The 109967-nt window shown below is 67.7% G+C and carries 110 protein-coding genes, 2 tRNA genes and 1 pseudogene (2 of these 113 cut by a window edge); 47 read left to right on the plus strand and 66 right to left on the minus strand.

All coding sequences use genetic code 11. The features are described from left to right. Nucleotides 1–754: the 5' portion of a M48 family metallopeptidase gene (locus ACH0BU_RS01140; RefSeq protein WP_500263551.1), read on the minus strand. Its footprint begins 209 nt before the window's first position; only the first 754 of its 963 coding nucleotides appear in the window; it begins with the start codon at nucleotides 752–754; its stop codon lies beyond the left edge, outside the window. A 47-nt stretch (nucleotides 755–801) separates the two neighbouring features. Here ACH0BU_RS01140 and ACH0BU_RS01145 point away from each other — a divergent pair, with 47 nt between their 5' ends. After that, complete coding sequence (locus ACH0BU_RS01145) at nucleotides 802–1740, plus strand: D-2-hydroxyacid dehydrogenase (protein ID WP_500263552.1); 939 nt, start codon at nucleotides 802–804, stop codon at nucleotides 1738–1740. 20 nt (nucleotides 1741–1760) lie between these two features. On the opposite strand, the gene ACH0BU_RS01150 is transcribed toward ACH0BU_RS01145, so the two are convergent. From ACH0BU_RS01150 to ACH0BU_RS01165, 4 genes are all read right to left on the minus strand, one after another. Further along, nucleotides 1761–2147, minus strand: coding sequence for a response regulator (locus ACH0BU_RS01150; RefSeq protein ID WP_046409240.1), 387 nt, complete (start codon nucleotides 2145–2147; stop codon nucleotides 1761–1763). Continuing rightward, nucleotides 2144–4603, minus strand: coding sequence for a sensor histidine kinase (locus ACH0BU_RS01155; RefSeq protein ID WP_500263553.1), 2460 nt, complete (start codon nucleotides 4601–4603; stop codon nucleotides 2144–2146). The genes ACH0BU_RS01150 and ACH0BU_RS01155 overlap by 4 nt, the downstream gene beginning before the upstream one ends. Further along, entirely contained in the window at nucleotides 4603–5697 is a 1095-nt protein-coding gene (locus ACH0BU_RS01160; RefSeq protein WP_500263554.1) for an EAL domain-containing protein, read from the minus strand. The genes ACH0BU_RS01155 and ACH0BU_RS01160 overlap by 1 nt, the downstream gene beginning before the upstream one ends. Nucleotides 5698–6431: 734 nt before the next feature. Then, nucleotides 6432–7316 carry a tyrosine-type recombinase/integrase gene (locus ACH0BU_RS01165; RefSeq protein ID WP_500263555.1) on the minus strand — a complete coding sequence of 295 codons (885 nt, stop codon included), beginning with the start codon at nucleotides 7314–7316 and terminating at the stop codon, nucleotides 6432–6434. A gap of 58 nt (nucleotides 7317–7374) precedes the next feature. Here ACH0BU_RS01165 and ACH0BU_RS01170 point away from each other — a divergent pair, with 58 nt between their 5' ends. Continuing rightward, complete coding sequence (locus ACH0BU_RS01170) at nucleotides 7375–9543, plus strand: primosomal protein N' (protein ID WP_500263556.1); 2169 nt, start codon at nucleotides 7375–7377, stop codon at nucleotides 9541–9543. Between the two features lie 9 nt (nucleotides 9544–9552). Here the strand turns inward: ACH0BU_RS01170 and ACH0BU_RS01175 are convergent, their stop codons facing one another. From ACH0BU_RS01175 to ACH0BU_RS01185, 3 genes are read right to left on the minus strand one after another with little or no spacing between them, the layout of a single operon-like run. After that, entirely contained in the window at nucleotides 9553–10050 is a 498-nt protein-coding gene (locus ACH0BU_RS01175; RefSeq protein WP_500263678.1) for a Smr/MutS family protein, read from the minus strand. Nucleotides 10051–10081: 31 nt separating this feature from the next. Continuing rightward, nucleotides 10082–11335 (minus strand): murein transglycosylase A, encoded by a 1254-nt coding sequence (mltA, locus tag ACH0BU_RS01180; protein ID WP_301090767.1) that lies wholly within the window; start codon nucleotides 11333–11335, stop codon nucleotides 10082–10084. Continuing rightward, a complete protein-coding gene (locus ACH0BU_RS01185) occupies nucleotides 11335–11979 on the minus strand; it encodes a Tim44/TimA family putative adaptor protein (protein WP_500263557.1) in 645 nt (214 codons plus the stop codon). Before ACH0BU_RS01185 ends, mltA begins: the two co-directional genes overlap by 1 nt. 150 nt (nucleotides 11980–12129) lie before the next feature. Here ACH0BU_RS01185 and secB point away from each other — a divergent pair, with 150 nt between their 5' ends. The 3 genes from secB to trpS all read left to right on the plus strand — a co-directional run bounded on the left by secB (nucleotide 12130) and on the right by trpS (nucleotide 15410). Next, on the plus strand, nucleotides 12130–12657 hold the full coding sequence (gene secB / locus ACH0BU_RS01190) for a protein-export chaperone SecB (protein ID WP_125944296.1): 528 nt from the start codon (nucleotides 12130–12132) through the stop codon (nucleotides 12655–12657). Between the two features lie 173 nt (nucleotides 12658–12830). Continuing rightward, entirely contained in the window at nucleotides 12831–14390 is a 1560-nt protein-coding gene (murJ, locus tag ACH0BU_RS01195; protein WP_500263558.1) for a murein biosynthesis integral membrane protein MurJ, read from the plus strand. A gap of 12 nt (nucleotides 14391–14402) precedes the next feature. Then, a complete protein-coding gene (gene trpS, locus ACH0BU_RS01200) occupies nucleotides 14403–15410 on the plus strand; it encodes a tryptophan--tRNA ligase (RefSeq protein WP_046409235.1) in 1008 nt (335 codons plus the stop codon). A 244-nt stretch (nucleotides 15411–15654) separates the two neighbouring features. On the opposite strand, the gene ACH0BU_RS01205 is transcribed toward trpS, so the two are convergent. The 9 genes from ACH0BU_RS01205 to ACH0BU_RS01245 form a co-directional block, all read right to left on the minus strand. Beyond that, nucleotides 15655–16587 (minus strand): alpha/beta hydrolase-fold protein, encoded by a 933-nt coding sequence (locus ACH0BU_RS01205; RefSeq protein WP_500263559.1) that lies wholly within the window; start codon nucleotides 16585–16587, stop codon nucleotides 15655–15657. 4 nt (nucleotides 16588–16591) lie between these two features. Beyond that, nucleotides 16592–17515 carry a hypothetical protein gene (locus tag ACH0BU_RS01210; RefSeq protein WP_500263560.1) on the minus strand — a complete coding sequence of 308 codons (924 nt, stop codon included), beginning with the start codon at nucleotides 17513–17515 and terminating at the stop codon, nucleotides 16592–16594. A 251-nt stretch (nucleotides 17516–17766) separates the two neighbouring features. Further along, nucleotides 17767–18042, minus strand: coding sequence for a PadR family transcriptional regulator (locus tag ACH0BU_RS01215; RefSeq protein ID WP_500263561.1), 276 nt, complete (start codon nucleotides 18040–18042; stop codon nucleotides 17767–17769). Between the two features lie 204 nt (nucleotides 18043–18246). Further along, nucleotides 18247–20367 carry a GumC family protein gene (locus ACH0BU_RS01220; protein ID WP_500263562.1) on the minus strand — a complete coding sequence of 707 codons (2121 nt, stop codon included), beginning with the start codon at nucleotides 20365–20367 and terminating at the stop codon, nucleotides 18247–18249. A gap of 16 nt (nucleotides 20368–20383) precedes the next feature. Further along, entirely contained in the window at nucleotides 20384–21652 is a 1269-nt protein-coding gene (locus tag ACH0BU_RS01225; RefSeq protein ID WP_500263563.1) for an outer membrane beta-barrel protein, read from the minus strand. A 79-nt stretch (nucleotides 21653–21731) separates the two neighbouring features. Further along, nucleotides 21732–22334 carry a polysaccharide biosynthesis/export family protein gene (locus ACH0BU_RS01230; RefSeq protein ID WP_500263564.1) on the minus strand — a complete coding sequence of 201 codons (603 nt, stop codon included), beginning with the start codon at nucleotides 22332–22334 and terminating at the stop codon, nucleotides 21732–21734. Nucleotides 22335–22419: 85 nt separating this feature from the next. Beyond that, nucleotides 22420–26532, minus strand: a complete 4113-nt coding sequence (locus tag ACH0BU_RS01235) for a translocation/assembly module TamB domain-containing protein (RefSeq protein ID WP_500263565.1) — start codon at nucleotides 26530–26532, stop codon at nucleotides 22420–22422. Further along, on the minus strand, nucleotides 26532–28487 hold the full coding sequence (locus ACH0BU_RS01240) for an autotransporter assembly complex protein TamA (RefSeq protein WP_500263566.1): 1956 nt from the start codon (nucleotides 28485–28487) through the stop codon (nucleotides 26532–26534). Before ACH0BU_RS01240 ends, ACH0BU_RS01235 begins: the two co-directional genes overlap by 1 nt. Before the next feature lie 49 nt (nucleotides 28488–28536). Next, on the minus strand, nucleotides 28537–28746 hold the full coding sequence (locus ACH0BU_RS01245) for a hypothetical protein (RefSeq protein ID WP_500263567.1): 210 nt from the start codon (nucleotides 28744–28746) through the stop codon (nucleotides 28537–28539). A 123-nt stretch (nucleotides 28747–28869) separates the two neighbouring features. On the opposite strand from ACH0BU_RS01245, the gene ACH0BU_RS01250 reads away from it, so the two are divergent. Further along, nucleotides 28870–29043, plus strand: coding sequence for a hypothetical protein (locus tag ACH0BU_RS01250; protein ID WP_164518823.1), 174 nt, complete (start codon nucleotides 28870–28872; stop codon nucleotides 29041–29043). A gap of 29 nt (nucleotides 29044–29072) precedes the next feature. Here ACH0BU_RS01250 and ACH0BU_RS01255 read toward each other — a convergent pair whose 3' ends face one another. Next, on the minus strand, nucleotides 29073–29693 hold the full coding sequence (locus tag ACH0BU_RS01255) for a S24 family peptidase (protein WP_500263568.1): 621 nt from the start codon (nucleotides 29691–29693) through the stop codon (nucleotides 29073–29075). 159 nt (nucleotides 29694–29852) lie between these two features. Between ACH0BU_RS01255 and ACH0BU_RS01260 the strand changes: the two genes are divergently transcribed. Further along, on the plus strand, nucleotides 29853–29999 hold the full coding sequence (locus ACH0BU_RS01260) for a hypothetical protein (RefSeq protein ID WP_500263569.1): 147 nt from the start codon (nucleotides 29853–29855) through the stop codon (nucleotides 29997–29999). Beyond that, complete coding sequence (locus tag ACH0BU_RS01265; protein ID WP_500263570.1) at nucleotides 29999–30310, plus strand: hypothetical protein; 312 nt, start codon at nucleotides 29999–30001, stop codon at nucleotides 30308–30310. The genes ACH0BU_RS01260 and ACH0BU_RS01265 overlap by 1 nt, the downstream gene beginning before the upstream one ends. A gap of 13 nt (nucleotides 30311–30323) precedes the next feature. Here the strand turns inward: ACH0BU_RS01265 and ACH0BU_RS01270 are convergent, their stop codons facing one another. Beyond that, nucleotides 30324–31382, minus strand: coding sequence for a hypothetical protein (locus tag ACH0BU_RS01270; protein WP_500263571.1), 1059 nt, complete (start codon nucleotides 31380–31382; stop codon nucleotides 30324–30326). Next, entirely contained in the window at nucleotides 31373–32590 is a 1218-nt protein-coding gene (locus ACH0BU_RS01275) for a TIGR04063 family PEP-CTERM/XrtA system glycosyltransferase (protein ID WP_500263572.1), read from the minus strand. Before ACH0BU_RS01275 ends, ACH0BU_RS01270 begins: the two co-directional genes overlap by 10 nt. Before the next feature lie 122 nt (nucleotides 32591–32712). On the opposite strand from ACH0BU_RS01275, the gene ACH0BU_RS01280 reads away from it, so the two are divergent. The 3 genes from ACH0BU_RS01280 (at nucleotide 32713) to acnA (ending at nucleotide 37033) form a co-directional block, all read left to right on the plus strand. Beyond that, nucleotides 32713–32850 carry a hypothetical protein gene (locus ACH0BU_RS01280; protein WP_500263573.1) on the plus strand — a complete coding sequence of 46 codons (138 nt, stop codon included), beginning with the start codon at nucleotides 32713–32715 and terminating at the stop codon, nucleotides 32848–32850. Further along, a complete protein-coding gene (locus ACH0BU_RS01285; RefSeq protein WP_500263574.1) occupies nucleotides 32843–34198 on the plus strand; it encodes a putative O-glycosylation ligase, exosortase A system-associated in 1356 nt (451 codons plus the stop codon). Before ACH0BU_RS01280 ends, ACH0BU_RS01285 begins: the two co-directional genes overlap by 8 nt. A 150-nt stretch (nucleotides 34199–34348) precedes the next feature. Beyond that, entirely contained in the window at nucleotides 34349–37033 is a 2685-nt protein-coding gene (gene acnA, locus ACH0BU_RS01290) for an aconitate hydratase AcnA (protein WP_500263575.1), read from the plus strand. Nucleotides 37034–37168: 135 nt separating this feature from the next. Here acnA and ACH0BU_RS01295 read toward each other — a convergent pair whose 3' ends face one another. From ACH0BU_RS01295 to ACH0BU_RS01320, 6 genes are all read right to left on the minus strand, one after another. Further along, complete coding sequence (locus ACH0BU_RS01295; protein WP_500263576.1) at nucleotides 37169–38212, minus strand: choice-of-anchor A family protein; 1044 nt, start codon at nucleotides 38210–38212, stop codon at nucleotides 37169–37171. A gap of 108 nt (nucleotides 38213–38320) precedes the next feature. After that, a complete protein-coding gene (locus tag ACH0BU_RS01300; RefSeq protein WP_500263577.1) occupies nucleotides 38321–41101 on the minus strand; it encodes a valine--tRNA ligase in 2781 nt (926 codons plus the stop codon). A gap of 86 nt (nucleotides 41102–41187) precedes the next feature. Further along, nucleotides 41188–43224 (minus strand): S9 family peptidase, encoded by a 2037-nt coding sequence (locus ACH0BU_RS01305; RefSeq protein ID WP_500263578.1) that lies wholly within the window; start codon nucleotides 43222–43224, stop codon nucleotides 41188–41190. A 77-nt stretch (nucleotides 43225–43301) separates the two neighbouring features. Further along, complete coding sequence (locus ACH0BU_RS01310) at nucleotides 43302–43817, minus strand: DUF2497 domain-containing protein (protein ID WP_500263579.1); 516 nt, start codon at nucleotides 43815–43817, stop codon at nucleotides 43302–43304. 36 nt (nucleotides 43818–43853) lie between these two features. Beyond that, nucleotides 43854–45374, minus strand: coding sequence for a TolC family outer membrane protein (locus ACH0BU_RS01315; protein ID WP_500263580.1), 1521 nt, complete (start codon nucleotides 45372–45374; stop codon nucleotides 43854–43856). Between the two features lie 12 nt (nucleotides 45375–45386). After that, nucleotides 45387–46055: a protein-L-isoaspartate O-methyltransferase family protein gene (locus ACH0BU_RS01320; protein ID WP_500263581.1), complete on the minus strand. Its 669-nt coding sequence runs from the start codon at nucleotides 46053–46055 to the stop codon at nucleotides 45387–45389. Nucleotides 46056–46198: 143 nt separating this feature from the next. Here ACH0BU_RS01320 and ACH0BU_RS01325 point away from each other — a divergent pair. Further along, nucleotides 46199–46272: transfer RNA gene (locus tag ACH0BU_RS01325), tRNA-Cys, on the plus strand. Between the two features lie 278 nt (nucleotides 46273–46550). Here ACH0BU_RS01325 and ACH0BU_RS01330 read toward each other — a convergent pair. Continuing rightward, nucleotides 46551–46973: a (deoxy)nucleoside triphosphate pyrophosphohydrolase gene (locus tag ACH0BU_RS01330; RefSeq protein WP_500263582.1), complete on the minus strand. Its 423-nt coding sequence runs from the start codon at nucleotides 46971–46973 to the stop codon at nucleotides 46551–46553. On the opposite strand from ACH0BU_RS01330, the gene ACH0BU_RS01335 reads away from it, so the two are divergent. Beyond that, complete coding sequence (locus tag ACH0BU_RS01335) at nucleotides 46965–47240, plus strand: Flp family type IVb pilin (RefSeq protein ID WP_500263583.1); 276 nt, start codon at nucleotides 46965–46967, stop codon at nucleotides 47238–47240. The two genes, ACH0BU_RS01330 and ACH0BU_RS01335, sit on opposite strands and share 9 nt — an antisense overlap. 103 nt (nucleotides 47241–47343) lie before the next feature. Further along, a complete protein-coding gene (locus ACH0BU_RS01340) occupies nucleotides 47344–47529 on the plus strand; it encodes a Flp family type IVb pilin (RefSeq protein WP_500263584.1) in 186 nt (61 codons plus the stop codon). 50 nt (nucleotides 47530–47579) lie between these two features. Here ACH0BU_RS01340 and ACH0BU_RS01345 read toward each other — a convergent pair whose 3' ends face one another. The 4 genes from ACH0BU_RS01345 to ACH0BU_RS01360 are packed head-to-tail and all read right to left on the minus strand — an operon-like array spanning nucleotide 47580 to nucleotide 51325. Further along, nucleotides 47580–48533: an acetyl-CoA carboxylase carboxyltransferase subunit alpha gene (locus tag ACH0BU_RS01345; RefSeq protein WP_500263585.1), complete on the minus strand. Its 954-nt coding sequence runs from the start codon at nucleotides 48531–48533 to the stop codon at nucleotides 47580–47582. 9 nt (nucleotides 48534–48542) lie between these two features. Then, nucleotides 48543–49439 carry a tyrosine-type recombinase/integrase gene (locus ACH0BU_RS01350; RefSeq protein ID WP_500263586.1) on the minus strand — a complete coding sequence of 299 codons (897 nt, stop codon included), beginning with the start codon at nucleotides 49437–49439 and terminating at the stop codon, nucleotides 48543–48545. Between the two features lie 4 nt (nucleotides 49440–49443). Continuing rightward, nucleotides 49444–51207, minus strand: coding sequence for a hypothetical protein (locus tag ACH0BU_RS01355; RefSeq protein WP_500263587.1), 1764 nt, complete (start codon nucleotides 51205–51207; stop codon nucleotides 49444–49446). After that, nucleotides 51188–51325, minus strand: a complete 138-nt coding sequence (locus tag ACH0BU_RS01360) for a hypothetical protein (protein WP_301090796.1) — start codon at nucleotides 51323–51325, stop codon at nucleotides 51188–51190. Before ACH0BU_RS01360 ends, ACH0BU_RS01355 begins: the two co-directional genes overlap by 20 nt. A gap of 103 nt (nucleotides 51326–51428) precedes the next feature. Between ACH0BU_RS01360 and ACH0BU_RS01365 the strand changes: the two genes are divergently transcribed. The 3 genes from ACH0BU_RS01365 to ACH0BU_RS01375 are packed head-to-tail and all read left to right on the plus strand — an operon-like array spanning nucleotide 51429 to nucleotide 53229. Next, nucleotides 51429–51992, plus strand: a complete 564-nt coding sequence (locus ACH0BU_RS01365) for a shikimate kinase (protein WP_046409211.1) — start codon at nucleotides 51429–51431, stop codon at nucleotides 51990–51992. Further along, nucleotides 51989–53089 carry a 3-dehydroquinate synthase gene (gene aroB, locus ACH0BU_RS01370; protein ID WP_500263588.1) on the plus strand — a complete coding sequence of 367 codons (1101 nt, stop codon included), beginning with the start codon at nucleotides 51989–51991 and terminating at the stop codon, nucleotides 53087–53089. The genes ACH0BU_RS01365 and aroB overlap by 4 nt, the downstream gene beginning before the upstream one ends. Continuing rightward, nucleotides 53089–53229, plus strand: coding sequence for a DUF2256 domain-containing protein (locus ACH0BU_RS01375; RefSeq protein ID WP_082102957.1), 141 nt, complete (start codon nucleotides 53089–53091; stop codon nucleotides 53227–53229). The genes aroB and ACH0BU_RS01375 overlap by 1 nt, the downstream gene beginning before the upstream one ends. A 54-nt stretch (nucleotides 53230–53283) precedes the next feature. Here the strand turns inward: ACH0BU_RS01375 and ACH0BU_RS01380 are convergent, their stop codons facing one another. From ACH0BU_RS01380 to radA, 5 genes are all read right to left on the minus strand, one after another. Further along, entirely contained in the window at nucleotides 53284–53616 is a 333-nt protein-coding gene (locus ACH0BU_RS01380; protein ID WP_136450682.1) for a DUF423 domain-containing protein, read from the minus strand. Beyond that, nucleotides 53613–55376 carry a cation:proton antiporter domain-containing protein gene (locus tag ACH0BU_RS01385; protein ID WP_125944272.1) on the minus strand — a complete coding sequence of 588 codons (1764 nt, stop codon included), beginning with the start codon at nucleotides 55374–55376 and terminating at the stop codon, nucleotides 53613–53615. The genes ACH0BU_RS01380 and ACH0BU_RS01385 overlap by 4 nt, the downstream gene beginning before the upstream one ends. After that, a complete protein-coding gene (locus tag ACH0BU_RS01390) occupies nucleotides 55376–55813 on the minus strand; it encodes an iron-sulfur cluster assembly scaffold protein (protein ID WP_500263589.1) in 438 nt (145 codons plus the stop codon). The genes ACH0BU_RS01385 and ACH0BU_RS01390 overlap by 1 nt, the downstream gene beginning before the upstream one ends. Next, nucleotides 55810–56385, minus strand: a complete 576-nt coding sequence (locus ACH0BU_RS01395) for a CvpA family protein (protein ID WP_046409206.1) — start codon at nucleotides 56383–56385, stop codon at nucleotides 55810–55812. The genes ACH0BU_RS01390 and ACH0BU_RS01395 overlap by 4 nt, the downstream gene beginning before the upstream one ends. Before the next feature lie 66 nt (nucleotides 56386–56451). Next, nucleotides 56452–57825, minus strand: coding sequence for a DNA repair protein RadA (radA, locus tag ACH0BU_RS01400; protein ID WP_136450684.1), 1374 nt, complete (start codon nucleotides 57823–57825; stop codon nucleotides 56452–56454). A gap of 93 nt (nucleotides 57826–57918) precedes the next feature. Here radA and ACH0BU_RS01405 point away from each other — a divergent pair, with 93 nt between their 5' ends. The 3 genes from ACH0BU_RS01405 (at nucleotide 57919) to aat (ending at nucleotide 60587) form a co-directional block, all read left to right on the plus strand. Continuing rightward, nucleotides 57919–59247 carry a Y-family DNA polymerase gene (locus tag ACH0BU_RS01405; RefSeq protein WP_500263590.1) on the plus strand — a complete coding sequence of 443 codons (1329 nt, stop codon included), beginning with the start codon at nucleotides 57919–57921 and terminating at the stop codon, nucleotides 59245–59247. Between the two features lie 116 nt (nucleotides 59248–59363). Beyond that, a complete protein-coding gene (locus ACH0BU_RS01410; protein ID WP_500263591.1) occupies nucleotides 59364–59747 on the plus strand; it encodes a hypothetical protein in 384 nt (127 codons plus the stop codon). A 66-nt stretch (nucleotides 59748–59813) separates the two neighbouring features. Further along, entirely contained in the window at nucleotides 59814–60587 is a 774-nt protein-coding gene (gene aat / locus ACH0BU_RS01415) for a leucyl/phenylalanyl-tRNA--protein transferase (protein ID WP_500263592.1), read from the plus strand. Between the two features lie 35 nt (nucleotides 60588–60622). Here the strand turns inward: aat and ACH0BU_RS01420 are convergent. The 6 genes and pseudogenes from ACH0BU_RS01420 to ACH0BU_RS01445 form a co-directional block, all read right to left on the minus strand. Next, nucleotides 60623–60856: pseudogene (locus ACH0BU_RS01420) on the minus strand (DUF2155 domain-containing protein); the annotation flags it as partial. A gap of 203 nt (nucleotides 60857–61059) precedes the next feature. Beyond that, complete coding sequence (locus ACH0BU_RS01425; protein ID WP_046409201.1) at nucleotides 61060–61452, minus strand: NADH:ubiquinone oxidoreductase subunit NDUFA12; 393 nt, start codon at nucleotides 61450–61452, stop codon at nucleotides 61060–61062. A gap of 102 nt (nucleotides 61453–61554) precedes the next feature. Next, entirely contained in the window at nucleotides 61555–61941 is a 387-nt protein-coding gene (locus ACH0BU_RS01430; protein WP_500263593.1) for a putative quinol monooxygenase, read from the minus strand. Nucleotides 61942–61986: 45 nt separating this feature from the next. Next, a complete protein-coding gene (locus ACH0BU_RS01435) occupies nucleotides 61987–62934 on the minus strand; it encodes a GNAT family N-acetyltransferase (RefSeq protein ID WP_500263594.1) in 948 nt (315 codons plus the stop codon). Further along, the gene (locus ACH0BU_RS01440; protein ID WP_500263595.1) at nucleotides 62931–63881 is read right to left on the minus strand and encodes a polysaccharide deacetylase family protein; all 951 of its coding nucleotides are present in this window, start codon (nucleotides 63879–63881) and stop codon (nucleotides 62931–62933) included. The genes ACH0BU_RS01435 and ACH0BU_RS01440 overlap by 4 nt, the downstream gene beginning before the upstream one ends. 145 nt (nucleotides 63882–64026) lie before the next feature. Next, nucleotides 64027–64482, minus strand: coding sequence for an EF-hand domain-containing protein (locus ACH0BU_RS01445; RefSeq protein ID WP_046409314.1), 456 nt, complete (start codon nucleotides 64480–64482; stop codon nucleotides 64027–64029). Between the two features lie 217 nt (nucleotides 64483–64699). Between ACH0BU_RS01445 and purB the strand changes: the two genes are divergently transcribed. Further along, nucleotides 64700–66013, plus strand: coding sequence for an adenylosuccinate lyase (purB, locus tag ACH0BU_RS01450; RefSeq protein ID WP_301090813.1), 1314 nt, complete (start codon nucleotides 64700–64702; stop codon nucleotides 66011–66013). A gap of 49 nt (nucleotides 66014–66062) precedes the next feature. Here the strand turns inward: purB and ACH0BU_RS01455 are convergent, their stop codons facing one another. From ACH0BU_RS01455 to rpsD, 3 genes are all read right to left on the minus strand, one after another. Beyond that, the gene (locus tag ACH0BU_RS01455; protein WP_500263596.1) at nucleotides 66063–67028 is read right to left on the minus strand and encodes an agmatine deiminase family protein; all 966 of its coding nucleotides are present in this window, start codon (nucleotides 67026–67028) and stop codon (nucleotides 66063–66065) included. Continuing rightward, complete coding sequence (locus ACH0BU_RS01460) at nucleotides 67025–68668, minus strand: M28 family metallopeptidase (protein WP_500263597.1); 1644 nt, start codon at nucleotides 68666–68668, stop codon at nucleotides 67025–67027. Before ACH0BU_RS01460 ends, ACH0BU_RS01455 begins: the two co-directional genes overlap by 4 nt. Nucleotides 68669–68993: 325 nt before the next feature. Further along, nucleotides 68994–69608: a 30S ribosomal protein S4 gene (gene rpsD, locus ACH0BU_RS01465; protein WP_125944262.1), complete on the minus strand. Its 615-nt coding sequence runs from the start codon at nucleotides 69606–69608 to the stop codon at nucleotides 68994–68996. A gap of 176 nt (nucleotides 69609–69784) precedes the next feature. Between rpsD and ACH0BU_RS01470 the strand changes: the two genes are divergently transcribed. The 3 genes from ACH0BU_RS01470 to ACH0BU_RS01480 are packed head-to-tail and all read left to right on the plus strand — an operon-like array spanning nucleotide 69785 to nucleotide 73674. Beyond that, on the plus strand, nucleotides 69785–70096 hold the full coding sequence (locus ACH0BU_RS01470) for a chorismate mutase (RefSeq protein WP_046409195.1): 312 nt from the start codon (nucleotides 69785–69787) through the stop codon (nucleotides 70094–70096). Between the two features lie 42 nt (nucleotides 70097–70138). Then, nucleotides 70139–72610, plus strand: coding sequence for a DegT/DnrJ/EryC1/StrS family aminotransferase (locus ACH0BU_RS01475; RefSeq protein WP_500263598.1), 2472 nt, complete (start codon nucleotides 70139–70141; stop codon nucleotides 72608–72610). Further along, entirely contained in the window at nucleotides 72607–73674 is a 1068-nt protein-coding gene (locus ACH0BU_RS01480; RefSeq protein ID WP_500263599.1) for a glycosyltransferase family 2 protein, read from the plus strand. Before ACH0BU_RS01475 ends, ACH0BU_RS01480 begins: the two co-directional genes overlap by 4 nt. On the opposite strand, the gene ACH0BU_RS01485 is transcribed toward ACH0BU_RS01480, so the two are convergent. Further along, nucleotides 73656–74360, minus strand: a complete 705-nt coding sequence (locus tag ACH0BU_RS01485; RefSeq protein WP_125944260.1) for a murein L,D-transpeptidase catalytic domain family protein — start codon at nucleotides 74358–74360, stop codon at nucleotides 73656–73658. The two genes, ACH0BU_RS01480 and ACH0BU_RS01485, sit on opposite strands and share 19 nt — an antisense overlap. Nucleotides 74361–74563: 203 nt before the next feature. On the opposite strand from ACH0BU_RS01485, the gene ACH0BU_RS01490 reads away from it, so the two are divergent. Then, entirely contained in the window at nucleotides 74564–75214 is a 651-nt protein-coding gene (locus tag ACH0BU_RS01490; RefSeq protein WP_052742528.1) for a L,D-transpeptidase family protein, read from the plus strand. A gap of 63 nt (nucleotides 75215–75277) precedes the next feature. On the opposite strand, the gene ACH0BU_RS01495 is transcribed toward ACH0BU_RS01490, so the two are convergent. Together ACH0BU_RS01495 and ACH0BU_RS01500 are read right to left on the minus strand one after the other, a co-directional pair. Next, nucleotides 75278–76234, minus strand: coding sequence for an isopenicillin N synthase family dioxygenase (locus tag ACH0BU_RS01495; RefSeq protein ID WP_500263600.1), 957 nt, complete (start codon nucleotides 76232–76234; stop codon nucleotides 75278–75280). 102 nt (nucleotides 76235–76336) lie between these two features. Beyond that, entirely contained in the window at nucleotides 76337–76822 is a 486-nt protein-coding gene (locus tag ACH0BU_RS01500; protein ID WP_500263601.1) for a hypothetical protein, read from the minus strand. 111 nt (nucleotides 76823–76933) lie between these two features. On the opposite strand from ACH0BU_RS01500, the gene ACH0BU_RS01505 reads away from it, so the two are divergent. The 4 genes from ACH0BU_RS01505 to ACH0BU_RS01520 all read left to right on the plus strand — a co-directional run bounded on the left by ACH0BU_RS01505 (nucleotide 76934) and on the right by ACH0BU_RS01520 (nucleotide 79884). Further along, nucleotides 76934–78166: a multidrug effflux MFS transporter gene (locus ACH0BU_RS01505; RefSeq protein ID WP_500263602.1), complete on the plus strand. Its 1233-nt coding sequence runs from the start codon at nucleotides 76934–76936 to the stop codon at nucleotides 78164–78166. An 82-nt stretch (nucleotides 78167–78248) separates the two neighbouring features. Next, a complete protein-coding gene (locus ACH0BU_RS01510) occupies nucleotides 78249–78593 on the plus strand; it encodes a hypothetical protein (protein ID WP_046409191.1) in 345 nt (114 codons plus the stop codon). A gap of 290 nt (nucleotides 78594–78883) precedes the next feature. Then, nucleotides 78884–79489 carry an MliC family protein gene (locus ACH0BU_RS01515; RefSeq protein WP_500263603.1) on the plus strand — a complete coding sequence of 202 codons (606 nt, stop codon included), beginning with the start codon at nucleotides 78884–78886 and terminating at the stop codon, nucleotides 79487–79489. Between the two features lie 56 nt (nucleotides 79490–79545). Next, nucleotides 79546–79884, plus strand: coding sequence for a DMT family protein (locus ACH0BU_RS01520; RefSeq protein ID WP_500263604.1), 339 nt, complete (start codon nucleotides 79546–79548; stop codon nucleotides 79882–79884). A 4-nt stretch (nucleotides 79885–79888) separates the two neighbouring features. On the opposite strand, the gene ACH0BU_RS01525 is transcribed toward ACH0BU_RS01520, so the two are convergent. Beyond that, nucleotides 79889–80467 (minus strand): nitroreductase family protein, encoded by a 579-nt coding sequence (locus tag ACH0BU_RS01525; protein ID WP_500263605.1) that lies wholly within the window; start codon nucleotides 80465–80467, stop codon nucleotides 79889–79891. A 239-nt stretch (nucleotides 80468–80706) separates the two neighbouring features. On the opposite strand from ACH0BU_RS01525, the gene ACH0BU_RS01530 reads away from it, so the two are divergent. Together ACH0BU_RS01530 and ACH0BU_RS01535 are read left to right on the plus strand one after the other, a co-directional pair. Beyond that, nucleotides 80707–82221, plus strand: coding sequence for a peptide MFS transporter (locus tag ACH0BU_RS01530; RefSeq protein ID WP_500263679.1), 1515 nt, complete (start codon nucleotides 80707–80709; stop codon nucleotides 82219–82221). Between the two features lie 76 nt (nucleotides 82222–82297). Next, entirely contained in the window at nucleotides 82298–82978 is a 681-nt protein-coding gene (locus ACH0BU_RS01535) for an NnrU family protein (RefSeq protein WP_500263606.1), read from the plus strand. A gap of 27 nt (nucleotides 82979–83005) precedes the next feature. Here ACH0BU_RS01535 and mobA read toward each other — a convergent pair whose 3' ends face one another. The 6 genes from mobA to ACH0BU_RS01565 form a co-directional block, all read right to left on the minus strand. Next, nucleotides 83006–83542 carry a molybdenum cofactor guanylyltransferase gene (gene mobA / locus ACH0BU_RS01540; protein ID WP_500263607.1) on the minus strand — a complete coding sequence of 179 codons (537 nt, stop codon included), beginning with the start codon at nucleotides 83540–83542 and terminating at the stop codon, nucleotides 83006–83008. Nucleotides 83543–83638: 96 nt separating this feature from the next. Then, the gene (locus ACH0BU_RS01545) at nucleotides 83639–84205 is read right to left on the minus strand and encodes a glycine zipper 2TM domain-containing protein (RefSeq protein ID WP_046409185.1); all 567 of its coding nucleotides are present in this window, start codon (nucleotides 84203–84205) and stop codon (nucleotides 83639–83641) included. Between the two features lie 92 nt (nucleotides 84206–84297). Continuing rightward, nucleotides 84298–84726 carry an OsmC family protein gene (locus ACH0BU_RS01550; RefSeq protein WP_046409184.1) on the minus strand — a complete coding sequence of 143 codons (429 nt, stop codon included), beginning with the start codon at nucleotides 84724–84726 and terminating at the stop codon, nucleotides 84298–84300. A gap of 78 nt (nucleotides 84727–84804) precedes the next feature. Then, on the minus strand, nucleotides 84805–85101 hold the full coding sequence (locus ACH0BU_RS01555; RefSeq protein ID WP_500263680.1) for a glycine zipper 2TM domain-containing protein: 297 nt from the start codon (nucleotides 85099–85101) through the stop codon (nucleotides 84805–84807). Between the two features lie 200 nt (nucleotides 85102–85301). Further along, nucleotides 85302–86120 (minus strand): 2,3,4,5-tetrahydropyridine-2,6-dicarboxylate N-succinyltransferase, encoded by an 819-nt coding sequence (gene dapD, locus ACH0BU_RS01560; protein WP_301090832.1) that lies wholly within the window; start codon nucleotides 86118–86120, stop codon nucleotides 85302–85304. Continuing rightward, a complete protein-coding gene (locus ACH0BU_RS01565; RefSeq protein ID WP_314470964.1) occupies nucleotides 86117–86782 on the minus strand; it encodes a pyrimidine 5'-nucleotidase in 666 nt (221 codons plus the stop codon). Before ACH0BU_RS01565 ends, dapD begins: the two co-directional genes overlap by 4 nt. 117 nt (nucleotides 86783–86899) lie before the next feature. Here ACH0BU_RS01565 and ACH0BU_RS01570 point away from each other — a divergent pair, with 117 nt between their 5' ends. Then, nucleotides 86900–87895, plus strand: coding sequence for an LLM class flavin-dependent oxidoreductase (locus tag ACH0BU_RS01570; protein WP_136450698.1), 996 nt, complete (start codon nucleotides 86900–86902; stop codon nucleotides 87893–87895). A gap of 40 nt (nucleotides 87896–87935) precedes the next feature. Here ACH0BU_RS01570 and metF read toward each other — a convergent pair whose 3' ends face one another. Both metF and ACH0BU_RS01580 read right to left on the minus strand, forming a co-directional pair. Next, complete coding sequence (metF, locus tag ACH0BU_RS01575; protein WP_046409179.1) at nucleotides 87936–88877, minus strand: methylenetetrahydrofolate reductase [NAD(P)H]; 942 nt, start codon at nucleotides 88875–88877, stop codon at nucleotides 87936–87938. After that, complete coding sequence (locus ACH0BU_RS01580; protein WP_296220039.1) at nucleotides 88874–89857, minus strand: ArsR/SmtB family transcription factor; 984 nt, start codon at nucleotides 89855–89857, stop codon at nucleotides 88874–88876. Before ACH0BU_RS01580 ends, metF begins: the two co-directional genes overlap by 4 nt. Before the next feature lie 161 nt (nucleotides 89858–90018). Between ACH0BU_RS01580 and ACH0BU_RS01585 the strand changes: the two genes are divergently transcribed. The 4 genes from ACH0BU_RS01585 to ACH0BU_RS01600 all read left to right on the plus strand — a co-directional run bounded on the left by ACH0BU_RS01585 (nucleotide 90019) and on the right by ACH0BU_RS01600 (nucleotide 92255). Beyond that, entirely contained in the window at nucleotides 90019–90372 is a 354-nt protein-coding gene (locus ACH0BU_RS01585; RefSeq protein ID WP_046409177.1) for a hypothetical protein, read from the plus strand. 11 nt (nucleotides 90373–90383) lie between these two features. Then, nucleotides 90384–90581: a hypothetical protein gene (locus ACH0BU_RS01590; protein ID WP_125944249.1), complete on the plus strand. Its 198-nt coding sequence runs from the start codon at nucleotides 90384–90386 to the stop codon at nucleotides 90579–90581. After that, the gene (locus ACH0BU_RS01595; protein ID WP_296220044.1) at nucleotides 90578–91522 is read left to right on the plus strand and encodes an aldo/keto reductase; all 945 of its coding nucleotides are present in this window, start codon (nucleotides 90578–90580) and stop codon (nucleotides 91520–91522) included. Before ACH0BU_RS01590 ends, ACH0BU_RS01595 begins: the two co-directional genes overlap by 4 nt. Nucleotides 91523–91604: 82 nt before the next feature. Further along, nucleotides 91605–92255 carry a L,D-transpeptidase family protein gene (locus ACH0BU_RS01600; protein ID WP_046409175.1) on the plus strand — a complete coding sequence of 217 codons (651 nt, stop codon included), beginning with the start codon at nucleotides 91605–91607 and terminating at the stop codon, nucleotides 92253–92255. A 16-nt stretch (nucleotides 92256–92271) separates the two neighbouring features. Here ACH0BU_RS01600 and ACH0BU_RS01605 read toward each other — a convergent pair whose 3' ends face one another. Further along, nucleotides 92272–93657 carry a helix-turn-helix domain-containing protein gene (locus ACH0BU_RS01605; protein WP_145118259.1) on the minus strand — a complete coding sequence of 462 codons (1386 nt, stop codon included), beginning with the start codon at nucleotides 93655–93657 and terminating at the stop codon, nucleotides 92272–92274. Nucleotides 93658–93830: 173 nt separating this feature from the next. Between ACH0BU_RS01605 and ACH0BU_RS01610 the strand changes: the two genes are divergently transcribed. The 3 genes from ACH0BU_RS01610 (at nucleotide 93831) to ACH0BU_RS01620 (ending at nucleotide 96560) form a co-directional block, all read left to right on the plus strand. Next, entirely contained in the window at nucleotides 93831–93986 is a 156-nt protein-coding gene (locus tag ACH0BU_RS01610) for a hypothetical protein (RefSeq protein ID WP_164518819.1), read from the plus strand. A gap of 68 nt (nucleotides 93987–94054) precedes the next feature. Continuing rightward, nucleotides 94055–95650, plus strand: coding sequence for an isocitrate lyase (locus ACH0BU_RS01615; RefSeq protein ID WP_046409305.1), 1596 nt, complete (start codon nucleotides 94055–94057; stop codon nucleotides 95648–95650). A 217-nt stretch (nucleotides 95651–95867) separates the two neighbouring features. After that, nucleotides 95868–96560: a hypothetical protein gene (locus tag ACH0BU_RS01620; protein WP_296220048.1), complete on the plus strand. Its 693-nt coding sequence runs from the start codon at nucleotides 95868–95870 to the stop codon at nucleotides 96558–96560. A 12-nt stretch (nucleotides 96561–96572) separates the two neighbouring features. On the opposite strand, the gene ACH0BU_RS01625 is transcribed toward ACH0BU_RS01620, so the two are convergent. Then, a complete protein-coding gene (locus ACH0BU_RS01625; RefSeq protein WP_500263608.1) occupies nucleotides 96573–97205 on the minus strand; it encodes a DUF4893 domain-containing protein in 633 nt (210 codons plus the stop codon). A 42-nt stretch (nucleotides 97206–97247) separates the two neighbouring features. Continuing rightward, on the minus strand, nucleotides 97248–98033 hold the full coding sequence (locus ACH0BU_RS01630) for a 3-hydroxybutyrate dehydrogenase (RefSeq protein WP_296220052.1): 786 nt from the start codon (nucleotides 98031–98033) through the stop codon (nucleotides 97248–97250). 149 nt (nucleotides 98034–98182) lie between these two features. Between ACH0BU_RS01630 and ypfJ the strand changes: the two genes are divergently transcribed. Next, entirely contained in the window at nucleotides 98183–99103 is a 921-nt protein-coding gene (ypfJ, locus tag ACH0BU_RS01635) for a KPN_02809 family neutral zinc metallopeptidase (protein WP_296220054.1), read from the plus strand. Nucleotides 99104–99201: 98 nt separating this feature from the next. Here ypfJ and ACH0BU_RS01640 read toward each other — a convergent pair whose 3' ends face one another. After that, nucleotides 99202–100188, minus strand: a complete 987-nt coding sequence (locus ACH0BU_RS01640) for an NADP-dependent oxidoreductase (RefSeq protein ID WP_296220056.1) — start codon at nucleotides 100186–100188, stop codon at nucleotides 99202–99204. Nucleotides 100189–100350: 162 nt separating this feature from the next. Continuing rightward, the gene (locus ACH0BU_RS01645) at nucleotides 100351–101550 is read right to left on the minus strand and encodes a DUF2171 domain-containing protein (protein ID WP_211095173.1); all 1200 of its coding nucleotides are present in this window, start codon (nucleotides 101548–101550) and stop codon (nucleotides 100351–100353) included. Nucleotides 101551–101783: 233 nt separating this feature from the next. Here ACH0BU_RS01645 and ACH0BU_RS01650 point away from each other — a divergent pair. The 3 genes from ACH0BU_RS01650 (at nucleotide 101784) to ACH0BU_RS01660 (ending at nucleotide 103516) form a co-directional block, all read left to right on the plus strand. Further along, nucleotides 101784–101859 (plus strand) — tRNA-Ala (locus ACH0BU_RS01650). A gap of 146 nt (nucleotides 101860–102005) precedes the next feature. After that, nucleotides 102006–102764, plus strand: a complete 759-nt coding sequence (locus ACH0BU_RS01655) for an NUDIX hydrolase (RefSeq protein ID WP_046409169.1) — start codon at nucleotides 102006–102008, stop codon at nucleotides 102762–102764. Continuing rightward, entirely contained in the window at nucleotides 102764–103516 is a 753-nt protein-coding gene (locus ACH0BU_RS01660) for an extensin-like domain-containing protein (RefSeq protein WP_296220060.1), read from the plus strand. The genes ACH0BU_RS01655 and ACH0BU_RS01660 overlap by 1 nt, the downstream gene beginning before the upstream one ends. A gap of 27 nt (nucleotides 103517–103543) precedes the next feature. Here ACH0BU_RS01660 and ACH0BU_RS01665 read toward each other — a convergent pair whose 3' ends face one another. From ACH0BU_RS01665 to ACH0BU_RS01680, 4 genes are all read right to left on the minus strand, one after another. Then, nucleotides 103544–104095, minus strand: coding sequence for a hypothetical protein (locus tag ACH0BU_RS01665; protein ID WP_296220063.1), 552 nt, complete (start codon nucleotides 104093–104095; stop codon nucleotides 103544–103546). Nucleotides 104096–104261: 166 nt separating this feature from the next. Then, complete coding sequence (locus tag ACH0BU_RS01670) at nucleotides 104262–104480, minus strand: hypothetical protein (RefSeq protein ID WP_186313892.1); 219 nt, start codon at nucleotides 104478–104480, stop codon at nucleotides 104262–104264. A 59-nt stretch (nucleotides 104481–104539) separates the two neighbouring features. Further along, nucleotides 104540–105334, minus strand: a complete 795-nt coding sequence (locus ACH0BU_RS01675; RefSeq protein WP_301090845.1) for a transglutaminase-like domain-containing protein — start codon at nucleotides 105332–105334, stop codon at nucleotides 104540–104542. Between the two features lie 106 nt (nucleotides 105335–105440). After that, nucleotides 105441–106187 carry a Bax inhibitor-1/YccA family protein gene (locus tag ACH0BU_RS01680; protein ID WP_046409164.1) on the minus strand — a complete coding sequence of 249 codons (747 nt, stop codon included), beginning with the start codon at nucleotides 106185–106187 and terminating at the stop codon, nucleotides 105441–105443. 170 nt (nucleotides 106188–106357) lie between these two features. On the opposite strand from ACH0BU_RS01680, the gene thpR reads away from it, so the two are divergent. The 4 genes in view from thpR to miaB are tightly spaced (at most 50 nt apart) and all read left to right on the plus strand, a layout consistent with a single transcriptional unit that may run on beyond the window. Beyond that, nucleotides 106358–106900 (plus strand): RNA 2',3'-cyclic phosphodiesterase, encoded by a 543-nt coding sequence (thpR, locus tag ACH0BU_RS01685; protein ID WP_301090847.1) that lies wholly within the window; start codon nucleotides 106358–106360, stop codon nucleotides 106898–106900. Nucleotides 106901–106950: 50 nt separating this feature from the next. Further along, entirely contained in the window at nucleotides 106951–108510 is a 1560-nt protein-coding gene (locus ACH0BU_RS01690) for a spinster family MFS transporter (protein ID WP_500263609.1), read from the plus strand. Continuing rightward, nucleotides 108507–109301, plus strand: a complete 795-nt coding sequence (locus tag ACH0BU_RS01695; RefSeq protein WP_500263610.1) for a lysophospholipid acyltransferase family protein — start codon at nucleotides 108507–108509, stop codon at nucleotides 109299–109301. The genes ACH0BU_RS01690 and ACH0BU_RS01695 overlap by 4 nt, the downstream gene beginning before the upstream one ends. Nucleotides 109302–109311: 10 nt before the next feature. Beyond that, nucleotides 109312–109967, plus strand: partial view of a tRNA (N6-isopentenyl adenosine(37)-C2)-methylthiotransferase MiaB gene (miaB, locus tag ACH0BU_RS01700; RefSeq protein ID WP_500263611.1) — the beginning only. It continues 667 nt past the right edge of the window; 656 of the gene's 1323 nt are visible here — the first part of the coding sequence; the start codon lies at nucleotides 109312–109314; the stop codon falls past the right edge of the window.

The raw sequence follows: 109967 nt of genomic DNA on the forward strand, positions 1-109967 counted from the left end.
GCAGGACGACGCCCAGTTGATCGGCCTCGAGCTCCGCCGCCTGCCCGAGGCTGGCGTTGCGGCCGATCTCCCCCAGCAGCCCGCCCTTCACGCCCGCCGCCTCCAGCCGGACGCGGTGGCGCAGGATGTTGTGGGCCAGTTCATGCGCGACGATCACGGCAACCTCGTCATCGCGATAGCGCTCAAAGAAGCGGACCCCGATCTGCACAATCTTGCCATCTGCCTGCGCCGTCATCGCGGGGCCGAGCAGAACCTCGAACCGGCTGCGGCAGCCGGCGGGCGCGTTGATCGCGATGTCCTGTGCCGCGCCGCCGCCGCGCGTTACCGTAACGCGAACAGGCGACGCGGCCCCTTCCAGAAGCGAGAGCGCCAAATCGCGATCAACGCTGGAGGGCGGCGCACTGGAGGCGGTCAGCGCGCGCGCGCCGATCGACAGCAGGCCATCATCAGCGGAGACGCCCGCCGCCGCGGCGGCCGAGCCAGGCACCACGCCCTCCACGGCGATCGGGGCGGAGAAGCCGAACACCTGCCGCGCGGCAGGCTGGGTATCGCGGTCATATTGGTTGATCGCATGAACCACCATGCCGGTCGCCGGCGCCTGATCCTGGCACAAGGGCGCGTTGGCAGTGACCAGGCGGTGCGCGATGGTGGCGAGGCGTAGATCGATCGCGCGCAGTGCTTCAAGGCTGGCGGCGTCGAGCCCCGCGGCCGGAGCGGGCATCGGGGCGGCGGCGGCGATGAGTAAGGCAATCACGCGTTGATGATAGGCGACCCCTGGATCACGCGCTATCACCCTTGTCCATGAAGGCTGTTCTCCCCGCGCTCGCCCGTCCGCTGCTGGAATCGCAGCTCCCTCACGATCTGGAGGTGGCATGGTGGTCCAGCCCTGCCGACGCCAAGGAGATGATCGGCGACGCCGAGATTGCGTGGGTGGACATGCAGCCGACGCGGCTGACCGAGGAAACGCTGCGCGCCGCGGGGCCGGCGCTGCGCTGGGTGACGACGATCTATGCCGGACTGGATGCCTTTCCGCTCGACACGCTGCGCGAACGCGAGGCGACGTTGACCAATGGCGTCGGGATCAATGCCATTGCGGTGGCGGAATATGCCGTGTTGGGCGTGTTGGCCGCGGCCAAGCGCTTCGACGAAGTGGTGCGCGCCCAGGATCGCGCCGAGTGGCTGCGCGACTCGCCGGGCAAGATCGAGCTTGCCGACACCAAGGCGATCATCATCGGCTATGGCGCGATTGGCCGCTTGATCGCCGAGCGGCTAGCGGCGTTCGGCGTTGAGGTGACGGGTGTCACCCGGTCCGGCAGCGACGGGACGCTGACCCCGGACGCATGGCGCGCGCAACTGGGCGATTACGACTGGGTGATTCTGGCCGCGCCGTCGACCAGCGAGACGAAGGCGATGATCGGGGCGGCGGAGCTCGCGTCGATGAAGCGCGGTGCATGGCTGATCAACATCGCTCGCGGCGACATGATCGATGACGACGCGCTGCTGTCAGCATTGTCGAGCGGGTCGATCGGCGGCGCCTTTCTCGACCCGACGAATCCGGAGCCGCTGCCCGCGGATCATCCGCTGTGGATCGCGCCCAATTGCATGATCTCGATGCATCTGTCGGGCCGCAGCCAGACCAAGATGTTCCAGCGCGCAGCCGCTTTGTTCCTGCGCAACCTGGCCGCTTTCCGCGCGAAACAGCCGATGGAGAATGTCGCCGATCTCGACCGGGGCTATTGAGCCGCGACGAAGGTCCGCGATCAGCCGATCAGGCCGCCCTCGTCGGCGGCCAGCACCCGACCCATGGCATCGAACAGATTGTCCATCGCAACGGGCTTGAAGATCACGTCATCAGCGCCCGCCGCAAGACAGCGTTCGCGCAGGTCGACCGCGGTATCGGCCGTCACCACGATGATCGGCACCCGGCCCTTCTGATCAGGGCGCGCGCGAATGTGACGAATCGCGGTGATACCGTCCATGCCCGGCATGCGCAGATCGACCAGGAGCATGTCGAAATCCTGCCCATCGAGCAGCCGCAGCCCCTCTTCTGCGCTTTCCGCCTCGATCATGTCGGCACCCGCCACGTGAAGCATGTCGCGGACGACCCGACGATTCATCCTGTCGTCCTCGATGAAAAGGACGTTCATGGGCGTTTGCCGGAGAGGCAGTCTGATTGTTCCATTGCCGATACTATTATCGTCTCAAGCCGCCTCGAAGACAAGTCCAGTTGCGTTCTGTTCGGCTCCGAAAAGGGCGTTAACCAAGTTATCCTTGCGATGGGCTTTACGATGAACTGCGACACGCCTGATACGGCAAGTGCGGACTGCTCTTCCTCGGCCATCGCCGGGCCGAGCAACGTGATCCTGGCGTGCGGGGCGGCTGCTGCGATCTCCTCCACCGCAGCCGCTGCATTCTCCACAGCTTGAAGCGTTGCGTGATCGATCAGCACGATGGCGGGCTGGCGGTCGCACAGTATTTCGGTTGCTTCGCTGGCGCTGGCTGCAAAGGCGACGGTGCCGCCGCGCGGCTCGAGCAGCGCCTTGAACATCGCGCGCGTGATGGGATTGCGATCGATCACCAGCACACCCTCGCCTGCCGGCTGCGGTGAAGCCTCCTCCGCGGGCGCGGCGGGTTGATACGGCAACTCGAGCGTGAAGGTCGCTCCCTTGCCCTCTTCGCTGGAGACGGTGACGTCGCCCCCCATCGCGCGCGACAGGTTGCGGCAGATCGACAGGCCCAGCCCCGTGCCGCCGAACTGGCGCGTCGTGCCCGTATCGGCCTGTCGAAACGGTTCGAAGATGATCTCGTGCTTGTCAGGGGCGATACCAATTCCGGTATCGGCGACGGTCAGCCGCCACCGATCGCCGTGCACCGCGGCCTCGACCCGCACCGAGCCGGCGGGCGTGAACTTCACCGCATTGGAAAGCAGGTTGAAGATGATCTGGCGCAAGCGCATGCCGTCGACCAGCGCCCATTGCGGCGCATCGGCAATGGCGAGGTCAAACGTCAGCTTCTTGTCGCGCGCGGGGCCGACCCACAATTGGCCCGCCTCCTCCAGCACGCGCCGGATGTCGGTCGGCGCTTCCTCCAGCGTCATCTTGCCCGTTTCGATCTTGGCGACGTCGAGGATGTCGTCGACCAGCGCCCGCATCGTGATGCCGGCGCCCTGAACGACCGCCAGCCGATCGCGTGTCGGCGCATCCAGCCGCTCGTCGGCGAGCATCACCTGCGTCATGCCGAGGATGCCGTTGAGCGGGGTACGGATCTCGTGGCTGGTGGTCGCGAGGAATTCGGTCTTCGCCGTGAGTGCCTTGCCGAGCGCGATATTGGTCCGCGCGAGCGCGTTGCGGCTGCGCCGGATGGTGATCAGGCCGAATGCCAGCAGGCCGATGATCAGGAGCGTCGTTGCGCCCACCCCAAGCGTGATCCATTGTTGCGTCTGCGTGCGTGCGCGTTCGAACGCGACGGTCTTCTGGAGATCGGCCGCTTTCAGCTGGGCGATGCGCAGTTCCTGATTGGCGAAGTCGAACCGCGCCGCGGCGATTGCGGCACTGTTGGAGCGCGCGGTCTCGGTTGCGAGATCATCGAGCCGCTTCAGCGCGGCCAGGTGCTGGAGGGCGAGATCGCTGCGGCCCGCCTTTGAGTAGATCTTGTACGCAACATCATGTGCCTGACGGTCAGGAGACAGCGTGGCGGTGAGATCCGTCCCGGCGAAGCGCTGCGAGATCAGCCGCTCGGCGGTACCGACCGCACCACGCCGTATTGCCGCGTCTGCCGCAAGAACGACAAAGCTGGGATGATAGGAGGATGCTCCAGGTTGGCGCGTTAAGGCCAGACCTTCATCGATGGCGTCATCCGCGCTCACGGTCTTGCCACGATCAAGCCGGACATCAGCAATATTTGTCAGGGCTTGAGCATATACCAGCTTGCTCTTCATCTGCGCTGCGTAGTGCAGAGCTTTTCCGAATTCCGCCTCGGCCTGGGCCAACCGGCCGAGATCCTTGAGAGCAAGGCCGCGACCATTATGGATCGACAACAACAAGCCTGGGTCGCCGCGGTAAACCTCCAAGGCTTGATCGAAATAGCGCAACGCCGTCGCATGGTCTTTGCCAATCGAGTGAACGACGGCGAGCATGATCAGCGCTTTTGCGCGCCCGCGCGTGTCGCCCAATTCGCGGAACATGTCGTGCGCTCGGCGCAGATCGTCGAGCGCACGAGCCAATTTGCCCGTCGCATACAGAACACCGCCCTCTGAGAGGAGAATGTCGGCATTCAACTGTGATCTCGGCGCAGTGCGCTCAACGAGGACGCGGGCGGCTGCAAGGTCCTGCTCCGCAGCCTGGTGTTGGATGATACGGCTCTTCGCCTCCCCGCGCAGCCATCGCGTAGTCGCCTCCATGTGCGGCGACTTGGCCCGCCGGGCGTAATCCAATGCGGCAGACGCTTGATCGACGGCACTCGCGGGATCCGTCAGTATCTCCGCCTTGATCCCCGCGATCATGACGTCAAATCGCGCGTCGCGCGTCGACGCTGCAAGCGCAGTTCCCGCGAGAAGCAGCGGGAGGATGCTTGCGACAATGCGGGCCAGGAAGCCCCGCGTCATCACCCGCGCTTCCACGCCGTCGCCAACCCGTTGAATGAAGCGCGGCTATCTCGCGAGACATGATGGTGCTGGTCCTCCTCAAGGAAGGCCATCAGCGCCGGCAGCGCGACTGGGCGGCTGATGAGAAATCCCTGCACCATGTCGCATCCCATGACGGTCAGCAGGGCGAGCGCCGCATGCGTTTCCACGCCTTCGGCGACGACCTCCATCTCCAGGGCGTGCGCCAGATCGATCGTCGAGCGCACGATGAGGGGGTCGCGGTTCGAGCTGGTCAGCTGCGTGACGAAGAGCTTGTCGATCTTCAGCTCCCGGGCCGGCAGCTGCTTCAGATACGCCAAGCTCGACAGGCCGGCGCCGTAATCGTCGATTGCGACGATGATGCCAATGTCGGCGAAGCGTTGCAGGTTGGCGATCGCCGATTCGGGATCGCGGATGACGGAGGTTTCCGTCACCTCGAACCCGAGCTTGGCGTCCGCCTCGGCAACGAGCCGGCAGGTGGCATCGACGAAGGTCTGATCGGCAAGCAACTGACCCGAGATATTGATGAAGATGCGCAGGTCATGCCCGGCGGCAAGCAGCGTGCGCTGATCGTCGATCGCGCGGCGAATGGTCCACAGCGTCAGCAGGTCGATGACCTCGCCGTCCTCTGCCGCGCCGATGAAGTCGCCCGGCAGCACGAGGCCGCGCTCGGGATGGTGCCAGCGTACAAGTGCTTCGGCGCTGCTGATCTCCTGCCGCCGAACGTGGATCTTCGGCTGATAGGCGAGCAGCAGCTGATCCTCGGCAATCGCCGTGCGCAGTTCATCCGCCACGCGGCGAATGTCACGCGCTTCCGGGCCCACCAGGTCATGCCGCACCGGCGAGTGTGCCGACCGGGCCTCGACCAGCGCCGCCTCCGCCTCCTCGACCAGCCTGAGTTCATCGGTTTGCGGCACGCGGCCAGCCGCTGCGCCGAACACGACATCGACCTGATACATTTCGCCGTCCAGATCGAACATCGGCTCACACAGGTCGCGCAGGCGATCCAACGTCTCATCCAGGTCCGCCGCTCGACCACCCTCGAACGCAATCTCGATGCTGGTTCTGCCGGTCACGAGAAGGCGCAGATCAGGCAGCGCAGCCTCAATCCGGGATTGGACATCGGTGATCAGGAGGTCAGCGCGCGCGCAGCCAACATGCCGTCTAACACGCGCGAAATTGGCAATCTCCGCGAGGACCAGGAACCGCCAAGCGGGACGTTGCGCCGCCAAAGCGGAAAGCGTTGCCAGCGCCTGCTCTCGCGACGCGGGGACTTCGGGTTGTGAGCCGGGGCCAGCCATACCGTGCCGCAGCTAGCGCACCATGCCTAAACATACCTTTAATCACCGTCCAAAGTCGGGACGATCAAGATGGGCCGAATGAATGCGCTTGTGATATGGTAAACAAATCGTTAAATCACAGCATGCACCGTCAAAGGTGCTAAAAAACTAGGGAGTTCAACATGCTCGCTTTCATCATCGCGCTGATCTACGGCACCGAAATCAAGCCCTGGTAAGGGTTTCGTTCGGTCAGGTTGATCGGCAGAACTGCGGCTAGGCAGTATTTTTCCGATCAACAGCCGGACTGGTTCGCATTTGCGGACCAACACATGTTAAGATTAGCGTCTTGCGCTAATGGAACAGGGAGCCCTCATCGTCAGCGATGGGGGCTTTTTCCTGTCTTGTGCAGGTGACCGGCCTGGTTCGGCCGGTGCATCAGCCGCCCTCGGGCAGAAGAACGGCGCTCCGCCAGACGACATGAAAAGAAGACGCGCCCTGCAACGCCGCAGGGATCGCTCCCGGGCGTGCCCTCAGCCGCGCGGATGAGCGTGCCGGTAGACGTCGAGGAGGTGCGCCGCATCGACCGCGGTATAGATCTGAGTCGAACTCAGGCTGGCGTGACCAAGCAATTCCTGTAGCGCGCGCAGATCCGCGCCCCGGCCCAGCAAATGGGTCGCGAAGGAATGGCGCAGCGCATGCGGCGTCGTTCGGTTGGGCAAGCCCAGCGCGCCGCGCGCCGCCCTTACCTTTGCACGCACCACGCCTGCCGACAGCGGCCCGCCCCGTTGCCCTCGGAACAAGGGTGATTCACGGTCGATCGGCCAAGGGACGGCGGCCAGATAGGAGTCGAGCGCGCTGCGGACCGGAGGGATCAACGGCACGATGCGTTGCTTGTCGCGTTTCCCGGTGACGCGGATCGTCTCTCCCAGCGGCAGGACGGCGCCCGTGAGCCCCAGCGCCTCCCCGATTCGCAGCCCCGCCCCGTAGAGCAGGAGCAGCAAGGCCCAGTCGCGCTGGCCAATCCATGGCTCTGCCGCGCCCTCCGCCACTTCTTCCGCAAGCGCGACTGCCTCATGCGGCGCGACGGCGCGCGGCACGCCCTTGCGTACTCGAGGGCCCTTGAGCATCGGGACGCCGCTTGCGCCGGTGCCCCATTCCAGGAAAGCCCGCGCAGCCGACAATTCGCGCGCCGCCGAAGCGTTGGAGAGCCCCTCGCCCCGGCGCCGCGCGAGGAAAGCGCGAAGTTCCGCGGGCGTCAGGCCGGCGAGTTCCGCGCGACCGACCGGCATGCCGAGATGATCCTGCAGGAAGTCCACCAGGCGCTGTGCCGTGGCGCGATACGCCCGGACCGTGTGGATCGAGCGGCGTCGGTCACGAATCAAATGCTCGGCGAAGCTGGCGGGCAGGTCTTCCACCGCGAAACCGTATCACCTGCTTTCCTCCGAGTCGCCTGCGCCCCATATGCGCAGGCCGATGTCCCGTGCCCGTGTCCTTCTCCTCAATGCCGCTCTGGGTCCGCTCGATTACCGGGTGCCGCATGGCATGTCGGTCGAGCCAGGATCGATCGTCGTCGCCCCACTCGGCCCGCGCCAGTTGGTGGGCGTGGTCTGGGAGCCGGAGCGGATGCCGTCGGATGCGGAGGTGGGTGACAATCGCCTGCGCAACTTGCTGGCGGTTGCCGATGCGCCGCCACTGCGCCCGGCGCTGCGACGCCTGATCGAGTGGACGGCGGATTATTATCTCGCGCCGCCAGCGTCGGTGCTGCGCATGGCGCTGTCCTCCACCTCTGCGCTGGAAGGATCGCGGCTGGCGACGGAATATCGCGCGACGGGGCGCCTGCCGGAGCGGATGACGCCGCAGCGCGAGCAGGCATTGGAGCGAATCGGCGAGCGGCAAGGATTGATTCGCGAGCTCGCCACGATCGCCGATGTGTCCGACGGCGTGATACGCGGACTGGTGAAGCTGGGCGCGATCGAAAGCGTCGAAGTCGATATCGACAGCCCCTTTCCGGTCCCCGATCCCGATTTTGCACCGCCGGAACTGTCAGACCTTCAGCGGGCCGCCGCCGATTCGCTGGTGCGTGACGTCGTTGAAAAAACGTTTCGCCCGACGTTGCTCGACGGCGTTACCGGGTCGGGCAAGACCGAGGTCTATTTCGAGGCGGTGGCAGAGGCGCTGCGACAGGGGCGGCAGGTGCTTGTGCTGCTGCCGGAGATTGCGCTGACCGAACCGTTTCTTCGGCGGTTCAACGACCGGTTCGGCTGCGAACCCGTGCCGTGGCACTCGGGGCTTCGGTCGACGCAGCGGCGCCGTGCATGGCGCGCGATCGCGAGTGGAGAGGCGCGCGTGACGGTGGGCGCGCGATCCGCCTTGTTCCTGCCCTATGCCGATCTGGGGCTGATCGTCGTCGACGAAGCCCATGAGACGAGCTTCAAACAGGAAGACGGCGTTCATTATCACGCGCGCGACGTCGCGGTCATGCGGGGCAAGTTCGAAGACTGCCCGGTGATTCTTGCGTCTGCCACGCCAGCGATCGAGACACGGCAGCAAGTGACGCTGGGCAATTATGCCGAGGTGAAGTTGCCGGGACGGTTCGGTGCGGCGACCATGCCGGCGATCGAGGCGATCGACCTGCTGGAGCACAAGCCGGATCGTGGCCGCTGGATCGCGCCGCCGCTGGTAAAGGCGATCGAGGAAACGCTCGAACGGGGCGAGCAGTCGCTGCTGTTCCTCAATCGCCGCGGTTATGCGCCGCTGACGCTCTGCCGGCATTGCGGGCATCGCTTCCAATGCCCGAATTGTACCGCCTGGATGGTCGAGCATCGCCTGACGCGGCGGCTGGCGTGCCACCATTGCGGCCATGTCGAACCGATACCGCGCGCCTGCCCGGAATGTGGCGAAGAGGACAGCCTGGTTGCGTGTGGGCCCGGGGTGGAACGGATCGCTGATGAGGCGATGGCGCTGTTTCCGGAAGCACGAGTCGCGATCGTCACGTCCGACACGATCTGGTCACCGGCCAAGGCCGCCGAGTTCGTCGCGCGGATGGAGGAGGGCGCGATCGACATCGTGGTCGGCACGCAATTGGTGACCAAGGGCTATCACTTCCCCAACCTGACGCTGGTCGGCGTGATCGACGCCGATCTGGGGCTGGAGGGTGGCGATCTGCGGGCGGCGGAGCGGACGTTCCAGCAGATCCGGCAGGTCTCGGGGCGGGCCGGGCGTGGCGAGAAGCCGGGCCGCGTGTTCATCCAGACCCATTCGCCCGGGGCGCAGGTGATGCAGGCGCTGATCACCGGGGATGCGGATGCCTTTTACGCCGCGGAGGTGGAGGCGCGGCAGGATGCCGGGGCGCCGCCGTTCGGGCGCTATGCAGCGATCATCGTGTCGAGCGAGGATTCCGCCGCGGCGCAGGAGACGGCGCGGCTGATCGGGCGGAGCGCGCCGAAGGTGGAGGGGATGCATGTCTATGGCCCAGCCCCTGCCCCGCTCGCCATGCTGCGCGGACGGCACCGGTTCCGCCTGCTGGTGCATGCCAAGCGCACGCTGGACGTGCAGGACGTGATTCGCGACTGGCTGGGGGCGCTGGACTGGCCCACCAAGGTGCGGGTGGCGGTGGATGTCGACCCGTACAGTTTTCTCTAGCCGCCGCCGTCAGGCGCGAGGGCGGCGCAGGACGATGTAGAGCGCGCCCTGCCCGCCGTGACGGGGGTGCGCGTTGCGGACCGCGGCGATGGCGGAAGCGTGGCGGGAGCCGGCCAGCCAGTCGCCGATCGCGGCGCGGATCGCACCGCGGGCGTGGGGGCGCTCGCTCTCGGGGCGGGGCGGTTTTCCGGTCACCAGAAGCACCACCCGGTCGCCGTGGGCGATCGAGCGGGCGAGTGCGCCGTCGAGCATGTCATAGGCGGAATGGAGGGTGTGGCCGTGGAGGTCGATGGTCGCGTCGGGGCTGACGAGACCGCGCGACAGACGCTTGTCCCAGCCGCCATCCAGGGTCACGCCCGGCCCCGGACGTACGGGCGGCGGGGTCTTCACGGGGGTAATCGGCCTGTTTGCGGAGACTTTTGGCCTGCGATCAACCGGTGCCGGCCCCGGCACCGGGCGCGGCACGATCGTCACCGCCGCCGCGCGCAGCGGACGGACGGTGGCCATCACCCGCGCCCAGAGCGCGGCCTCGTCAGGATCAAGGGCGCGCGACACCGAGCCGGGCCAGCGTGCCCACCGGCACCAGCAGGAATGCGGTGCCGCGAGCGCTCATCCCGCCGGCGATCGCGCGGGCCTCCGCCCCAGCGCCCCAGAAGGTGTCGAAGCGGTTGGTGCCCTTGATCGCGCCGCCGGTATCCTGCGCCACCCAGAGGCCAGTCGCGTCGGTGCGGTCCATCGAAAGGAACACCGGCGCGCCAAGCGGCACGAAGCGCACGTCGGCGGCGACGGTCGCCTGATCGGAGACCGGCAGGCCCATCGCGCCGAGCGGTGGCCCGTCGAGTTCGCGGAAGAAGACGTAGCTCTTGTTCTCACGCATGATCTCCCGCCCCTGCGCGGGATTGGCGTGCAGCCAGGCGACGATGCCCTGCATGCTCGCCTCGCCACGGCCGATCAGCCCGCGGTCGAGCATCAGCTTGCCGATGCCGGTATAATCGCGGCCGTTCTGCGTTTCATAGCCGATCCGCAGCACCTGGCCGTCGGGCATGCGGACGAGGCCCGAGCCCTGCACCTGAAGGAAGAACAGCTCCACCGGATCGACGGCATAGCCGAGGATCCGCGCCTTGCCGGAAAGCGCGCCTTCCTCGATCATGGTGCGATCGTAATAAGGCACGAAATTGGTGCCTTCGACGCGGCCGCGGATCTTCTTGCCCTTCAGCGCCTCGGAAAACTGGCCGAGATCGACATCGACGAGATCGCTGGGGCGGCCGTAGATCGGCGCATAGCCCGGGCGGTGCGTGCGCGAGCCGGCGATTTCAGGGATGTAATAGCCGGTGGCGAATGCCTTGCCGTCGCCGACCTGAACGGTTTCGAACCAGCGGGTGAAGAAATCGCGCGGGTCGCCGCCACGCGCCGCGGCCTCACAGGCGGGCTTCCAGTCGGCGCCGCGCGTCAACCCGGTGGGGTCGGTACGGCGGACCAGCGAGGGGCAGCTGATGCGGAAGGCGGCCAGCGCGCGCGCCGCAGCGTCGCGGGTGATCGGCAGGCTGGCAACCGAAGGCCCCGCCGCAAGGCCAGCAGCGACGGCAGTGGTGGCACCGGCATTGGTCGTGGCCGGCAGCGGCGCCATCGGCGTCGCGGGCGTGGGCTGGCGTACCGGGCCGCTGGTGCGCGGCGGCTGTTGCTGGGACGTGCCGCGCGGCGGCGCTGAACCCGGCGTTGGCGGCACGACGCCGCCGACACAGGCCGACAGCGCCAGCGCCGCGGCCAGCGTAATCCCCCCCCGAAGATGCATCACGCTTCGTCGGTGTCCGACAGCTTCCAGTTGGGATCGCTGCTGCGCAGCGTGCGGGCGAAGGTCCAGACGTCGTGGGTTTCGAGCGCGTCGCTGGTCGACCCGGCGATCACATTGCCCTCCGCATCGCGCGTCACCGCGGCGATCAGCGCATCGAAGCGAACGGTGATTCGTGCTTCCTTGCCCTGCAGCGAGGCACCCGTGATCGTCGCCTTGTCGATCGACACCAGGCGATTGTCGAGCACCTGGCCCGCCGCCTGACGTGCCGCGATCGCATCGCTGAACGCGCGGCCGACATCGGGCGAGACGAGATCGCGGAGCGTATCCTCGTCACCCTTCCAGAAGGCCTCCAGGATCATGCGGTACGCCGCCTGCGCGCCATCGACGAAGCGATTGACGTCAAAGCCCTGTTCGGCGGCGATGATCGCGCGAATGCCAGGCTCGGCATTACCCTCAAACGGCTTCACCACCGGCTCACGCGGTTCGGCGGTCGTTTCCACGGCGCGCGGCAATGCACTGGCCACGACGCGGTCCTCCGCCGGCTTGGGCAATGGCTGCTCATGTCCCGTACGCTTGCCCAGCACCGAATAGAGCCGGAGCGCAAGGAATGCCGCAACCATCGCAAGAAGGACTATGTAGAACACCCGACCTCCGATACGCTAAGGTTCCAACATAGGGCGCAACGCGCCACGTTTCAAATGGGTGCCGGCGTTGAATCCGCCTTTGCCCCCTGCTAGGCGCCGGCCGCATGTGCGCGGCACCCCGCGCCCCCATCATCCTCAAGGAAGATTGACATGGACGAGCAGGACAACGGCGCCGGAATCGGCAACCAACCCGGCCAGGACGGCGCGCTGCCCAACGGCGCGGACAATGCCCCCGCCGTCGGCCTGCTGTCGCAATATGTGAAGGACCTGTCGTTCGAGAACCCGAACGCACCGGCCGTCTTCCAGGACGCACAGGGCCCGGAAATCAACGTCCAGTTCGACATCGCCGCCAATCAGGTGGCCGATGACGCGCACGAAGTGACGCTGAAGATCGAGGTTCGCGCCGAGACGCAGGGCCGTGTCACCTTCCTTGTCGAGCTGGCCTATGCCGGCCTGTTCGGCGTGCGCAACGTGCCGATGGACGCGCTGCAGCCGTTCCTGCTGGGCGAGGCACCGCGCCTGCTGTTCCCGTTCGCGCGCCGCGTCGTGGCCGACACGATCCGCGACGGCGGCTTCCCGCCGCTGCTGCTGGAGCCGATCGATTTCAACTCGCTGTACATGCAGCAGGCCGAGCAGCGCGACGCGCAGATCGCCTCGGGCAATTTCGGCCAGGCCTGAGCCTGATTGGGGCCATGATCCGCGGGCTGGCGCTGTGACGTGCCGACCCGCGGACGGCCTTCTGACCGGCGCGCCCGCCACCGGTCGGCAATGACCAGGCGGGCCATCCAGCGGGCGACCACGCGCATCACCAAGCGGGCGCCACGGCCATCCGGCGAGCGGAACCTGACACGATGAACCTGACGCGTGCGCTCGGCTCCGTTGGCGGGCTGACCCTGGCCAGTCGAATCCTCGGACTGCTGCGCGATTCGCTGTTCGCGCGCTTCGTCGGCGCAGGGTTCGCCTCCGACGCCTTCCTGATCGCGTTCCGCCTGCCCAACATGTTTCGGGCATTGTTCGCGGAAGGCGCCTTTTCCGCCGCCTTCATCCCGATGTTCAACCGCAAGGTCGCCGACAAGGACGGCCGCGGGCTGAACGACGGGATCGGCTTTGCCAGCGATACGCTGTCGATCCTGGTGCCCGTGCTGATCGTCTTCACGATCATCATGGAGCTGGCCGCCTGGCCGGTGACCTGGCTGCTGTCAGGCGGGTTCAACGATGCGACGCGGGCGGAATTCGCCTATGCCGTCGAACTGTCGCGGCTGACCTTTCCCTATCTGATGCTGATCAGCCTGGTCTCGCTGCTGGGCGGGATCCTCAATTCGCTGCACCGTTTCTGGGTCGCGGCGGCGGCGCCGATCCTCCTCAACCTGACGCTGATCGCGGCGCTGCTGTTCTTCCATCATCAGGACAATCTGGTGACCGCGCGCAACCAGGCGATCGCGGTGACGGTATCTGGCGCGTTGCAGCTGATCTGGCTGATCTGGGCGTGCCGCAAGGCGGGCGTGGTGCTGAAGCTGAAGCGGCCGACGCTGACGCCGGACGTGAAGCGGCTGATGTCGCTGATCTGGCCGACCGCGGCGGGCGCGGGCGCGGTTCAGATCAACCTGGTCATTTCCACCGCGCTGGCGGCGAGCCTGCTGTCCGCGGGCTCCGTCAGCTACATTTATTATGCCGACCGCCTGAACCAGCTGCCGCTGGGCCTGATCGGGATCGGCCTTGGCACCGTCCTTCTCCCGACGATCTCCGCGCAGCTTGGCCGGGGCGAGGACGCAGCGGCGATGGAGACGCAGAACCGGGGCATGGAGCTGGCGCTGTTCCTGACATTGCCGGCGACCGCCGCGCTGATCGTGTGCGGCCAGCCGATCGTCGCCGCGTTGTTCCAGCATGGCGCCTTCACCCCGGCGGACACGGTGGCGACGGCGCAGTCGCTCGCCGCCTTCTCGGTCGGGCTGCCGGCGTACATCTTGGTCAAAGTGCTGACCCCCGGTTTCTATGCGCGGCAGGATACGCGCACGCCGGTGCGCTATGCCACGGCGTCGATGGTGGTGAACCTGGTGCTCAACCTCGCCTTCATCTACCCGCTGGGGCATATGGGGCCGCCGCTGGCGACGGCGCTTGCCTCCACCGTCAATGTCGTCCTGTTGTGGCGTGCGCTGGTGGCGAAGGGGCATTTCGTCGCCGACGCGCAGCTCAAGCGGCGGGCGTGGCGGCTGGTGCTGGCGGCGCTGCTGATGGGCGTGGTCATGTGGTTCGCCAACGACCTGTTCCGCCCCTATACCACCGGGCCGAGCCTGCACCGCTGGGGCGCGATGCTGGTGCTGGTCAGCGCGGGTGCGCTGGTCTATTTCGCCGCCACCTTCCTGTTCGGCGCCTTTCGGATGGCCGACGTCAGAAGGCTTGTTCGTCGATAGGATCCCCCCACAATGCGCGTCGTTTCCGGCATCAAGCCCACCGGCAATCTTCACCTCGGCAATTACCTGGGCGCGGTGAAGCAGTGGGTGGCGATGCAGGACGAGATCCAGGCCGCCGGGGGCGAGACGATGTATTTCATCGCCGACCTTCATGGCCTGACCGAATGGATCGCGCCGGCCGAGCTGACCGCCAACACGATCGAGATGACCGCGACGCTGGTCGCCGCCGGGATCGATCCCGAGCGATCGACGCTGTTCAACCAGACGCGCGTGCCGGCGCACAGCGAGCTGGCCTGGCTGCTCAACAATGTCGCGAGGGTCGGCTGGCTGAACCGCATGACGCAGTTCAAGGACAAGGCGGGCAAGAACCGCGAGGGCGCGAGCGTCGGCCTGTATGATTATCCGGTACTGATGGCGGCGGACGTGCTGCTCTATAACGCCACCCACGTGCCGGTGGGCGAGGACCAGAAGCAGCATCTGGAGCTGGCGCGCGACATCGCGACGAAGTTCAACCAGGATTACCAGACCGAGCTGTTCACCCTGCCCGAGCCGCTGATCAGCAAGGCCGCGCCGCGGATCATGAGCCTGCGCGATGCGTCGGCCAAAATGTCCAAATCCAACCCGTCGGCGCAGTCGGTGGTGAAGCTGATCGATAGCGATAGCGAGATCGCCGACAAGTTCCGCAAGGCGAAGACCGATCCCGACGCGCTGCCCGACAGCTGGGAGGCGCTGGCCGAGCGGCCCGAGGCGCGCAACCTGGTGACGATCTTCGCCGCGCTGGCGGATCGTACGCCCGAGGATGTGGTGGCGGAATTTGCGGGGCAGGGTTTCGGCCAGTTCAAGCCGGCGCTGGCCGACTTGGCGGTGGCGAAGCTGGGCCCGATCCGTGACGAGATGCTGCGCCTGCTGAACGATCGCGGGGCGATCGACGCTATCCTGGCGCGCGGGGCGGAGAAGGCGCGCGATCTGGCGGCGCCGGTGCTGGCGGACGCGCAGAAGGCGATGGGCCTCCTCGCCTGAGGTGATGGCGGGCGCTGGTCGCTGGCGGTCAGAGCGTCGCCGCGGCCAGCGCGATCAGCGACCAGAGTAAGGTCGACGCCGCAATCCAGAAGCCGAGGCATGCCGTCCCCTTTCTCCATGTCCGATGGACCGTTTCGGGCAAGCGGAATTGAGAACGGGACTCGGGAAAGCCAGCGCATCAGGCGCGGCAGGATGACGGATGTTGCCCGGGCCATCCCGTTCAACCTGTCAACCTGGAAGCCCGTCAGGACGAGAGGAAGGCTGCCAGCGATGCCACGTCCGTCGCGCAATGCCCGCCATAGAGCGGGTGCCACTGTGTCGTGACGCCGCGGCGGCGCGCCATTTCGACAAGCTGCTGGGAGCCCTCGAAGTTGCCGTATGCGTCATACAGGCCGTTGGAGACATAGAGCGCCGGATAGGCTGGCCCCGCCCGCTTGATCAGGGCGAGCGGCGATACGCGCTGCCACTCGGCATCGTTTGCCGCATATCTGCGCGCCATCATCCACACGCCGAAGACGATCTTGGGGTTCGCCCCCGTGCGCTGCATCGTCGCGCGTATCGTGGACAGCGATGCGAACGGCGAGATCGAATAGACACCGGGGCACAGGGCCGCGACCTTGGCGAACCGCGACGGATAGGACAGGCCGGCGATCAGGACGTTGAGGCCGCCCATCGACTCTCCCACCAGGAGGCGCCGACGCGGACGCCCGATCTTCGCCTCGATCGCGGGCAGACGGGCCATCAGATCATCGAGCAGGCCGCTGTCGGGCTTCTTTCCCTTCGGGGTCAGCAGCCAGGTCGAGCCATAGGAGACGGTGACGACGGTCGGCGGCAGCTCGGGGCGGCGCTGCCATTCCGCCTGGACCAGAGCCGTCATGTAGGTGTCGTCGTTCCAGATGCGTTCGTCGAGGTTTCGACCGTGCATATGGTAGACGACATCGCCGTTGGTCCCCCGCCGATCGCGATAGACGCAGTACCGAAGCGAGCCCGATGTGTCGCACGCTTCCTCCGCCGGGCGGAACGATACCTTTTGAGCGCCCCGCGTTCGCGTGACCTGTCCCCATGCGTAGTAGATCAGGGCGGCGATGATCGCGGCAATGAGCCAGTATAGATAGCGGCGCGTCATCATCAGCCGGGCCGCACGGCGGAGCTTGCTGGTTTCGGTGGAGGCCGACATGCGATCAGGCCAGTCCAACGAACAGGTGGCGGTCGGACAGCGTGCCGTCCGTCTCACCCCGAGCGCGGGAAACCACGCTGGCACCAACCCCTGCCCGCTTCGGCAATGCCAGCAGGCTCAACGCGTAGCCGATGATCGCGCTGCCGCCATAGCCGACGATCGGCGTCGGATAGTTGCCGACGGCTGCCGCCAGGATCGCGGCAAACCAGACCGCGCCGAAAGCGGCGTAGGTCGCACGGTTGCCGGAATCGCGCCGCCAACCGACGATCGCCGGGACAAGGAGAAGCACCAAGCCTCCCAGCACGGCCAGGCCGGCAGCGACATGAACGTTGAAGGACGAGTAGAGAACTTGTTCGACATGCGGCACCGCCGGCAAGGGATCGGCACGAGCGAGCGTCACCGCGAAGCCGGCGATGCTCGCGATCAGTACCACGGTGGAATGTCGGTCACGGCGGATCATCGCGAGCGTCGCGAGGCCAAGGACAAGCATCCCCGCCATCGCCCGGTCGGGTTGCAGCGCGATCGCGGCAATGGCGGCGATGACGCCCGCGGTCGTCACACCGCTTCGGCTTCGTGAGAAGGCGACAATCATCACCGGCAGGAGGATCAGGCTCGGCTGGAGTGCGAAGCCGCCAAGCCGTACCCAGCGCGATATGCCTTCGACCTCATTGCCGATGAAAGCCGTCGCCAGCAGCGCGACCGCCATCGCGATCGTCGCGCCGCCCATCCATTGGCGGCCCGGCGGGAGAGTGCGGCCGAGCAGCGCCAGCGTCGCCAGGCCGATCGCCAACGCGCCGACGTTGACCCCAAGGTAGCGCGTCGGCGCACCGGCGATCACCAAATAGGCAAGGCCGAGAATGACCGCCCCGACCGCGCAGGCGATACCGAGGGCGCGAGGGCGAAGCATCATGGCGTCGATGATCGTCATGGCGGTCGATCGTTCAGAGAACGACGTGCCTTCACCGCTCAGCGCCGCAAACGGCTTAAGCAGGTGCGATGCGACCGCGCGGGGCAGGAGCCCGCACACGCTGTGAAGCGCGAACAGAAGCGCCTCTGTGTCGTCCGGGATGCCGGCCGTCTCGCACCGGATTGCCCACCCCCACGAATGTAGCGAGGGAGGCAGCGTCGCTTGCAAGGCACGGCAGGCGAGATCAGCCAGACCGCGGCGGAGGCCGGCGCTCATATGGTCGCCTCTTGAGGTCGTGTGGTGGGTGTCGCCTTACTAGCGGGGGGATTGGCGCGGGCGAGTTGCACGCCGCTCGCCGTCAGACGGTAGGCGTGCCGCGGCGGCCGCCCTCCTTCCGCCGGGTGCTGCCATTCCGCCTCCAGATAGCCTTGCGCCTCCAGACGGATCAGGAGCGGATAGAGCGTCCCGGATTTTACATCGGCACGCCGCGCTAACTCATAGCCGTGGGACCACTGGCCGTCGGCATCGAGCAGGACGGCGAGGACCATTCGGGCGTGAGGCGAGAGTGCGCGTGTTCGGGACATAGGCAACAAGTCTACCTAGGTAGACTTTACGTCAAGCGGTGATTTTGCCTGCCCGCCCGGCGCGGACCGTCATGCCATTCTCAACAGGCCGGTCTTTAGAAGCCGTATGTTTTCCCGATGGGGGCGGTGGCGATCTGCCTGGCACGCCGCCTGCTGCGGCGAGCCCGCCTAATCGGCCGGGTAGTAGCTGGCGTAGCGTTTGGCGTAGCGGTGCATGCCGCCGGCGGCGCGGGTGGCGGGGTCCACCTGGGTGAAGAGGACGCCGACCGGGTGGCCGCCGTCGTGCCGCAGCCATTCGACCGCCGATACCGCCGCCGGGACGGGCGTGCTGTTCCACTTGATGACCAGCACCGTCGCGTCGGCCATCGCCGCGAGGAGGCGGCCGTCGGCCAGCCCGACCAGCGGGGGAAGATCGAGCACGGCATGGTCGTAGCGGGCTCGCAAGGTGGCGAGCAGCTCCTCCATCCGGCCGTTGCGCAGCAGCTCACCGCCGGCCGCCGAGGGGCGCGCGACGAGGAGGTGATCGAGCCCCGCGACATCGCCAGGCTGGATCGCGTCGTCGAGCGCGGCCTTGTCGCGCAGCACCTCGAGCAGCCCGGCGCCGGGCGCGCGGGCGCGCACCATCTGGCGAACACTGGCGCGCCGGGTGTCGCAATCGACCAGCAGGGTGCGCGTGCCGGTCAGCGCGAGGGTGCGGGCAAGCGCGATCGCCGAGGTCGACTTGCCCTCCGCCGGCAGCGACGAAGCGATGGCGATGACCTGTGGCGTGGCGTCGCGGCGAGTGCCCTCTCCCCCGCGGCCAAGCGCGGCCAGCGCCACGCGGAAGCTTTCGGCGAACATCACCGTCGGGCGTTCCAGCATCAGGTCGAGCGGGTTGAGCCCGCGCGCTACGGCCGGGACGGTCGCGAGCACCGGCAGGCCCAGCCGCCGCTGTATCTGCTCGACCGAGGCGAAGCCGCCACCGACCATGTCGAGCGCGAGGATCGTCACCGACCCGGCGATGACGCCGCCGAACAGCGCCAGCGCATAGAGGATCGGCCGATCGGGCGCGGCCGGCTGCAGCGGCGGCTCGGCGCGTTCGATGACCTCCGCCTGCGCCATCGACAATCGTGCGTTCTGCATGCTGTCGAGCGAGAGCTGCGACATGCGATCGTAGAGCGCACGCTTGGCAGCGGCCTCCCGCTCCAGCGCGGCGGCGGTCACGGAGTCTCGCGTGCTGCGCGCCCGCTCCTGCTCGAGGCGATCGAGTGCCCCGCGCAGGCTGGCGGCGCGGGCATCGGTTGCCGCGGCGCTCGCCTGCAAGGCGCCGATGACGCGGCGTGATTCGGCCTCCAGCTGGCTGTCGAGCGCGGCGAGTTGGTCGCGCACGCGGATGCTCTCCGGATGCCGCTCGCCATAGCGGGCGTCGACCTCTCCGCGGCTGCGCAGCGTCTCGGCGCGCTGGCGGCGCAGGTCGGCAATGACGGCCGAGCCCAGCACTTCGGACACCGCATCGAGCCCGCCATGCGCCACCTGGATGCGCGCGGCGGCGAGGTTCGAGCGGGCGGCGGCCGCGTCCGATTCCGCGCTGGCCAGGTTGCTGGCGAGCGGCGCGACCTGCTGATCGGTGATCGTGCCGAGGCCAGCGCCCGATCCGCCTTCGATGATGCCGGTCGCCGCGCGGAATTCGGCGGCGCGGGTCTCGGCGGCGCTCGCCTCGCGCCCCAGTTCCTCCAGCCGCTGCTGGAACCAGGCGCTCTGCCGCGCCGCATGGCCGAGCTTTCCCTGAGTCCGCCGCTCGATATAGCCGTCGGCAAAGGCGTTCGCGAGCGTCGCCGCCTTGACCGGATCGGCGGTGGTGAAGCGCACGTCGAGCACGAAGGCGAGCGCGGCGCGATCGACCGACAGATGCGACAGCACCGCCGCCGGCACCGCCAGCGAACGGACGGCGGCGGGATCGAGCGTGGCGGTGAAGTCGGGATCGGCGAAGAGGCCGAACGATCGCGCGATGCCGGTCGCCAACTCCAGCGAGCGTATCGCACTGACCTCCGTCTCGATCGCTTCGGGAGTGAGTTCGCTGCGCTGCGCCTGCGCGTTGCCGGCCAGCGGATTGCGCGAGGGATCGAGGCGGATGCGCGCGGTCGCGGTGTAGCTTGGCGGGACGCTGCTGATCAGCAAGGCGCCGATGATCGCGACGAGGATCGTCACCGCCGCCAGCATCGGCCAGCGCCGGCTGAGCAGATCTCGCGCATAGCCCAGGGTGTCGGCCAGCGGTGGATCGTCGTCTTCTGCCCTGGGGCCAGCCGTCATGCGCATGTCCGATGTCTCAAAGGTGAAAGGTGAGGCCCGTCTGGCCCCGTGTGTCGCGCACCGCGGTGGCGGCGCCGTCGCGCACGACATGGCCGATCGCGGCGTCCAGGGTGATCCGGCGCGAGACGAGGTAGCGGGCGCCCGCGCCGACGCGGCGGATCGTGCGGCGGTTGGTGGCGGCAATCCCCGTCTGGCGGGCCGCGTCTACGGTAGCGGTCAGGATGAGGTTGGCGAGCAGTTCGTAGTCGGCACCGGCGGACAGGCGATCGTCCCAGAACGGCCGGGGCAGGCGATTGCCGTAGGTCGCGTCCTCCAGGCTGCGGCGCGCCTTTGCGTTGAGCGTCAGACGCTGCGTCGGGAACAGCTCCAGCGCGCCTTCCGCGACCACCCCGCCGCGACGTTCGCCACCGATGTAGCGGCAGTCGACATGGCCGATGGCGATGGTGCCGCGCGCGCGCTGCGCCAGATCGACATTGAGGCCGGCGGCGAGGCGGATCATGTCGGACCCGAGCGGGGCGCGGCCGGGGGCGGTGAAGCGGGTGGTGGTGTGCCCCGCCTGGACGAACAGCGACAGGGCGGGCGAGCGGGCATATTCGAACTGGCCGGTGACGCGGATCACGTCGCGATCACGGCCGCTTTGGTCGAGGCGGGTGCCGTCGGCACGGCGAACGGGCGCGAAGCGGAAGGTGGCGGCGTCGGCGATGACGAAGGTGCGTATGCGGCCGCTGACATGTTGCACCCTGACGGACGCAAGATCGCGGCGGAAGCGCGACACGGCGGCCTGCGCCGCATCGACCTCCCCCGATAGCGGCCCTTCGACCTGTTGCGACGCTGCGAGACGCGGGGTGGCGCGCAGGGTTGCGCCAAGCTCCAGCTCGCCCTCTGAGGCCAGCGTCCATGTGCGTTCGTTGCGGCGCGGTTCATTGAGGTAGCGGCGGTCGAGCGCCTCGACCTGCAGCCGCAGCGCGTGGCGCGACCAGAGCGAGGCGACCTCAACGGCGGGCGCCAGCGAGACGAAGGCGGATGGGCGCCCATCGCTGGCCGTCAAATAGCTGTTGGACGTGCCCCCTGCGGCCGTGCGCAGGCGGGGAAAGATCATCAGCCCGCCGATCCGCGCACCGCTGGGGGTGTAGGCGGGACGAAGGCGCTGGGCGACGCTGAGGTTGCGGCCGCGATCGACCCCCTGCGGGATCGCCGCGGACACGATGAGCCCGTCCTGCGCCCGCGCGCCCTGCGCCGCGAATGCCGTGGCAAGCGCGAGCAACGCGCGCCCCAGCCGCCCCATCCACAATGCATGATCCCCCCCGAAACCAAGCAGATAGTGTGGTTAACGCCTGCGCAACGCAATACCTTTTCGCCGGTCGTCAGAAGAAGCGTTCACCGATGCGGAGCGTGTCGCCGGGGCGCACGATCAATTCGGGGGTCAGGCGATAATTCACCTCTGCTGCAGTCCCCTCCCCCCGGATGCGGACCACGGCGCGATTGGCGCGCGGCGTGAACCCGCGGGCGAGCGCGACGGCATTCATCGCGGTCATGCCGCTGGCGTAAGGATATTGGCCGGGCGCCGCGACCTCCCCCATGATGTAGAAGGGGCGAAAGGCGACCACCTCCATCGCGACGATCGGTTCGCGCAGATAGCCATCGGCGAGCCGCGCCCGCGCCTCCGCCGCGACTTCGGCCACCGGTTTGTCCCGCGCCGGGACGCTGCCGATCAGCGGGAGCGACAATGTGCCGTCGGGGTTGATCCAATATTCGCCGCTGAGCCCGGGTTCATTGTAAACGCTGACCTTCACCTTGTCCCCGGTGCCGAGGCGATAGTCAGCCGTCAGCGCCTCGGCTGCGACGTAGCGGTCGCCGAAGGAGAGCACCGGCCCCTCCCCCTGTTCGGCACAGGCGCCGCATAGCGAGAGGATGCCGAAAAGAAGTGCTGCCCGGCCGATCATCGCGCCCCCGTTCGCGTAAATCATTGTTTCGGCGACGCTTGCACAGGAGAAGGGTCGACGCAACGACGCGCCGCAGCCTGGAACTGCCGGATAAACAGGCGCTGGCGGATCAATAATCGCGCGAGATACGCACGTTCGCGCTTTGCCGGCCGAGGGTGGAAATGCTCGACAGCAAGGAGAGCCAGCGGGTGACCTGATATTCGACGCGGGTGGCGGAATAGCCCTGACCGTCGGTGACGATCTCCGCATAGAGCCGGCGCGTCACATATTTGCCGGCGGCGATCGACGTGCTCTGCCCCGTTTGCGGATCGGCGGGAAGGATGCGCAACCGGTCCAGCCCCGCCGCGCGGCGCACCGCGTTGATCGGATTGAGCCCGCCGTCGCCATCGCGCAGCGCAGCGACCGCGGCGGCGAGCTGAAGCGCCTCGGGCGCCGACAGATTGGTGATCGACGTGCCGAACAACAGCCGCGAAAGCAGTTCGTCCTGCGGCAGCGCCGGCGTGCTGCTGAAGGTGATTTCGGGCTTCAACGCGACGCCGGTCACGCGGATCGAGGCGTTGAGCCCGGTCGTGTTGGCATCCGCCTCGATATCGAGGGCAGGATTGGCGGGCACTTCGCCGGCGAAGCGGATCACGCCGCGCGACAGCTCAAATTCACGCCCGGCGAATTCGTAATCGCCGCGGACGAGATCGGCCCGGCCAGTGATCGCCGGATTGTCCGGCGCGCCGCCGATCGCGAGGTCGGCGGACCATTCGCTGGTGAGGCCTAGACCTGTGACGAGCAGCTGGTCGCTGGCGCGCGCGCGGATATCGAGCTGCCACGGGGCGGGCGGGGTGGTGACGTCGCTGCCGCCGCCCGGTTCGTTGATCTCCCGGATCTTGAGGCGCGGGACGGCGCTGGCGGCGGTCGCCTGGCCCAGGCGGTAGCGGCTGCGATCGAGCTTCACCGCGCCCGAGATGGTGCCGCCACGGCCGCTCGACTGGAAGCGCAAGGGACCGGTGACGGTGGCGCCGATGTCGTCGCGGTTGATCATCACCGCGCGATTGGCGTTGAGCGTCAGATCGAGGCCGATGCCGCCGCGCGCGGCGAAATCGAACCGGCCGGTGCCGGTGACCTTGCCCTCGCGCCCGGCATTGGCGGTGAACTGGTCGATCGACAGCAATGAGCCGGCAAATCGGCCGCCGGCCTGCACGTCGGTCAGGACCGTGCCGGTGGTGGCGCTTTCGATCCGCGCGCCCTTTGCCTGGACGGAGCCCCGGATCGCCGGATCGAGGAGCGTGCCGCTGACGTCGGCGGCGATCGCGACCGGGCCGGACAGGTCGAACAGCTCGACCCGGGTCAGCCGCCACAGGGTGTCCGCCGGACCTTCGTAGCGGAGCTGGCCGAACACGCCGGCATTGGCGAAGCGGGTGGTGATGTCGCCGGGTGCGAGGCGCAGCAGCGCTTGGCCGCGGCCGATCGTCCGCCCGCCGCTGCCGACCACCGCGCGGATACCGGCGCGATCGGCGGTGAGGACGCCGGCCACCGCCATGTCGATCGGATTGGAGGAGACCAGCAACCCCGAGCGGGTGAGGCCGCGCACGTTCATCTCGATCCGGCCGGTCGGCGCGCTGCCGGTGGTGCTGGCATAGCTGATCTTGCCCGAGGCGGTGCCGCCGAGGCCAAGGCCGGGCGACACGATGTCGAGCACGGCGAGCGGCATCTGCGACAGGCTGGCTTCGATCATGTTGCTGTCGGTGGTGAAGCGGCCGCCGACGGTCGCGGTGCCGCCGGCGAAGGCGATCGTCGCCGGCGCCAGCCGCCAGCCATCGCCATCGCGGGTCACCACCGCGGGCGCATCGAGGCGCAGCGGGCGGCGATCAACGGTGCCCTGCGCCACGATCCGGTAGCTGTCGGGGGTCACGTCCACGACGCTCTGCAGGTCGAACGATCGCCCGCGCGAGCCGGCGATGGCGAGCCGCACCTGCCCCACGCCGTCGCGCAGTTGCGCATTGGCGGCGAAGCGGGCGAGGCTGAGCGGGCCACGACGCAGCCCAGAGCCGTTGAACGTCCCCTCCAGCGTGGTGCCGGCAGGGTCGAGCATGATGGCGAGATCGACGCGCCCCTGACGCAGCGTCGCGCCGCCGACGAGTTGGGCGTTGCGCAGCGCGAGCCGGGTCTCGATCCGCTGCACCGCGTTGACCGGGCGGAGCACGACCTCCCCATCGATCCCGCCGCCGCTGACCGCGAGCCGACCGTCGAACCCGTCATCGACGATGGTGACCATGCCGGTCGCGCGCGTGCCGCTGACATCGAGGCGCTGGACCGCGATCTGCGCGTCCGCGCCGCGGGGCAACAGGATGTCGCCGGCGCCATCGAACGGCCCGAGACGTGACTGACCGGCGGCGGTGAAGGTGAACCCTTGAGCGGTGGGATCGAGATGAAGCCCCACATCCTGCAGGCCCAAGGCGTCATTGGGCCGGCGGAACTGAAGGTCGAGCGTCGGGCGTTCGATGCGGCCGTCGAGCTTCACCGTGACGGGGCCATATTGCGCCTGCTGGCCAGCGCCGGCGAAGACGAAGGTACCGTCGCGCCGGCGGTAGCCGTTGCCGACCAACCGGATCGACGGGCCGGTGAGTACCAGATTGCGGAAATGAAGGATCCCGTCGGGCGTGCGTTCCAAGCCCGTAACGATGCGCGGCAGTCCGCCGGCGAGGCTGCGGAAGAAGCCATTGTCGAGGCGGACCATCTGCGCCGTGCCATCGCCGATCACGCGCGTGCCGCGCCCGCCGGGCCCCGGCACCACGCGCAGCCGCGAGGTGACATCGACGACCCCGAGCCCCGGGATCAGATAGCGGCCCAGCGCGCCGTTCAGGCCGACCTGATACACGCCGGTCCGCAGATCGACGAGCAGGCTGATCCGGCCGGACAGCTTGTCGGAGCGCAGGCGCAGGTCATCGCCGGTGAGCGTCGTGGATGTCACGCGCAGGATGCCGTCGACCGACAAATTGCGCAGGATTCCGCCGGCGACATCGCCGACGCCGGTCACGCGCGCGGCGGTGAAGCGGACCGGGAGCGCGATCGGTGAGGCGGACAGCCGCCCCTTCCCAGCCAGTCGCGCCTGTTCGAACCCGGTATTGTCGAAGGCGAGGCGCGGCGCGCTGACGCGATAGTCGAAGCTGGCGGTGGCGAAGCGCCCGTCGAGCACGGCGCGAAGCTCCACGTCGCGGCCGCTCATGTTGGGGAACAGCGCCGCGGGCCGCAGCAGCCGCGCGCGGATGCGCAGGTTGCGCCACGCGCTTTCGCCCAGATCGGCAATGCCGGTCGCCTCGACCGCGAGCGCGGACGAGCGGGCCGACAGGCGGCCATCGAGCCGGCGATTGACGAAGGTGGCGGCGCCCTCGACGCGCACACGCGGCGCGGAGAGGCGCTGAAGCTTGCCGCGGGCGATGCTGCTGGGTGCCAGCGTGCCGCCGAGGGTGTAGGCGCCGGCGCGGTTGCCAAGCGCGAGATCGACGATCTGCGCGTCGCCGGCGCGGGCCACGGCGCGGCCCTGCCAATTGGCCCAGCGGCCGTCGCCGGCGATGTCGAGCGACAGCGGCCGGCGGATGCCGGAAAGCCGCGCCAGCACGCCGTTGGCGGTGCCGCGGGCGCGCACGTCGATATCGAAGCGGTTGCGATCAGGCGCAGCGTCGATGCGCAGGCGGAGCTGATCGCTCCCCTCGACCAGTGCGTCGAGTGCGACGAGGGCATTGCCGTTGCGGATATCGGCGCGGCCGGCAATGCGGCCGTAGCGCAATGCCCCGGTCACCTTGGGCGCGACGACGAGCCGATCGAGCGACAGCCGGCCGATTACGATGTCGAAATCGGGCAGGATCGGCCCGTGCCGGCTAGTCGGGCGCGGCCGGGGCAGTTTCGCCAGCATGGCAACCGGAATATCGAGCGAGCGGATCTCCAGCCGGTTGGAGAGCCAGGCAAAGGGGCGCCAGTCGAGGTTGGCGCGCGGCGCAGCGAATACCAGCCCCTCGGGATCGTGGACCTTCACGTCGCGCAGCACGGCGGCGCCGAAGAGCGAGCCGTCGATCCGGCCGACGGTGATGCGCAGGCCGTTGGCGGGGCGAGCGGCGTTGATGCGCTGCGCGACCCAGCGATGGCCGACATCGGTATCGACGATCCACAGGCTGGCGAGGATGATCGTGGCGAGTGCGACGATCCCGCCGGGGACCCAGCGCCACAGCCGCATCAGAATGCCTGCCCGAGCGAGACGTACACCGCGACGCGCGAATCGCCCGGCTGCGGATTGAGCGGGGTGCCGACGTCGACGCGGATCGGGCCGAAGTTGCTGTAATAGCGCACGCCCACCCCGGCCCCATAGCGCAGCCCGGAGAAGTCGGGCAGCGCGGAGGTGTAGATGTTGCCGCCGTCGAAGAAGGGCACGATGCCGAAGTCGCCGAACGCCTTGATCCGCCCTTCGATGGCGAATTCGGCGAGGCTGCGCCCGCCGATCGGATCATTGTTGGGATCACGCGGGCCGATCAGCTGATAGCCATAGCCGCGCACCGACGCGCCGCCGCCGGCGTAGAAGCGGCGGGATGGCGCGATCGCATCGCGCGGCGCACCGACGATCGTGCCGAGGCGGATGCGCCCGGCGAGCACCACGCCGTCGCTGACGGATTTATAGGCGCTGGCATCGACCTGCGTGCGGGCGTAGCCGAAGGCAGAACCCTGGAGCGATACCTCCGGGCTGAAGCGGCCGCCGAGGCGGAAGCCCCGCGTCGGGTTCAGGAGGTCGTCCGACCCGTCATAGACGAGGCTGGTCGGTGCGGCGGCGATGAAGAAGGTGCGGCGGCGCGGCTCGCCGGTCGAGACGATCACGTCGCGTTCGTCCGAGGCGACCAGCTCGGCGCCGAGCGACCAGGTCCACGTCTTCTGGAAGAAGATGTTGGTCTGGCGTTCGAGGCTGCCGGAGAGCGAGAAGGTGTTCGCCTCATAGGCTTCGCGATTGGTGTGCGCGGCGCTGATCTGCGCCGTCAGCACGCGGTCGCGGCCCTTGAAATTGTTGCGGCGGAAGGTGACTGCGCCGAGCTGCTCGCGCGTGCCGAGCACCGAACGGAGCGTCAGCGCACCTTCGGGCGGGAACAGGTTGCGGTGAGTCCAGCTCGCCTCGACGCGGGCGCCTTCGCCCGTGCCATAGCCGATTTCGCCCGCAATGGTGCGCGGGGGAGCGGGTTCGAGGCGGACGTCGATGTCGACCGTGTCGGGCGTCGTGCCGGGTACCGGGGTGACCTCGGCCACCGAAACGAGCCCGGTCTGCACCAATGCGCGGCGCAGATCGTCCAACGCAGGGGCATAATAAGGCTTGCCGGGTTCGAAACGGGCGATTTCCTGCGCATGTTCGGCATCGAACACGCGATTGTTCGGATTGGCGCGGATCTGCCCGAAGACGCGCGCGGTGCCGGGATCGACGCTGATGTCGAGCGTGGCGGTGCGCGCCTCGCGATCGATCGTCACCTCGGGTTCGCCCACCTTCGCGAAGGGGAAGCCTTGTTCCCCCGCCTCGACGCGCAGCTTCGCCTCTCCGGTGGTGATGCGATCGGCGTCGACGGGGTCGTCAGGCTTGACCCCAAAGGCATCGCGCAGCGCGGTTGCCTTGTCCCCCGCCGCCGCGACGCCATCGATCGTCACCTCCTTCAGCCGGTAGATCGGCCCCGGCGTCGCGGTGAGGATGACCAGCGGGCGGCCATCGACGGTGTCGATGCGCGGTTCGACCTCCGCATCATAATAGCCCTGCGCGCGCAGCAGCGTGACGAGCAGCGTCGAATCCTCGCGCGCGCGGCGATCAAGCTGCGCGGCGTTGGCGGCCTCACCATCGTTCTGGTCGAGCACCGACAAAGCGGCGAAGCGTTCGCGCAGGAGCGGCGAGGCCATGTCGTCGAGCCCGTCGATGCGCCACGCATAGCGTGTCTCGCCGGTTTGTGCGGCGGTCGCCTGTTGCGCGGCGGGGGTCTGCGGCGGCAGTTCCGGCCAGGCCACGCCGATATCGGGCATGTCGGCGAGCGGCGCGGCGGGATCGATCGGCTGTTCCGCAGGAAGCGCAGGCGCGGGGGCGGTCCCGGCCGCTTGCTGCGCGCCGGCCGGCGCCGAGACGATCGACGCGATCAGACCTGCCCCAGCGATCAGCGCCCTACGCCCGTCCATTGACCCTGCCGTAAGCCGTCCGCCGCCGGGCGGCAATGCGGCGTGACGCTCAGTGCAGCGTGCCCAGGCGTTGATCGGTCGCAAGCACCCGCACCAACCGTTCGACCTGCCGCCAGCGGCAGAAGTGGATCACGTTGCCGACGGTGCGGCTGCGATCGGCACGAAGGGCCGCCTCGTCCGCAGCATAAGTGCCGAAACGGTGGATCAGCGCGGCGGCGTCATACACCAGTTGGCGGTCGGCGAGGTACAAGGATGACAAGGTGGCGCCCCGTTGCGAATGGTGCGGCCGCGCTATCGCGCAACATCCTCCCCGGGCGTGAACGGCGAGGGTTAACGGTTTGCCGCTTGGCAGCGTGCGGTGCGGCGTGGCAAGGCGCGCGTCATGGCCGATCCCCTCAAGCGCCCGGGCAATGCCGGCGGATTCCTGATTGCCGTTGGCTTGCTGGCCGGCACCGTCATCGGGCTGCTCGTCGGGCAACCATCGATCGGCTTTCTCGCCGGACTGGCGATCGGCAGCGCGATCGCGGTTGCCATGTGGCTGAAGGATCGCGGCTGAAACGCCTGACGCGCGGCAGCCAGCGGCGATCAGGGTTCACGCAGTAGCAGGCGGACGCGGCCGATCACGTCCGCCTCCCCCCTTGCGCACGATAGCGGCGCATAATCGGGATTGTCGCTGAGCAGCGTCAGGCCGGGGCCGTCCCGCCGCACCCGTTTCACCAGCAATTCGCCGCCCCGCCGCACGACGAAGATGGCATCGCTGGCGAGCGCGACATCGCTGCGGTCGACCAGCAAGCGGTCACCAGGAAGGATCGTCGGCGCCATCGAATTGCCCACCGCATCGATGAGCGAGGCGGCAGCAGGGGTGATGCCGGCGTCGCGCAACAGCCGCGCGCCGAACGCCTCATGGCGGATCGCCCGCTCCTCCCCCGTCGCCTGCCCCGCGCCGGCCGAGGCGGCGACGGTGAGATAAGGGACGGATACCAGCGGCGCCTCGGGCGCGGCGGTGCCGCCGAGCAGCGTTTCATCGACGCCGAAGAATTGCGCCAGCACGCGGCGGTCGGCCTCCGCCAGACGACGCGGCGTCCCCCGGCGGACGAATTGCTGAAGATAGGCAAGGTTGCGTCCGAGCAGCCGGGACAGTTCCGACAGGCTGATCCCGCGCGCTGCCGCGAGCCGCTCAACCGTCTGGGCCACCGTTTCCGCCATGCCATCCTTGTAGTCTAGGATTTTTCCTAGACAAGTTGGAAAAGTTGAGAGAACAAAAGAGGAACATAAGCGACTCAGGAGCTTGCCATATCCCTCCTCACCCAGATCGATTGCTACCTGCGGCGGACGGGAATTCCGCCGACCACCTTTGGCCGGCGCGTGGTGAATGACCCCCGGCTGGTCCATGACTTGCGGCGCGGGCGCACGCCGGGACCGAAGATGCGCGCGCGCGTCGAGGCGGCGCTGCGCGAGGCTGCGGCGGACGTGCCGATTGCCGCCGGCGGCCACGAAGCGGAGGCGAATTGATGCGCGGCCCTGCGCCGGCGGCGCTGATCGAGCGCGCGCTGCACGCATCGGCGGCGCAGCGGCGCCTGTCGGTGACGATCGAACCGCTGGGGTCGGCGCCCTGGTATAGCGCCACCTTTGCCGGTGAGCGGCATGCGATGACGCTGACGGCCCCTGCGGGCGAGGCGGCGCGTGAGTGGCTGTCGCGGGTGGAGGATGTGGACGTGGCGCTGCCGGGCCGCCTGCTTGCCGGGCTGTCGGTGACTGGCTCACGCGAGCAGGACGGGCAATGGCAGGCGCGGATCGAGGCGGTGACGGTGGATCGCGCGTAGCCCGCGCGACCGATCAGCCGCGCGCCATGCGGCGGAGCATCACCAGCGTATCGTCGAGGCTGCCCGGCGGGGGCGACGGGGCCGGCGGATCCGGTTCGGGCAGCGGCGGCGCGGGCGGCGGCGCCCCCTTGCGCCGCTGCGCCCCGCGTTCGAGCCGGTCGAGCAAGGCGCTGATCGAGTCCTGATCCGTGCCGGCGGGTTCAGGCCCGGTTTCGAGAACGGGTTCGGAGTTGGCCGGTCCGTCCCGCTGGTCGGCGTCGCTTTGGTCAGCCGCGGGTTTGGCGGGGGGCTCGGTGAGGGGAAGCGGTTCCGGTGCGACCGCATCTGGCCCTTCGGCGGCCGGCGTTGGTGCTTCCCATTCGGCGGGAGATACCTCGGCGGTCGGGACAAGCTCCGGGACTGGCTCCTCAGGTGCAGCGTCATCGTCGGAGATCGGCGGCTGGCTGGGGCCATCCGCTATCTCCGCCGGCATGTCGGGCAGCGACTCGGACGTTTCTGGCGCCGCATCGTGGCTGCGCGGCGGGACGACGATCGTGACCAGCGGCGCGACCGGGCGGGCCGGTTCACGCGGGACGTCGGGAATGGCGATCGGGTCGAAGGCGGCAAGCGGCTGATCCAGATCGGCCGGGAGCGGTAGATCGTCGCCGGGCAGCACCCGCGCGGCCGGGCTGCCGACCGCGGGTAAGGGCGGGCCCAGATCCTCGTCCGCGCGAATCGGCCAGCGCGGCGGGTGATCGGGGTGCGCGTCCGCGCGGCGCAAGGCGGGGAGGTCAGCGTCGCGGTCGCGACGGCGCAGGGCGAGCAGCGGGCCGCCATTTCCCAGCCGCCAGGCGACCGCCGACACAAGGAGGAAGGGGAACAGCGCCGCCAGTGCCAGCAGGGTGCGCCCGGTCGCGCCGACGGGCGGCGCGGCCGCCGGGATGACATCGGGCAGACCGAGTCGCCACAGCAGCAGGTCGAAGTTCACGCGCGGCATCGCGGCGATCGACGCGGCAATGATGACGCCGGCAGCTAGCAAGGCTGCGGGGATCAGATAGCGTGTCACGTCCGTGCCGGTGCGCCTTACGACCATGTGTCACCCTTGCCCGCGGCATCCATCAGCCGCCGATAGACCGGTTCGTAACGTGAAATATTTGAAGACCAGTTACGCTCCCGCTCGACAAAGGCGCGCGCCGTGGCGCGGCGGTGATCCCAGATCGTGCGGTCGGCGAGCAACGCGGCGAGCGCGGTGGCGATCGCCGCGGGATCATCGGCGGCGAACAGCGTGCCCGTTTCCCCGTCACGGATCAGCTCGCGGTGGCCGCCGACGTCCGATGCCGCGACCAGCCTCCCCTGCGCCATCGCCTCCAGCGGCTTCAGCGGGGTGACGAGATCGGTGAGGCGCATCTTCTTGCGCGGATAGGCGAGGACATCGACCAGGCTGTAGTAACGCTCCACCTCCTGATGCGGCACGCGGCCGGCGAAGTGGATCCGGTCGGCGACCGGCGAGGCCGCGACCTGCGCGCGGAGCGCCGCCTCCATCGGGCCGCCGCCGACCAGCAGCAGCTGCGCGCGCGGGCGCTGCGCGACGAGCGCGGGCATGGCGGCGACGAGATCGTCCAGCCCCTCATAATCGTAGAAGCTGCCGATGAAGCCGATCACCTCCCCATCAAGGCCGAGCTGCTGCGCCAGCGCCTCGTCGCGCGCGGGCGGATCGCCGAACAGCGCCATGTCGACGCCATTGGGGGAGACCATGATCTTGTCGGCAGCGACGCCGCGGGCGAGCAGATCGGTTTTCAGGCCGTCGCAGATCACCGCCACCGCATCGGCGCGGCGCACCGCCCAGCTTTCCAGCGCGCGGGTGGCGCGGTAGCGCAGCGACCCTTCGGTTCCGGTGCCGTTGCCGACCGCCGCATCCTCCCAGAAGGCCCGGATCTCATAAACGAGCGGCAGGCGGAGCGCGCGGGTCGCGCGCATCGCGGCCAAGGCATCGAGCACGGGCGAATGGGCATGGATGATATCGGGGCGGAAATCGCGCGCCACCGCCATGATCCGCCGACCGAAGGCAGCGACCTCGGCCATTTCCGACAAGGGCGCGCGCAGTTTCATCGACGGGCCGGTGCGGTGGAACGTGATGCCATCGACCACCTCGGTGGCTGGCGATCCGTGATGATGGCGCGGGCCGGTAACGGCCGCCACCTGCCACCCGCGGGCGAGCTGTGCCTTGACGATCGCGCGGGTGCGGAATGTATAGCCGCTCTGCAACGGCAGGCCGTGATCGAGGACGTGAAGAATACGCATCAGGGCTGGCCTGCCACGCCGGCGCTTAACGGCACGTCAACTGCCAAGGCGCTAGGCGGGAGCAACGTTTTTCGGCCTCGCCCTGCACGGCGGCGCCCCTCGGGATCGACCAGCACCGCGCCATGATCGACAATTTCGCCCTTGCGATCAGCCATGGCCTGCTGCTGCTGACAGCCTGGTTGCTGCTGCGGCGCGACGATCTCGATTCGGAAGCGCCGCCTGCCGACAGGACTCGCCCGGGACGTCGCCCGCGTGCGTGACTTTGCCTTCATCGGTTTCCTGCTCGCGTTGTTCGCATGCGGGTTCAAGCGGCCGTTCATCTTCGTACTGACCTATATCTATATCGATATCGTCTCGCCGCAGCGGATTACCTATTACCTGCTCAACAGCGTGCCGGTGTCGATGATCGCCGCGGGGCTGGCGGTGCTCGGCTGGCTGCTGGTGGACGACAAGAAGGATTCGCGCTTCGCGCCGCGCCAGGCGCTGATCGTGCTGCTCTTGCTCTATTGCTGGATCACCACCCGCACCGCCGATTTCCCGATCGAGGCCGAGGGCAAGTGGGAATGGGTGTGGAAGAACCTGGCCTTTGCCGCGTTCCTGCCGCTGACGCTGCGCACCCGGCTGCGGATCGAGTCGCTGCTGCTGTTCGTGGTGCTGTCCGCCGCGTCGATCATCATCGTCGGCGGCATCAAGACGCTCGCCTCGGGCGGCGGCTATGGCGAACTGAACCTGATGGTCAGCAACAATTCGGGCCTGTACGAAGGATCGATCATCTCGGCGGTGTCGATCTCGCTCATCCCGATCATCCTTTGGCTGGGCAAATATGGCACCGTGTTCCGGCCGGACCGGCGCGTCTGGCTGTTCTGTGCGGCGCTGACCTTTGCCTGCCTGCTGATCCCGGTCGGCACCTCGGCGCGCACCGGCCTGTTGTGCATCGGCCTGCTCGCGGTGCTGATGCTGCGCGAAGTGAAACGCAAGGTGCTGTACCTCGCGGCGCTGGGCCTGATCGGCGTTGCCGCCATCCCGTTCCTGCCGAGCGCGTTCAGCGAGCGGATGGGGACGATCAAGACCTATCAGGCGGACGAATCCGCCTCCACCCGCATCGCCGTGTGGAAGTGGACGATCGACTATGTGAAGGACCATCCGTTCGGCGGCGGGTTCGAGGCCTATCGCCAGAACCGGATCCGCTACGACACGGTATCGGTCGAGGGCGAAGGCCCGCATCGCACCGTCCAGCGCAACCTGACGGTGGACAAGAGCCGCGCCTATCATTCGAGCTATTTCGAGATGCTGGGCGAGCAGGGTTATCCTGGGCTCGCGATCTGGCTGCTGATCAATGTCATCGGGCTGGTGCGGATGGAGGTGCTGCGGCGGCGCTATCGCGAGGGCGCGTTCGCCTGGGCCGGGAGCCTGGCGGGCGCGTTGCAGAATGCGCAGCTGATCTACCTGCTGGGCGGGGCGTTCGTCGGTATCGCCTTCCAGTCATTCCTGTTCATGCTGATCGGGGCGCAGATCGGGCTCGACACCTATCTGTCGCGACGCCGCGGGGAGACTGCGTGGCGGCCGATGCGCCGGCAAGCGCACGAAGTAACCGCCGGCCTGACTTGACACCTTCCCCCCACCCCTGAGCGCTGCTATCGGCCGCTGCGACGTCTCGCTCACGCCCGCCCAGGCGCGCTCGCGCGAGAGGCGCGACCATCGCGCTTCTTGCTTCCCCGCCGCGCCCGAGCTGGCCGCACTTATGGGGAAAGGACCCACATGACCGCCATCGGCCACGATACGCTCAAGGCTCGCCGCACGCTGCAAGCCGGCGGCAAGTCTTATGATTATTTCTCGCTGGAAGTCGCCGCCGAAAAGTTCGGCGACATTTCCCGCCTGCCCTTCTCGATGAAGGTGCTGCTCGAGAACATGCTCCGCTTCGAGGACGGCAAGACCGTGACCGCGGAGGACGTGCAGGCCGTCGTCGACTGGCAGAAGGAGCGCCGTTCCGACCGCGAGATCCAGTATCGCCCCGCGCGCGTGCTGATGCAGGATTTCACCGGCGTTCCCTGCGTCGTCGACCTCGCCGCGATGCGCGATGCGATCACCAAGCTGGGCGGCGATGCGGCGAAGATCAATCCGCAGGTCCCCGTCCACCTCGTCATCGACCACTCGGTCATGGTGGATGAGTTCGGCACGCCCAAGGCGTTCGAGGATAACGTCGATCTCGAATATCAGCGCAATTCCGAGCGTTACGAGTTCCTGAAGTGGGGTTCCAAGGCGCTCGACAACTTCAAGGTTGTCCCGCCGGGCACCGGCATCTGCCACCAGGTGAACCTGGAATATGTCGCGCAGGCGGTGTGGACCTCCAATGAGACGGGCGAGAACGCCACCGCGGGCGCAGCGATCGCCTATCCCGACACCTGCGTCGGCACCGACAGCCACACCACGATGGTGAACGGTCTGGGCGTGCTGGGCTGGGGCGTCGGCGGCATCGAGGCCGAGGCCGCGATGCTGGGGCAGCCGGTGTCGATGCTGATCCCCGAAGTGGTCGGTTTCAAGCTGACCGGCGCGCTGCGCGAGGGCATCACCGCCACCGACCTGGTGCTGACCGTTACCCAGATGCTGCGCGCCAAGGGCGTCGTCGGCCGCTTCGTGGAATTCTACGGCCCGGGCCTCGACCAGATGACGCTGGCCGACCGTGCGACGATCGCCAACATGGCGCCGGAATATGGCGCCACCTGCGGCTTCTTCCCGATCGACAACAAGACGATCGACTACATGAAGCTGACTGCCCGCCCGGCCGAGACGATCGCGCTGGTCGAAGCCTATGCCAAGGCGAACGGTTTCTGGCGCGACGCCAACACGCCGGACCCGGTGTTCACCGATACGCTGGAGCTCGACATGGGTTCGGTCGTGCCGTCGCTCGCCGGCCCGAAGCGCCCGCAGGACAAGGTCGCGCTCGACAAGGTCGACGACGTGTTCAACGCCGACCTGACGAAGGTGTACAGCAAGGCCGAGCCGAAGCGCGTCGATGTGGCCGAGCGTGGCCATGACATCGGCGACGGCGACGTCGTGATCGCCGCGATCACCAGCTGCACCAACACGTCGAACCCGTCGGTGCTGGTCGCCGCCGGCCTCGTCGCCCGCAAGGCGCGCGCGCTGGGCCTGAAGCCGAAGCCCTGGGTCAAGACGTCGCTGTCGCCGGGCTCGCAGGTCGTCACCGACTATCTCGTGAAGTCGGGCCTGCAGGACGATTTCGACGCCATGGGGTTCAACCTCACCGGCTATGGCTGCATGACCTGCATCGGCAATTCGGGGCCGCTCGCCGCGCCGATCAGCAGCGCGATCAACGAGAATGACCTCGTCGTCGCATCGGTCCTGTCGGGCAACCGCAACTTCGAAGGCCGCGTGTCGCCGGATGCGCGCGCGAACTTCCTCGCCTCGCCGCCGCTCGTCGTCGCTTATGCGCTGAAGGGCACCGTCACCACCGACATGAACGACACGCCGATCGGCGAAGGGACGAACGGCCCGGTGTACCTCAAGGACATCTGGCCCTCGAACCAGGAAGTGTCGGAGCTGATGACCGCCAACATCAACGACGACATGTTCCGTACCCGCTACGGCAACGTGTATGAGGGCGATGCCAAGTGGCGCGCGATCGACGTGACCGGTTCGGACACCTACAGCTGGCCGGCAGCATCGACCTACATCGCCAACCCGCCGTATTTCGAGGGCATGGAGATGACCCCGGCACCGGTGACCGACATCATCGAGGCGAAGCCGCTGGCGATCCTGGGCGATTCGATCACCACCGACCACATCTCCCCGGCCGGTTCGATCAAGGCCGACAGCCCGGCGGGCGCGTGGCTGATGGAGCGTCAGGTCTCCAAGGCGGACTTCAACAGCTATGGTTCGCGCCGCGGCAACGACCAGGTCATGGTGCGTGGCACCTTCGCCAACATCCGCATCAAGAACGAGATGGTGCCGGGGATCGAAGGCGGCATGAGCCGCTATGGCGAGGAAGTGATGCCGATCTACGACGTCGCGATGCGCCACAAGGCGGATGGCACGCCGATGGTGGTCGTCGCCGGCAAGGAATATGGCACCGGTTCGTCGCGTGACTGGGCAGCGAAGGGCACCAACCTGCTCGGCGTGCGCGCGGTGATCGCGGAGAGCTTCGAGCGTATCCACCGGTCGAACCTCGTGGGCATGGGCGTCCTGCCGCTGCAGTTCGCCGAGGGCGTCACGCGCGAGACGCTGAAGCTGACCGGGGACGAGACGTTCACGATCCAGAACGTCGCGGGCCTGCGCCCGCGCCAGACGGTCACCGTCACGATGACCCGCAAGGATGGCTCGACCGAGACGTTCGAGACGCTGTGCCGCATCGATACCGTCAACGAGCTTGAGTATTTCCTGAACGGCGGCATCCTGCAGTACGTGCTGCGCAACCTGGCCGCGTAACGGCGGCCCCTGCCCTCCCCGCGCGGGAGGGCAGGGTTTCGCTTCCTTCCCCTCGGGAAGGGAGACACGCATGAAAAAGGGCGAGGCGTTCTGGACGCCTCGCCCTTTTTCTTGTCCGTGGTCGGTGAAGGGTCGTCAGGCGGCCGCGTGGCGGCGGCGGCGCATCATCCACAGGCCGATGGCGCCGAGCGCGAACAGGCCTGCGGCCTCGCCCGGGATGGGCGTCGGCGAGCCACCACCGTTGACCGGCGGGCCCGACGGCGGGTTATAGCCGCCCACAAAGGTGCCGAGGTGGAACTCGCCGTTCTGCACGAGGCTGCCGAACACCGCCGAGCCTTCGATGTAATTGCCCGTCGTCGCCGCGGCGCCCGGCGCCAGCACCGACCCGCCCCATGCGGTGGTGGCATCGACCTTCTGCGCGTCGACCAGGTTCCAAATCACGTGCTTGCCCAGCCCCGTCGTGCCGCCGAGGAAATTATCGTTGAGCGTCACGTTCGCGCCGGTGACATTGACGATCGCGGTATCGGCGCCGTTGAGGTTGAACTTGATCTCGCCAATGCGATCCAAATCGGTGCTGGAGATGTTGAACACCGCCACGCCCTGCGCATCGGGCTTCGCATCGAACGTGCCGCGGTTGCCGCTGATCGTCAGATTGCTGTTCGAGGACATGCCGCCGAAGGTGCGCGACAGCTCGCCCATGCTGCTGGCGATCAGGCTGCCCTGCTGCTTAAGGTTGACGAGGAAGGAGGGATCGCTCGCGGCGAGGCCCGAGGTCACCGTGTTCTGGTTGACGTTGGTGTTGGCGATCGTGCCGCCGACCTTCACCGTCTGCGGCGCGCCATTCAGGTTGAAGCCGCTGTTGACGTTGCCGCCGACGACCGCGCCAGATCCGCCGTTCAGGTTCTTGTGCGATCCGTTGACGTCACCGACCACCGTCAGGCCCGTGACGTTGTAGGGCGACGGCTCCGGCGTGCGGATCTGATAGTTGGACGAATTGCCGTTGAGGTTGCCGCCGACAAAGGTACGGCCCTCGACCTCGGACGAGGAGGTGAGATCGCCGAGCACCACGAGGTTCCAGGTTCGCAGGACATCGAGGCCAACGATCGACTGGGCATTCGCCGGCGTGGCCATGGCGAGCGAGGCGACCATGGCGATCACCGAAACCTTCAGGCGGGACATTTCAACTCCGGGCTAATTAGCGCTCGCGCTATAATCTCGCCGCGGCTTTCGCCAGCATTTGTCGGTGGCACCTGTCCCATTTGGAGAAATGCCACCGACGGACGTGGATCAGCCGAGCCGCGCCAGGGCGGCCGCAAGCCGCTGCGCCTCCGCGGATTTCTCCGCATGATCGGCGCGGGCCTTCTCGACCGCCTCGGGCTTCGCGCGTTCAACAAAGCTCGGGTTGTTGAGGCGCCCGGCAAGCCCGTCGCGCTCCTTTTCGGCCGCGGCGATCGCCTTGGCGAGTCGAGTGCGCTCCGCGGCGAGGTCGATCACGTCGCCCAGCGCGATCCGGAACGTCGCTTCGTCCACCACCACCTGCGCGGTGCCGCCCGAGACCTCGCCCGGATCGATCCGGGCGAGGCGAGCGATCGTCGGAGCATTGCGCTCGAGGCGCGCCTGCGTTTCCTCGTTCGCATCCGCCACTGCATAGGGCAGACGCGCGCCCGGGGGCACGTTCAGCTCGGTACGGCTGGAGCGTACCTCGCTGACGAGGCGGATCAGCCAGTCGATCTCCTGCGCCGCCGCCGGATCGATCGCGCGTGCGTCCGCCATTGGCCAGTGCGCGACGATCAGGTCATGCTCCCGCGGTGCGAGCGCGTGCCACAGTTCCTCGGTGATGAACGGCATGAACGGGTGGAGGACGACCAGGATCTGGTCGAGCACCCAGCCGGCGACCGCCTTCGTCTCGTCATCAATCGAACCCTTGATGAGTTCGAGATACCAGTCGCAGAACTGGCTCCAGACGAACTGATAGATGGCGTTGGCCGCAGCATCGAAGCGATATTCGCCAAGCGCGAGGTCGACCGACTGGATCGCCTTGATCGCCTCCCCGATGATCCACTTGTTGACCGGGTGAGTCGCCGCCGGCGGCTCCAGCGTGGTCGATCCGCCGATGCCGTTCGACTGGCAGAAACGGCTGGCATTCCACAGCTTGGTCGCGAAGTTGCGGTATCCCTCGACCCGCTTCTCATCCATCTTGATGTCGCGGCCCTGGCTTTCCATCGCCGCCATGAAGAAGCGCAGCGCGTCGGCGCCGTATTTGTCGATCAGGCCGAGCGGATCGACGGTATTGCCCTTGGACTTGGACATCTTTGCGCCGTCCGCCGCGCGAACGAGACCGTGCAGGTAGAGCGTGCGGAACGGCACGTCCTTCATGAAGTGCATGCCCTGCATCATCATGCGGGCATCCCAGAAGAACAGGATGTCGAAGCCTGAAATCAGCACGTCATTGGGATAGCGCCCGCCGAGCGTGGGATCGCTATTGTCCGGCCAGCCCATCGTGGCGAAGGGCCAGAGTGCGGAGGAGAACCAGGTGTCGAGCACGTCGGGATCCCGACGAAGAACAATGGTGGCTGGATCAATGGGGTCTGACCCAATGTCCTGCGCCTTACCCACCCAACCAAAAGTCTCATTGCCCGCCCAGACGTTTTCCGTGTCAAGGAAAACGACTTTCAGCGGCACATTCGTTTCTGACTGGTAGTGAGCAAGTGCAAGCCGAGCAGCATCTTCCTCATTCTCCCCGACAAACGGGGTGTTGTCCGGTCCGAACCACGCCGGGATCTGGTGGCCCCACCACAGCTGACGCGAGACGCACCACGGCTGGATGTTCTCCATCCAGTTGAAGTAGGTCTTCTCCCACGTCTTGGGGACGAGGCGGATCGCGCCGGACTTCACCGCCTCGATCGCGGGCTGCGCCAGCGTCTTGGCGTCGACATACCATTGGTCGGTCAGCCACGGCTCGATGACGACGCCTGAGCGATCGCCATAGGGCGTCTGGATCGTGCGCGGCTCGGCATCATGCTCGACGCCTTCCTTGTCGACATGCGGCACGAGGACGCCATCGGCCTTGAGCCGGGCGACGACCGCCTTGCGCGCGTCCGCCGTCGAGAGCCCGAGGAACTCGGCCGGGATCAGGCCGTCCGCCGTCTGCGTGACGTTGGCCCTGGCATCGAGCATGTTGAGCATCTCGCCCGCCTTCATGCCGGCGCGCTTGCCCACCTCGAAATCGTTGAAGTCATGGCCGGGCGTGATCTTCACCGCGCCGGTGCCGAGCGAGGGGTCGGCATGTTCGTCGGCGATCACCGGGATCAGGCGGCCGGTGATCGGCAGCCTGATCTGCTTGCCGATCATGTCCTTGTAGCGCGCGTCCTCGGGATGGACGGCGACGGCCATGTCGGCGAGCATCGTTTCGGGCCGCGTGGTGGCGACGGTGATCGTGCCCGAGCCGTCGGCGAGCGGGTAGCGGATCTGCCAGAAGCTGCCCTTCACCTCGCGCGTCTCAACCTCGAGATCGCTGATCGCGGTGCCGAGGCCCGGATCCCAGTTCACCAGCCTTTTGTCGCGATAGAGCAGGCCCTGGCGGTGAAGCTCGACGAAGACCTTGAGCACGGCCTTCGAGAAACCCTCATCCATCGTGAACCGCTCATTGGCCCAGTCCATCGAGCAGCCGAGGCGGCGCAGCTGGCCGGTGATCTGGCCGCCGCTCTCCGCCTTCCATTCCCACACCTTGGCAACGAATTCGTCGCGGGTGAAATCGGTGCGCTTCTGCTGCTTGAGCGCCATCTGCCGCTCGACCACCATCTGCGTCGCGATGCCGGCGTGATCTGTGCCGACGACCCACAAAGCGTCCTTGCCCTTCAGCCGGGCGTGACGGGTCAGGATGTCCTGCAGCGTGTTATCCAGCGCGTGGCCGATGTGGAGCGAGCCGGTGACGTTGGGCGGCGGGTTGACGATCGTCCACGGCTCCGCGCCGGGACGCTCGGGGCGGAACAGGCCGTTTTCTTCCCAATGGCTGTACCAGCGGGATTCGATCGCGGCGGGGTCAAAGGTTTTCGGCAGCTCGCTCATGGAGCGGCCATAGCGAGGCGGTGGGGGGAACCCAAGTCCCCCCTCCTCACACCATCACCCCGGCTCCAGGCCGGGATGACGAGGTGTTATTGGTTAGCGGGCGCCTTGCCGGTCCACTTGTCCATCCAGCCGATCACTTCGCGATACCATTGGCGCGAGTTCTTCGGTTTCAGCACCCAGTGGTTCTCGTTCGGGAAGACGAGCAGGCGCGAGGGGATGCCGCGGCGCTGGAGCGCGGTGAAGGCGGCGAGCCCCTGGGTGTAGGGGATGCGGAAATCCTTCTCGCCGGTGATGACGAGCTGCGGCGTCTTCCACTTCGCAACGTGATGGACCGGGTTCCACTTCTCGAAGGCCTGCGGGTCCTCGTAATAGGTCTTCCCGCCATGCTCCCACTCGTCGAACCAGAGCTCCTCGGTTTCATACGCCATGGCGCGCGCGTCGAAGACGCCGTCGTGCTGGACGATGCACTTGAAGCGGTCGGGCCACTGCCCCTCGATCCAGTTCATCATATAGCCGCCATAGGAGGCGCCAAGCGCGCAGGCATTGTCCGCGTCGAGCCAGGCGAACTTGGTGGTCGCGGCGGACAGGCCCTTCTTCAGGTCCTCCAGTGGCCAGCCACCCCAGTTGTTGCGGATGCTGTCGGTGAAGGCTTGGCCGTAGCCGGTGGAGCCGTGGAAATCGACCGCGACGAGGCCGTAGCCGGCGCCGGCGAACACCGCCGGGTTCCAGCGGTAGGACCAGCTGTTGTTGCTCGACCCCTGCGGCCCGCCATGGACCATGTAGGCGATCGGCACCTTGCCGGTGCTATTGGCGGGCTTCACGGCATAGCCCCAGACGGTGTCATTGTTGGCGCCGGTGAAGCTGAACCGTTCGACCGTCGGCATGTCGATGCCGGCGAGCTTGGCGGCGTTGACGTTGGTCAGGCGCTGCGGCGTGCCGGTGGCGGCGACGCGGTAGAAATCCGCCGGGGCGGTGAGCGAATCGAGCGCGATGATCGGCCCCGTCGGGGTCACGGCGACTGCGCCGACATGGCCCTGCTGCGTCAGCCGCGTGACCTGGCCGGTCGCCGCATCGACACGGAACAGCGGGGTTTCCTGCGTGTCATCCGCCGTGACGTAGAGCGAACGCGAGTCGGCGGCCCAGGCGATCGAGCCGACCGAACGGTCCCACTTTTCGGTGAGCGACGTCATGCGGCCAGTGGCGAGATCGCGCAGCATCAACACCTGGCGATCGGCCTCGTAACCGGGACGGCGCATCGCGAACCAGGCGAGCGTTCGGCCATCGGGCGAGACGACGGGCTGATTGTCGGTCGCCTTGTTGTCGGCGGTGAGGTTCACCGGCGCACGGCTGCCGTCGGCGGGCACCTCGAAGATGTCGAGATTGGTGGACGTGGGTTCCATCCGCCCCGCCTCGCGCAGCGCGAAGTAGAGCGTCTTGCCGTCGGGGCTCCACGCGACTTCCTCGGCGCCGCCGAACGGCTTGGAGGGGGTGTCGCCGACGAGGTTGCCGACCACTGCCTTGCCATTGCCGCGCGCGCCGGCGGCGGTCAGCGGCAGGACGAACAGCTGCGACCTTTTGCCGTCGCTCCACGTATCCCAGTGGCGGACGAACAGCTGGTCATAGGTGCGGCCCGAGCCGGCATCCGCGCGCTTGCGGATCATCGGCTCCTCAAGGCTGGGCGCGCCGGGCAGCCGATCCGCCCAGACCACGATCTTGTCGCCCGTCGGTGCGACCTTGAAGCCGTTGAAGCCGCCCTTGAAGTCGGTCAGCCGGCGCGGCGTGCCGCCGGTGACGGGGACCGACCAGATCGCGTCGTCCATCGCGAAATAGACGGTGTTGCCGACGATCTGCGGATCATTTTCGTCCTTCTGCGGATCGGCGAGCAATTTCTCCGGCGCGGCGCCGGGCTTCGTCAGATCGAGCCGCCACAGATCGAAGCGGCCGCGACCGGCATCAAGATCGGTCTCCCGCTGCGCCCAGACCATCCAGCGGCCGTCCTTGGAGACGGCCGGAGCGCCGATGCGACTGAGCATCGTCAGATCCTCGATCGTCAGCGGGCGGGCAAAGGCCGGAGCGGCGGCGACGGCGAGCGCAACGAAGCTCGCGGACAGGAGCATCCTCATGGCCCTGCGGTAAAGCAGATCGTATCAGGCGCGACAATGATCTTGTCATATTCCCGGCCAGGTGCCGGGACAAGCGATCAGGAGCCGCGCGTGATCTTCGCTATCTCGCGCGCGACCAGCGTTTCGACCAGTGCCGGCAGGTTCGCGTCGAGCCATTCGCGCAGCATCGGGCGCAGCATGTCGCGCACCAGCCCCTCCAGCGTACCGTCACTGCCCGGTTCCGGCTTCACCATGAGCCGCGAGAGCGCGTCGAGCGCGCCGCGAGTCGCCTGAGTCGTCTGTTCGGACAGCAAAGCGGCGGCGGCCTGCGCGGAGGACATGCTCGCCGAAGCGGCGTTTGGTGCGGGAGAAGCAACGGGCACATCCGCGGCCGCGGCACTGGTGGCCGGCCCGCGCGACGGCGGCATCGGATCGCTCAGCTCAAGCACTTCTTCCGGCTCGTCGTCGTCATCAGCGATCGGGGCGGCCGGCATGGCACGCGCTGCGCCACTGCGGCGCGGCCGGATCGGGCGGTCATCGCCCTCCTCCGCTATGATGCGCTTGATGGAGGACAGAATGTCTTCCATCGACGGCTCGGCGCTGACATCCCCCATGCGCGCAGTCCACCTCGTCCCAAAAACGGCTGACTATCAGCGGTTCGGTGCGTTCTCACCTGTGGTCAACGCCGGGCTCCTGTCAACCTTGCTGCTGTCGAGCGCGGGATCGAGCGGACGCGTGACGGTGGCGTTCTGCGGCGGGACGGTGCTGGTCGACGGAGCGATGGCCTGTGGCGCCGGCCCGTCCGAGAAGTCGGAGAAGCGGCCGCGCACCGAACGGTAATTGTCGGCCGAATTGTAGAGCGGCCCTGCTTCCAGCCCGAGGTCCTGCGCCTCCGCCTGCCCCATCGCGGCGAGCAAGGCGAAGCCGGCGACATATGCGTCGCGGCGGGCCGTCACCAAGGTCACCTGGCTGTTCAGCAATTCCTGCTCGGCATTGAGGATGTCGAGGATGGTGCGGGTGCCGACACTGTTTTCCGCGCGAACGCCCTCCAGGCTGAGCTGGTTGGCGGCCACCGCCTGTTCCGACGAGGCGATCACCTGAAGCGAGGATTGCCACACGGCATAGGCCGACCGGGTCGAGGCGATCACCTGACGTTCGGCCGCGGTTGCATTTTCGATCGCCTGCGATCGCTGCGCCTGCGCCTGGCGCACCAGCGCGGCGGGGCGCCCGCCCTGGAAGAACGGCAGGCTGACATTGAGCCCGACGCCGGCGGAGGTGCCGCTCTGGCCGACGCCCAGCCCGGTGCCTGAGCCCAGCGAGCCGAGATAGTTCACATAATTGCCCGTGGCGCCGATGCCGAGCGTGGGCAGACGGCTGGCGCGGGCGACGCGCACGTCGAAGGCGGTGGCGTCACGCTCCTTCAGGGCGGACAGCAAAGTCGGATTGTCGCGCAGCGCAACATCGACGGCCGCATCCGCATTGGACGGCAGATTGGGCAGCGGCGGCGGCGGCTCAAGCGCGCCGGGGGCGCCGCCGACCAGACGGACATAATTCTCCCGGCTGGCGATCAGATTGGCGCGTACGCGATCGAGCTGCGCGCGGGCGAGGCTGAGCCGCGCCTCCGACTGGGCGACATCGGTGCGGGTCAGGTCGCCGACCTGGAAGCGATCGCGGCTGGCCTGAAGGTTGGTTTCAAGCACGCGCACGTTCTGGGCGTTGAGGCCGACAATCGCCTCGTCACGCAGTACGTCGTTATAGGCGCCGACCACTTCGGTGAAGAGCCCCGCCTCCGTCCCGCGCAGGCCAAGCTGCCCTGCCTCCACCCGGGTTTCGGCCGCGCGCACCGAATTGCGCACCGCGCCGCCGGAATAAAAGGGTACGTTCAGTGCCAGTTGCGCCTGCGCCACCTTCTCCGGCGTGGTGAAGGAATTGCCGCTGCGCAGATAATTTTCCGTCACCCCCGCGTTGCTGCCCAGCGTGGGACGGCCCGCAGCGCGTGCGATCGGCACCGTCTCGTCGATCGCCCGCTGCCGTGCGCGGCTGCCGGTGATCGTCGGATTGTCCTGATAGGCCCGCGCCAGCGCCTCGCGCAGCGTGTCCGCCCGCGCCGGAGATACCGCAATCACAGCCGCGATCGTCAGCGGCATGGCAAGGGAACGAACGCGGGTCATTGCAGCCTTTGCTCAGAAGGTGAAACGTGCCGGTTTGGCGAAGCCGGGCAAGCGGCAGCATTCGACGTCGGCGAAATCGAGCATCGCGAAGCCGCCTTCGCTGCGGCGACCAGCCGCAAGCCGGGTCACGCCGCGATCAACGAGGCCCCCAAGCACCCGGCCGTCGGGATGAACCTGAGTCACCAACGTCTCCGGCACCTGCTCGACCGCACCGTCGATGATGAGCACGTCGTACGGTGCATCGGCAGGGTGGCCATGTTCCAGCGGCCCCTCGAGGATCGTCACGCGATCCTCGCCGCCAAGCGCAGCACGCGCCATGGCGACCAGCGCGGGATCCGATTCGACCGCGACGACCGCAGCCACCAGTTCTGCCAAAACCGCGGCCGTATATCCCGACGCTGCGCCGATCAGCAGCACGCGGTCGTGCGACGTGAGGCGCGCCTCGGTGAGCAAGCGGCCGGTGGCGATCGGCAGGTTGAGCGAACGACCGCCGCCAAGCTCCACCAGCCCGTCGCGATAGGCGAACGGCGCCTGGTCGGCGGGCACGAAGCGCTCGCGCGGCACATTGGCCATGGCGGCGACCACGCGTGCATCCGACACCGCATTGGTGCGCAGCTGACTGGCCACCATCGCGGTGCGCAGGGCGGCGAAATCGGGTTGGCGTTCCATGGTCATCGTCATTCTGTCACCTGTCGCACGGCTGTTTTAGCATGGCAATACACTTACCATCGAAGTGGCGCTTTATCCTGTCGCGGCAAATGCGCCAATGTCGAAACTTGACATGGCTGGCGCGCCGCCCCATCAGCCCGCCTCCACGCGATCGAGGCCCGATGGCGGAGTGGTGACGCAGAGGACTGCAAATCCTTGCACCCGGGTTCGATTCCCGGTCGGGCCTCCAGCGTGGTGTCCCCTTCTTATCCGTAAGCCTGGTTGCTCCGGTTCGGTGCCATTTCTAGGTCGCTACGGGTCGCGCGTGCGATAAGGCCGGTGGCAGATTGGCGGGCCCCGGCGGCTTGCCCGTTCTCGAAGAATCGAGGGACCTCATGCGCATCTTTGACGGCGATTCCGATTGGCTCGTCCGCTCGCATTACTGGCTGGTGCTGGCATTCGTCCTTGGCGGGACGGGGACGCTGTTGATGATGTGACTTGCCGGGCGTCGCGTCCGCGCGGTGGGCGTTAGCTCAGCGCCATCAGCGCCTCGGCGAGCGGCCGGTGGGCGGGCGGCATGGCCAGCGCGGCCAGTTCTTCAGGCGCGACCCAGTGGATTGCTGGAGCTTCGATTGCCTGCGCAGACCCCTCCCACCGCTCGGCACGATAGAGCAGCAGGACCATCGGGCGATCGCCAGCGCTGCCGCGCGAAAAGGCGACGGGGTAAAAGTCTGCAGCTTCCACCGCGATTCCGAGTTCCTCCGCCAGCTCGCGAGCCAAGGCCGCCTCGGGTGTCTCGCCTGGCTCCACCTTGCCGCCGGGGAACTCCCACAGGCCGCCATGATGCTTGTCGAGCGGACGTTGCTGAACCAGGATCCGGCCATCCGCCGCGATCAGCGCGGCGGCGACCACCAGCATTGGTAGAGCCTGCGCTGGAACAGGATGGGGCATGTCGACCTTTCCTTAATACAGCCATGCGATCAGCAGCGCATGCACCGAGGCCCTTCAGCGATCAAACGCGCGCTTGCCGCAGCCCTGCGGCTTGCAGGCGATCAGCGTGGTGCCACCGCGGTCGAATATGGGTTCATCCTCGCCCTGATCGTGATTGCGATCATGGCAAGCGTGGCCGGCTTGGCGGAAAAGACGACCAGTCTGTGGAACGACCTCAGCAGCAGCGTCACCGCCGTCCTCAATCCGCCCAGCCGCAACGGCCCTTAAATGTTTTTCAACCTGGCCACGTTAATTGGGGTGGGTACCGGAGCGGGGGGCACCTTCATCCGGTCGGGTGACTAAAGCGTTAGACAACCACTGGAGACCGAACATGCAGAAGATGCGCGCCTTCCTCAAGAATTCCAAGGGTGCCACCGCGATCGAATACGGCCTGATCGCCGCCCTGATCGCCGTTGCCGCCATTACCGCCATGGGCACGCTGGGCGACACCATCGAAGCGACCTTCGGTGACGTGACCGCCGGTATGAACCAGCGCCCGACGCAGAGCCAAGATTAATTATTGAAGTGGGCGGCGGGCTTCGGCTCGCCGCCCTTTTTTGTCCAGGGTCAGCTAAGCGCGCGGCCCATGGCGAGGAACTTCTCGCGCCGTTCGCGCCGTAGCGCGGCCGCATCCATGCCGCGCAATTCGCCGAGCGCCGATTCGATCGCGTCCGCCAGCGCGCCGATTGCTGCCGAGGGGCCGCGATGCGCGCCGCCCAGCGGCTCAGGCACGATCGTGTCGATCACGCCAAGCGCCTTCAGATCCTGCGCCGTGACCTTCATCGCTTCGGCAGCGTCGGCCGCCTTGTCGGCCGTGCGCCACAGGATCGAGGCGCAGCCTTCCGGCGAGATGACCGAATAGACGGCGTGTTCGAACATCAGCACGCGATTGCCGCTGGCCAGCGCAACGGCGCCGCCAGAGCCGCCCTCGCCCACGACCGCCGAGACGAAGGGCACGCCGGCGGCGAGACACGCCTCGGTCGAGCGCGCGATCGCCTCGGCCTGGCCACGCTCCTCCGCCTGCAGGCCCGGGAAAGCGCCCGAGGTGTCGACCAGGGTCACGATCGGCAGGTTGAAGCGATCAGCGAGCGAGATCAGGCGCACCGCCTTGCGATACCCCTCCGGCTTGCCCATGCCGAAATTGTGACGGAGACGGGAGGTGGTGTCGTCACCCTTCTCATGCCCCATCACCAGCACACGCTGCCCGCGAAAACTGGCGAACCCGCCAATGATGGCCTGATCGTCGCCAAAGGCGCGATCGCCGGCGAGCGGGATGAACTCGTCGAACAGCCCGGCAACATAATGTTTGAAGTGCGGCCGCTCGGGATGACGGGCGACCTGGGTCTTCTGCCACGGCGTCAGCTTGGAAAAGGTTTCCTTCAGCAGTCGGTCGGACTTCGCCTGAAGCTTCGCGACCTCTGCCGCGATGTCGACACCGCCCTCGGCGCCGGTATCGCGTAGTTCGTCGATTCGCGCCTGCAGTTCGGCAATGGGTTTTTCAAAGTCGAGGAAAGTCGCCATCGCGCGGAGCTAGGCGCGCGGTTTCGCCACGTCAACGAGCGGGTGCCGTTCATTGACGAGCGTGACCAGCCGGGCACGATCGACATGTGTGTAGATTTCCGTCGTCGCAATGTCGGCATGCCCCAGCATTGCTTGCAACGCGCGAAGATCTGCGCCGCCCTCAAGCAAGTGGGTGGCAAAGGCGTGACGAAGCACATGCGGGCTGATGCGATCGGGCGGGATACCGGCTTCGACCCCAAGCGCGCGGATGATCTGAAACAGCCGCACGCGCGAAATGTGCGTGGCGCCGGACGGAAACAGGAATTTGTCGTCCGCGGGGACATGATCGCGCCATTGTGCGACGGCAGCGCGGGCGCGGTCCGATATCGGCACCAGCCGTTCCTTGCCACCCTTGCCCGAGAGGATGATGAAGGGTCGATCGGGATGAATTGCATTGCGCGGCAACGACGCGAGCTCGGTCGCGCGCAGGCCCGAACCGTATAGCAGTTCCAGCAGCGCCGCGTTGCGCACATCGGGGGCGAGCGGCGGATCACGCGCGAGTCGCGCCGCTACGACCGCGAACAGCCGATCGACGTCGGCATGGCTGAGCGTGCGGGGAAGCGGACGACGGCGTGCCGGCTGTGGCAGCGCCGCGCCCGGATCGTCCGCCCGCAACCCTTCTTCCGCGAGGAAGGTGAAGAAGCGCCGGAGCGCTGATGCCTTGCGCGACACGGTCGACCGGGCCAGCGCGGACCAGCCGCTTGCAAGCCGCCCGATCATGTCGGCATCCGCCTCGGCCAGGCGGCCGTCCAGCGCCTCCGACGCAAGCAAGAGATCGCTGCGATAGGCGGCGATCGTGTTGCGCGCGGCGCCCGCCTGCGCCGCCATCATCTCCAGAAAGCGGTCGATGAGGGCCGCATCGCCCATCCGGTCAGACCCGCGTGAGCGCCTCGACGGCGATCATCCGTGCCTCGCCATCCAGCCCCACCGCGCGCAGCGCAGCGACGATCCGATAGAGCGCGGCCGGCGGTATTGCCCGCCAGGCGTCCGCCTGCATGCCGATGCCGGACAGCAGCAGCACCGTGGCGGGCTGCCGGTCGCGCACGGCGCGATCGAGCGCGCGCGTCCAGCTGTTCTGCACGCCGATCGGCACGTCCAGCGACTCGGCGCCGCTTTCGACCTCTTGCGGGGAAAGACGGCCGAGACCGCCCAGCCCAGCGAAGAACAACTGCCGCTTCAGCGTCTCGTTGCCGCTGCCCGCATATTTGCCGACCGCGCCATAGCCGAGCCGAGTTCTGGCGTCCGGATCGGACAATTCCAGCATGGCCCAGGCATCGCTGCCCTCGTCGACCTGGCCGCGCCAGCGCTGTGCGGTACGGTCGAGCCCCGCCGACAACATGGAAGCGACGATGCGATTGGCCTCCTCCCGGCCGTCGACCGGGCGGATCCGCGCGGCGGCGCGCGCGGTCAGGATGAGGCGCGCATAGCGGGCCTGCGGCGTTTCCACGCCATCCCACAATTGGCGCAGCGCACCCAGACGCGTGGCGATGTCGGCACCGACATAGGCCGAGCGCAGGTCCGACGCGATCGCGCCGAGCGCCGCGGGCGTATCCTCGCCAGCATCAAGCGCTGCGTACAGATCCACCAGCGCCGCGTTGGACAGCACGCCCATTGCAGCGGCGGTTTCCGCGGCGGCGGCGCGATCGGCGATGGGGATGGCCGGCGCCAGCGCGCGCCAGCCGGTCACCTGCGGCTTGACCGTCTCGTACAGTTCCGCTGGCACGGCGACGCCGGTCGCGGTTGCCAGCCCGAAACGCCAGGTGGTCAATTGCACCACCGGATCCCATTCGATCGTCACCGCCTGACGGCTGCCCAGCCCTGCGCCGACGACCTTGCGGGCAAGCGCCAGGTCAATGCCGCTGGCGACCCGCTGGCGACGCGCGGCATCGATCAGCGCGCGCCCGCCGCCTTCCTCATTGCCGAGCGACGCGCACATGGCCCGCGCGAGGACCCAGCCACGCGCCCGGTCCTGCGGCGCCTCTGCCAGCGTGCACAGGCCGCCCGGGTCGCCATTGGCGAGCATCGCCTGCATCGCGACCTGTTCGTATTTGGGCGTCGCGTTCATCGTGTCGACGCTCTCGATAACACTGCGCGCCGCGACCGATTCGCCCATCCGGAGCAGCAGCCACGCGCGCTCTGCGGCAAAATCGGCGCCGTTGAGGCCGGCGGGCGTATCGATGCGCGACATCAACGCGCGGCGAAGTGCGATCGACAGCCAGCGCGACGGCAGCGGCGCGGACAGGCGGCGCATCAGCCCCTGGAGGTAGCCGCCGTCGGCGTCGCCGAACGCGTTCGGCGCAACGCCTCCCTCCGGCTGACCGATCGGGCCAACGATCGACAGCGAGCGCCGCGCGAACAGCGGCATCTCATATTTCGCCAGTTCCGCGGCACTCGGCGGTGTCGGCGTCGGGGTGGGCGACGGGCTTGCCTCCGGCGCCGGCAGGTCTAGCGGCGCCTGTGGCAGCGGCTGGACCGTCTGGTTGCTGGGCGCTTGCGCCGGGGGCGGCGCAACCGGCTCGCCGAAGCCGGGCGGTAAAAGTGATTCGGGCGCCTGCGCGTTCTGTGCGACCGCTGCTGCTGCCAATGATCCTGCTGCGGCGAGCGCCGCCAGCAGCCTAACCCGCGAGGTTGCCAAGCTCGACCGCCTTCTCGACACGCGTGGTGGGCTTTTCGGTCGCGCTGCCCGCGAGGAAGAACAACCCGCCGACCACGACGACCAGGAGTACCACCAGCGAGACGATCAACCGCGACATGTTCCACACCCTGTACGACGCCGGCAAAACCCGCCAGCGTCGAGCCTAACCTTCCGCGAGCCTTGTGCCCGGGGCGCCGACGCGCTGTATAGCCCGCAGACCCATGTTGCAAAGCCCCGCCCCATCCAACCGCGACCGCAAGAGCCGCTGGCAGCGTGAACCGATCGTGCTGGTCGGCCTGATGGGCGTGGGCAAATCCACCGTGGGCAAGCGACTGGCGCAACGGCTTGGCCTGCCCTTCGTCGACGCCGACAATGCGATCGAGGAAGCCGCGGGCATGTCGATCGCGGAAATATTCGCGCAATTCGGCGAACCTTATTTTCGCGATGGCGAGCGACGGGTGATCCAGCGGCTGATCGACGGGCGACCAAAGGTGATCGCGACCGGCGGCGGCGCGTTCATCAATGATGCGACACGCCAGCTGATCCTGTCCGATGCGCTGTCCGTCTGGCTGGACGCGGACATCGACGTGCTGGTCGACCGGGTGCGCCGGCGCGATACGCGGCCGCTGCTGCGCGGCAAGGACCCGGCGAAGGTGCTGCGCGAGCTCGCCGAGGTGCGCAATCCGCTCTACGCGCAGGCAGACATCCATGTGACAAGCAACAATGCGCCGCACGAAGCGACCGTGCGCGCGATCCTGAAAGCGATTGGGTACGGGAACGCATGACGATTGTGCAGGTGGCGCTGGGCACGCGCAGCTATGACGTGGTGATTGAGGCGGGGCTGCTGACTCGCGCCGGCGAGCGCCTCGCGCCGCTGGTCGGCAAGCGCCGGGTGCCGATCGTCGCGGACGCCAATGTCGGGCCGCATCTCGCCACGCTGCGATCGTCGCTGACGGCGGCGGGGATCGAGAGCGAGGCGATCATCATCCCGGCCGGTGAGAAATCCAAGAGCTGGGCGACGCTGGAATCGCTGACCGATCAGTTGCTGGCGATGGGCGTCGAGCGCGGCGACCATGTGGTGGCGCTGGGCGGCGGCGTGATCGGTGACCTGGTCGGCTTCGCCACCGCGATCCTGAAGCGCGGGTGCGGCTTCGTGCAGATCCCGACAACCTTGCTGTCGCAGGTCGATTCCTCGGTGGGCGGCAAGACGGGGATCAATACGCGGGCCGGCAAGAACCTGATCGGGGCGTTCCACCAGCCCAAGGTGGTGCTGATCGACCCGTCGGTGCTCGATACGCTGCCGCTGCGCGAGCTGCGCGCCGGCTATGCCGAGGTCGTGAAGTACGGGCTGATTGATGATGCGGAGTTTTTCGCCTGGTGCGAGGCGAATGGCGAGAGGCTGCTCGCGGGTGACCCGGCGGCGAGGGAATATGCCATTGCCCATTCGGTCGCAGCCAAGGCGCGGATCGTGGGTGAGGATGAGCTCGAGACGCTGGGGCGCCGGGCGCTGCTGAACCTGGGGCACACGTTCGGCCATGCGCTGGAGGCGGAGGCGGGGTTTTCCGACAAGCTGCTGCATGGCGAGGCGGTGGCGGCTGGGTGTGCGCTGGCGTTTGGCTATTCCGCGGCGCATGGGCTGTGCCCGATCGAGGATGCGGTGCGGGTGGCGGCGCATTGGCAGGCCGCGGGGTTGCCGAGCGGGCTGGCCGCCGCGGGAATCGATGCGCCGGCCGAGCGGCTGGTCGAGCATATGCGCCACGACAAGAAGGCAAGTGGCGGAAATATCCCGTTTCTTCTCGCCCGCGGGATCGGGCAGACGTACCTCGACAAGCAAGTGTCGCTGGATGACGTGCGCGATTTCCTGGCGATCCAGCCGCGCTGATGCCCAACGGCGTTGCCAAGCGCGACCTGCCGACCAAGACCTGCCCGGTGTGCCAGCGGCCGTTCAGCTGGCGCAAGAAATGGGCGCGCGACTGGGACGCGGTGGTCTATTGTTCGGCCGCGTGCCGCCAGAAGACGTGATGCATCCGGCCTGTCTGCGGAGAAGTCCGGCCTCGAACACGCGGCCGCTGGCCATCATCCGCGCAAGCCCGCCCAGGCGAGCCAGAGCCAGCCGGCGATCAGCAACGTACCGCCGATCGGCGTGATCGCGCCGAGCCAGCGCGGCGCGCCCATCGCCATCAGATAGAGCGTGCCGGCGAAGATCGCGGCGCCGACGACGAACAGCCAGCCGGGCCCACGCAGGTCGAGGCGGAGGGCGACCAAAGCGGCCACGGCGTGGATCAACTGATACTGGCCGCCGGTGCGCAGCCATTCGGCCGCCTGCCCGCTGGCGCCATGCGCGCCGAATGCGCCCGCGCCGACCGCCAGCGCGCCCGACAGACCCGCCAGAACCATCAACCAATTCATGTGTCGTTCCCCCTGCCCCATGGCTGCTCCGCGGCGACGATCGCGCGGGCGGCATAGATATCGCCGGCCTCCAGCTGGATGCGCAGCCGTTCGCGGTCGCTGGCGCGGTACATCGCCTCCGACCGGTCGATCTCGCCGCGGTCGATGCCAAGATCCGCCATCGCGCCGCGCGCCATCTTCACCGCCGATTCGAGCACTTCACGGACCACCAGCTTGGCCGGGCTGCCCTTGAGCTTGATCAGCATGCGGCGGTCATAGGCGCGCACATAGATCGCCGCATGGGGAAATGCCTCATGCACCGATTCGACCACTTCGGCGGTGACCTGTTCGTCGTCGATGCAGAACAGGATCAGCTCCGCCTCCGCCGCGCCGGCCTGGCGCAGCAGATCGAGCCGGGTGCCGTCGCCGTAATAGACCTTGGCGCCGAATTCCCCGGCGATGTCGATCATCTCGATATCGGTGTCGATGAGCGTGACCGGGATGTCCTGCGTCAGCAGCATCTGTCCGACCGTCTGGCCGAAGCGGCCATAGCCCACGATGATCGCATTGGCGCCCTCCGCCTTTGGCCCCTCGCGTTCCTCGGCGATGATCGGCGCCTCGCGCAGCCGCCTGGTGGCGCTCATCAGGAACGGCGTGGTCGCCATCGACAAGGTGACGATGGCGCCGAACAGCGACGCGGCCTCCGGCGCGATCAGATACGCCTTGGTGGCCTGCGCAAACAGGACGAAGCCAAATTCGCCGCCCTGGCTGAGCAATACGCCAAGGCCGAGCGCCGAGCGCCAGTTCATCTTGAACAGGAGGCCGAGGCCGAAGATGACCAGCGTCTTGGTGGCGATCAGCGCCAGCGCCATCGACACGACGAAGAGCGGCCGCTCCGCAATCGCCGTCAGGTTCAGCATCATGCCGATGGTGAGGAAGAACAGGCCGAGCAGGATCGAGCGGAAGGGATCGACGTCGGCCTCCAGCTCATGCCGGTACGGGCTGTCGGCGAGCATCACGCCGGCAACAAAGGCGCCGAGCGCGGTGGAAAGGCCGAGCGATTCCATCAAGGCGGCGCTGGCGATGACGGTGAACAGCGCGGCGAAGACGAACATCTCGCGTTCGCCCATGTTGCCGATCAGGCGGAACAAGGGTGACAGGATGAAGCGTCCCGCGGCGATCAGACCGACGACGGCGGCGATCGTGTAGAGGATCAGCAGCCAGCCCGGCGGGCCGCCGGCATCGGCCGGATTGCGGCTCAGCGCGGCGATGATGGTGATCAGCGGGATGATCGAGAGATCCTGGAACAGCAGGACCGAAAAGGCGCGCTCGCCAAAGGGGGTGCGCAGCCGACCGGAGGATTGCAGCAGCGGCAGCACCTGCGCGGTCGAGGACAGCGCCAGCGGCAGGCCGAGCGCGAGCGCGGCGGGAATGGAGAAATGCGCAAACACCGCGATGATGGCGGTGATCGCAATTCCGCAGGCGACGACCTGAAGCAGGCCGAGGCCGAAGATATCCTGCTTGAGTTGCCACAGGCGCGACGGTTTGAGTTCCAGCCCGACGACGAACAGCAGCAAGGTGATGCCGAGTTCGGCGACACCCAATTTGGCGTCGGCATCACCGACCAGCCCCAGCACATGGGGGCCGACGACGGCCCCGGCGACGAGATAGCCGAGCGTGGCGCCCAGCCCCAGCCGGCGGAAGAGAAGAACGAACCCGAGCCCGGCACCGAGCAGGATCACCCCATCGCGAAGCAGTGATCCAGTGGCACCGTGTTCCATCAGTTCCTCGCGGCTGCGTGCGTCGCCTGCTCCGCCGCCTCCGCCGCGGCCTCGAAGGCGAGACGGATCGAGGCGTGACGGGCATGATAGTCGAGCGCGGGTGTCAGCACGTCGAGCCCGGGCCAATCCGGGATGTTCCCGGTCCGCGCGAGCCAGCCGGTCACGGCGTCGCGCGCCGCGGCCAGTTCCTCCGGCGAGCGGCCGATGATCTGCGCGGCGAGGAGCGAGGAGGATGCCTGGCCCAGCGCACAGGCGCGCACCAGCATCCCGGCCTCGCTCACGCGTCCGTCGGGGCCGAGATTGACGTCCACCGTCACCCGGCTGCCGCAGATCGGCGAACGTTTCTCGCTGCTGCCCATCGGGTCGGGCAAGCGTTCGTCGATCGGATTGTCGGTGGCGAGGCGAAGGATCGCATCATTGTAGAGCGTGTCGCTCATGCCGGCGTCCTGCTGCTGGAGGGGGTGGGCGTGGCACCGCCAAAGGGGCCGTCGGGGCCGAACACAGGCTCACCCCGGCGGCGGCGATCGACGAAATCGGCGATCGCGCTGCTGGTCGCGTTGAGCAACGGATAGGTGCGCGCGTCCTTCATCCACGCCGGGCGGCTGCGCGGGCCGCCGCCGATCGTGTCGAGCACCAGCAATGCCAGCAGGAAGGCGAGGCTGGCGAGGATCAGCCCCTTCAACGCGCCGAAGCCGAAGCCGATCGCGCGATCGACCGGGCCGACCACCGACTTGCGCACCCGGTCCCCCAGCGCGCGCGCGACGATACGGCCGAGGAAATAGGTGATGCCACCGACCAGAACGAAGGCCAGGGCCGCGCCGCCCGACGGGGTGCCGATCGGCCCCGCCAGCGCCTGCGACACAGGCAGGTGGAAGATCTTGATCGCGAAGACCACGGCGACCCAGGCGAACAGCGCCAGCACCTCCGTCACGAACCCGCGCTTCAGCCCCAGGAGTGCGCTGCCGCCAACGGCGGTGAGCACCGCAATATCGAGTCCGTTCAGGTTCATTGCCGCTTATCTAGGGTCCGCCGGTTGCAACGTCACCCAGCCATGCGGCGGGGCGTTGGCGGGCCCTTAGCCGCGGCCGAGAAGATGATCCACCAGCCGCGCCAGCGTGGGGAAGCCGGAGAGGCGCATCGGCGCCTGTTCCCTCGCCAAAGCGGCGGGGACGAGCGCCTGGCCGAAACCGAGCTTCGCCCCCTCTTTCAGGCGCAGCGCGGCGTGCGCGACGCTGCGCACCTCACCCGAAAGCGCGACCTCACCAAAGGCGATCGCGTCGGTCGGCACCGGCCGTTCGGACAGCGCGGAGACGAGCGCCGCAGCGACCGCCATGTCGGCGGCGGGATCCTGCACGCGGTAGCCGCCGGCGACGTTGAGATAGACCTCCGCCGAGGAGAAGCTGAGCCCGCAGCGCGCCTCCAGCACGGCGAGGATCATCGCCAGCCGGCCGCTGTCCCAGCCGACCACCGCCCGGCGCGGCGTGGCGCCGCTGGCGAGGCGGACGACCAGCGCCTGGATCTCGACCAGCACGGGGCGAGTCCCCTCCAGCGCGGGAAAAACGACGGTGCCGGTCACGCCTTCGTCACGCTGCGTCAGGAACAGCGAGGACGGGTTCGACACCTCGGTCAGCCCTTGCGCCTCCATCGCGAAGACGCCGATTTCGTCGGTGCCGCCGAAGCGGTTCTTGATCGCGCGCAGGATGCGGTATTGATGGCTGCGCTCGCCCTCGAAGCTGAGCACGGTGTCGACCATATGTTCGAGCACGCGCGGGCCGGCGATGGTGCCGTCCTTCGTCACATGGCCGACCAGCACCAGCGCGGTGCCGCGTTCCTTGGCGAAGCGGATCAGCTCCTGCGCGGAGGCGCGCACCTGGCTGACGGTGCCGGGCGCGCCCTCGATCAGATCGGAATGCATCGTCTGGATCGAATCGATCACCAGCAATTCGGGCGGGCGGCCGCTGCCCAGCGTGGTCAGGATGTCGCGCACCGAGGTGGCCGAGGCGAGCCGCACCGGCGCCTCCCCCAGCCCCAGGCGGCGGGCGCGCAGCCGGACCTGATCGGCCGCCTCCTCCCCCGAGACATAAGCGACGTCGGCGCCGGCGAGCGCCATCAACGCCGCCGCCTGCAGCAGCAGCGTCGACTTGCCGATGCCGGGATCGCCGCCGATCAGCGTCGCGCTGCCCTCCACGAAACCGCCGCCGAGCGCGCGATCAAGCTCCGCGATGCCGCTGGCGCGGCGGGCCGGCAACGGGATCTCGGCATCGAGCGCGACCATCGTCACGGTGCGGCCGCCGCCCTGCAGATTGTGCTTGGCATGGAAGGGCGTGACGATCGCGGGCGTTTCCTCGACCAGGGTGTTCCATTCGGAACAGTCGACGCATTGCCCCTGCCAGCGCGACGAGACCGACCCGCAGGACTGGCAGACGAAGCGCTTCTGGATCTTAGCCATGGGGGTTCCCGGATCGCGACAGGAGTATCGCCGCCTGTCCTATCGTGAGAACAACTGGAGAACAATCCCGCGCTTCGCTATCCTGCCGCAGCCATGATGCCGGCCGAGTCGCCCTCCCCTTCGATCGCGCCGCGGCACGACCTGCCGCCGCGGCCGCTGCGCTGGCTGTTCCTCGACCTCAATTCCTATTTCGCCAGCGTCGAGCAGCAATTGCAGCCGTCGCTGCGCGGGCGGCCGGTGATCGTCGCGCCGGTGGGGAGCGACACGACGGTCGCGATCGCCGCGTCGGTGGAGGCGAAACGCCATGGCATCACCACGGGGACGCCGGTGTGGGAGGCGAAGCAGCGCTGCCCCGATCTTGTCGTCACCCCGGCGCGGCACCGGCGCTATGTCGAGTTTCACGATGCGATCGTGGCGGAGATCTGGCGCCACATTCCGGTGACGCGGGTGTGCTCGATCGACGAGGTGGCATGCCGGCTGCTCGACAATGAGAATGATCGCGACGCGGCGATCGCACTGGCGCGGCGGATCAAGGCGGGGATCCGCCGGCGGGTGGGCGATTGCCTGACGTCGTCGGTGGGAATCGCGCCCAACCGGCTGCTCGCGAAGCTCGCCTCCGACCTGCAGAAGCCCGACGGGCTGGTGGTGTTCGAGGACAAGGACCTGCCGCACGCGCTGTTCCGGCTGAAGCTGACCGATATTGCGGGAATCGGCGCGAAGATGGAGCGGCGGCTGGCGCGTGACGGGGTGAACGACATTGCGCAATTGTGCGCGCGGCGGCCACGTGACGCCGGCCACGCCTGGGGCGGCACCGATGGCGACCGGTTGTGGTACCTGCTGCACGGAGTCGACCTGCCCGAGAAGCCGACGCAGAGCCGGACGATCGGGCACAGCCACGTCCTGTCGCCGGGCAAGCGCGGCTATGAGCCGGCGCGGCTGACCGCGCGGCGGCTGGCGCTGAAGGCGGCGAGCCGGCTCAGGCGCAAGGGCTATCGCGCGCGGCTGCTGGTGCTGCATGTCCGGTTCGAGGACGACAAGAGCGCGTGGCGCACGTCGATCCGGCTGCCCGAGACGCAGGACAGTTTCGTCGTGCTCGACCGGCTGGATGCGCTGTTCCCGCGCTTGCGAGAGGCGGGGCGCGGGCGGCCGGGCGGGTTCCGGCTGCGCATGATCGGCGTGACGCTGGCCGAGATCGTGCCGGTGGCGGGCGAGCAGGCGAGCCTGTTCGCGCATCTCGACCCCGCCGACCCGCTGGCGCGCGAGACTCGCGGACTTGCGCTGAGCCGCGCGATGGACCGGATCAACCAGCGGTTCGGCCGTCATGCGGTATCGCTCGGCCCGCTGGGCGGCGGGCGGGCGGACCGAGTGGGGAGCAAGATCGCCTTTGGCCGAATCCCGGAACTGGACGAATTCCATGAGTGAAGCGGGCAAAAAGGCGATGATCCTTCCGTTTCGGCCGCTTTTATCGAAATAAAGTATCGCGGCTCACCGCCTTTGCCTTGACGCTCTGTGCTGCATGCGCGAAGTCGCGGGCCGCTATGAAGAGCCCCTTCCTTTTCGCCACCGCGGCGCTCCTCGCGCTCGCTGCCTGCAATTCCGAACCCACCGTGCCGGAAGTGCTCGACTCGAACCCCGATCCGATGGCGGGCGAACTCGCCAACGCCGGCGCGATCGAGCTTCCGCCGTCGATCAAGGCGGAAAAGTCGATGCGCTGCGGCGACAACAGCCTTGTGTACGTGACCTTCTTCGAAGGCGACAAGCAGGTCGTCGTGAAGACCGCCAAGGATGGCCCGTCGACCACGCTGACCGCCCCGAACGCGGGTGAGCCGCTGACCGCCGAGGGCGGCTGGAAGCTGACCGGCGATACCAAGAGCGTGACGATCGAGCAGCCGGACCAGAAGGCCCTCACCTGCCGCGGCTAACCCATCGATGATCCGTCGCCGCCCCTTTGCAGGAGCGGCGACGGCTTTCTATCTTGCGCGTCGACCATGACGCGCCATCGCCCCTTCGAAATCCTCGACCCCGCGACGGTGCTTGGCGCCTATGCGGTCGGCGTGTTCCCGATGGCGGACGCGCGCGACGCCCCCGGCGTCTATTGGGTCGAGCCGCGCCACCGCGCGATCCTGCCGCTGGACCAGTTCCACCTGTCGCGATCGCTGCGCCGCACGCTGCGCTCCGAACGCTTCCGCCTGACCAGCGACACCGCCTTTGCGCAGATCATCGGGCTGTGCGCCGAGTCGGCGAGCGACCGGCCGGAGACGTGGATCAACCCGTCGATCGAGCGGGTCTTTCTGCAATTGCACGAGGCGGGCTTCGCGCATTCGATCGAATGCTGGGAAGGTGACGAGCTGGTCGGTGGACTCTACGGCCTGGCGCTGGGCCGCGCGTTCTTTGGCGAGAGCATGGTGAGCCGCGCGACCGATGCGTCCAAGGCCGCGCTCGCCGCGCTGGTCGCGCGGCTGCGCTACGGCGGGTTCACGCTGCTCGATTGCCAGTTCATGACCGATCACCTCGCATCGCTGGGCGCGATCGAGATCGACCGGGACGATTACATCGCGTTGCTGGGCGAGGCGCTGGCCGACGTGCTGGGCGCGGCGGGTGCGGATGGCGCCGCCGCGGCGGGCGTCGCGGGTGCGGGAGCCGACCCGCTGTCCGTCGCAGCGCCAGCGGATTTCCGCGCGGTCGACGGCGCGGCGATCACATCGGTATCCGGCCCCTTGTCGGGGAAGGACATCGTGCAGCTCTTGGGCCAGACGTCGTAGATCGGGTGCTGGACGACGTTCAGCGCCGGGCGTTCCTTGTACAGCCAGCCCGAAAAGGCACGGCGCCATTTGTCGTCGCTGCCGCGCACATCGAGCTGCACGAAGGCGCCGGTGAGCTGTTCCTGCTCCCACGGGGCGGTCCGCTCACAGGCGCGCAGGCGGATGATCGTGTCGCCGACGCGCACCGCCTGGCCCGGCTTGATCGGCACGTCGCGGCTGACGCCATTGCGCTTGTTGAGGAGGCCGATCACCGCGCTGCGCTGCGCCATCGGGGTGCTGCCGGCATCGACCGGGGCGGCATCCCCCTCCACCGTCACGACATCGGACGGGACATTCTCGGCCGCCTCGGGAAGCTGCTGGCTCGCGGCCGGCGCGCGGCGCGAGGCGGCGTCATCGCCGTCGCTGGCGACATACCAGACGCCGACGCCGAGCAGGGCGGCGCCGCCGATCGCGGCCGCCGCGACCGCAGGCTTCACGCGTCGGGGCTCCACGCCTCATAATCGCCGGTGGCGGCCTGGCGGCGACCACCCTTCTCGAGCGCGCCCGACGGACGATAAGCCTCCGGCGTGCCGGTCATGTTCGGCTTCGCCGGCTTCTGCCAGGGGCGGGGCGGCGGCAGCGCCTGGGTGGGCGCATCGTCCACATGCTTGTGCAGCCAGCTGAACCATTCGGGCGGCACGCGGCTGGCATCGTTTGAGCCGTTGTAGATCACCCAGCGCCGCGGGTTGCCGGCCGTGTCCTTGCCGCCCTGGTAATAGACGTTGCCAAGCGAGTCCTCGCCGACGCGCGTCATGCCGCGCAGGCCGAACCAGGTGCCGATGGTGGCGCCATTCCACCAGGTGAAGGGATTGAGGTTGATGCCCATGTCGTCCCAGCGCTTAGCGGCTGGCGCGCGGGGCATCAATGGCGAGGCGCCGCAAAGGCGATGCGCCCGCCCGCAAAAATCGCGTCACGCCGCCAGAGAGGATCAGCCCGCCGTAAGCCCGGTGCCGCCGAGCGGCCGTGTCTCGGCAATCCGCTCCATCCCCGCGATCAGCGGGCGGCCGCGGGTGATGGCGTCGCGGACCGAGGGCATCTGCAGCGAGGCGACATGCGATACCTGATCGGTCCACACCTCGGTAATCCAGATGGTGTCGGCTTCGCCGGGATCATCGGCGACGACATAGCTGAGGCAGCCGGGCATGCCGGCGACGCCATCGAGCAGGATTGCAGTCAACTCCGCGCGCTTGCCGGGTTGCGCGGTCATCTTTCCAATCAGCCCGTACATCCCCGTCCCCTTTGCCATTGCCCCAAAGGGTCCGACCACCGCCGCTGCAGCCGTGCCGGCCAGAAAGGTGCGTCGTTCCCATGTCATCGCACCGCCATAGCATGTCCCCGCGCCGGCCGCGCGCCCCGTCGCTCAGCCTGCGCGACGAATCCGGCGCGCCACTCCGCGCAGCAGCGGGGTGCCCGACAGGCGCTTGGCCACGCGCATCGCCGAATCGAAGCCGCCGACCAGCGCGACCGCGCCGCGATTGGCGAGCGAGGGGCGCAGCAGCAGCAGATCGCGGCATGCCACCCCGCCGGTCGCCATGCCGCGCTTGTGCTGCCCCTCCCCCTCCGTGAAATCGAAGCGGGCGAAGCGATCGGCAAAGAGGTCACCCAGCGCCGCTTCCATCAGGACGCTGCCCGGCGACAATGCGGCAAAGGCGGAATCGTGGCCGACATAATCGTAGCGCAGCGTCCCACCGTCGGCGCCGCACCACAGATAGGCGGCGGGCGTATCGCCGACATAAAGGAGCCAGGCGCGCACCCGGTCCTCACCCGCCTGCGCCAGCATTGCGCGCACCCAGGCGGGGTCGTCGGGGATACCGGCCCCCATCAGCCGTTCCTGATAGGTCCTTTCCGCCAGCCGCCGCGCGACCGGGTGGAAGGCGGCGAGATCGGCAGCGCTGCGGAAGCGGCGGATATCGAGCGCGCCGCCCGATTCAGCGGCAAGCTTCTTCGCCTTGCGCTTCATGGTGGAACGCGCCTGCCGTGACAGGCCATCGCGCCAGGCCGCCTCCCCCGCGGCGAGATCGACATAATAACGCGTGTAACGCTGTCGTTCGAAGATCACCCACCGCTCGGACGAGACGCCGGGCCAGTCGGGGGCCAGCGCCTGTGGCAGCGAGGTGACGAGATAGCCGTGCGCCGCGGGATCGAGCGGGGGCAGCGGCGGCAACGCCCCGCCCAGTTTCCGATCGAGCGCCTGATTGAGCGCCTGATCGAGCGCCTGATCGAGCGATAGCGCGACGCGGGTCAGCCGCCGCGGGATGGTGGCGAGGGTGCGGGCGCCGATCTGCAGGCGCAGGGCGGCCGTCGTCACGCGCGCCGCTCGGCCACCAGATTGGACCACAGCTGCTCCGCCTGGCGCCGCCCGCGCCGCCAGCGGCTGGCGGGGAGCGGGCGATCGTCGCGGCCGATCCGGAGCCGCGGGCGATCGGCGAAATGCGTCGTCGGCGCCTTGCCGCGACGGGCGGCGAGCATCCGGCACAAGGCCTCGAACCGCTGGACATGGACGCGGTTCGCCGCGAGGCCGGCGCGATTGGCAAGTTCGAAACTGTGGCCGACGATCGTCAGCGCGGCATGATCGGCGAGGATGGCGTGATCGAGCGCCGCGCTCATCTCAGCGGCGGACAGGGCGCAGATCTGCACGTTGCGCCACACGCCGGGGCGGTCCTCGATCACGGTCACCGGCACCTCGACCACGCCGGCATGCTCGACGGGCGCGATCTGCGACGGCGCGAGATCGATCGCACTGGGCCAGGGGTGGTGCGCGCCATTGTGGCTGCTGTCATAGGCGATGCCGATCGCGGCGAGCGCCGCGAGCGTCGCATCATTGGCCGAATAGCTGCCGCTGCGAAAGGCAACCGGCGCGGGTGCCCCCGCCTCGACCAGCAGGGCGGCGGCCTCTGCCAGCAGGCGCTGCTGCTCCTCACCGGCAAGGTCGATCAGCTCGAACTTTCCGTGCGCGCCGCGATCCGCAAGGCCGGCACCGACCCAATTGGGATGGAGATGGAGCTGAACCTCCTGCCCCGCGTCGCGCACCGCCGCGACGATGCGCCGGAAGGGATCGAGACCATAGACACGCGCCGGCATCGGATCGACGAAGAAGGTCGCCTTCAGCGCATGCCGCTTGAGCATCGCGAGCTGCCAGACGAGGCCGACGCCGCCCGGCTCGATCGATCGCGCCTCCACCGCATCGGGTGCGAGCCCCGCGGCATGGTGACGCCACGCGATCTCGGTATCGATGGTGAGAAAGACCGGGGTCATGCACCGGCTGTACCATCACGCCGTAAAGATTCCGCCAATGTTCACGCCGGAATGGCAAACGGGCGGCCACCGATGATCCGGTGGCCGCCCGCGATGCCGGCGCGGCATGGGGTGAGCCGCGCCCCCTGAAAGCTGGGATCAGGGCTTACTGGCTGCCAGCAGTGGCCGGACTGCCGAGAAAGCCGCTCAGCTCATCCTTGGTGAGCGAGGCCGACTTGTCCTTGTCCGCCTGGGCGAAGGCCGCATCGTTCCACTTCGGATCGGCGGGCTTTGCCGCGGCATTGGGCGCCTTTGCCTTCAGCGCGTCCATCCAGGCGGCGAATTCGGTCTTGTCGAGCGTGCCGTTACGATCCTTGTCGTAGCTGGCGAATTCGGCGTTCACGATGCTCGCGACCTGATCGGCGCCAGTCGCCGCGGCGCTCTCCGTCGCGGCGCCACCCGGTTGCGCGGGCGCGGCGGGCTGCGCCGGGGCAGCACCTTGCGGCGTTGTCGAGGGGGCGGGCGAAGCGCTCGGCGCCATTGGCTGAGTCCCGGCCGCGTCCTGCGCAAGCACCGGGGCAGCAACCATCATCGAACTAGCCAGAATGAAGCTCTTCAGCATCATCTCTCTCCTTTATACTATTCCATGTCGTGTCACGTATTTCACTTTTCAACCTTGCGGTTCGGACAACAACTTGGCGCAATAAACCGATAACTTGGATATACGGTTCCTCGCCGGGCATTTGAAGCGATTGCGCTAGCCTGCTACCGGCACCCAGCCCTGTTTTTGCAACGACTCAACCATGAGGCGTTGCCCCAGCACGACCGAGGAAATTCACATGGTTCCGCGCTACTCCCGGCCCGACATGACGGCGATCTGGACGCCTGAAGCCCGTTTTCGCATCTGGTTCGAGATTGAGGCGCATGCGACCGAGGCCCTCGCCGAACTGGGCGTGGTACCGAAGGAAGCCGCCGATGCGCTGTGGGCGTGGTGGCGGACCAATCCGGAGATCGACGTTGCCGCGATCGACGCGATCGAGGCGGTGACCAAGCATGACGTGATCGCATTCCTGACATGGGTGGCGGAGCAGGTCGGCGATCAGGCCCGCTTCATGCACCAGGGGATGACGAGCTCCGACGTGCTCGACACCTGCCTTGCCGTGCAGCTGGCGCGGGCGAGCGACATTCTGATCGCCGATCTCGACGCGCTGCTGGCGGTGATCCGCCGCCGCGCCGAGGAGCACAAGTTCACGCCGACGATCGGCCGCAGCCACGGCATCCATGCCGAGCCGGTGACGTTCGGCCTGAAGCTGGCGCAGGCCTATGCCGAATTCGATCGCTGCCGCGTGCGGCTGCTCGCCGCCAAGGCGGAAATCGCGACCTGCGCGATTTCGGGCGCGGTCGGCACCTTTGCCAATATCGACCCGCGCGTCGAGGCGCATGTCGCCGCCAAGCTGGGTCTGACGGTGGAGCCGGTGTCGACCCAGGTCATCCCGCGCGATCGCCATGCGATGTTCTTCGCCACCCTGGGCGTGGTCGCGAGCTCGATCGAGCGGCTGGCGACCGAGGTGCGCCACCTGCAGCGTACCGAGGTGCTGGAGGCGGAGGAATATTTCTCGCCGGGGCAGAAGGGCTCCTCGGCGATGCCGCACAAGCGCAACCCGGTGCTGACCGAAAACCTGACCGGCCTTGCCCGCATGGTGCGCGGCTATGTCACCCCCGCGCTGGAGAATGTCGCGCTGTGGCATGAGCGCGACATCAGCCATTCGTCGGTCGAACGCTATATCGGCCCGGATGCGACGATCACGCTCGACTTCGCGCTCGCCCGCCTGACCGGCGTCATCGACAAGCTGCTGGTGTACCCTGAGCGGATGCAGCGCAACATGGACCGGATGGGCGGCCTGATCCATTCGCAGCGCGTGCTGCTGGCGCTGACGCAGGCGGGGGTCAGCCGCGAGGATGCGTACCGGCTGGTGCAGCGCAATGCGATGAAGGTGTGGGAATCGGACGGCGCGCTGTCGCTGAACGAGCTGCTGAAGGCCGATCCCGAAGTAACCGCCGTGCTGTCACCCGAAGCGATCGATGCCGAGTTCGACCTTGGCTATCACCACAAGCACGTCGACACGATCTTCGCCCGCGTGTTCGGCAACTGACCGACCGGCGCCCCTCCCCCGCATCATGCGCGGGAGGGGCGCCGCCGGCTCAGGCCGGGATCTGCTGCGAGATGCAGTGGAAGCTGCCGCCCCCGGTCAGGATCGCATCGGCGCGAAGGCCGACCACCTGGCGATCGGGGAAGATCGCCTGGATCGCCGCCACCGCCGCATCGTCATTGGCGGCGCCATAGAGCGGCACCACGACCGCGGCATTGCCGATGTAGAAGTTCATGTAGCTCGCCGGCACGACCTCATCATCGCGCAGCACGCGGCCCGGTGACGGGATCGGCACGACTTCCACGCCGAATGCTCGGGCGCGATCGGCGGCCTGCTGATAGACCTGCCAGTTGGGATCGTTCTCCGCCGCGACGGGAAGCGCGAGGCGCCCCTCGCCGACGAAGCGCGCGAGATTGTCGACATGGCCGTCGGTATGATCGTTGAGCAGCCCGTCGCCGAGCCACAGCACGCGATCATAACCCAGGTCGTCGCGCAGCCGCTGTTCGACCTGCGTGCGATCCAGCGCAGGGTTGCGGTTGGGGTTCAGCAAACATTGTTCGGTGCTGACGACGAGGCCGGTGCCGTCGCCGTCGATGGCCCCGCCCTCCAGCACCCAATCGTGCCGCGCCGGCGCCTGGCCGCGCTCGGCGGCGAGGCGAAGGCCGATGTCGTCGTCGCCGGGCAGATCGTACTTGCCGCCCCAGCCGTTGAAGAGGAAGCTGTTGGCGGTGCCGTCGGCGCCGATGATCGGGCCGGTGTCACGCAGCCAGATGTCGCCGAACAGCTCGACGATCACCGTCGCGAAAGGCGCCATGGCGCGCGCGGCGTCGGCCGCCTCGTCATTGGCGGCGACGAGCAGCACCTGTTCGCCCTTGCCACCGGCATGGACGGCGGCGGCGAAGGCGACGACTTCGTCGCGGGCCTGATCGAGATCCTCCTGCCACAATTCGGGATGGCTCGGAAAACCGATCCAGACGGCCTTGTGCGTGGCCCATTCGGGACGGGGTGCGCGGGTCATTTCGTCTCCTGCCGCGATGCATCGCGGATCGCCTTGAACTCTGCGGTGGGATACCAGTTCGGCCACATCGTGCCATCGGCGAGCTGCCGGCCGAGTTGATAGTAAATGGTCATGTCCTGAAGCGCGCCGTCCCAGTTCCAGTTGGGATCGTACTCGTCTTTCGGGCCGTGGTAGCGTTTCACATTATAGTCCTTGGCCGCGGCCTTTCCGGCCAGCACGCCGCCGTTCACCAGATCCTCGCCGCTGCCCGCCGACAGCATCGGCACGCCGAGCTTCGCAAAGCTGAAATGGTCCGAGCGGTAATAGCCGCCCGCCTGCGGCGCGGATTCGGGCGAGACGCGGCGGCCCTGCGCGGCGAGCAGCGGCTTCACCATATCCTCCAGCTCCGACTTGCCCGCGCCGGTGATCTCGAAATCCTTCGTGGCGCCGAGCACGTTCAGCACGTCCATGTTGACGCCGCCGACCGTCTTGCCGAGCGGATAGACCGGGTTTTCGGCATAATAGCGCGAGCCGAGCAGCCCGCTTTCCTCCGCCGTCACCGCGACGAAGGCAACCGAGCGGCGGGCGGGGCCGGCCTTGGCGAACGCCTCCGCCATGGCAACGAGGCCGGCGGTCCCGGTCGCATTGTCGGCCGCGCCGTTGCAGATGTCATCGCCATCCACCGCGTCGCAGCGGCCGAGGTGATCCCAATGCGCCGAATAGAGCACGACCTCGTCCGGCGCCTGCGTCCCCGGCAGCACCGCGACGACATTCTTCGACGTGCTGCGCTTGATGTCATTCGAGAAGCTGCCCGAAAGCTTCAGCCCGAGCGGCACGGCGCGGAAGCCCTTCTGCTTGGCGGCGGCGGACAATTGGTCGAAATCCTTGCCGGCGGCGGCGAACAGCTCCTTCGCCTTGGGCAGCTGGATCCAGCCGATCACCTGGCTCTGGTCCATGTGGTTGCCGGCTTCGTCCAGCCCGTATTGCGGGCCGGTCCAGGAGGATTGGACGACCGACCAGCCGTAGGCGGCAGGCGCTGTGTCATGGACGATGATCGCGCCGGCTGCGCCCTGCCGTGCCGCTTCCTCGAACTTGTAGGTCCAGCGCCCGTAATAGGTCATCGCGCGACCTTCGAACGGGCCGGCGGCGGCACCCGCCTCCTTCACTTCCCAGTCGGGATCGTTGACGAGGATGACGACCGTCTTCCCCTTCACGTCGAGCCCGGCATAATCGTTCCAGCCCTTTTCCGGCGCATTGATGCCATAGCCGACGAAGACCAGATCGCTGTCCTTCAGACTGACCTGCGGCACCACCCGATAGGTGCCGACGACCATGTCGGTGCGATAGTTGAAGGTAACGGGCGCCTTGCCGCCGGTGGCGGTGAAGGGGGTGACGTTCTTCGCGGTAAGCTCCACCATCGGCACGTCCTGCGTCCACTCGCCCTTGTTGCCCGGCTTCAGCCCGGCGGCCGAGAAACGCTTGATCAGATAGTCGACGGTCTTTTCCTCACCCGCCGTGGTCGGCGCGCGGCCCTCGAACGCGTCGGAGGACAGGACCTCAGTCACCGTCTTCAGCGTATCGACGGAAATGGCGGGGACGGTCTGCGCCAGCGCGGGCGTGGCGACCGTCAGGGCGAGGAAGGAGACAAGCAACGAACGCATCAAGGCGACCTCATCAGCAACATGCACCCATCCCCCTTACAGCTTCGCCGCAGCCCCGCAACGCAGGCCTGGCGGCCCCACTTCCTGGCTGCTTGCCAGCCGCTTAAGAGCTTCGACCGCCTCGGTGGCGCTAGGTGACCGACGCATCGCGGCTGGGAAATCACGGGCTGGTCTATGGGGGCAGATGCTGAAACGGCCGACGCCTTCCTGCGCACGTCGATGAAGATGACGGGATGAAGATGTGACCCGAACGAAAAAAGGCGGCCCCGAACGGGACCGCCCTTTTTGCGCCACGTGACGCTCCGGCCATCGCCGGAGCATCGGATCAGCGGCTGTAGTATTCGACGACCAGGTTCGGTTCCATCTTCACCGGGTACGGCACTTCGTCCAGCGTCGGGACGCGGATGAAGGTGACCTTGGTGGTGCCGTCCTGAACGACATAGTCGGGCACGTCGCGCTCGGCGAGGCTCTGCGCCTCGAGCACCAGCGCCATTTCCTGCGCCTTCTTGCCCAGCGTGATCTCGTCGTTCACCGCGCAACGACGCGACGCGATGTTGCACTTCACGCCGTTCACATAGACGTGGCCGTGGCTGACGAGCTGGCGCGCGGCGAAGATCGTCGGCGCGAACTTCGCACGGTACACGATCATGTCGAGGCGACGCTCGAGCAGGCCGATCAGGTTCTGCGAGGTGTCACCCTTCATCCGGGCCGCTTCGTCGTAGCAGTGGCGGAACTGCTTCTCGGTGACGTCGCCGTAATAGCCCTTCAGCTTCTGCTTGGCGCGCAGCTGGATGCCGAAGTCCGACACCTTGCCCTTGCGGCGCTGGCCGTGCTGGCCGGGGCCGTATTCACGCTTGTTGACCGGGCTCTTCGGGCGACCCCAGATGTTCTCGCCCAAACGGCGATCGAGCTTGTGCTTGGCGCTATGGCGCTTCGACATCGTCTTTCCTTCGATTTGCTAACAACGTTGGTCCCGGTATCGCACCATCCGTGCCGGGCACGGGCAGGCCACCTGCTTCACCGGGATGCAGGGGCGATCGCGAAGCGGCGCGCCTAGCCGCAGACCCGTTTCAAGTCAAGCTGGACAGGCCCGCGCCGGGCGGCCAAGGCGCCGCCATGACGATCCTTCCCGGACAAGAATGCACCACCATGGCCGAGGTACGCGCCGGCGTGGACCAGCTGGACCGCGAGCTGGTCGCCCTGCTGCGCCGCCGGTTCGACTATATGGACGCCGCCGCCCGCATCAAGCCGGAGCGTGGCCATGTGCGCGACGAGGGGCGCAAGGCGCAGGTCATCGCCAATGCCAGCGCTTATGCCGCCGAGCTTGGCCTGCCTGAACAAGCAATCGCGCAATTGTGGGACGCGCTGGTCGAAGCATCGATCGCTTATGAACTTGATGCCTATGATCGACGGGTAACAAAGTCTTAGGTCGCATCAGGCACAATCTCGGACGGGAGGAAACACCGTCCGATGAAACGCTTGCCGCTGATCACGCCGCATCCGCCACGGCTGAGCAACCTTGCCGAGGGTCTCGCCCGGATCGAAGAGGCGGGGATCTACAGCAACAACGGACCGGTGCTGCGCGCATTCGAGGCCAGTGCCACCCAGCAATTGTTTGGCGGCAAGGGCGCCTGCCTTGCGGTCGCCAATGCGACGCTGGGGCTGATGATCGCGCTGCGCGATGCGGTGAGCGACGGGCCGGCGGGGCGGTTCGCGCTGATGCCGGCGCTGACCTTTGCCGCGACGGCGCAGGCGGCATGGTGGGCCGGGCTGACCCCCCTCGTCTGCGACATCGATGCGGACAATTGGTCCGCCGCAGCCAATGAGGAAGAGGAGCTGCTGGAGCGGCACGGCGCGCAGATCGCGGCCATCGTTCCTTATGCGACCTTCGGCTATGGCATCGACCTCGACCGGTATCGCTGGCTGTCCAACCGCTATGGCGTCGCGGTGGTGGTGGATGCAGCGGCGTCGCTGGGGACGACCGATGCCGCGGGGCTCGGCTTTGGCGCGGGCGCGCCCTTCCCCGTCGTATTCTCCATGCACGCGACCAAGCCGTTCGCGACCCAGGAAGGCGGCCTGATCCACTGCGCCGACCCGGACCGGATCGAGCGGCTGCGCGCGATGGCCAATTTCGGCTTCACCGCGCCGCGCACCGCAACCTTGCCCGGCCTGAACGCCAAGCTGCCCGAAGCGATGGCGCTGGTCGCGGAGGCGCGGCTGGAGGATTTCGACGCGGTTTCACGCCACCGCGAGCAGCTGGCCCGCAGCTATCGCAGCGCGGTGGCCGGTCGCTACGTCACGCAGGCACGCCGGCCCGGCCAGCAGGCGCTGGGTTTCTTCCCGCTGCTGCTGCCGTCCGAGCGCACGCACGAGCGCGACGCGATCATCGCGCGGCTCGGCGAGGAAGGGATTGGCGCGGGGAAGTATTTCAGCCCGCACCTGGGCGAACAGCCGTGGATCCGCAGCATCGGCCATATCGAACAGACGCCGGTCGCCGATATGGTGGGCGGCCGACTGCTGTCGCTGCCGCTGTCCGACACCATGACGCCCGACGACGTCCACCATGTCGTCGCGACGCTCGACCGGGTGGTGGCGCGGCGCAGCCGTCCGATCGCCGTCTCCGCACCGCCGGTTGCGGAAACGATGATCATCGGCGGCGGCCCGGCGGGCACCGCGATGCTGACGGCGGCGAGCCGCCACGGCCTGCTGCCTGAATTGTCGCGCGGGCTGGTGATCGTCGAGCGTGACGGCGCGATCGGCGGCGGCCAGCTGGGCCGTTATGCCATCACGTCGGATTCCACCGCGCAGACCTTCCTGTCGGCGATCGAGAACAATCCCGACGGCGCGATCGCGTCACTGGTCGATCATCCCGCGGCGCTGGCAGTGGCGCGGCATCGCGCCTCGCTGGGCGTGCCGCTGGCCGAGGTCGGTCCGCTGCTGCGTGCGATCGGCGAGCGGCTGCACGCCGGCGTCACCGCGCAGGGCGGAACGGTCCTGACCAATACCGAGGCGCTGGGCGCGCGGCGCAAGGACGGCCTGTGGCACGTCCGCCTGCGCGATGGCGCAACGCACAACGACAGCGAGCGGGTGGCGCGCAACCTGGTGATCGCGACCGGCGGGCATCAGCCGCTCGACCGACTGGTGACGCAGGAAGTGGCGGGCGTGCCGCTGATGGAGATTGCCGGCAACCGGCTGCTCCAGTCGGATTCGGTGCTGGCGCGCGGCGGGTTCGAGATGGTCGCCGACCTGCTGTCGCAGAAGCGCAGCCCGCGGGTCGCGGTGATCGGCGGATCGACCAGCGCGCTGACCACCGTGGCGCTGCTGCTGCGCGAGCGACCCGCGCTGCCCTTTGGCGCGGGCGGGATCACGCTGCTGCACCGCCGGCCGCTTCGCCCCTTCTACCATTCGGTGGACGCCGCCCATGCCGAGGGCTTCACCGATTTCGGCCCGAGCGACATCTGCCCGGTATCGGGCTTCGTCTATCGCCTCGCCGGATCCCGGCTGGAGGCGCGCGAGCTGGTGCTGCGGATGCTGGGGATCGACGGTCGTACGCCCGAGCCGCGCGTGGCGCTGCACCGGGTGGCCGGTGACGAGGATGCGGCTGCGCGCGACATCCTGGCCGGGGCGGATCTGGTCATCGCGGCGCTCGGCTATCGCCCGCGCGCCTTGCCGCTGGAGGATGCCGACGGGCGCCCGCTGTCGATCGCCGCGCACAGCGGTGCGCCGATGGTCGACGATGCCTGCCGCGTGCGCGATGCGGCAGGGGCCTCGATCCCGGGCCTTTACGGCATCGGGCTGGCCGCCGGCTTCGTCCCCCATGGGCGGCTGGGCGGCGAGGCGAGCTTCGTCGGCCAGGCAAACGGCCTGTGGCTGTGGCAGAATGACGTGGGCATGATGATCGTCGACCAGCTTCTCGCCGGGCGGACGCGCGCGGCGGCATGACGCTGATGCCCGCCGTCAGCGTCATCATGGCGGCGTATAATGGCGCCGAGTTCCTGCCCGCCACGCTGGCGACGCTGCAGAAGCAGACCCGTGGCGATTTCGAGATCATCGTCGTCGACGATCGTTCGACCGACCATACGCTGGACGTGCTGCGATCATGGCCCGACCCGCGGCTGCGGGTAATCGCGCTGGAGCAGAATGGCGGGCCGGTGCGTGCGCGCAACCGTGCCGTCGCCGAGGCACGCGGCCGCTATATCGCCGGGCTGGACCAGGACGATCTTTGCCTGCCGGAACGGTTCGCGCGGCAGGTCGCCTATCTCGACGCCCACCCCGAAACGGTGATGGTGGCGAGCGCGACGGAGGTGCTGGACGGCGCGCGCCTGCTACCCTCCCCGCACGTCGCCTATACCTCGCCCGCGCTGCTGCGCTGGCTGATCCGGATCGAGAATCCGTTTGTCTGGTCGTCGGTGATGGTGCGTGCGGACGCCGCGCGCCGGCTGACGCCATTCACCCGGCCGGAGATCCTCTATGCCGAGGATTTCGACCTCTATCATCGCCTGTCGGCGCTGGGCCAGATCGCCCGGATCGACACCCCGCTGCTCGCCTATCGCCGTCACGCCGGCGGAGCGTCGCAGCGCTATGAGGATATCATGCTGACGAGCGCGCGGCGCGTGCTGGCGGGCGCCTATGCGCCGGTGCTGGGCGAGGACGCGGATGCCGCGGCGGCGCTGGTGGTCGAGCATCTGATGCACCGCCAGCCCGTGCCGGACCGCGCGACGCTGGCCCGGCTCGGCGATGTGCTGGTGCGATTGCAGGAGGCGTTTTTACGGGAGCAGCCATGCGAGGCGGCGGATGTCCGGCTGGTTCGCTGGACCACGGCGCGCCGCTGGGCCGATGTGGCGCGCGCCTCGCTGCGGTCGGGGACGCTGACGCTGGCGGAGGCGCTGCGCGTCCGGCCGCCGCATCTGGGCCTGGGCCATGCGGGGCTGGAAGAATTGCTCTGGGCCCGGCTGATCGGCCGCGCGCGACGCGCGGCCGGCCGCCATCAGACCTTCGCGGCGTAGATCATCCGGCCCTGGCCGAGCCGCTCGAACGTTTCCGCCAGTTCACGCTCACCGACCGCGAAACAGCCCTGGCTGCGGCCAAGGCGGCCGTGCGTGCGGACCATGTCCGGGTTGGAATACCAGGCGCCATGCACCACGATCGCGCGGGCGAGCGCATTGTCGTTGGTCGGATCGAGGCCGATCAGCCGCTGCGACTTGCCATGCTTCCCGACATAATAATTGTCGGCGAGGAAGGCGCCTTCGCACGACGCATTCGAGCCGTTCTTGTTCGAGAAGCGCTGCAGGAAGCCGGTGTGCCCCGGATCGGAGCCGCTGCCATGCGCGACCAGCTTCGACACGCTCTTGCCGCTGACCAGATCGATGAAGTGGAAGCGCGGCTGCGACGAAGGTGCTGAGAAATCCGCGATGACGATCCGGTCGCGCAGCTTGATCGTGTTGCCGTGACGCTCCAGCGCGGCGAGCGCCTCGCGCATCAATTCCGGGCGGACGACGCGCGGCGAACTGGGCACGACGCGGGGCGCAGGGCGCACCGGCGCCAGACCGGAGGACGTCAGCGGCACCTGCTTGGGCTCCGCCGCGCGCATCGCGGCAGACACCGCGTCCGGAATAATCATTGCCCCCGCCAGAGCACCCGCCGTCTTCAACAATCCGCGGCGCGTCGGCACCGTATCACCCATCTTCGCCATCAATCTTACAGTCCCTTCCCGCTAAGCGACTGTATAGCAGGGAAAAGGTGAAAAATCTTCAGCAGCGGGAACCAATCTGCCGGATTCGCGTGCGTCCACCGCGCAAATCGCGCGGCTCATCGTATGGCACAAATGTCAATAGCGCGCGTTTACTGATGCGACGGCCCGATGATCGGGCCACCACAACAAAATGGGGTCGCACCATGCGCATGATTCGCGCCTTGCTGCCGGCTGCCTTTGGACTGGCAGCCATCACGTCTATGCCCGCTCTGGCGGAAACGTCAACGTCGACTGCGACGGCCACCGCCGGGTCGGCGAGCCATGTCACATCCTCTGCCGTCGCGCTGGTCGAAGCCGCAGCGACGCTGACACCCGGCAAGTATCTGTGGGAAAATGACGTCGCGGCCGGGCCGGTGAGCATCCTCATCAGCATCCCGGACCAGAAGGCCTATGTGTATCGCGGCGATGCGCTGGTCGCGGTGTCGACCGTGTCGACGGGCAAGGAGGGCAAGGAAACGCCGGTCGGCGTGTTCACCATCCTCCAGAAGAAGGAGATGCACCGCTCCAACCTCTACGACAATGCGCCGATGCCGTTCATGCAGCGCCTGACGTGGGACGGTATCGCGATCCACGCCGGCAAGAACCCGGGCTTCCCCGCCTCGCACGGTTGCATCCGCGTGCCGGCAAGCTTCGCCAAGAAGCTGTTCGCCGCAACCGAGATGGGCGCGACCGTCGAGGTGACCGACGTTTCCTATTCGGGTGACATGCCCGCGCCGCGCAGCGATGCGCAGATGACGATCGCGGCCAATGAGGCGGCGATCAAGGGCGGCGCGACGGAAATCGCCAGCCGCTGAGGTCCGCGCACAACGATCGGCAGGTGCCGCGCACGTGGCGGCACCCGCGGATCTCCTTACTGCTTACTTCTTGATCAGGCCGATCTCGACCAGCCGCTCATGCAGATAGCCGTTGGCGGTGATCGGCGTCGGATAGCGGTTCGGGTTTTCGGCCGTGATCGTCTGCGGTAGCGTCTCGATCATGAAATCGGGCGCGGGGTGCAGGAAGAACGGCATCGAATAGCGCGAATGGCCGCGACGCTCGACCGGCGGATTGACGACTCGGTGGGTGGTCGACGGCAGCACATGGTTGGTCAGCCGCTGCAGCATGTCGCCGACGTTGACGACCATCGCGCCCTCCGGCGGCTTGATCGCGAGCCACTGGCCCGAATCCCGGTCGAGGAGTTCGAGCCCCGATTCCTCGGCGCCGAGCAGCAGGGTGATGAGGTTGATATCCTCATGCGCGCCGGCGCGAACCCCCTCCGCATCGGCCGGGATCGGCGGATAGTGGAGCAGGCGAAGCACCGAATTGCCGTCCTTCACCGCCGGATCGAACCAGTCGGGGGCGAGGCCCAGGTCGCGCGCGATGGCGGAGAGCAGCTTGTCGCCCGCGGTGTCGAATGCCTGGAACAGCTCCAGGAAGGTGTCGCGGAAACCCTCCGGCCGGGTCGGCCAGACATTGGCGGGCATTTCGTCGGCATGGGGGTGGCCGGCGGGCAGTTCGCGCCCGACGTGCCAGAATTCCTTCAGGTCGACGTGCTTGGCGTCCTTGGCGATCTCGGTCTTGAACGGCGTGTAGCCACGCGCGCCGCCGGCGCCTTCGACGAAATAGCCGCGCTTCTCCGCCTCCGGCAGCGCGAACAGCGCCTCCGTCTGACGCCAGGCGCGCGCAATCAGATCCTGCGGCACGCCGTGATCCGCGACGATCGCGAACCCGAATCGGCGGAACGACCCGCCCAGATCAGCCGCGAAGCGATCGGGATCGCGCGCCTGATCGGCAAGGCTCAGGGTCGGCACCTTCGCCAGCGGGGTATCAAGCATCACAAACGCCTCAATCACGAACTAATGAAAGGCGCCACATAGTCATCCGACGGTTCGCCCGCCAGTGCGCGGGACCGCCCGCGCGTTCGGGCGAGCGGGTGTTCAGCCGCCGATCGTCACCGTGCCGGCGGCGCGGTCGCCGGCTGGTTGCAGGTCGATGCGGAACGGTTCGCCATCGGTGTCGCCGCTCAGCGTGTTGCCCGACACCTTCACCGTTGTCCCGGCCTTGGCGAACTCGCCGGCCAGCCAGTCGCGCACCGTGTCGACGGCCGCGGGGCTTTCGAACGACATGCGCACCAAGCCGTCACCCTCATTACCGCCGACGTTGACGTTCATCGCGCCGATCTTCGTCCCCGGATAGAGGTGCACGCCGTTGATCTCGAAATTGTCGCCGGTGAACTGCATGCGCGGCAGCTTGATCGAACCCTTGAGGAGCGGCGTGTCGAGCTTCACCTCCCCCGTCGCGCCATTGATCGACGCGGCGCCGTTGCCAGCATCGATCGACACGGTCGTGCCCTGCCCATCCTGGCGATCGCAGGCCGCAAGGCCAAGCGCGCAGAGCGCGACGGGAAGCAGGAGCGAACGCATGGCAGACCTTTCGTGTACTGTTTCGATAACACACTAACCAAGCGGGTGGTTCCGGCAAGCCCGCCCGTCAAGCCGGCTGACACGACGACCGTTCCCGCCTAGGGCGGCGCGATGTCCGCGCCCCTTCCCGTCGCCAACGTCGATCGCGGCGCCCCGATCCACATCGGCGAATTCATCGCCATGACCGCGTCGCTGATGGCGATGGCGGCGCTGGGCATCGACACGATGCTGCCCGCGCTGCCCGACATCGGCAACGCGCTGGGCGTGACCGACGTCACCGATCGCCAATATGTCATCACCATCTTCGGTGTCGGCTTTGGCGTCGCGCAGCTGCTGCACGGGCCGCTGACCGATCGGTTCGGGCGGCGGCGCCTGCTGCTGGTCGTGCTGGCGCTTTATGCCGCGACCAACATTCTTGCCGCGCTGGCGCAAAGCTTCCCCCTGCTGCTGGTCGCGCGCTTCCTGGGCGGGTCGTGCGTCGCCGGGTGCCGCGTCGCGACGGTGGCGATGGTGCGCGATTGTTTTTCCGGCCGGTCGATGGCGCGGATCATGTCGCTGGCGTTCATGGTATTCATGGCGGTGCCGGTCGCGGCGCCAGCGCTGGGGGCCGGCATCCTGCTGTTCGGCGACTGGCGGACGATCTTCTGGATCATCGCCGGGGCGGCGCTGCTGCTCGCCGGCTGGATCGCGATCCGCCTGCCCGAGACACAGCATCCCGAAGACCGCCGCCCGATCGAGCCCGGACCAATCCTGGCCGGCTGGCGCATCGCGCTGACCGACCGGCTGTCGCTCGGCTATTCGCTGGCGGCCGCAGCGCTGACCGGCGCGCTCTACGGCTATCTCGGCACGATCGAGCCGATCATGGCCGAGACATTCGGCAGCCCGCAGCTGCTGATCGTCGTGTTCGCGACGACCGCGGCAACCATGGCGGTCGCCAATCTCGCCAATTCGCGGCTGGTGATGCGGCTGGGCATGCGGCGGCTGGGGCATGGCGCCGTCGCAGCACTGGTGGTGATCAGCCTCGCGCATCTCGCGCTGGTGCTTTCCGGGCACGAGACGCTGTGGACCTTTGGCATTGCGCAGGCACTGACGCTCGCCTGTTTCGCGCTGTCCACGTCCAACTTCTCGTCGCTGGCGATGGAGCGGATGGGGCATATCGCGGGCACGGCGTCGAGCGTGCAGGGGTTCCTGGCGATCACGATCGGGTCGGGGCTGGGCATGGTGGTGGGCCAGTCGTTCGACGGCACCACCGCGCCACTGACGATCGCCTTCTTGCTTGCGGGACTTGCCGCGCTGCTCGCCGCCGGGCTGACGGAGCGCGGGCGGTTGTTCCACCCCGCCTGATCTACACTGCGCGGCCCACGCGACGCGCCGGAACCGTGCGTAGCGTGCGGCCGTTGCAGCATCCTCGATCAGGAGGATTATCATGGGCGGCCATCAGGTGACGAGCCACGGTTCGGGTGACGACGGTTTCGACGAGGATGGCTATGACGAAAGCCAGCGTGCCGAAATCCTGGAAGCGACGCGGGACGGGCCGGGCGACGGCACGATCATCACCGATCTTGATCCCGATACCGACGCCAACGACGACGATGACGAGCAGGAAGACGAACTGCTGATGCGCGACGATCAGGTCGCCGAGCAGGATGACGATGCCGACCAGGATGAGGACGATATCGATGAAGACGTCGTCCAGGATGAATTCGACGACGGGTCGATCGCCGAAGATGAAGATCTCGACGACCCGGACGATGTCGCGCTCAATCCCTGACCGGCAGCGGCGGCGCTTCGTCCTGACGACGGCAACGCTGCTGCTGGCGACCGCCTGTTCGCCGCAGCAGCCGTCGGGCCAGGTCGATATCGGCAATGCCGCGCAGGCAGCGCACGAATCGGTCGGCGCCTATGCCAGCGGGTCGAGCAACGGCGGTCCGACGGCTGCATCGACGACCCCGGCGAGCGCTCGGCCCGCTCCCCTCGCCTCCCCATCTGCCACGCATCAGCGCCAGTGGAGGGCGCGACAGAAACGGTGGCGGAGCCCGGCGCGACGGAGGCCGCGCGGTCGTGCGCCGCTACCTGGCGCTGATCGCCGACCGCGATTTCGCCACCGCCCGGTCGCTATGGGACCGGGGTGGCGCGGCGTCAGGCATGAGCGAGGCGGATTTCGCCGCCAGCTTCGCACGCTATCGCAGCTTCAAGGGCGAGGTGGGCGAGCCGGGCCGTATCGATGCCGGCGCCGGGCAGCGGTACATCACCGTGCCGGTGCGCGTGACCGGCACGCTGAAGAATGGCGATCCCTTCACGCTCGCCGGGCCGATCACGCTTCATCGCACCGGCCCCGTCGACGGTGCCACCGAGCAGCAGCGGCAATGGCATATCTCGGCTTCGGCGCTGAAGCCGCGCCCCGGCGCCGCTGCCCCCGCAACGCCTGACCAGGTGACGGCGCGGTTCCGGTGCCGCGACGGCCTCGCCTTCACCGCCGTCTTCGACAATGCCGCCGGTACCGTGGCGCTGGCCCTGCCGGGCGCGAAGGTGCAGATCCCGGCGCAGCGCGCCGCGTCCGGGATCTGGTATGAAGGAAGCGGCTACGAACTGCGCGGCAAGGGGCGCGACGCGACGTTGACGGAGCCGTCGGGAAAGCAGCACGCGTGCCGTGACCTTGACGATTAAGGGGCCGACTGGCCGGCAGCTTCCACCCGCCGTCGGACGCGACTAGGCGGGGAATCATGCCGACGCTCGCGCTCCTGCTGATCTCCAACGTCTTCATGACGATCGCCTGGTATTGGCATTTGAAGGGCGGCATGGCGAAGCCGCTGCCCACCGTCATCCTGCTGAGCTGGGCAATCGCGCTGGTCGAATATTGTTTCGCCGTGCCGGCCAACCGGCTGGGCTATGCCAGCGGGTGGAGCGGCGGGCAGCTGAAGATCGCGCAGGAGGTGATCACGCTGCTAGTGTTCGGCGTCTTTGCGGTCGTGGTGCTGGGCGAACAATTGAGCTGGCGGCATGCCGGCGCCTTCGCTTGCCTGGTCGGCGCCGCTGCCTTCATGTTCGCCGGGAAAAGCTGACGCCTCAAGGGCGCCAGTGGGTGACCGTGTCGGCAAGATCCGGCCGCGGGCGTTCCTCCAGCGGCCGCGACGGCGTGCCGATGAAGATGAAGCCGGCGATCCGCTCGGGCGCCGCGCCAAAGGCATCCCGCACCCGGTCGTCAAACGCCGCCCAGGTCGTCAGCCAGCCGCCGGCAAACCCCATCGCATGCGCCGCATGGAGCAGGTTCATGCACGCCGCGCCCGCCGACAATTCCTGTTCCCACAAGGGAATCTGGCTGTCGGTGCGCGGCGATGACAGGGCGACGACCAGCGCCGGGGCCTGATGCGCGAACTGTTCGATCGATTCGAGCTCGAGCCGCTTCGCCTCCGGTCGCTCTGCCAGATACGCCGACCGAAGCACCTCGGCGAAGGCGTCGCGCTGGTCCGCGCCGACGATGACGAAACGCCACGGCGCCAGTTTGCCGTGATCGGGCGTGCGGCAGGCGATGGCGCACATTTCCTGCAGCTGCGCGTCGCTCGGTCCCGGGCCGGCGAGGTCGCGCGGCTTGCCCGAACGGCGGGTGCGCAGAAGCGCGAGTGGAGAGGAAAGGTCATTGAACATGCCCCTCTTTATCGCGAATGGTTCGCAAGTCGAGCGTCCAACCGCGAAACGTTTCGTTCGCAACAATGCTTGGGCATCGCGAAATTGCGCGCTAGGCTGAATCAATTCGGGATATCGATGATCCCCACCTGACTTCCAGGGAGCGTATTTTGCCCATCATCCCCTCGATCGCACTGGGATTCCTTGCGATCCTGCTCGCTGGCGGTGTCGCCGGCGCGGTCAAGAAGGGCCCCGAGTTCATGGGGCACCCCAAAGGCCTGTACGTGCTGTTCTTCGCCGAAATGTGGGAGCGTTTCTCCTACTATGGCATGCGCGCGCTGCTGATCTTTTACCTGACCAAGCACTGGCTGTTCGACGACAGCAAATCGAACCTCATCTACGGCGCCTATACCAGCCTGGTGTATATCACCCCGGTGCTGGGCGGCTATCTGGCCGACCGCTATCTGGGTCAGCGCAAGGCGGTGACGTTCGGCGCGGTCATGCTGACGCTGGGCCATTTGCTGATGGCGGTCGAAGGCGAAGGCGGCCAGGGATCGGCCGCGATCAACGTCTTCTGGCTGGCGCTTGCCTTCATCATCGTCGGCACCGGCTTCCTGAAGGCCAATATCTCGGTGATCGTGGGGCAGCTCTACCCGCTGACCGACACGCGCCGCGACGGTGCCTACACCATCTTCTACATCGGCATTAACACTGGCGCTGCGATCGGCACGATCATGGCCGGCTGGCTGGGCGAGACCTATGGCTGGGCCTATGGCTTTGGCGCCGCGGGCGTCGGCATGCTGCTGGGCCTCGTCGTCTTCATCCTCGGCAAGCCGCTGCTGCTGGGCAAGGGTGAGGCGCCGCGGCCGCTGAAGGCGCGCACCGAATGGTCGCTTTATGCGGTCGGCCTCGCCTCCGTCCTCGTGATTTGGGCGCTGGTCCAGTATCAGGACGTCATCCAGACGCTGCTGATCATCTCGGGCATCGGCATGCTGGGCTATGTGCTGTTCGAGAGCCTGAAGCTGGAACGGCACGCCCGTGACCGGATGTTCGTGGTGCTGTTCCTGATTGCGCTGAACCCGGTGTTCTGGGGCCTGTTCGAACAGGCGGGCGGCAGCCTCAACCTCTACACCGATCGCTTCGTCGATCGTGGCGGGGTGCCGGCATCGCTGTTCCAGTCGATCAACCCGATCTACATCGTGCTGCTCGGCCCGATCTTCGCGGCCTTGTGGGTATTCCTGGGCAAGCGCGGGCTGGAGCCGTCGGCGCCTGCCAAGTTCGGCCTCGCGCTGGCGCAGGTCGGCCTGTCGTTCCTGGTCTTCGTCTGGGGCGCCCACACCGTCGGCGTCGAAGTCGCAACGCCGGTGTTCTTCGTCTTCGCCATCTACTTCCTGCAGACGACCGGTGAGCTTTGCCTGTCGCCGGTGGGCCTGAGCGCGATGAACCGGCTCGCCCCCAAGCACCTTGCCAGCCTGATCATGGGCGCGTGGTTCTACATGACCGCGGTCGGCAATTTCGTCGCCGGCAAGATCGGTGAGGCGACCGGCGGCGAAGGCGGCGAGATGACCAAGGAGGCGACGCTGGCGGTCTATTCGACCATCGGCTGGTGGACGATCGGCATCGCTGCGGTCGTCCTGGTGCTGAGCCCGCTGGTCAAGCGGATGATGCACCTCGACACGCTGCACGACGACACCGACCACGCCATGGCCGGCGAGCCGGAGCTTGCCGAACCGGCGGCGGCGGGGCTGAACACGGCGGGAGAAACGCGCCGCTGACACGATACCGGCCTGTCACCGCGGAAGCAGCGCGCGTGACGGGCCGGTAGCGACCAACAATGGGGGAGGATGAACGATGGGCAACGTCGTGGCGGCCGCAATCGCGTTCGCGGGAACGCACTTTCTTCTGTCCCATCCGCTCCGCGCGCCCCTGATCCGCGCGATCGGGCAAAAGGGATTTCTGGGCCTCTACAGCCTGGTCGCGCTCGCCACGCTCATCTGGCTGGTGCTCGCCTATCGCGCGGCGCCGGCCGCCGCCCTGCTCTGGCCGGTCGGCAATGTCCTGTGGGCGATCGGCACGATCCTGATGCTGCTGGCGGCGATCCTGTTCATGGGATCTTTGGTCCGCAACCCCGCCCTGCCGGAAGCGAACACCGATGTCGTGCCGACCGCGGCCGGCGTCTTTGCCATCACCCGCCACCCGATGATGTGGAGCCTCGCCATCTGGGGCATGGTCCACATCATGGTGTTTCCCGATCCGGCCAATATCGTCGTTGCGCTGTCGATCATCGTCCTGGCGCTGGCCGGCGCGCGGATGCAGGACCGCAAGAAAGAGAAACTACAGCCCGAACTCTGGCGTGAGTGGGAGCGACGGACGAGCTTCTGGCCGTTCGCCGCCATTGCCGCGAAGCGCGCGCGGATCGGCAGGATCGGTGGCCATGCGCTGGGCGGCGGCACCGTCGTGTGGCTGGCGGCGACCTGGGCGCATATTCCGCTGTCCGGCTGGCCGGCCGGCCTCTGGCGCTGGATCGGCTGAGCGCTTCCCTCGCCCGATCGACGGGGATCAGCGTCGCAGCGTATCGAGGTCCGCGCGCGTATTCACATTGGCGGGAAGGTGATCGAGCGTCACCGCGCGGGCGCCCACCGCCGCCGCCCAGCGCCGCACGGCACGCGGCTGATCCGCGGCCAGCCAGTCCTGCAGATGATCGGCAAGGCTGCTCGGCCAGTGCCCGACCACCGGCAGGCCTTCGACATAGGCAGGGCCCTCGCCGGCAAGCCGCCGCGCGAGGTCGGCGGGCAGCAAGGGCACGTCGCATGGCGCGCTCAGCACCGCGGCAAAGCCGTGATTGCGCGCCCAGGCCAGCGCCCCCGCGAGCGCGCCGAGCGGCCCTAGCCCCGGCGCCGGGCGGTCGGCGACGCTGGTGAGTGTGCCATGCGTGCGCCCGACCACGATCACCGCCGCTGCCTGATCTGCCAGCGCCTGCGCCACATGATCGATCAGCGGGCGCCCCTCGAACAAGGCCAGCGCCTTGTCCGACCCGAAGCGGCTCGCCGCGCCGCCGGCCATGATGGCGCCGAGGATGGGTTGGCTGGTCGGCATCACCTCACCCTAACCGCTGCGACCACAAAGGAGAAAAGGCCCGGCGATCGGATCGCCGGGCCCCTTCGGTACGCGCCGTTACTTCCGGCAAAACTGTTAGCGGCAGCTCACGTTGCCACGATCCACCTGCGAGCCGAGCAGCGCACCCGCACCAGCGCCGATCAGCGCGCCGAGCGTGTTCGAGCTGCCATTGGCGAGCAGGCTGCCGAGCACGCCGCCGCCCAGGCCACCGATGATCAGGCCGGTCGTGCCATCATTGCGGCGGCAGTAATACCGCCCGTTGTTGCCGCGATAGATGCGGTCGTTCCGGCCGAGGCGACGGGTCTGATAATATTGGCCGTCGCGATAAAAGTTGTCGGCGTAATAACGCTGCTGGCCCGGCGGCAGGCGATTATAGTCGTAGCGACCCCATTGGTTGCGATCGCGGCGCCAGTCGTTGCGCGCGTCGCGGCGATAGTCCTGGCGCGCGTCACGCACGTCGCGGCGATATTCGCGCTGCGCCTGGCGCACGTCGCGCGGCGAATCCGCCCGGCGCAGGTCGCGCTGATAATCGCGCCGCGCCTCTCGCACGTCCTGACGATATTCCCGCCCCGACTGTGCCTGAGCCGGCATGGCGGTGGCCGTTGTTGCAGCGGCCAGCACGGCGGCGATGATGATACGCATCGAAAGCTCCTCGCTGATGATGCGGGAAGAACAACCACATTGGCGCTAAGTTGCGTGAACAGGAAACTACATCCTGTTCATCTTCCCGCCACTTAGTTCTCCAGCGTATGACTGAGCGTGATCTCAGCGTTCAACACCTTGGATACAGGGCAGTTTGCCTTTGCGTCGGCCGCGATGCGATCGAACTCTTCGGCGCTGATGCCGGGCACCTTGGCCTTCAGCTCAAGCGCGGACCTGGTGATGGTGAAGCCGTCACCATCCTTGTCGACCGTCACCTTGGCCGTCGTGTCGAGGACGCCATCCTCGTGCCCCGCCGCGGCCAGCGCGAAACTGAGCGCCATGGTGAAGCAGCTGGCATGGGCGGCAGCGATCAGTTCCTCCGGATTGGTGCCGGGTTCGTCGCCAAAGCGCGTGCCGAAGCCGTAGCGCTGATCCTTGAGGACGCCGGACTGGGTCGAGACGGAGCCCTGCCCGTCCTTCCCCAAACCCTCATAGCGCGCGGAACCGTTGCGTGTCGGCATGTCAGCTTCTCCTCATAGCAAAACGGGCGCGGTCCGCCGGACCACGCCCCTTTCGTGTTCGACAATCCGGGTAACGGATCAACGGCAGCGACGGTTGCTCGTGCTGCGCTCGATCTCGCGGCCGGCCAGCGCGCCGACGGCGGCGCCGCCCAGCGTGCCCAGCGTACGATCGCCGCGCGTATCGATGGTGCGGCCGAGCAGCGCGCCGGCAACGCCGCCGACCACGAGGCCGGTGGTGCCATCAGGCTTGCGGCAGCGGATGCGGCCGTCATTGCCCTTCCACTCGCGATACTTGTAGCGGCGCTGCGCATCGGCATCGGTGGTGGTGACCATCACGCTGGGAACGACCATGGCGGTGGCACCGAGCGCCAGCATCATCTTACGTATTATTACTGTCTCCCTCGAAATTCGATACGATGGTATGATTGATATGCCATCGTAACGTGCGCTTCATACGGCGGTTGCATGAACCTGAAACAACCGTGCGTTCATGTTGGGAGACAGGTCGCGCGCGTCGGGAGAATAGCCGCGCTTCCGGGCGCCGCAGGAACGAGGGTCCCGCGGCGCGGAACAGGTCAGTCGCGCAGCAGTTCGTTGATGCTGGTCTTGGACCGGGTGCGCTCATCCACGCGCTTCACGATCACCGCGCAGTAGAGGCCAAGGTTGCCACCGCCGGTCGAGCCGGGGACGACTACGGCATAAGGCGGCACTTCGCCGATGAAGGTTTCGCCGGTCGCGCGATCGATGATCTTGGTCGACGCGCCGAGATAGACGCCCATCGACAGCACCGCGCCCTCGCCCACGCGAACGCCCTCCGCGACCTCCGAGCGCGCCCCGATGAAGGCGCCGTCGCCGATGATCACCGGATCGGCCTGCAGCGGCTCCAGCACGCCGCCGATACCGGCGCCGCCCGACAGATGGACGTTCTTGCCGATTTGCGCGCATGAGCCGACGGTCGCCCAGGTATCGACCATCGTCCCCTCACCGACATAGGCGCCGATGTTGACGAAGCTGGGCATCAGGATCGCGCCCTTGCCGATGAAGGCGCCGCGGCGAACCACGCTGCCCGGCACCGCGCGGAAGCCGGCGTCGCGGAACTCCGCCTCGCTCCAGCCGGAGAATTTGGACGGCACCTTGTCGAACCAATGACCAGCGCCCGGCCCGTTATCGATCAGCGCATTGTCGTTCAGGCGGAACGACAGCAGCACCGCCTTCTTCAGCCACTGGTTGACGCGCCAGCCGCCATTCCCGTCCGGTTCGGCGACGCGCGCCTTGCCCGAATCGAGCAGCGCCAGCGCGCGGTCGACGGCGACGCGCACCTCGCCCGCGGTGGAGACGCCGATGTCCGCCCGGTTTTCCCAGGCGGTGTCGATCGTGGTTTCGATGTCGGTCATTTGCCTTCCAATATGCTGGTCAGCCACGCGGTCAGATCCGGCGTGGTGAAATCAATGAAACTGCGGTCGCTGTCATGCGCCTGTTCGGATCCGTTATCGACCCAGACGGTGGTCATGCCGATCGCCTTGGCCGGCGCGAGGTTGCGCGCCATGTCATCGGCGAACAGCGCCGTCGTCGGATCGATCGACAGTCGTTCGCACAGGCCGGCATAGGCCGACGGCGCGGGCTTCGGCGCCAGATCCATGGCGTGAATATCGTGCACCGCCTCGAAGCTTTCGCCCAGCCCGAGCCGGTCGAGCACGCGCGCGGCATAAGGCGCATCGCCATTGGTGAAGACCACCTTGCGCCCCGGCAGCTTTGCGACGGCGGCGGCGAGCGGCACGTTTTCCTCCAGCACGTCCATCTCCACGTCGTGGACGAAATCGAGAAAGTCGTGCGGATCGACGTGATGCTCCGCCATCAACCCGGCGAGCGTGGTGCCATGGCCAAGGAAATAGGCCTTCTGGATCCGCCGTGCCTCCCCCCGGTCAGTGCCGAGAAGCCGGGCGATATAGTCCGTCATCTTGGCGTCGATCTGCGCGAAGAGATCGGCGCTCGACGGGTAGAGGGTATTGTCCAGATCGAAGATCCAGGCGCGGATATGGTCTAGACCCGGCGACATGGCGCTGCGTTACGGACGCCGGCGCGCACGGGCAAGCCAATCCGGCCAAAGCCATGCTTGGGCGCGGTGAAGCTGGGGATGGTTGCGATCGGCAACCCTTCCGCCCACATCATTGCCATGACCAAATATTCGCTGCTCGATCTCGTCCCGGTCGTCGAAGGCGGTACCGTCGCCGACGCGCTTGCCAATGCCGCCGATCTGGCCCGCCATGCCGAGGCGCATGGCTACAACCGCTATTGGGTGGCGGAGCATCACGGGATGGAGGGCATCGCCTCCGCCGCGACCGCGGTGGTGATCGCGCATGTCGGCGCGGCGACCAGCACGATCCGCGTCGGCGCGGGCGGCATCATGCTGCCAAACCATGCGCCGCTGCAGATCGCCGAACAGTTCGGCACGCTCGATGCGCTGTTCCCGGGCCGGATCGACCTGGGGCTGGGCCGGGCGCCGGGCAGCGACCAGCGGGTGGCACGGGCGATCCGCCGCACGCTGGACAGCGATCCCAACGCCTTTCCCAACGATGTCGTGGAGCTGCAAAGCTACCTTGCCGATGATGGCCGCACCGGCATCACCGCGACGCCGGGTGCTGGCGCCAAGCCGCAGCTGTGGATCCTCGGCTCCTCGCTGTTCGGGGCGCAGCTCGCCGCGATGCTCGGGCTGCCCTATGCCTTTGCCTCGCATTTCGCGCCGGACGCGCTCGATCAGGCGATGGAAATCTACCGCCGCGACTTCCGCCCCTCGGCGCAGCTTGAGCGGCCCTATGCGATGGCCGGCTTCAACGTCTTTGCCGCCGATACGCGCGAAGAGGCGGAATTCCTCGCCACCTCGCAGCAGCAGCAGTTCGTCGCGCTGCGCACCGGCAATCCGGGCAAGATGAAGCCGCCGGTGCGCGGCTATCGCGAGAGCCTGCCGCCGACGCATGCGCGGATCCTCGATTCCGTGCTGTCGTGCAGCGCGGTCGGTGATCGCGACGATGTGGCGGCGGGAATTGCTGCCTTCGTCAAGCGCACGGGGATCGATGAAGTGATGCTGACCAGCAGCATCTACGACCATGAGGCGCGCAAGCGCAGCATCGCCATCGCCGCCGAAGCGATGCGGGTACCCGAACTGGCCTGATTACCGATGATGCCCCCGGCGCTGCCGCCGGGGGACATCGTCAGGCCGCGACGCGCGCCACCTCGGGCCGGGCGCGCAGGCCCAGCAAGTGGCAGATCGCGAAGCTCAGTTCCGCGCGGTTCAACGTGTAGAAATGGAATTGCTTCACGCCGCCCGCATACAGCTTGCGGCACAGTTCGGCGGCGAGCGTGGCGGAGACGAGCTGCCGCGCATCGGGCAGGTCGTCCAGCCCGGCGAACAGATGCTCCATCCAGCCCGGCACATCGGTGCCGCACATCTTCGACATGCGCTGGACCGCGGCGAAATTACTGACCGGCATGATGCCCGGCACGATCTCCGCATCGATGCCGGCCGCCGCCACCGCATCGCGAAAGCGGAAGAAGACGTCGGGCGAGAAGAAGAACTGGCTGATCGCGCGCGTGGCGCCAGCGTCCATCTTGCGCTTCAGATTGTCGAGATCGATCGCCGCATCGCCCGAATCCGGATGGCATTCAGGATAACAGGCAACCGAAATCTCGAACGGGTGCAACCGGCGCAGCCCCTCGACCAGCGCAGCGGCATTCTCATAGCCGCCCGGATGCGCGGCATAACGCTCACCCACGCGCGGCGGATCGCCGCGCAGCGCGACGATGTGGCGCACGCCAGCGGCCCAATATTGCTCGGCCACCGCGTCGATCTCCTCGCGCGTCGCCTCGACACAGGTGAGGTGCGCGGCGGCGGGAATGCTGGTTTCCCGCGCGATCCGCGCGACCGTGTTGTGGGTGCGCTCGCGGGTCGATCCGCCGGCGCCATAGGTCACCGAGACGAAGCGCGGCGCGAGCGGCGCCAGCGTCGCCATCGACTTCCACAGCGTCGCTTCCATCGCCGGCGTCTTGGGCGGGAAGAATTCGAAGCTGACCTCCGCGTCGCCGGCGACATTGGCGAACAGCGGCGCATCCAGCGCCCGGCGCGCCTCTTCCAGCTGATTGATCGATAGGGTCATGCCGCCTTCACCTCGTGCAATGTCGTGCCCGGCTTCTTGCCGGGGGCCGCGGCCGGCTTTCGCCCCAGCCAGATCTTTACCGTCAGTTCGCCGCCTTCCAGCGTCTCGATCCGTTCCGCGACCAGCCCGGCGGCGTCGAACCAGCCGCTGATCTGCGCATCGGAAAAGCCGAGCCGCGTGTGTGCGTCGCGCGTGCGCAATTCCTCGCGATCATGCGGCGCGAAATCGGCGATCAGTAGCCGTCCGCCCGGCGCCAACACACGCGCCGCCTCGACGATCGCGGCGCCCGGCTGCTGCGCATAATGGAGCACGTGATGGACGATCGCGACATCGGCCGCGGCATCGCCCAGCGGCAGCGAATACAGGTCCGCCTGGCGCAACTCGGTATTCGCCAGGCCACGCTCACCGATCTTGGCGCGCGCGATACGCAGCATCTCGGAGCTGCGATCGATCCCCAACGCGCTGTCGGCGCGCGGCGCGAACAGCTCGATCATCCGCCCCGTACCGGTGCCGATATCGATCAACCGGCCGAGCGGTGCATCGCCCAGCATCTGCTGCATCGCCTTTTCCACATCGGTTTCGGCAATGTGGAGCGAGCGGATCGCATCCCATTCGGTGGCATGCGCCTCGAACCATTGCGACGCGGACGCCGCGCGGTCGGCGCGTACCGCGGCAAGGCGCGCCGCGTCGGTCGCCCCTTCGCGATCCGGAACGTCGCCTTCCCATGAATCGATCGCTGCCAGTACCGGATCGACCAGCGCGGGGGTACCCAGCGCGACGAACACCCAGCTGCCTTCCTTGCGCCGCTCGGTCAGGCCGGCGTCGCAAAGGATCTTCACATGGCGGCTGACACGCGGCTGGCTTTGCCCCAGAACGAGCGCAAGCTCACCGACCGACAATTCCATCGTGCGCAGCAGACGCAGGATGCGCAGCCGGGAGGAATCGGCCAATGCACGGAATATCTCGAGCGCCTGGGTCACAAGGACCAGATATAAAGATATCTTTATATGTCGTCAAACGATGGATTGCCGGAGCGGGGCGACCAAGCACGACCGCGATCGTTGCGGAGCCAAAACGCCTTATGCACGTTTCTGCCGCTAACGCCGCGCGTCGGCCAGGGTCCATGACAGGGAGAGTGTTTATGAAGTTTCTCGCCATCACCGCCGGCATCGCCACCGCAGCCGCCCTCGCGGCGTGCAGCCCGCAGGCGCAGAATGAAAGCGCCGAGGCCGCCAATGCGATCGGCGCCGATGTCAGCGCCACCACCAGCAATGCGGTGAACGACGTCGACCGGGCAACGGACGAGGCGCTTGGCTCGGCCGAGCGTGCGATCGAGAACGCCGGCGACGATATCGAGCGCGGTGCCGACCGTGCCGGTGCGAAGGCAGAGCGTGACGCCGATCGCGCCGGCCGCGCGATTGACAACGCCACCGAAGACGCCCGTGAGGCGACCGGTGACGCGCTGACCGACGCCGGCAACGCGATCAAGCGTTGATGCGAGGAGACATGAGGGGGGCGCGGTTCGCGCTCCCCTTGTTGCTGCTCCCCGCGCTGGCGGCGCTTGCCGCCTGCTCGGGTGACCCGCCCCCGCCGGGCGCGGTCACGGCCGAGGAGGAGCAACAGTTGAACGAGGCGGCGGCCATGCTGGAGGCGAACAGCATCCGGCTCGATGAGGTCGCCCCTACCGACGGGAATGTTCAGTGAAGACACGCCTCGGCTCCTCCGACCTGCAGATCGCGCCGCTGGTGCTGGGCGGCAACGTATTCGGCTGGACGGCCGATCGTGACGCGAGCTTCGCCGTGCTGGACGCCTTTGTCGCTGGCGGCGGCACGATGATCGATACCGCCGACGTCTATTCCGCCTGGGTCCCCGGCCACAAAGGCGGCGAATCCGAGACGATGATCGGCGAATGGTTGAAGGCCTCGGGCAAGCGGGACGCGGTGTTGATCTCGACCAAGGTCGGCATGTTGCCGGGCGACGGCGGCGAGAAGCTGGCGCCGGCACGGATCGCGGCGGCGTGCGAGGCATCGCTGAAGCGGCTCGGTACCGATCGGATCGACCTGTATTTCGCGCATCAGGATGACGAGGACACGCCGCAGGAGGCGGCGCTGGAGGCGTTCGCCGCCTTGGTGAAGGCCGGCAAGGTCCGCGTGCTCGGCGCGTCGAACTTCAGCGCGATGCGGCTGAAATCCGCCAATGAGGCCGCGCGTGCCGCGGGACTGCCGCGCTACGACGTGCTTCAGCCCGAATATAATCTCGTCAGCCGAACCAAGTTCGAGGGCGAGCTTCAGGATTATTGCGTCGAGCAGAATGTCGGCGTGGTGCCTTATTACGGCCTCGCCTCCGGCTTCCTCACCGGCAAGTACCGCACCCGCGACGACCTGTCGAAGAGTGTGCGTGGCGGCCGGATGGGCGATCTGCTGGAGGGCAAGGGCAAGGCCGTGCTCGACGCGCTCGACAGTGTCGCCGCGGAAACCGGCGCAACGCTGGCGCAGATCTCGCTCGCCTGGCTGATCGCGCAGGAGGGCGTCACCGCGCCAATCGCCAGCGCGACCAGCGTCGCCCAGGTTGAGGATCTGCTGCGGGCGATGACGCTCAAGCTGTCGGCGGACCAACTCGATCGGCTGAACAACGCCGGCGCCTGAGGCGCGACCTCGGGGGCAAGAGGGAGGCAAAGCGGCGTTAACCAGATCGCGTCAGTGCGCCGCAATGCCTTCATGCTATCGGATGACCATGCTTTCGCCACTCCGACTCGTGCTGCTCGCCCTAGCGATCGCTGCCGGCTCGGTGGCCTTTGCCGCCACCCGTCCGCCGCCGCCACGCGTGCTCGCCAGCCAGATCATTCCCCCTGCCCGGCCCGCCGTTGCCGAAACGACGCCTGTGTCCAAGCCGCCCGCCGCGGCGCAGGACGCGGCCTATACGATCAAGTCGATCCTGCCGATCGAAGGGCCGATGAAGATGGGCGACCATCATTGGGACGAAAGCGCCGCCCCGGCGACCGGCACGCTCATCATCACCGTCGATCTTGCCGCGCAGGTGCTCAGCGTCTTTCGCGACGGGCATGAGATTGGCGCGGCGGCAATCCTGTTCGGCGCCGATTCGAAGCCGACCCCGCTCGGCGTCTATCCGATCACGCAGAAGAGCAAGGATCACGTTTCCAACATCTATCACGCGCCGATGCCGTACATGCTTCGCCTGACCAACGATGGGATCGCGGTGCACGCCAGCGAGGTGGCTGACGGTTATATGACGCACGGTTGCATCGGCGTGCCCAAACCCTTCGCCAAGAAACTGTTCGAGACGGCGAAGCTGGGCGACAAGGTCATCATCACCCGCGGTGAGGCGCTGGAGATCGGACAGGCGGTAAAGGCCGCCTGAGCCGCGGCGTCGCCGATCAATCCCCGGCAAAGGTCAGCGCGGTGATCCGCCGCTCCCGCTCGTTGATCGTCAGCGCGCGGCCCGCCGGCGCGGCGGCACGCTGCGGACATTCCTGGCGGAAACACTGGCGGCACCCCAGCCCGATCGGCATCGCCACGCCGGCAAGGTCGAAGCCGCGAGCGACCGCCAGCGTCCCGGCATGTTCCGCCGCCACACCGATGCCGACCGCAAATTCGGCCGAAACCAGTCCGTATCGCTGCCCCTGCGGCGTCACCGTGCGCGCCATCGTAAGCCAGCGCTCGCCATCCTCCAGTTCGACCAACTGAACCGCGAGGTGCCCCGGCCGATCGAACGCATGGTGCAAATGCCACAAGGGGCAGCGCCCCTCCGCCTCGACCAGCGCCGCGCCGCTCGCCCCGGCATAGCGTTTCGATGACTGCCCCGCCCGGTCGACGCGGATCATGAAGAAGGGCAGCCCCCGCGCGCCGACCCGCTGAAGCGTCGTCAACCGGTGTGCGACATGCTCGAACCCGGCACCAAAGCGGCGCTGCAGCAGCTCGATATCGTATCCAGTCGCCTCGCAGGCGCGCAGGAAGCGGGCATAGGGCATCATCACCGCTGCGGCGAAATAGCTGGCGAGATGGCGGCGGAACAGGCGATCGGCGGCGATCTGGCCGAAGCCGGCGCCGGTCACCAGCGCGTCGATTTCAGCCCGAGATTCGATCAGCGCCAGCTGGAACGCCGCGGCAAAGGTGCGGCTCGCCGGATCGAGCAATTCGGACAGCTGAAGCTGGCGCGCATGAAGGTCCAGCCGCCGCAGCACATCGGGCATCACATCGACCGGCAGGATGCGGATGGCGAGGCTGTGCTTCACCCGCAGCCGCTCGGCGATCGCGCCATACAGGTCGCCCGCGCCGAGCCGCAGCTCGTCGGCCAGCGCCTCCGCCGCTGCGTCCAGATCGGGGAAATGGTTGCGCCACCGGCCGATCTCCCGCCGTACCAGCGCCACCGGATCATCGCTGGGCGCCGCCGTTGCTGCCCCCTGCCCCGCGCGGTCGAAGGCGCGCGCGAATGCCTCCGCCCCGCCCGGCGCCGCGGCGAGCCATTCCTCCAGCTCGTTGCGATCGATCTCAAGGTCGGCGAACATCGGGTCGGCGAGCCGCCGCCGCATTGCGTCCCGCCCACCGCCCGGCTCGGCCGCGGTCAATGCGCGCGGATCGAAATCGAACGTCTCCGCCAGTTTCACCAGCAGGGTCGCTGATACCGGGCGCTGGTTGCGCTCGACCAGATTGAGGTAGCTGGGGCTGATCGCCAGCATCTCGGCCATCGCCGCCTGACTCAGCGCCTGCTGCCGCCGCAGCCGCCGCACCACATGCCCCGCCATCAACTTTCGCTCAGCCATCCCGCCACGCTGACCGAGCCGAGTTATTCTGTCAATTCTTTACAGCAATACAGATGATGTCTGCCGCTTGTCCGACCCGATGACACCGAATCATCAGAGCGCCGCGTTGTGAATATCCGCTCCATGCTGTTCTTATGATCGCAGTTGTAAGCATTCACACAGGAGGAACGACCATGGACGCTACCCCGCAGCGCAGCCGCGCCGTTTTCTCGACCGAGGACTTCGGCCTCATGAAGGAAGCGATCGGCGAGTATATCAAGAAGATCGCCGACGAACCCCGCTCGGCCAAATTCTCCAACCTGTACCATCGCCTCGGCCGCCTCGGCTGACCGCGAACCCGCCTGATCCAATCGTGCGGGACCGGTCCCGCGTGCCACCATCCGCGACAGGAACAATGATGACCTACCAGGAACAGACCAGTCAGATCGGACAGCTCGTTGCCAGCTATAATGGCACGTGGGACGGGATCGACGCTGAATCCGTGGCGCGGATGCGGCTGCAGAACCGGTTCCGCACCGGCCTCGACATTGCGCGCTACACCGCCGGCATCATGCGCCGCGACATGGCCGCCTATGACGCCGATCCGGCCAATTACACCCAGTCGCTGGGCTGCTGGCACGGCTTCATCGGGCAGCAGAAGCTCATCTCGATCAAGAAGCATTTCGGCACCACCAAGGGGCGGTATCTGTACCTCTCCGGCTGGATGGTCGCCGCGCTGCGCAGCGAGTTCGGCCCACTGCCTGACCAGTCGATGCACGAAAAGACCAGCGTTCCCGCGCTGATCGAGGAACTCTACACCTTCCTGAAGCAGGCCGATGCCCGCGAACTGGGCATGATGTTCCGCGATCTCGACAAGGCACGCGAGACGGGCAACGAGATTGAGGCGCAGCGGCTGACGCAGGCGATCGACAATTACGAGACGCACGTCGTGCCGATCATCGCCGACATCGACGCCGGCTTCGGCAATGCCGAGGCGACGTATCTGCTGGCCAAGAAGATGATCGAGGCGGGCGCCTGCGCGCTGCAGATCGAGAACCAGGTCTCGGACGAAAAGCAGTGCGGCCACCAGGACGGCAAGGTCACCGTGCCGCACGAGGACTTCCTCGCGAAGGTCCGCGCCTGCCGCTACGCCTTCCTCGAGCTTGGCGTCGATGACGGCATCATCGTGACCCGCACCGACTCGCTCGGCGCCGGCCTCACCAAGCAAATCGCTTTCTCCAAGGAGAAGGGCGACATTGGCGACCAGTACAATGCCTTCCTCGATTGCGAGGAAGTCACCGACCTGTCGACCCTGCGCGGCGATGTCGTGATCGAGCGTGACGGCAAGCTGATGCGCCCGAAGCGCCTGCCGTCGAACCTGTTCCAGTTCCGCGAAGGGACCGGTGCCGACCGCTGCGTGCTGGATTGCATCACGTCGCTGCAGAATGGCGCCGACCTCTTGTGGATCGAGACGGAGAAGCCGCACATCGAGCAGATCGCGTCGATGGTCGATCGCATCCGCGAAGTCGTTCCCAATGCGAAGCTGGTCTATAACAACAGCCCCAGCTTCAACTGGACGCTGAACTTCCGCCAGCAGGTGTTCGACGCCTGGGTCGAGGCCGGCAAGGATGTCTCCGCCTATGACCGGGCGAAGCTGATGAGCGTCGATTATGACGACAGCGATCTGGCGGCAGAGGCCGACGAGCGGATCCGCACCTTCCAGAAGGATGCGGCGGCGCGGGCCGGCATCTTCCACCACCTCATCACCCTGCCGACCTATCACACAGCGGCACTGTCGACCGACAATCTCGCCAAGGAGTATTTCGGCGAGGCGGGGATGCTCGGCTACGTCAAGGGCGTGCAGCGCAAGGAAATCCGCGAAGGGATCGCCTGCGTGAAGCACCAGAACATGTCGGGCAGCGACATCGGCGACGATCACAAGGAATATTTCGCCGGCGAGGCCGCGCTGAAGGCCGGCGGCGTCCACAACACGATGAACCAGTTCGCGGCGTAGCGCGGGCAAGGGCAGCCTTGCTGCCCTCACCTCGCGCAAGCCCGGCCGGCGGCGCCGCCCAGGCGCCGTTCGACGACGCGGCTTCGCCGCGGCGCCACCCGGCCACCAAGTTCCTGGGGAGGAAGGATGCCCGTCGGTGCGCGTCATCGGCGGGCATTTCCGCGTCCGGCCTTGCGGCAGGTTACGGCGATGAAGCGGTGACCGGCACGCTTCCGGCTTGAGCCTGCCCCCGTGGAATGACACACTCGGCGTCATGAAGCGCGTCGCTGCCGCCGCCCTCGCCCTGCTGCTCTCGCTCGCAGCACTGCCGGCCCACGCCCAGGTGGTCATCACCTTCTGGAGCCATGAGTTCGGCAATCATTTCCCCCACGCCTTCTTCACCCTGCGGGGCACGCCAGAGGCGGGTGGCGAGCCGGTCGACCTCAATTACGGCTTCACGCCCAAGGCGGTGACCCCCGCCATCCTCTTCGGCCCAGTGGGCGGGCGGATCGATGTCGCCAAGCGCAGCTACATGGAGGGGAGCGACGCGCAATTCTCGCTCGTCCTCACCGACGCACAATATGCCTCCATTCTGCGGCTGGTCGATGAGTGGGACGACAAGAAAGGCGACGGCACCTACCGGATGAACACCCGCAACTGCGTGCATTTCGCGCAGGAAGCAGCGCGCCGGGCGGGTCTCGTCACGCTCGATTTCCCGGACCTGATGAAGAAGCCTCGCTCGTTCCTGAAGGCGGTGGCGAAGGCGAATGCGGCGCAGGTCACGCTGATCGACCGCCATGGAAAGGAATATCTGGCATCGCTCGACGCGCAATCACCCGCACCTGCCGCCGGCACGAATGCCGCGGTTGCAGCGCCCGCGGCGGCAATTGAGGTCAGCGCCCCGCCACCAGCACCGGTTCCGGTCGGCTGATCCGCGCCCCGCTCAGCGCGCGGGGACGAGTTCGATAATATCGAGCGTCGAATCGAACGCCGGCTGCGGCAGCGCGATACGCCAGCGATCGTCACCGATCCGGTCGACGAAGCCCCCCATGTCGCGCGCGCTGTCGCGTCCGTAGGGCAGCCAGCGCGCCTCGTCGCCGATCGCCAGCGTACCCAGGAACACTGCCCGCGCGGCGCGCAGCGGGAAGATCCGCCCGGCCGGGCGCTGTGACCCGGCGGCCTTTTCGAACATCCGCACCGGCCCCTCCCCGCTGACCCGGCAGGTATAGGCGGGATAGGCGACATAATCGCGCCCGCCCTTGGCCTTTGCGCCCAGCTTGAAGACGCGGCAGCGGTAATCGCCCGCGGGGGGAATAGGGTCGGGAAGTCCATGGTCGGGATTGAACAAGGCGCCCTGCGCGTCGATCTCGCGCGTGGCGCCGCTCGCCCGTGCGCGGCCCAGCGCGTCGAGCCAGACGGTGCGCCACGTGCGCAGGCGGTCGCGATCGGACAATGTCGCCACCCGGCGCCAGTCCGCGACCGGGGCACGCGCGCCCGCTACCGTCTCCGGCTCCTGCCGTCCGCCGCACCCTGCCAGCGTCGCCGCCGTCATCAGCGCGACCACCGCCCGCTTCATCGCTGAGACCTTTCCCTGTTCGGCCAAGGGGCTAGTCCCTGATCACGCCGCGGTCCAGCCACCGTCCATCGACAGGTTGGTGCCGGTGATCGACGCGGCCTCCTCGCGGCACAGGAACACCGCCATTGCCGCCACCTGTTCAGGCGTGACGAACGCCTTGGTCGGCTGGGCGGCCAGCAGCACGTCATTGATCACCTGCTCGCGCGTCAGGCCGCGCGCCGCCATCGTGTCGGGGATCTGGTTTTCCACCAGCGGCGTCCAGACATAGCCGGGCGAGATGCAATTGACGGTGATGCCGTCGGTCGCGGTTTCCAGCGCCACCGTCTTGGTCAGCCCGACAAGGCCATGTTTCGCGGCAACATAGGCCGCCTTGTTCGGGCTCGCGACCAGGCTGTGCGCCGATGCGGTGGAGATGATCCGCCCCCATCCCGCCGCCCGCATCAGCGGCACGCTCGCGCGCATGACATGAAAGGCGCTCGACAGGTTGATCGCGAGGATCGCGTCCCAGCGGTCGACCGGGAAATCGACGATCGGCGCAACATGCTGGACCCCGGCGTTGTTGACGACCACGTCGGGTCCGCCGAGGTCGGCATGGCAGCGCGCGACCATCGCGGCGATCGCGGCAGGATCGGTCATGTCGGCGCCATCGTGTAGCGCCTCCGCCCCGCTCAAGCCGCTGAGCGTGCGGCATATGTCGGCAATCGCATCCGGCGCGCCAAAACCGTTCAGCATGACCGCCGCGCCCTCGGCGGCGAACGCCCGCGCATAGGCAAGCCCGATGCCGGAGGTTGATCCGGTGATCAGCGCCGTCTTTCCCTTGAGCAACATGGGGCACCTCCTGTGCATGGCCGGGACCATCGCCATGCGCCGCGCGGCGTCGGGCATCAAGCGGGCGGCTTGCAACCGCCGATCCCCCTCGCGCATTCATGCCGCACCGGTAGCAAGATCATCAAAGACACCAACCAGGGGGCACCGCGATGCGGCTCGACGATTTCGACAGGGACATCAACGTCGAGGATCAGCGGGGCCAGAGCTTCGGTGGCGGCGGCGGGGGTGGCTTGCTGCTCGGCCTGCTGCCGCTGGTCGGCAGCCGGTTCGGCTGTGGCGGCATCGTCGTCCTGCTGATCGTCTTTGCGGTGTTCGGCGGGCTCGGCAATCTTGGCGGGCTGCTGAGCGGTGGCGGCACCGGCAGCGCGCCGCACACCCAGGTGTCGCGCGGCAATGCGCCCGCTGGCGCCGGCGGCGGGGCGGCGGCGGCCTGCTCGGTCGATGCGGTAACGCGCGCGACCTGCAACGCCTTCTCCTCGGCCGAAAACACCTGGGAGCAATTGTTCGCGCAGTCCGGCGCTCCGTTCCAGGCACCCAAGCTGGTATTCTACAGCGGCCGTGGCCAGTCGGGCTGCGGCGCGGCAATGTCCGCCATGGGCCCGTTCTACTGTCCGTCGGACCAGGGCATCTATATCGACACCGGCTTCTTCAACGAGCTGGAGCAGCGGTTCCGCGCGGCCGGCGATTTCGCGCAATATTACGTCATGGCGCACGAATTCGGCCATCATATCCAGACGCTGACCGGCACCTCCGACCAGGTCCGCCGCCTGCAGGCGCGCGCCAGCGAGGCGGAGGGCAATGCGCTGTCGGTCCGGCTGGAATTGCAGGCCGATTGCTACGCCGGTGTCTGGGCGGCGCAGAACCGCAACCGCATGGATCCGGGCGACGTGGCAGAAGGGATGCGCGCCGCGGAGGCGATCGGCGACGACACGCTGCAGCGCGAGGCGACGGGCCGCGTCGCGCCCGAAAGCTTCACCCACGGCACCTCCGCGCAGCGCCAGACATGGCTGCAGCGCGGCCTGCAGAGCGGCGACCCCGCCGTGTGCGACACGTTCAGCGGCGCGATCTGACGCGACCGCATGAAAAAGCGGCGGCCGTCCGACCCGGACGCCGCCGCCTGTGATACCCGCGCCGCCAACCGATCAGGCCAGCGGCGCAGCGCGCTAGATCAGAGCTTCACCAGCATCTTGCCGGTATTACCGCCGGTGAACAGGCCGAGGAAGGCGTCCGGCGTCGCCTCGATCCCGTCGAACACCGTCTCTTCGCGGCGCAAGCGCCCTTCCGCCTGCCAGCGGCCCATGTCGGCATAGAAATCCGCCACCCGCGCCAGATGGTCGCCGACAAGGAAGCCCTTGATGGTGATCCGCGCGCCGATCACCTTCGCCAGATACTTCAGCGACTGCGGTTTGCCGTCATTGTAGATGTCGATCATCCCGCAGATCGCGAAACGCGCGCGGAGCCGCGCCGCCAGCAGCGCCGCGTCCAGATGATCGCCGCCGACATTGTCGAAATAGACGTCGATTCCCTCGGGTGCCGCATCGGCCAGGGCCTGCACGACATTGCCCGCCTTGTAATCGATCACCTTGTCGGCGCCGAGCGACTTCACCCATTCCGCCTTGGCCGCGCCGCCGGCCGAACCGATGACGGTCATCCCCTTGGCCTTGGCGATCTGCACCACCGTCGATCCCACCGCGCCGGCGGCGGCGGAAACGAACACGACCTCGCCTTCCTTTGCCTGCGCGACATCGAGCAGGCCGAAATAGGCGGTCATGCCCGGCATGCCGAGCTGCCCCAGGAACGCTTCCTCCGGCACGTCGATCGGCGGCAGCTTCTGCACCTGCGCAGCCGGCAGCACGGCTTCCTCGCGCCAGCCCAGCATGTGCTGCACCTTGGTGCCGACGGGAAGGTCGGCGGCGCGGCTCTCCACCACCTCGCCGATCGCCCCGCCCTGCATGGGCTCACCCAAGGCAAACGGCGGGACGTAGCTTTTCACGTCGTTCATCCGGCCGCGCATATAGGGATCGACCGACAGCCAGCGGTTGGCGATCCGCACTTCATTCTCGCCCAGCGGGGCGGAGGGCTGTTCGATCAGTTCAAAGTCGCTGTGTTGCGGCATGCCCGACGGGCGCGCTCGCAAGGTCCAGGCGCGTGGCATCATCATCTCCCAGTTTCGGTTCTTGCGCCCGGGTTATGCATGAGCCCCGGCTTCCAGGCAAAAAGCCCACGCGGCACGGCGCCCAGACGCAAAGAGCCCGGGCACGATGCCCGGGCTCCCTAGTGCCGACCGCAGAGGGGGAACGGCCGGCAGCTAGCTCAATCAATACGTGCCCGAAAAGCTCCGATCGAGCGACGTGCGTCCCTCGTCCTTGCCATCGGTCCGCGTCTTGTCGCGGTTCTGGTCGCCGGTGCGATCGCCATAGCCGAACAGCGCCGAGCTGTTTTCCTCGTCACGCCAGTGCTTCTTGGCTTCGTCGGCGGTCTTGGTCAGCGTGACCTTGGTATCGACGGTCGCCAGCCAGCTCGACGGGATCGAATGGTGGCGCCCTTCGGCATCGGCGTCGTTCTTGGTCAGCAGGATGCGGTCACCGCGCACCTTGTCGACCGTGCCGACATGGCTGCCGTCCATGCCGACGACCTCCATATGCTCGGTCACCTTGTTCAGCGAATCGCGCTGCGTCTGGCGGTTGGTGCGCCAGCTGGAGAATTCATTCTCGAACTTGCTCCGGTTCTCGCGGCGATATTCGTCATAATCGCGGTCGAGCGACGCGATCTGCGAGCGGCGCCACGAGCCATAATCGCTGTCGCGGTGGTTGCCGTAGCGATCACCATAGTCCCGCTCGTCGAGGCGCATGTCTTCTTCGCGACGGCGCTCCGCCTCCTCGTCGCCGAACCAGGAACGCACCTCGTCCCCGGCGCGGGCGAAGAAGCCGCGCTCGTCATAATCATAGCCCTGCGGCATCCCGGCGTAGCCGCCGCCGTGACGATGCCGCCCGCGGCCCTGATGCTCGTGCCGGCGATGCTCGTCATGGTCGCGGCCCCAACCGCGTCCCTGTCCGCCGCCACGATAGTCGTCGCGGCCCTGCCACGATCCATAGCCTGAGCCGGCGCCATAGCCCTGCTGCCCACGATCCCAGCGGCTGTCGCGCGACTGACCGTACGTCGACCGGCCATATCGCTCGCCAGCACCATAATAGTCGCCGTCGCGGCTCATGCGGCGGCCATCGCCCCAGTCGCGGGTGCTGTTGTCATCGTCGTAGCTGGCGTAGCGCCGGTCGCGCTGGCCATAGCCCTCATGGCCATAGTCGCGCTCACCATAAGGCACGAAATCGCGCACATAGTCGCGGCTGTCATCGTCGCGGTCGCGGCGCGTGCTGCCACCGCCGCCGCGCCCAAGGCGCCCCGCGGCCGCGTAGTCGCGCGCGCTGGAATATGTATAGTCACGGCCTGAGCCATAATCGCGGCCATAGTCCTGTTCACGGCCGGCTGGATCACCGCGCCCGTTTCGATCGTAAACCATGCCAGAAACTCCTTGCCTGTCGGACGGCGCCGGGGGTTCTGCGGCCCGGTCGCGCTACAAAACCAAGCAACGACACCGGGATATGTTCCTGTCGTTACGCAGGCGCATCAAGGTACCCGTCGTGAAGGCGGCTCTGGTCACCGATGGCGACGTTTCAGGATGGGGCGAGAAGCCGTTGCATCGCCCCGGATTGCGAGCTAAGGGCGTCGCTCCCGGCTGTGCCGGGACCGGGCGGGGCCGTAGCTCAGATGGGAGAGCGCTGCAATCGCACTGCAGAGGTCAGGGGTTCGATTCCCCTCGGCTCCACCACCACCCGATCATGCCGCTGCGTGGCATCGCGCCGACCGTCGGCACCCTCTCCCACTCGCCCGCGCGCGATCATCGCAGCACCGTCAGAGTCAATTCGGGCACCCGCGCGCGTGACTTTCTGGCGCAAGCATCGTTAAGTCGGTCGTATGAGTGACGATCTGCCTGAAGCGATTCCCGCCGCAACCCTGATCATCTTCCGCGATGCCGTCGACGGCCCGCCCGAATTGCTGATGGTGGAACGGGCGAAGGCGATGGTCTTCGCCGGCGGCGCGATGGTGTTCCCCGGCGGTCGGATCGACCCGGGCGACCATGCGATGGCGGCGCTTCACGGCGGCGGCGAGGAAGCGGCGGCGCGGATCGCCGCCATTCGCGAAACGATCGAGGAAGCCGGATTGCCGATCGGCCTGTCCGCGCTGCCGACCGCAGAGCAACTGGTGCGGATGCGCGCCGCGCTGCACGCTGGCGATTCCTTTGCCGAGGCGCTCGCCGCTGCCGGCATGACGCTCGACCTCGATCAGCTGGTGCCCTGGGCGCGCTGGCGCCCCGCGCACCGCAACATGCGCATCTTCGACACGCGTTTCTATCTGGCGCAGCTGCCGGAGAATGCACCGCGGGCGACCGTCGACCACACCGAAAACGTCCGGCTGGTCTGGGCAACCGCGCAGCAGGTGCTCGACGATGCCGATGCGGGCAAGCTGGAGGTGATCTTCCCCACCCGCCGCAACCTGGAACGACTGGCGCAATTCACCAGCTTCGCCGATGCGGCCGCGCACGCCAATGACACGCCGATCCGCACGGTCACGCCCTGGTCCGAAACGCGCGACGGGGAGGAGCATCTGTGCATCCCCGATGACGCCGGCTACCCCATCACGTCCGAGGTGATCGCGAGCGCGATGCGCGGTTGATGCGCAAGCGGGATCGTGCCGCGCGGCGCGTGCGGCGCACGCTGCGCGTCATCGTTGCGCTGGCCGTCGTCGGCCTGCTGGCGCTGCTGGCCTATGGCTGGGCGCAGCGGCATCCGCAGGATACGCCCTGGGCGCCGCTCGACCTGGCGCAGCCGCCCGGGCTGTTCACCGGGCGAAAGCTGGTCGCGCTGGGGGAGGATTTTTCGCGCTGCCAATCGCTGCTCGACCGTGCGGGCGTCACCTATACGGTGCTGGCGCCGCTGCGCGAGGGCGACAATTGCGGCTATGACAATGCCCTTCGCTTCGCTGCGGACGAGCCGCGCATCACCCCCTTCACACCCGCCGGGCTGGGCATCTCCTGCCCGGTCGCCGCCGCGCTGGCGCTATGGCAATGGGAGGTGGTGCAGCCCGCCGCCGAACGGCACCTGCGGATGCGCGTGACGCGGATCGACCATCTCGGCAGCTACAATTGCCGCCGCCTCTACGGCCGCAGCAGCGGCGATTACAGCCAGCACGCCACCGCCAACGCGGTCGACATCGCCGGCTTCCGCCTCGCCGATGGCAGTCGGATCAGCGTGCTCGACGACTGGAAGGATGGCGGCGCCAAGGCCGCGTTCCTGCGCGACGTGCGCGATGGCGCGTGCAAGCTCTTCGCCACCGTCCTGTCGCCTGACTATAATGCCGCCCACCGCGATCACTTCCACCTCGATCAGGCGAACCGCGGATCGATGAGCTGGCGCTCCTGCCGCTGACACCGGCGCGCGCCGGCGCAGCAAGCCTCAATACGGAATCGCGGGGCTCTCCACCTTCTCCACCCAATAGGGGAAGAACGCCGGCGGCCGCGCCGACCAGCCCGATGCCGTGGCCGCCGCCTCGCTGATCGATTGCAGCAGGTCACGGCGCAGCGCAGGATGGAGGTGCGGCAGGGCCGCGGCGGAACAGAAGGCGCCTGGCAGCCATGGCCGCGCCGACGCGCCGATCAGCCGCTCGTACAGGAACCGATAGGCGGAAAAGCTGGTGATCCGCCCCTGCCCCAGGTCAAAGGCGCTGACCGCGATCAGCGGCGCCAGAAACGGCTCGATCGCATCGATGCCGCTGTCCTGCGGGATCATCGCGCGAATTCCCGGCAGGCGGCGATAATAGCGTGCCTGCGCCCGGATGCTCGCCGCCTCGACCACGTCTCGCGACCAGCGGGCCAGCGCATCCTCACGATCAAGGCCGATGTCGAGGCTGCGGCGGATGTAGCGCTGGGTCGACGCGCCGAAGCCCGCAAACTCCTTCATCTCCGCCAGCGTCATTGCGCCTTCCGCCGGCCTCATCATCGCGCCCATCGCTAGCCACCCCGCACATGTTGTTGCGATCGGCGGGGTGGGAGGATCCGCCCCGCGCAACCACGAAGCGATACGATCATGGCCGATGACGCACTGCAACAAGCGATGCGACGAACTGAGTCACTCTTGTTACGGAATGACGATCAGTGCGGCTTTGGCGCAACAATCAGGCGTCGCGCTGCCGCTCGGCTTCCTCATCATATCCCGACGACTTGGCGGGATCGCCGCTGCCCGGCTGCGTCGAAGAGGGCGGGTCGGAAGCGTCCATCGACTCATCGAGACCCGCGTCAAGCTGCGCGTCCTTGTTCTTGGGATCCTTGTCCAAACGCTCGGCAATCGACTCGTCGCGACCGGCATCCTGTGACGGTGGCTGCTGCGTGGGCATCGAACTCTCCTTCGTTACCCATCATCAACGAACAATTTGTCTAGGCTGTTCCCGCAGCATCATCGCCCGGCGACATCGTCGATCCGGCGCACACAGACCGTCTGCCGCTGCAGCGTCGCCACGCCAAAAATGGTCATGAAGGCGATCTCGGTCGCATCCAGCCCCACGGCGACACGCGCCAGATCGTCGCAACTCGCCATGCCCGTCGGGTCGACCAGCCGCCACGCCCCGTCGAGCCACAGTTCGGCGACCGCATGAAAATCGGGCGGGTCGACGCCGGGCGCATAGGCGCCGACGCAGCGCGCCGGGATCTCGGCTGCACGCGCCAGTGCCACCAGCAGATGCGCATAATCGCGGCACACGCCGCGCCGCTCGGCAAAGGTGGTCAGCGCACTGCTGTGCCCGTCGCTCACCGCCCCGCTGTACGTGAGATTCTCGCGCACCCAGTCGGTCAGGGCGGCGGCCAGCGCGCCGCCGCGCAGGCCGGCGAATTGCCCCCGCACGAAATGCTCGAACCGGTCGGACTCGACGTAGCGGCTGGGCAGCAGGTAGCGAACCGTTTCGGCCGGCAGCGCACGAACCATCGTTTCCGGCAGCGCCGCCAATTCGATACCCGGCCGGTCGATTGCGACGATGGCGTGATAATCCGCCACCAGCCGCCCCTCGCCCCGTGCCCAGCAGCGTTGGCCGATCCCCGCCTCGCCCGGTACCGCACGGATCGGATGGTCGGACCGGATGACCAGGGATTCCGTCTCGATCCACTGATCCGGCATCGCCGCCGCCTCGATCTGCAGCAGCACGTCGGCCGGCTCGGCAAATCCGTAATCCAGGTGGACATCGATCGACAGGCGCATCGGGCCATTCCCCCTCATGTCCCGTCGGGCCGGCCGGGAAGCGGACAAAAGAAAAGGGCCCGGCAGGTTTCCCCGCCGGGCCCCGGTTGATCCGGATGCTGCTCGCTTATTCGCGGTTGCCCAGGAACGAGAGCAGGAACTGGAACATGTTGATGAAGTCGAGGTACAGCGACAGCGCGCCCATGATCACGGCCTTGCCCATCATGTCGGTGCCGGCGACGTGAGCGTACATCTCCTTGATGCGCTGCGTGTCATAGGCGGTCAGGCCAGCGAACAGCAGCACGCCGATCGCGCTGATGCCCATCTGAAGCGCCGAGCTCTGCATCCACAGGTTCAGCAGCGAGGCGACGATCAGGCCGACGACGCCCATGATCAGGAACGTGCCGAACGCCTGCAGGTTACGCTTTGTCGTATAGCCGTAGATGCTCAGCGACAGGAAGGCGACCGCGGTCGCGAAGAACGTCGTGGCGATCGAGGAGCCGGTGTAGACGAGGAAGATAGTCGACATCGACAGGCCCATGATGCCTGCGAACGCCCAGAACAGCAGCTGTGCGGTGCCGGTCGACAGGCGGTTGATGCCAAAGCTCAGCACCATCACGAACGCCAGCGGCGAGAACATGATGATATATTTTAGCGGCCCCGGGGTCAGGAACACCTGCGCCGCCAGGCTTTCGCGACCGCCGCTGGCGAACAGCAGCGCGACGATGCCCGTCAGCAGGACGCCCGAAGCCATGTAATTGTAGACCGACAGCATGTACTTGCGGAGACCCGCATCATACGTCGTTCCACGGGTGCCCGGTACGCTCGCGCCGAACGCGCTCGCGGTCGGACGGGGGTCGGACCAGTTGGCCATTTCGTATATGCTCCTTCGTCCGGCAAAAGGGCCGGATACCCACGGAATATTGCGTGCGGGGACGCAAAGTTCAAGTTTGGCCGCCCCTAGCAACAGTTCGTCACATTCTTCTGCTCCCCGCCCGTCGACACATCGACGCCTGAGCCCTTCAGATTACAGGGAAACGATCCATGCACCGCCTGTTCGTGGCGCTTCGCCCGCCCCCCGCCATCCGCGACACGCTGACCGATGTGATGGACGGCGTGGCGCCCGCGCGCTGGCAGGATGACGAGCAACTGCACCTCACCGTGCGCTTCATCGGATCGGTGGACCGCCCGGTGGCGGAGGACGTGGCGCTCGCCTTGTCCTCGCTCAGCGCGCCCGCGCCCACCGTCGCCCTGTCGGGAGTCGGCCGGTTCGATCAGCGCGGGCAGACCGGCGCACTCTGGGCCGGCGTCACGCCGCACGACGCGCTCGCCGCGCTCCACCGCAAAGTCGACCAGGCGATGATCCGCGTCGGGCTGGAGCCGGAACATCGCGCGTTTCTGCCACACATCACGCTCGCCCGGCTCAGCCGTGGCGCCGGCGCGGAGGCGGAGGTCGCCGCCTGGCTCGCGCGGCACGCGGCGCTGTCCAGCCAACCCTTCGCGCTCACGCACCTCATCCTGTACGAAAGCCACCTCGGCCATGCCGGCGCCGCCTATGAGCCAATCGCGCGCTGGCCCCTCGAATGAACGTCTGTTAGGCCTCTCGCAACGATCCAAGAACATCACACGGGGGCAGGATGCAAACCGAGACGGATGGTGAATATCGCGCCACTGGCTATGCCTGGTACGTCCTGGCCATTCTGTTCGTTGTCTACATCCTGAACTTCATCGACCGGCAGGTGATCTCGATCCTGGCGGAAGATATCAAGCGCGACCTGAACCTGCGCGACGAGGATCTCGGCTTCCTCTACGGCACCGCCTTCGGCGTCTTCTACGCGCTGTTCGGCATCCCGCTGGGGCGGCTGGCGGACAGCTGGCACCGCGTCCGGCTGATCAGCGTCGGCCTCGCACTCTGGTCGACGATGACGGCGCTGTCGGGCCTGTCGAAGAACGGGACGCAGCTCGCCGTCGCGCGCATCGGCGTTGGCATCGGCGAGGCCACAGCCAGCCCGTCGGCCTATTCGCTGATCTCCGATTATTTCCCCAAGAAGCTGCGCGGCACCGCGCTGTCGATCTATTCCGCGGGCATCTATGTCGGCGCTGGCATCTCGCTCTTCATCGGCGGGCTGATCGTGCAGAACTGGAACGCCGCTTATCCCGATGGCGGCCCGTTCGGCCTCGCCGGGTGGCAGGCCGCCTTCCTCGCTGTCGGGCTGCCCGGCATCATCTTTGCCATCTGGATCGCGACCCTGCGCGAACCGGTGCGCGGCCTGTCTGAAGGGCTGGCGCAGCCGCCGCATCCCGCGCCGTTCCGCGAATTCTTCAACGAACTCATGTCGATCCTGCCCCCATTTACCCTGATCGGCGCGGCGCGGCTGGGCACGCGTGCGCTCGTCACCAACCTGATCGGCCTTGCGGTCGTCGCGGCGGCAATCCTAGCGCTCATCAGCATCGGTGAGCCGCTGCCACAATGGCTGGCGGTGGGGATCGGCTGCTACGCCGTCTTCTCCTGGGCGACGGCGCTGCGCCACCGCGATCCGCCGGCCTTCGCGCTCATCATCGGCACGCCGGCGTTCCTGTGCACCGTCGTCGCTTATGGCCTGAACGCCTTCCTCAGCTACGCCGCCGGCTTCTGGGCAGCGCCTTATGCGATGCGTGATCTCGGCATCTCGCCCGCAGAGGCGGGGCTGATCCTGGGCGGCCTTGGCGCCGTGTCGGGCTTCCTCGGCGTCACCGCCGGCGGCATCCTGGGTGACAAGCTGCGCGCCAAGCATCCCGGCGGGCGGCTCATCATGGTCGCACTGGGCGCGGTGGTGCCCGCGCCCTTCCTCGCCATCGCCTTCACCACCGACACGCCGATGGTGCTCTACGCCTGCCTGTTCCTCGGCCAGTTCACCGCCAGCTGGGGCCTGGGCAATTCCGCCGCAACGACGCAGGATCTCGTCCTGCCGCGGATGCGCGGCGCGGCGACCGCGACCTATTTCATCGGCACCACCCTGCTTGGCCTCGCCATGGGTCCGTATCTCGCCGGGCGTATTTCCTCGCTGACGGATAGCCTGTCGATCGGCATGCTCTCGCTCCTCGTCACCGTGCCGATCACGCTCGCCGCTGCGATCGCGGCCTTCCGCCTGGTGCCGGAGGCGGAACGTACCCGCGAGGCGCGCGCCCGCGCCGCTGGCGAGCCCGACCTCGTTTGATCCGAGTCGCGGCACGGCTGGCAGGGATCGTCGCAGCGCTGCTGATCGCGCTGCCGATCCACCTGCTGTGGCGATTGCTTCGCCTCCCCTCCCCCTGGCCGCGCTGGTACCTTGGCACGCTGGGCTGGATCATCGGCGCACGCCGCCGGACGGTCGGCACGCCGCTCAGGCGCAACGTCGTCTTCGTCGCCAATCACCTCAGCTGGATGGACATTCCCATCCTTGCCGGCCGCACCGGCAGCGCGTTCGTGGCCAAGGCGGAGCTGCGCGCCGTCCCGCTGGTCGGCTGGCTGTGCACGCTCAACCGCACGATCTTCGTCCGGCGCGAGGATCGCATGGCCGTGACCGAGCAGATCGCCATCCTGCGCGCCGCGCTGGCAGAGGCGTGGGCGATCACCATCTTCCCCGAAGGGACCACCGGCGACGGCACGCAGCTGCTGCCGTTCAAGGCGCCCTTGCTCGCCGTGCTCGATCCGCCCCCGCCCGGCGTCCTCGTCCAGCCGGTGCGGATCGATTATGGCGCGGCGACCCGCGAACTCGCCTGGGTCGGCGATGAACCCGGCACCGCCCATGCGCTGCGCGTCCTGCGCCGCCGCGGCAGCTTCACCATGACGCTGACCTTCTGCGCCCCGTTCGACCCGGCGGCGCATGGCGGACGAAAGGCGATCGCCGCCGAAGCGCGCGCGCGGATCGCGGCTGCTGGGGGCATGGAGGCCGCCAGGGTGGAGTCCCCCACGGTCGAGCCCGCCAATTTGGACTCCGGTGGCGTGGAGGCCCCGGCTTCGCTATAGGCCCGGCGCCATGAAGCCCGCGCCCAAGACCTTTGCCGTCAAATCCTTCGGCTGCCAGATGAACGTCTATGATGGCGAGCGGATGGCCGAGCTGATGGCCGGCCAGGGCATGACCGCGGTCGATGCCGCCGACGCCGATCTGGTCGTGCTCAACACCTGCCACATCCGTGAAAAGGCGACGGAAAAGGTGTTTTCGGACATCGGCCGCCTGCGCAAGGATCGCCGCCTGCAGGGCGCCGAGGCACCGATGATCGCCGTCGCCGGCTGCGTCGCCCAGGCCGAGGGTGAGGAGATCGTGCGCCGCGCGAAGGTGGACGTGGTGGTCGGCCCGCAGGCCTATCACAACCTGCCCCGCCTGGTCGCCGACGCCGCCGCCGGCACCCCCAGCGTCGATACCGACATGCCGGTCGAATCGAAGTTCGGCGTGCTGCCCGCGCGGCGCAAGGTCGGCCCCACCGCCTTTCTGACCGTGCAGGAAGGGTGCGACAAATTCTGCACCTATTGCGTCGTGCCCTACACTCGCGGGGCGGAGGTCAGCCGCCCGTTCGCGGCGATCGTCGACGAGGCAAAGGCGCTGGTCGATGCCGGCGCGCGGGAAATCACGCTGCTGGGGCAGAACGTCAACGCCTGGACCGACGCCGACGGCCGCGATCTGCATGACCTGAT

The organism is Sphingomonas olei, assembly GCF_045369765.1.
GTDB classification, from domain to species: domain Bacteria; phylum Pseudomonadota; class Alphaproteobacteria; order Sphingomonadales; family Sphingomonadaceae; genus Sphingomonas; species Sphingomonas panaciterrae.

Bases quoted from the DNA above. Each gene is read 5' to 3' on its own strand.
- ACH0BU_RS01145 (WP_500263552.1), top strand. From the start codon at position 802: ATGAAGGCTGTTCTCCCCGCGCTCGCCCGTCCGCTGCTGGAATCGCAG.
- ACH0BU_RS01150 (WP_046409240.1), bottom strand. From the start codon at position 2,147: ATGAACGTCCTTTTCATCGAGGACGACAGGATGAATCGTCGGGTCGTC.
- ACH0BU_RS01155 (WP_500263553.1), bottom strand. From the start codon at position 4,603: ATGACGCGGGGCTTCCTGGCCCGCATTGTCGCAAGCATCCTCCCGCTG.
- ACH0BU_RS01170 (WP_500263556.1), top strand. From the start codon at position 7,375: ATGTCCCGTGCCCGTGTCCTTCTCCTCAATGCCGCTCTGGGTCCGCTC.
- ACH0BU_RS01175 (WP_500263678.1), bottom strand. From the start codon at position 10,050: ATGGCCACCGTCCGTCCGCTGCGCGCGGCGGCGGTGACGATCGTGCCG.
- mltA (WP_301090767.1), bottom strand. From the start codon at position 11,335: ATGCATCTTCGGGGGGGGATTACGCTGGCCGCGGCGCTGGCGCTGTCG.
- secB (WP_125944296.1), top strand. From the start codon at position 12,130: ATGGACGAGCAGGACAACGGCGCCGGAATCGGCAACCAACCCGGCCAG.
- murJ (WP_500263558.1), top strand. From the start codon at position 12,831: ATGAACCTGACGCGTGCGCTCGGCTCCGTTGGCGGGCTGACCCTGGCC.
- trpS (WP_046409235.1), top strand. From the start codon at position 14,403: ATGCGCGTCGTTTCCGGCATCAAGCCCACCGGCAATCTTCACCTCGGC.
- ACH0BU_RS01205 (WP_500263559.1), bottom strand. From the start codon at position 16,587: ATGTCGGCCTCCACCGAAACCAGCAAGCTCCGCCGTGCGGCCCGGCTG.
- ACH0BU_RS01210 (WP_500263560.1), bottom strand. From the start codon at position 17,515: ATGACGATCATCGACGCCATGATGCTTCGCCCTCGCGCCCTCGGTATC.
- ACH0BU_RS01215 (WP_500263561.1), bottom strand. From the start codon at position 18,042: ATGGTCCTCGCCGTCCTGCTCGATGCCGACGGCCAGTGGTCCCACGGC.
- ACH0BU_RS01220 (WP_500263562.1), bottom strand. From the start codon at position 20,367: ATGACGGCTGGCCCCAGGGCAGAAGACGACGATCCACCGCTGGCCGAC.
- ACH0BU_RS01225 (WP_500263563.1), bottom strand. From the start codon at position 21,652: ATGGGGCGGCTGGGGCGCGCGTTGCTCGCGCTTGCCACGGCATTCGCG.
- ACH0BU_RS01230 (WP_500263564.1), bottom strand. From the start codon at position 22,334: ATGATTTACGCGAACGGGGGCGCGATGATCGGCCGGGCAGCACTTCTT.
- ACH0BU_RS01235 (WP_500263565.1), bottom strand. From the start codon at position 26,532: ATGCGGCTGTGGCGCTGGGTCCCCGGCGGGATCGTCGCACTCGCCACG.
- ACH0BU_RS01240 (WP_500263566.1), bottom strand. From the start codon at position 28,487: ATGGACGGGCGTAGGGCGCTGATCGCTGGGGCAGGTCTGATCGCGTCG.
- ACH0BU_RS01250 (WP_164518823.1), top strand. From the start codon at position 28,870: ATGGCCGATCCCCTCAAGCGCCCGGGCAATGCCGGCGGATTCCTGATT.
- ACH0BU_RS01255 (WP_500263568.1), bottom strand. From the start codon at position 29,693: ATGGCGGAAACGGTGGCCCAGACGGTTGAGCGGCTCGCGGCAGCGCGC.
- ACH0BU_RS01265 (WP_500263570.1), top strand. From the start codon at position 29,999: ATGCGCGGCCCTGCGCCGGCGGCGCTGATCGAGCGCGCGCTGCACGCA.
- ACH0BU_RS01270 (WP_500263571.1), bottom strand. From the start codon at position 31,382: ATGGTCGTAAGGCGCACCGGCACGGACGTGACACGCTATCTGATCCCC.
- ACH0BU_RS01275 (WP_500263572.1), bottom strand. From the start codon at position 32,590: ATGCGTATTCTTCACGTCCTCGATCACGGCCTGCCGTTGCAGAGCGGC.
- ACH0BU_RS01280 (WP_500263573.1), top strand. From the start codon at position 32,713: ATGATCGACAATTTCGCCCTTGCGATCAGCCATGGCCTGCTGCTGCTG.
- acnA (WP_500263575.1), top strand. From the start codon at position 34,349: ATGACCGCCATCGGCCACGATACGCTCAAGGCTCGCCGCACGCTGCAA.
- ACH0BU_RS01295 (WP_500263576.1), bottom strand. From the start codon at position 38,212: ATGTCCCGCCTGAAGGTTTCGGTGATCGCCATGGTCGCCTCGCTCGCC.
- ACH0BU_RS01300 (WP_500263577.1), bottom strand. From the start codon at position 41,101: ATGAGCGAGCTGCCGAAAACCTTTGACCCCGCCGCGATCGAATCCCGC.
- ACH0BU_RS01305 (WP_500263578.1), bottom strand. From the start codon at position 43,224: ATGAGGATGCTCCTGTCCGCGAGCTTCGTTGCGCTCGCCGTCGCCGCC.
- ACH0BU_RS01310 (WP_500263579.1), bottom strand. From the start codon at position 43,817: ATGGGGGATGTCAGCGCCGAGCCGTCGATGGAAGACATTCTGTCCTCC.
- ACH0BU_RS01315 (WP_500263580.1), bottom strand. From the start codon at position 45,374: ATGACCCGCGTTCGTTCCCTTGCCATGCCGCTGACGATCGCGGCTGTG.
- ACH0BU_RS01320 (WP_500263581.1), bottom strand. From the start codon at position 46,055: ATGACGATGACCATGGAACGCCAACCCGATTTCGCCGCCCTGCGCACC.
- ACH0BU_RS01335 (WP_500263583.1), top strand. From the start codon at position 46,965: ATGGGGCATGTCGACCTTTCCTTAATACAGCCATGCGATCAGCAGCGC.
- ACH0BU_RS01330 (WP_500263582.1), bottom strand. From the start codon at position 46,973: ATGCCCCATCCTGTTCCAGCGCAGGCTCTACCAATGCTGGTGGTCGCC.
- ACH0BU_RS01340 (WP_500263584.1), top strand. From the start codon at position 47,344: ATGCAGAAGATGCGCGCCTTCCTCAAGAATTCCAAGGGTGCCACCGCG.
- ACH0BU_RS01345 (WP_500263585.1), bottom strand. From the start codon at position 48,533: ATGGCGACTTTCCTCGACTTTGAAAAACCCATTGCCGAACTGCAGGCG.
- ACH0BU_RS01350 (WP_500263586.1), bottom strand. From the start codon at position 49,439: ATGGGCGATGCGGCCCTCATCGACCGCTTTCTGGAGATGATGGCGGCG.
- ACH0BU_RS01360 (WP_301090796.1), bottom strand. From the start codon at position 51,325: ATGTCGCGGTTGATCGTCTCGCTGGTGGTACTCCTGGTCGTCGTGGTC.
- ACH0BU_RS01365 (WP_046409211.1), top strand. From the start codon at position 51,429: ATGTTGCAAAGCCCCGCCCCATCCAACCGCGACCGCAAGAGCCGCTGG.
- aroB (WP_500263588.1), top strand. From the start codon at position 51,989: ATGACGATTGTGCAGGTGGCGCTGGGCACGCGCAGCTATGACGTGGTG.
- ACH0BU_RS01375 (WP_082102957.1), top strand. From the start codon at position 53,089: ATGCCCAACGGCGTTGCCAAGCGCGACCTGCCGACCAAGACCTGCCCG.
- ACH0BU_RS01380 (WP_136450682.1), bottom strand. From the start codon at position 53,616: ATGAATTGGTTGATGGTTCTGGCGGGTCTGTCGGGCGCGCTGGCGGTC.
- ACH0BU_RS01385 (WP_125944272.1), bottom strand. From the start codon at position 55,376: ATGGAACACGGTGCCACTGGATCACTGCTTCGCGATGGGGTGATCCTG.
- ACH0BU_RS01390 (WP_500263589.1), bottom strand. From the start codon at position 55,813: ATGAGCGACACGCTCTACAATGATGCGATCCTTCGCCTCGCCACCGAC.
- ACH0BU_RS01395 (WP_046409206.1), bottom strand. From the start codon at position 56,385: ATGAACCTGAACGGACTCGATATTGCGGTGCTCACCGCCGTTGGCGGC.
- radA (WP_136450684.1), bottom strand. From the start codon at position 57,825: ATGGCTAAGATCCAGAAGCGCTTCGTCTGCCAGTCCTGCGGGTCGGTC.
- ACH0BU_RS01405 (WP_500263590.1), top strand. From the start codon at position 57,919: ATGATGCCGGCCGAGTCGCCCTCCCCTTCGATCGCGCCGCGGCACGAC.
- ACH0BU_RS01410 (WP_500263591.1), top strand. From the start codon at position 59,364: ATGAAGAGCCCCTTCCTTTTCGCCACCGCGGCGCTCCTCGCGCTCGCT.
- aat (WP_500263592.1), top strand. From the start codon at position 59,814: ATGACGCGCCATCGCCCCTTCGAAATCCTCGACCCCGCGACGGTGCTT.
- ACH0BU_RS01425 (WP_046409201.1), bottom strand. From the start codon at position 61,452: ATGGGCATCAACCTCAATCCCTTCACCTGGTGGAATGGCGCCACCATC.
- ACH0BU_RS01430 (WP_500263593.1), bottom strand. From the start codon at position 61,941: ATGACATGGGAACGACGCACCTTTCTGGCCGGCACGGCTGCAGCGGCG.
- ACH0BU_RS01440 (WP_500263595.1), bottom strand. From the start codon at position 63,881: ATGACCCCGGTCTTTCTCACCATCGATACCGAGATCGCGTGGCGTCAC.
- ACH0BU_RS01445 (WP_046409314.1), bottom strand. From the start codon at position 64,482: ATGCTGAAGAGCTTCATTCTGGCTAGTTCGATGATGGTTGCTGCCCCG.
- purB (WP_301090813.1), top strand. From the start codon at position 64,700: ATGGTTCCGCGCTACTCCCGGCCCGACATGACGGCGATCTGGACGCCT.
- ACH0BU_RS01455 (WP_500263596.1), bottom strand. From the start codon at position 67,028: ATGACCCGCGCACCCCGTCCCGAATGGGCCACGCACAAGGCCGTCTGG.
- ACH0BU_RS01460 (WP_500263597.1), bottom strand. From the start codon at position 68,668: ATGCGTTCGTTGCTTGTCTCCTTCCTCGCCCTGACGGTCGCCACGCCC.
- rpsD (WP_125944262.1), bottom strand. From the start codon at position 69,608: ATGTCGAAGCGCCATAGCGCCAAGCACAAGCTCGATCGCCGTTTGGGC.
- ACH0BU_RS01470 (WP_046409195.1), top strand. From the start codon at position 69,785: ATGACGATCCTTCCCGGACAAGAATGCACCACCATGGCCGAGGTACGC.
- ACH0BU_RS01475 (WP_500263598.1), top strand. From the start codon at position 70,139: ATGAAACGCTTGCCGCTGATCACGCCGCATCCGCCACGGCTGAGCAAC.
- ACH0BU_RS01480 (WP_500263599.1), top strand. From the start codon at position 72,607: ATGACGCTGATGCCCGCCGTCAGCGTCATCATGGCGGCGTATAATGGC.
- ACH0BU_RS01485 (WP_125944260.1), bottom strand. From the start codon at position 74,360: ATGGCGAAGATGGGTGATACGGTGCCGACGCGCCGCGGATTGTTGAAG.
- ACH0BU_RS01490 (WP_052742528.1), top strand. From the start codon at position 74,564: ATGCGCATGATTCGCGCCTTGCTGCCGGCTGCCTTTGGACTGGCAGCC.
- ACH0BU_RS01495 (WP_500263600.1), bottom strand. From the start codon at position 76,234: ATGCTTGATACCCCGCTGGCGAAGGTGCCGACCCTGAGCCTTGCCGAT.
- ACH0BU_RS01500 (WP_500263601.1), bottom strand. From the start codon at position 76,822: ATGCGTTCGCTCCTGCTTCCCGTCGCGCTCTGCGCGCTTGGCCTTGCG.
- ACH0BU_RS01505 (WP_500263602.1), top strand. From the start codon at position 76,934: ATGTCCGCGCCCCTTCCCGTCGCCAACGTCGATCGCGGCGCCCCGATC.
- ACH0BU_RS01510 (WP_046409191.1), top strand. From the start codon at position 78,249: ATGGGCGGCCATCAGGTGACGAGCCACGGTTCGGGTGACGACGGTTTC.
- ACH0BU_RS01520 (WP_500263604.1), top strand. From the start codon at position 79,546: ATGCCGACGCTCGCGCTCCTGCTGATCTCCAACGTCTTCATGACGATC.
- ACH0BU_RS01525 (WP_500263605.1), bottom strand. From the start codon at position 80,467: ATGTTCAATGACCTTTCCTCTCCACTCGCGCTTCTGCGCACCCGCCGT.
- ACH0BU_RS01530 (WP_500263679.1), top strand. From the start codon at position 80,707: ATGGGGCACCCCAAAGGCCTGTACGTGCTGTTCTTCGCCGAAATGTGG.
- ACH0BU_RS01535 (WP_500263606.1), top strand. From the start codon at position 82,298: ATGGGCAACGTCGTGGCGGCCGCAATCGCGTTCGCGGGAACGCACTTT.
- mobA (WP_500263607.1), bottom strand. From the start codon at position 83,542: ATGCCGACCAGCCAACCCATCCTCGGCGCCATCATGGCCGGCGGCGCG.
- ACH0BU_RS01545 (WP_046409185.1), bottom strand. From the start codon at position 84,205: ATGCGTATCATCATCGCCGCCGTGCTGGCCGCTGCAACAACGGCCACC.
- ACH0BU_RS01550 (WP_046409184.1), bottom strand. From the start codon at position 84,726: ATGCCGACACGCAACGGTTCCGCGCGCTATGAGGGTTTGGGGAAGGAC.
- ACH0BU_RS01555 (WP_500263680.1), bottom strand. From the start codon at position 85,101: ATGCTGGCGCTCGGTGCCACCGCCATGGTCGTTCCCAGCGTGATGGTC.
- dapD (WP_301090832.1), bottom strand. From the start codon at position 86,120: ATGACCGACATCGAAACCACGATCGACACCGCCTGGGAAAACCGGGCG.
- ACH0BU_RS01565 (WP_314470964.1), bottom strand. From the start codon at position 86,782: ATGTCGCCGGGTCTAGACCATATCCGCGCCTGGATCTTCGATCTGGAC.
- ACH0BU_RS01570 (WP_136450698.1), top strand. From the start codon at position 86,900: ATGACCAAATATTCGCTGCTCGATCTCGTCCCGGTCGTCGAAGGCGGT.
- metF (WP_046409179.1), bottom strand. From the start codon at position 88,877: ATGACCCTATCGATCAATCAGCTGGAAGAGGCGCGCCGGGCGCTGGAT.
- ACH0BU_RS01585 (WP_046409177.1), top strand. From the start codon at position 90,019: ATGAAGTTTCTCGCCATCACCGCCGGCATCGCCACCGCAGCCGCCCTC.
- ACH0BU_RS01590 (WP_125944249.1), top strand. From the start codon at position 90,384: ATGAGGGGGGCGCGGTTCGCGCTCCCCTTGTTGCTGCTCCCCGCGCTG.
- ACH0BU_RS01600 (WP_046409175.1), top strand. From the start codon at position 91,605: ATGACCATGCTTTCGCCACTCCGACTCGTGCTGCTCGCCCTAGCGATC.
- ACH0BU_RS01605 (WP_145118259.1), bottom strand. From the start codon at position 93,657: ATGGCTGAGCGAAAGTTGATGGCGGGGCATGTGGTGCGGCGGCTGCGG.
- ACH0BU_RS01610 (WP_164518819.1), top strand. From the start codon at position 93,831: ATGGACGCTACCCCGCAGCGCAGCCGCGCCGTTTTCTCGACCGAGGAC.
- ACH0BU_RS01615 (WP_046409305.1), top strand. From the start codon at position 94,055: ATGACCTACCAGGAACAGACCAGTCAGATCGGACAGCTCGTTGCCAGC.
- ACH0BU_RS01625 (WP_500263608.1), bottom strand. From the start codon at position 97,205: ATGAAGCGGGCGGTGGTCGCGCTGATGACGGCGGCGACGCTGGCAGGG.
- ACH0BU_RS01630 (WP_296220052.1), bottom strand. From the start codon at position 98,033: ATGTTGCTCAAGGGAAAGACGGCGCTGATCACCGGATCAACCTCCGGC.
- ypfJ (WP_296220054.1), top strand. From the start codon at position 98,183: ATGCGGCTCGACGATTTCGACAGGGACATCAACGTCGAGGATCAGCGG.
- ACH0BU_RS01640 (WP_296220056.1), bottom strand. From the start codon at position 100,188: ATGCCACGCGCCTGGACCTTGCGAGCGCGCCCGTCGGGCATGCCGCAA.
- ACH0BU_RS01645 (WP_211095173.1), bottom strand. From the start codon at position 101,550: ATGGTTTACGATCGAAACGGGCGCGGTGATCCAGCCGGCCGTGAACAG.
- ACH0BU_RS01655 (WP_046409169.1), top strand. From the start codon at position 102,006: ATGAGTGACGATCTGCCTGAAGCGATTCCCGCCGCAACCCTGATCATC.
- ACH0BU_RS01660 (WP_296220060.1), top strand. From the start codon at position 102,764: ATGCGCAAGCGGGATCGTGCCGCGCGGCGCGTGCGGCGCACGCTGCGC.
- ACH0BU_RS01665 (WP_296220063.1), bottom strand. From the start codon at position 104,095: ATGGGCGCGATGATGAGGCCGGCGGAAGGCGCAATGACGCTGGCGGAG.
- ACH0BU_RS01670 (WP_186313892.1), bottom strand. From the start codon at position 104,480: ATGCCCACGCAGCAGCCACCGTCACAGGATGCCGGTCGCGACGAGTCG.
- ACH0BU_RS01675 (WP_301090845.1), bottom strand. From the start codon at position 105,334: ATGCGCCTGTCGATCGATGTCCACCTGGATTACGGATTTGCCGAGCCG.
- ACH0BU_RS01680 (WP_046409164.1), bottom strand. From the start codon at position 106,187: ATGGCCAACTGGTCCGACCCCCGTCCGACCGCGAGCGCGTTCGGCGCG.
- thpR (WP_301090847.1), top strand. From the start codon at position 106,358: ATGCACCGCCTGTTCGTGGCGCTTCGCCCGCCCCCCGCCATCCGCGAC.
- ACH0BU_RS01690 (WP_500263609.1), top strand. From the start codon at position 106,951: ATGCAAACCGAGACGGATGGTGAATATCGCGCCACTGGCTATGCCTGG.